This is a genomic window from Streptomyces sp. NPDC051913 (assembly GCF_044593635.1).
Lineage (GTDB): Bacteria > Actinomycetota > Actinomycetes > Streptomycetales > Streptomycetaceae > Streptomyces.
In genome coordinates, this window is the sequence record NZ_JBIUCI010000018.1 from 57,672 (window position 1) to 173,014 (window position 115,343).

Below are 115,343 nucleotides of genomic sequence, written 5' to 3' on the forward strand. Positions count from 1 at the left end.
GCGATGCGCATGTCCGGCGTGACCCGGTCGAAGAGGGTCGGTTCGACGAAGTAGCCGTCGTCGTAGGGTGCCCCGATCAACTTGCCGCCGCCGACGACCACTTCGGCGCCCTCCTCGCGGCCGATGGCCAGATAGTCCAGCACCCGCCTCTCCTGCCGGGCGTTGATCAACGGGCCCATGTCGACCTGCTGGTCCCACAGCCCGACCCTTACGGCACGGAACGCATCGGCGAGTTCGACCACGAGCCGGTCGTGCAGGGAGGAGTGGACGAGCACGCGGGAGCCGGCCGCGCAGACCTGGCCGCTGTTCATGACGATGCTGCGCACGATCGCCGGTACGGCCTTGGCCAGGTCCGCGTCCGGCAGCACGATCTGCGGGGACTTGCCGCCCAACTCCAGTTGCAGCGGGATGAGGTTGCGGGCGCAGGCTTCCATGACGGCGGTGCCGGTGGCGGGGGAGCCCGTGAAGCTCAGCTTGCGGACGCCGGGGTGCGCGGGGAGCGCGGCGCCGGCCTCGTCTCCGTATCCGGTGACGACGTTGAGGACGCCGGGCGGGATACCCGCCTCCTGCGCCAGCTTGGCCAGGTAGAGGGCGGTGAGCGGCGCGTCCTCGGCAGGCTTGAGAACGACCGTGTTGCCGGCGGCGATCGGGGCCGCCGTGTTGAACACCGTCATCGGGCCGGGCGCGTTCCACGGGATGATCGCGCCGATCACGCCGTACGGCTCGCGCAGGGTCAGGCCGAGGACGTCCGGGGAGCGGGTGGGAAGCGTGTCGCCGAAGACCTTGTCGGCCTTGCCCGCGAGGTAGGTCAGGCGTGCGGCGATGGGGGAGGGGCCGACCGGGTGGCCGACCTCGATGGCCTCCAGGCGGTTGATGTCGTCGTCGTGCTCGCGCACCGACTCGGCCCAGCGGTGGAGGAGTTCACCGCGTGCGGCGGGGCTGGCGTCGCGCCAGGCGGGGAGCGCCCGCTCGGCGGCGCGTACGGCGTCGTCGACGTCCTCGGCGGTGCCGCGCGGGACGCGGGCCAGCAGGGCGCCGGTGGCCGGGTTGACGACGTCGATGGTGGCCTTGGAGCGAGCGGGAACCCACTCGCCGCCGATGAGCTGGGTGCCGTCGGGCAGGAGTGCGGCGATGTCGGGCTGAGCAGATGCGGTGGTGGTCATCGTGGTCCTTGACGAGGAGGGGGAAGCGGGGCGGCTACGCGGCTCGGGCGATGACGTGCTCGTAGCGGTGACAAGCCACGGACACGCCGCCCTGGTCGGTCAGTTCGGGGCGGGTCGTTCGGCAGATGTCCTGAACGAAGGGACACCGGGCGGCGAAATCGCACCCGGTGCCGGGTCGCCCCGGTGTGGCGGGGGTGGGGGCTGTGGCGCGCAGGCGTTCGGTGCGGCGGGCGAGTTGCGCCGTCGGGTCGGGGACCGGGGCCGCCGCCAGCAGGGCGCGGGTGTAGGGGTGGGCGGGGGAGTCGGCCACCAGGGCCGCCGGGCCCCGTTCCACGACCCGGCCGGCGTAGAGGACGACGATGCTGTCGCTCAGATAGCGCACGACAGCCAGGTCGTGGGAGATGAACAGATAGCTCAGACCGCGGGTGCCCTTGAGCCGCGCGAGCAGATTGAGGACCTGTGCCTGCACGGACAGATCCAGCGCGCTGACCGCCTCGTCGCACACGACGAAGTCGGGCTCCATCACCAACGCCCGTGCGATGGCGATGCGTTGACGCTGGCCACCGGAGAAGGCCGCAGGATGGCGGCGGGCGGCACCGGGCGGCAGGCCCACGTCGTCGAGGGCACGCAGCACCCGTGCCTGGATCTCCTCGCTGGGCAGCGCGAGGTTGTACCGCAGGCTCTCGGCGAGGGTGTCGCCGACGGTGTGCGCCGGGTTCATGGAGCCGTAGGGATCCTGGAACACCACCTGCATACGGCGGGCCAGCGACCGGCGGTCCGTGCGGGAGGCCCGTGTGATGTCCGCGCCGTCGAACGTGATCGTGCCGGCGGCCGCGGGGACCAGCCCGAGGAGCGCGGAGCCGATGGTCGACTTGCCCGAGCCGGACTCGCCGACCAGCCCCACGGTCTCGCCGTGGCACACCGTCAGATCGACGCCGCGTACGGCGTTGAGCGGCCCGCCGCTGCGGCGCGGCCGGGGATAGATGACGCTCAGGTCGCGCACCTTCACCAGGTCAGTCACGAGGTGCACCTCCGGTCGGTTCGAGGGGCTTGAGACACCGGGTCGAGCGCTCCATGGCCGCCAACTGGGTGATGACGACGGGCTTTTCCCGGCAGGCGTCGGTCACCCGTGGGCAGCGGTTCTGGAAGTGGCAGCCGACCGGCCACTGCGGCGGGGGCGGCACGGCGCCCTCCACGGCGGGCAGCGGCTCGCCCGGCACCGCGTGGTGCGGGTCGGAGCGCAACAGGCCGGCGGTGTACGGGTGGGCCGGTGCGGTGACCAGGGCGGTGACCTCGGCCTCCTCGACGACTTCGCCGGCGTACATCACCACGGCCCGGTCGCACAGGTCGGCCAGGACGCCCCAGTCGTGGGTGATGAGGATGACGGCGGTGCCGGCGGCCTGGAGTTCGCGGAGCAGGTCGAGGATCTCGGCCTGCACGGTCACGTCCAGCGCGGTCGTCGGTTCGTCGGCGATGACCAGGGCGGGATCGCCCGCCAAGGAGGCGGCGATGCCCACGCGTTGGGCCATGCCCCCGGACAGCTGGTGCGGGTAGCTGGCGGCGACGCGGGCCGGGTCGGGCAGCCGTACCTTCGCGAAGAGCTCCAGTGCGCGCTGCTTGGCCTCCTTGCGGGAGCAGCCGGTGTGCACACGCACGGCCTCCGCGACCTGGGCGCCCGCCGTGAACGACGGGTCCAGGCCGGATATCGGGTCCTGGGAGATCCAGCCGATACGACGGCCCCGGACCCGGCGCAGTGCCGCCGCGTCGGCGAGGGCGAGATCCGCGCCCTCGAAGCGGATGGTGCCGGTGGTGATCTCGCCGCCCGCGGGCAGCATGCCGAGCAGCGAGGTCGCGGTGACGGTCTTGCCGCAGCCGGTCTCGCCGACGATCCCCAGCACCTCACCGGCCGCCAGGTCGAAGGAGACGTCCCGGATCACCTCGGTCGCCTTGCCGTCGACCGGCAGTGCGACGGTCAGGCCCCGGACGGAGAGCAGTGCGTCGGCGGGAGCCTCGGCCACCGTCTGGACCGACGGCCGTGGTCCCGCCGCGGCAGCCGCGCGGCGACGACGGGACGGCGGTTTGTCCGCCGAGGGCGCGAAACGTTCGGCGAGGGTGTCGCGCAGACCGTCGCTCAGCAGCCCCAGCGCCAGGATGAAGCTGATGATCATGAATCCGGAGGGCACCAGCAACCAGGGATCGGTGCCGACGTTCTTCGACGCCTCGGCGATCATGCTGCCCCAGCTGGCCTCGGTGGTACCGAGTCCGAGGAAGCCGAGCCCGGTCTCCAGCAGTACGGCGTAGGCGCCGTACACGGAGGCCTGGACGAGGACGACTCCGCTGACGCGCGGGGCGACATGGCGGCGGATGATCACCCGGTCGCGGATGCCGCTCGCGACGGCTGCCCGGACGTACAGCTCCTCCTTGACGCCCAGCGTGGCCGAGCGCACGACCCTGGCCAACAGGGGTGCGCCGAGCAGGCCGTTGGCGGCCATGGCCGCGTTCTCGTCGTTGACGAAGACGGAGAGCACCACCAGCAGCACGATGATCACGGGGACGGCGGAGACGAGTTCCGCGCTCTTGAGGACGAGCCGGTCGAACCAGCCGCCCCGGTATCCCGCGACCATGCCGGCCGGGACCCCGAGCACCAGATACACGAAGAGGGTGATGACCACTCCGAGCAGGGTGATCTGCCCGCCGTGCATCAGCCGGCTCAGCACGTCCCGGCCCAACTCGCCCGTGCCGAGCCAGTGTTGGCCGCTGGGCCCCTGGAGTGCGGCGGTCAGGTCCTGTTCGTCGGGATCGTAGGGGGCGAGCAGGCCTGCGCTGAGGGTGATCAGGACGACCAGGAGGAGATAACAGGCGGAGGCGAGAGCCGCCCGCTTGCGGACGAAGCCCTTCACGAGGCCCTTCATGTCCGCACCTTCGGGTTGAGCATCGCGTACACCACTTCGATCAGCAGGTTGATCAACATCACGGTGACCGTGAAGACGAGGGCGACCCCCTGGACCATCGGGATGTCCTGCGTCTGCGCGGCCGTGACGGCCAGGCCGCCGAGGCCCGGCATCACGAACAGGGTCTCGGCGAGCACGGTGCCGCCGAACAGGGTCACCACGACGATCCCGAGCACGGTGACGATCGGCGCGGCCGCGTTGCGCAGCACATGCCGGAAGAGCACCGACCGTTCGGGGATGCCGCGGGCCCGCAGGACCCGGACGTAGTCGCGGTCGAGCTGGGTGAGCACGCCGTCGCGGGTCTGCTTGGCGACCGGCGCGGTGGCCGGCACTCCCAGGGTGAGCACCGGCAGGACCAGCGACTCGAACCACTGGACCGGCGACTCGGTGAACGGCACGTAGCCGGTGGCCGGGAAGAGCGGCAGCTGCACGGCGAACGCCGTCATCAGGACCAGACCGAACCAGAAGTTGGGTACGGCGAGTCCGACGAGCGAGATGCCGTCCACCGCACGTCCCAGCCGGCCGCCCTTCAGCGCGCTCAGCACCCCGAGGGCCACCCCGGCGACGGCGGCGACCAGGATCGCGCCCCCGATCAGGGAGAGGGTGACGCCCAGGCGGGAGCCGAGCTGGTCGCTCACCGGGACCCCGGAGGTGAGGGAGGTGCCGAGGTCGCCGTGCAGGGCGGCGGCGAGCCAGTCCGCGTAACGGACGGGGAGCGGGTGGTCGAGGCCGAGCTGCGCGTCAAGTGCTGTGACCTGGGCGGGACTCGCGTTGGCGCCGAGGATGGTGCGGCCCGGGTCGCCCGGCACCAGACTGGTGAGGACGAACGTCAGGACCGAGACTCCGAACACGACCGGGATCGCGCCGAGCAGCCAGCGGAAGAGGATCCGGTGCATGGCACCGCTCTCCTTTCTTGAGCCGGGCGGCCCCCGGTCAGGTGAGGGCCGCCCGGAGCGCTACTTGGTGGCGTAGACGGCGAGCGGGCTCACGAAGGGTGCTCCCGCGCTGACCTGCACGCCGCCGATGCCGGGGCGGACGTAGTAGTTGACGGGGGTGAAGGCGACCGGGGCGAACCAGGCGTTCTTCACCAGGTACTCCTGCATCTGCCGGTCCAGGTCGGCGCGTTCGGCGGGCTCGGCCGCGGCGGCCTTGTCGAAGAGGTCGGTCAGCTCGGGGGAGGTGGAACCGAAGCCGTTGAAGACCTTGGAGCCCGGCATGAACAGGTCCAGGCCCTCCAGATACATCGGCTCCTCGGTGAACCCGCCGGAGACGGCCGGGTACTTCTTGTTGGTCTGGTTCTCCACGAAGGAGGTGATGCTGGTGACCGCGGTGACCTTGACCTTGATGCCGACCTTCGCCAACTGCCCGGCGATCGCCTGCGCCATGGTGTCGAAGCCGACGAACGTGGCGGCGAGGACGGGCAGTTCGAAGCCGTCCGCGTAGCCGGCCGCCTTCAGCAGCTCCTTGGCCTTGGCCGGGTCGTAGGGGTAGTGGTCGGCCAGCTCCGCGGAGTAGCCGTCACCGCCCTTGATCACGGTCTGGGTCGTCGGGGTGCCCGCCGATCCGAGGAGCGCTTTGGTGACCGCCTCCCGGTCGATGGCGTAGTTGACGGCCTGCCGGACGCGGACGTCACCGAGCGGCTCGGACACCTCGCCCTCGCGGTCGATCAGGCTCAGCCCCTGGAGGATCACCGGGAGGCCGACGGTGGACATCCCGGCGGCCTTGGCCGAGGCGGCCGAGGTGTAGTCGCCCTTGTAGACGTCGATCTGGCCGGTCTTCATGGCGTTGACCGCGGTCTGCCCGTTCTGGACGATCCGGATCACGATCTTCTTGTAGTGCTGCTTGGCCTTGTCGTAGTAGGAGGGGTTGGCGGTGTACGTGTAGTGGTCGCCGGCCACGCTGTCGGACGGCTGGTAGATGTACGGTCCCGCGCCCTGACTCGTCTTCGTCGGCGTGAGGCTCGCCGTGTTCGCCAGGCCCTCGGGGCTGATGATCTGCCCGATGCCGTACGACTGGGTCAGCAGCGTGGGCAGGATCGGGTTGGGCTTGGCCAGCTTGATGGTGAGCGCCAGCGGGCCGGTGGCCGTGATGGTCGCGTCGGTGAGGTAGTGGGCCTGGTTGCCCTGCGCCTTCTTGGCGTACTCCAGGGAGGCCTTGACCGCGTCGGCGGTCACCGCGGTGCCGTCGGCGAACTTCACACCGGAGCGCAGGGTGAGGGACAGTTCCTTGTTGCCCGTCCCGACGTACTTCCAGGACTTCGCCAGCGCCGGTTCCACCTTGCCCGCGGGGGAGAGGTAGAACAGCGACTCGTACGACAGCATCGTGAAGTCGACGAAGCCCAGGTCGGCGGTGCCCGGGTTCAGGCCGGGCGGGGCCTGCTGCTCGGCGACGGTGAGGGTGTCGCCGGCGACGGGCTTGCCGGTGCCCTGGGCGCCCGCGGTGGTGTCCGTCCCGCCGCCGCATGCGGTCAGCGCCAGGGACAGCGCGGCGCACAGGGCGGGCAGGCCGTAGCGGGCGGAACGGAGTGGTCTCGGCGCGGGCCGGTGCGGTGGGAGGTCGTGGGAAGACATGGCTCTCCTTGCTCAGTTGCGCTGGAGCTCGGCTGGGGCGCTGCCATGGGTGGGGCGAGGCGCGCGGGTGCGGCGATCGGGCCGACGGGCCTGAGGGGGAAGTCGGGTCTGCGTCGCGGGGATCCGCCATGGCGACGGCCGGCTGTGGGCCGTACGGGATCGGCGGTACCGGGAATTGAGCGGCGACGAACCGGAGGTGCTCCCGCTGCTCGCGAGGAATGATGTTCAGGCGTTCAGCGCCGATGTCGTGGTCCCGTCCGGGGGCTGGCCGGACGGAACGCGATCGGTCGAGTGCTGTAACCCTGCTGAAACGGTGCGTCGGTGTCTACCTGTCGTACAGGACGAACTGACCGACGAACGTGCAAGCTAAGAATGCGGATCATGCACGGACGGAAATGCGGACAGGGGCTCAGCCCAGCAGTCCGTGCAGCGCTTCGGCCGTCGTGAGCAGCAGGTCCTTGCGGTCCAGGAGCGCCTCGCGGGACTCCAGGAAGGTGATCGTGGCGAGGCCGACCCCGCCGACGACCCGACCCCGGGCATCGCGGACGGGGGCGGCGAGACAGCGCACACCGAACTCGTTCTCCTCCTCGTCGAGGGCGAAACCCCGCTCGCGCACCGTGGCGAGTTCGACGCGCAGGGCGGCGAGGTCGGGGATCGAGTTCTCGGTGCGGGCCTCCAGGCCTACGCGCTCCACGAACGCGGTGAGTTCGTCGTCGGCCATGGCGGCGAGGACGCACTTGCCGATGGCGGTGGTGTGCGGCGGCAGCTGCTGGCCCACCCGGGAGGACTCCTGCACCGGGTTCGGACCGGCCACCTTGACCAGCAGCGTGATGCTGTCGCCGGTCCGTACGCCCGTCTGCGCGGTGAGCCCGGTGCGCCGGCTGAGCACCTCCAGTTCGGCCCGCATCACCTGGTCCTCGGCGCAGCCCTGGGTGACGCGGGCCGCGAGGGCGCGCAGCCGCGGGCCGGGGCTGTAGCTCCCGGCGCCGTCGGTGGCCAGGTAGGAGGTGGCCACCAGGTTCTGCAGGATGCGGTGGGCGCTGGCCTTGGGCACGCCCGCGGCCGCCGCGATCTCGCCGAGCCGGTGCGGATAGCCGGGTGCCGCGGCGGCGTCCAGCAGGTTGAGGGCCTTGTCGGTGGCGTTGCCCGCGGCGGAGCTGCGTCCGCCTCGGCCGCCTGTCTGTGAGTCCTCTGAAGTTTCCATCCCGGCCATTGACAGTCTCCCGTCGCGAGGTCTTCACTGATGAACGTTCCGCTAAAAGATACAGCATTCCACGTAACGGAACGCTCCCGGGGTTGGGAGGGCCGGAGGGCTGCCGCGCCCCCCTCGGAGGACCCCGGATCCCCACCACGACAGCTCACCCGAGAGGACTCACCCCGTGGCAGAGAAGGTCCACACGGTACGCACCACCCCCGAGCAGATGGCAGAGATCGAACAGCAGTGGATCGACGAGGTCCAGGACGACCAGGAACTCACCACCTTCGGTCTCTACCCCCAGCCCTCACGCGGCGGCACGGACGCTCAGGGCAGCTACCAGCTCTACCTCCCGCCCCAGTACGAGAGCGAACCCGACCGGCGCTTCCCCGTCATTTACTGGCTGCACGGCGGATTCGGCAATGCCCGGCAGGGTTCGGAAATGGTTGCGCGGATCGACAAGGCGATCCGGGGCGAGGTCATGCCCCCGGCGATCGTCGTCGTCCCGCAGATCCTGCCGATCGGCTGGTACGTCGACTCCAAGGACGGCGCCCGCCCGCTCGCCCAGATCACCGCCTTCGACCTCGTCCGGCACATGGACGACACCTACCGCACGATCCCCGAGGCCGCCGCCCGCACGATCGAGGGCTTCTCCATGGGCGGCTTCGGCGCCCTCCACCTCGGCCTGAAGTACCCGAAGATCTTCGGCAAGGTGTCCGCGGTCGCCCCCGCGATCCTGCGCGACCTCAAGGACGAGCCCGAGGACCGCGTCAACAACACCTACTTCGGCGACCAGGAGTACTACGACCTCTGCCACCCCTGGAGCCTGGTCCTGGCCAACGCCCCCGAGCTGCGCCGCACCAGCCAGGTCCGCCTGCTCTCCGGCCGCCTCGACACCCGCCTGGCCCCCACCATCCGCGACCTCGACGCCCGCTTCACCGCCCTCGACGTGGACCACGACTTCTTCGAGTTCCCCGACGCGGACCACGAGTACGCCGACATCATGGACGGCTACGGCGACCAGTACTTCGCCTGGTGGCGCAGCGCCTGACGCACCGCCGGTGTGCTTCCGACAGGTTGAGCCGCCCCTGACCCGCTCCCTGCGACCGAGCCGCACACCACCCCGCACACCATGTCCGGCCGACGGCCCGTCACCGTCGGCCGCCCGTGCCCGGGCGCGCCTCCCCGTCCGCCCGGGCGCGGGTCCCTCCCGCTCCTCCCGTCACCGTCCCGTGTCGCGGTGACGCCCCTTCTCGTCTTCGCCGAAAGGCAGTACGACCATGCGTCTGACCCCGCTGACCAGCCTCAGCCCCGAGCAGAACGAACTCCTCACCGCCATCGTCGGCCCCGGAGTCGAACCGCCCCCGCCCTTCCTCGCCTGGGCCCGCAACATGGAACTCGCCCCCTGGGTCGAGCACCTCGGCCGCTACTGCCGCAACGAGTCACGTTTCCCCCAGCGGCTGCGCGAGCTGAGCGTGCTCATCGCCGGCCGCCACTTCGACAGCCAGTCCGCGTGGAACGCCCACTACGAGCAGGCGATCATCGAAGGCGTCCCCGCCGAATGCCTGGACCGGCTCGCGCGCGGTGAAGCACCCCGGTTCAAAGCCGAGGACGAGCGGGTCTTCCACGCCTTCGCGCACGAGATGCTCTACGACCACTTCGTCTCGGACGACACCTATGCCGAGGCCCTCACGCTCTTCGGCGAGGAGGGCGTGCTCGATCTCATCGGCTGCGTCGGCAGTTTCAGCATGTCCGCGATGATGCTGAACGTCTTCCAGATCCCCCTCAGGGAGTATCTGCCCCGCCCTTTCCCCGAGATCGACGGATTCGGACGGGTCGCCGGGAGTGAGGCCTGATGCCGCACTCCCCGGTGCACCTGCTCGACGGACTCTTCGCCCAACAGGACATGGAGAGCGCGGCCCACCGCTTCGTCCTCGGCGGCCCCTTCGGCGCGGAACCGGTCGAGACCTCCGCCGAGCGCCTCACCCGCTTCGCCGACGCGGGCGGGCTCCTGGTCGAGACCTCGCACAGCTACGCCAAGGGACAGGCCGAGCCGGCGATCGGACACTGGCTGCGCAGAAACCCCGGCACGCTCGGCGTGGCCACGAAGGTCGGCCACGACACCACCGGCGCGGACCTCCCGCTCGACCGCGACACCGTCCACGACCAGGTACGGGCCGCACGCGACAACCTGGGCGTCCGGACCATCGACGTCCTCCTCTACCACTGCGACGACCCCACCCGCTCCGTGGCCGAACTCGCCGACACCCTGGTGAGCCTCGTCGAGGCCGGACACGTCCGCCGCGTCGGAGCCTCCAACTGGCAGCCGGACCGACTGTCCGCGCTCGCCGTCGAACTGGCCGAGCGGGGCCATGACGCCGTCGCCAGTTACCAGTTCAGCCTCGCCGAACCCGAACCGGCGCTGCTCGGCGGCAGCCTCCACGTCGACCCCGCCGTCCTCGACGTCGTCCGCGCCCACCGGCTGCCCCTGCTGGCCTGGTCCGCGCAGGCCCGCGGCTACTTCGCCCGCACCGGGACACGCGAGACCAACGGCAGACCGGACCCCTACGACACCGAGGACAACCGCGCCCGTCGCCGCCGTTGCCGCGAACTCGCCGCCGAACTCGGAACCCGACCCGAGACGGTGGCGCTCGCCTGGACCCTCCACCAGTCCCAGGTGTGGCCGTCCATCGGTCCGCGGACGACCGACCAGATCGACCGTTCCCTCCAGGCCCGCGGCCTGCGCCTGACCGGAGCCCAGGCCAACTGGCTCCGCCACGGACGGTGAGGCCCCTCGTCCGCCGGGCCGGGAACACAGCCGCGCCGCCCACCGGCCCCCGCGTCCCCGCCAAGGTGGCGGTCTGCGGGGTGTTCGTCGCCGCGAACTTCATGGCGATCCTGGACACCACCATCGTGAACGTGGCGCTCCCGGCCCTCGGCCGCGACTTCGGCATGGACGCCTCGGCACTCAGCGCGGTCAACGTCGGCTATCTGGTGGCCCTCGCGGTCTTCATCCCGGTCTCCGGCTGGCTCGGCAACCGCTTCGGAACCCGGCGCACCGCACTCGCCGCGCTCCTGCTGTTCACGGTGGCCTCCGCCCTGTGCGGGACCGCCGGGTCCCTGCCGGAACTCACCGCCTGCCGCGTCGTACAGGGTGTCGGCGGGGGCCTCCTCGCGCCGGTCGGCATGACGATGATGCTGCGCGCCTTCCCCGTGGCGGAGCGGCTGCGCGCGCAGAAGTACGTCATGGTCCCGACCGCCGTCGCCCCCGCCCTGGGACCGGTGCTGGGCGGCTGGCTGGTGGACACCGCCTCCTGGCACTGGGTCTTCCTCGTCAACGTCCCCGTCGGTGTGCTCGCCCTGCTCTTCGGCCTTGCGACCCTGCCCGACTTCCCCGGCTCCGGCGCACCCCGCTTCGACCTCCCCGGCTTCCTGCTGGCCGGCGGCGGACTCGCGGCGGTCCTCTACGCCCTGACCAGGGCACCGGAGCGGGGGTGGGGGAGCGGGCACGTCCTCGTCCCCCTGCTGGGCGGCGTCCTGCTGCTCGTGGTGCTGGTGCCCTGGGAGCTGCGTGCCCCGCACCCGATGATCGACCTGCACATCGTCGAGGACCAGCTCTTCCGCACCACCCAGATGTCCCTGCTGCCCATGGGCGCCGCGTTCCTCGGCGTCCTCTACCTGTACCCCCAGTTCCTCCAGAACGGCCTGGGCTACGACGCCTTCCACTCGGGACTGGCCACCTTCCCGGAGGCACTGGGCATGCTGACGGCCTCGCAGATCGCACCCCGGCTGCACGACACGGTGGGTCCGCGCCGACTCATGGTCACGGGCGGCGTCGGAGCCGCCGTCATCGCCGCCTACCTGGGGACAGCGGCGAATGCCGCGCCGGCTCTCACCCTGTACCCGTCCCTGTTCCTGCTCGGCGGCAGCGTGGGCCTCCTCTTCGCCAGTGGCCAGAACGCCGCCTTCGTCACCGTCCCCGCCGCCCGCATGGCCGACGCCACGACCGTGCTCTCCATGCAGCGCCAACTCGCCGCCGCCGGCGGGGTGGCCCTCGCCGGAACCCTGGTGGGAGCCGGCTACCGCGCGAGCTTCCTCACCATGGCGGCGGTGAGCCTGTGCGCCTCGCTCCTCGCCCTCCGCGTCAGCGACCGCCGTGTGCGCGAGGGATACGCGAGCCCTGTCCCCTCTGCTTGAACAGGGAATGACTACGGGGATGGCAGCGGGAGTGGTGCGTCACCCCGCTCGACGGTGAGGGGAGTCGGCATGCGGACGGGCATCGTCATGACAGCACGGCCGGGCGTGGAACGACTGGCCGCCCGCGCCGAGGAACTCGGCTTCGACAGCTTCTGGGTCTACGACACACCGATGGTCCACGGCGACCCGTTCGTGAGCCTCGCGCTGTGCGCTGACGCCACCCACCGGATCAGGCTCGGTATCGGTGTGACCTCACCGGCGTTACGTTCCGCGCCCGCCGCCGCGGCGGCCGTCAGCAGCCTCAATGCCCTCGCTCCAGGTCGCGTCATCTGCGGGGTGGGAACGGGCAACACGGCGCGCCGTACGTTGGGCATGCGGCCCACGACGGTGGCCGAACTGGAGTCGTTCACGGCGGCCCTGCGGGATCTCACCGCCGGCCGCGAGTCGGACCACCGCGAGGGCACCCGGTCAAGCCGCGTGCGATTCCTGCACGTGGGGCCCCATGTCAACACCGAGGATCCCGTGGAGTTCGTCGTGGCCGCGTTCGGTCCGAAGGCCGCCGCGGTCGCCGGCCGGCTCGGCGCGGGACTGATCTCCTTCGGACTGCACGACCCCGCGCCCTGGACCGCCCTCGGCCAGGCCCGGCGAGCGGCGGCACGTGACGACGGCGGGGCCGACAAGACCCGTACGTATCTCATGTCCTCCCTGTACGTCCTGGCCGACGGCGAGGACCGCTACGGCGATCCGGTCAAGGACGCGGTGGGGCACATCGCCCTGAGCGCGCTGATCCTCGCCGCGGAGAACCCCGCCTTCCGCGCGGCCCTGCCCTTGGAGGAGGCCGCGGCTGTCGACCGCCTGCTCCGGTCGCGCGGCACCACCCCCACCGATCCGAGGCTCCACCAGGCGCTCTACCGCAACTACCTGGGCCGGCTGTCCCCCGAGGACCGCGAACTCATCGTGCCTTCCCTGGTGGACAAGTTCGGCCTGGTCGGCACGAGGAGCGAGGTCATCCGGCGGATCGACGTCCTGGAGAAGTCGGGGGTCGACGAGTTGGTGATCCAGCCGGTCGTGGAACCGGAGGCAGAAATGACCCGACTCGCACGGCTGCTGATCTGACACCCGCGTGTCCTGCTGCGACGAGGCCACAAGGAAGTCATGAGGTCGTTGGTGCCGCGATCGGTGGCCAAGGTCGTGAAGACCGTCTCCAGACAGGCGCTCGGGCCCGTCCAGGCGTCCGCGGTCCCGTCCCTGACCACCGCGACCACCCCCGACGCCTGGCGCCGTCCCCTCGCCCTGTTCCTCGCCGGCCTGCACACCGCACCGACGCCGAGGCCGCTGCCCGGCCCTGCACTCACCGCCGCCGAACTGGGCGACGTACACCAGGACTTGGGCCCGCACCGCACACCGTGAAGGCAGGGCAGGAGAACGCTCCCGCGTCGCAGTGCACCGCGACCGTCGCCCGGACGTGCCGTCCGCCGGGACCGGTACGGGTGATGGATCACTCACACCGTCCGGGCGAAAGGGGCTGGACCCGCGCCCTCGCCGGGGGTGATCGTGGGAGACGTGAACGATCACCCCATGGCGCCTGTCAGCCACGAACACCCGCCGGGCGCGAAGAGTGACACCGACGACGTCTCCGCCCTGGAGACGGAAGCCGGTGAGGTCCGCCGCTTCTGGGAAGGGCTCGGGCTCCCCGGACTCGTCGACGTCCACACCCACTTCATGCCCGAACGTGTCCTGCGCAAGGTGTGGGCCTACTTCGACGCGCTGGGGCCACTCACCGGCGGCCTGGAGTGGCCGATCACCTACCGGCAGCAGGAGGCCGAACGGGCCGCTGTGCTGCGTGAGTTCGGTGTGCGGGCGTTCACCTCGATGCTCTACCCGCACAAACCCGGCATGGCCCGTTGGCTGAACGACTGGGCGGCCGAGTTCGCCCGCCGCACCCCGGACTGTCTGCACACCGCCACCCTCTACCCCGAGCCGGATGTGGAGACATATGTGCGCGAGGCCGTCGAGGCGGGCGCGCGTGTGTTCAAGGCGCACGTGCAGGTGGGGGCCTACGACCCGGCCGACGAACTCCTCCAGCCGGCCTGGGGCGTGCTGGCAGCGGCCCGGGTCCCCGTGGTGATCCACTGCGGCTCGGGCCCCGCGCCCGGCAAGCACACCGGCCCCGAGCCGATCGCGCGGGTGCTGGCCCGGCACCCGGAGCTGCGGCTGATCATCGCCCATATGGGAATGCCCGAGTACGAGGATTTCCTCGGCCTCGCCGAGCGGTACACCGAGGTGCGTCTGGACACCACCATGGCGTTCACCGACTTCTCCGAGAGTTTCATGCCCTTCCCGGGCCAGGCCCTGCCCCGGCTCGCCGAGCTCGGCGACCGCATCCTGTTCGGCTCCGACTTCCCCAACATCCCCTACCCGTACCTGCATCAGCTCCATGCTCTGGAGCGGCTGGGCCTGGGGGAGGAGTGGCTGCGGGCCGTGTGCCACGACAACGCCGCGACGCTCTTCGGATGCTGAAGGTTCGTCTTGGGGACCGTCCGGTCATTCGGGCTCATGTGATGTGCGGGCGCGGAACCGCTCCGGGCGGAACTCCGCGAGCATCGCGTCTCGCCTCCCGCCGAGGATCTCGGCGGCCAGCAGCCGGCCGATGACCGGCCCGAGCGTGATGCCGCTGTGGGAAACGGCCTCGTAGTAACCCGGGACGGACGGCACAGCTCCCACCGAGGGGAATCCGTCGGCCGGGACGGGCCGGTTGGCCACCCGTGCCCCGGTGACGCGGGAGTCGCCGAGTTCGGGAACGACCTGCCGCCCCATGTCGTGGAGCAGGCGCGCGAGTTCGGCCGACTCGTCGCCCGTGTCGATGAGTGCGTCGACCTCACGACTGTGGAGGACCACCGAACCGTCCCCGTCAGGACGGATCTCGATCCGGGGCGCATGCATGGGCCGGTGGACGGGGACCTGAGCACAGCCGACCCGGGCGACGACGCCGGGTTCCCGGCGCACCGGCAATCGGCGGTCGACGAGTCCGGCGACATGGGCGGCGCCGGGACCCGCCGCGTTCACGACGACGTCCACGTCGAGGCTGCTCCCGTCGGACAGGCCAACCGTCCGCACACCCCCGTCGGCACCGGTGCCGATGTCACGGACGGCGGTGCCGGACCGGAGCTCGGCGCCGGCCGAGACGGCCAGGCCGACGAGAGCGCCGACGAGTCGGCGTCCGTGCACCCAGGCCTCGTCGGGGTAGAACACCACGGAAACCTCGCCGGGGATCGCGACAGCGGGTTCGAGGCGGCGGCGTGCCTCGGCACCCGTACACACCTCGACCCCGTAGTCCCAGCCGGCCAGCAGTTCGGCTGTTTCCAGCAGCTTCGTCTCCGCTGCGGGATCGCCCGCCCAGCGCAGATGACCGCTGGGATACCACCACGAGTCCGGCCCGATGGCACCGGCAAGGTCACGGTGGGCCGCCATGCCGGCGACGTTCAGATCGAAGTAGGACCTGCGGACGGTCTTGTTGCTGGCGTTGACCCACGAGAAGGACCAGTTGGTGACGCCTTCGCCCGGCCGGCCCGCGTCGATGAAGATCACCTGGGCACCCTGCCGGGACAGGTTCCAGCCGACGCAGGCTCCGAGGACGCCCACGCCGATGACCGCGACACGCCCAGGCCGCTCCACGGACGTCCTCATGGTCCCTCCGCTGATCGGTGGCCCAACCATCAGACATCCGATGCGGGTCGGCGGCAACGGGTTTTGTCCGGACAGTCATCCGACGACCGCTCCACCCTGCCCGTCCCGCCTGGCGCAGGCTGTCAGCTCATGGTCACCCAGCCCGGCACCCAGGTCCCGGCGGCGCTGTGGCCGGCCGTCGTGGTGGCGAGGTGGGCTCGGAGGGTGGCCAGCGCTGGGTGCGGGTTGTCGCGGTGCCAGAGCAGCGAGTGCGGGTAGACGGGGGTCGGGTCGGTCACCGGGATGCGCCGCAGTCCGTGGTCGGCGGGCCAGATGAGGCGCGTGTGCTCACCCATGAACGTCGCCAGGGCCGGGGTGTCGGCGATGGTGTCGAGAAGCGCGTCCGAGCCGAAGTTGGGGCCCGTCACCTCGATGGTGAGGCCGAACTCGGCGACGAGATCGTCGTAGTAGGCACCCCACTCGGTTCCGGGGGCGATGCCCGGCATCCAGATGCGGTGCCCGGTGAGCTGGGCGAGGGTGACCGACCGGGCGCCCGCCAGCGCGTGGTCGGGGCCGGTGAGGAGTTGGAGCGGTTCGTCGAGCACGCGGACGGTCTCGACGTCCTCGGGGAGAGGCCGGCCGGGCGCGGCGACGGCGCGGAAGGACGCGTCGATCGTGCCGGAGCGGATGGCGGCGACAGCGGTCTCGATGTCGAACAGCATCATCACGTCGAGGTCGACGTCGGGGTGTGCGCGGTGGAAGCCGCGCATCAGGTGGGACTGCGCGCTGCGCGAGGCGATCACGTCGACGCGCAGCGGACGGCGGCCGGGGCGCACGGAAGCGCTCGCCCGCTCGGCGACGCGCAGCAGTTCGCGTGCGTGGGGCAGGAACGCCTGACCGTCGATGGTGAGCTCGGCGCCGCGCGGGGCCCGGGTGAACAACCGCACGCCGAGGGTGCGTTCCAGCGTGGCGACGCGTTTGGAGACGGCCTGCTGGGTGATCGACAGGTCGTCGGCGGCCTTCTGGAACTGTCCCGCTTCCGCGACGGCGACGAAGGTGCGTACTGCTTCGAGATCCACGCCGACCCACCTTAGTGAACAACCGATGGTTGTGGATCGCCGCCAGGTCGGTTGTTTGACCTGCCGCTGTCCCGCCCGCTTGTCTCTCATCGGTCAACGTGGGTTTGTTCGGGTGGGGCCCGAGGGGAGTGCGCCGAGCATGGTGGGCAGGAGACGGTTGGGTCGGCCGTTCGGCTGGCTGTGGGCGTCGTACGCGGTGAGCGCGTACGGGTCCGGGCTGGGGTTCGGGGCGTTGCCGCTGATCGCCGTGCTGGTGCTGCATGCCGGACCCGCCGAGGTGTCCGCGCTGTCGGCGGTGGGGCCCGCGGTGGGCGCGCTGATCGCGGTGCCGCTCGCGCCGTGGGTGGAGTTCCGGCGCAAGCGGCCAGTCATGATCATGATGGATCTGGTCCGGTGTGCGGGCATGGCGACGATCCCGCTCGGCCACGCCTTCGGGTGGCTGAGCTTCATCCACCTGCTGGTGGTCTCGGCCGTGGTCGCCGCGGCCAGGATCGCTTTCAACGCGGCCGGCGGTGCCTACCTCAAGGCTCTTGTACGGCCGGACGACCTTCTCGTCGCCAACGCGCGGTTCGAGTCCACGAACTGGAGCTCCATCGCGGTCGGTCCACCACTGGGCGGGGCGGCGATCGGCGTGTTCGGGCCGGTCACCACCGTGGTGGCCGACGCGATCAGCTACCTGCTCTCCGCTCTCGGCATCACCGCGATCGGCGGCCAGAAGGAAGCACCGCACGTGACCGCCAAGACCCCGGCCCGGGCGGGCGGACTGCTCGACGGCTGGCGCCACATCATGAGCCACCCCGGCCTGCGGCCGCTCTATCTCAACCAGATGCTCGTCGCCGGACTGATCATGGCGACCGAGCCACTGCTGGCCGTGCTCCTGCTTCGCCAACTCGGGTTCCCGCCCTGGCAGTACGCCCTCGCCTTCGCCGCCCCCTGCCTCGGCGGCCTGATCGGCTCCCGGCTGGCCCGCCGTGTGGTGGCCCGCTTCGGCCGCCACCGCGTCTTCCGCACCGTGGGCACCCTGCGCGCGATCTGGCTCATCGGCCTGGCCCTGGTCCGTCCCGGCATCGTCGGCCTGATCACCGTGATGGCGGTCGAGCTGGCGATCATCGTCAACATGAGCCTGTACGGCCCGGTGCTCGCCACCTACCGGCTGGAGCACACCCCCAAGCATCTCGTCGCCCGCACCCTGTCGGCCTGGTCGATCGGGCAGCAGACCTCCATCGCCGTCCTCACCGCACTCACCGGGCTGCTCGCCGACGCCACGAGTCCGCGCACCGCGCTCACGGCCGCGGGCCTGCTCATCCTGACCACACCGCTGCTGCTGCCCCGTCGAGACCCGACGCCGAGGCTGGAGCCGGACCTGTCCAGCAGCAGGTGAAGCCGCACCGTTTCGAGGAGAGCTCGCCCTGATGCCGACCGTTGCCACGCCGCGAGGAACTTCAGGCCCTGGAGCCGGCCGGGTCGTGGCTGGACCATCTCTTCGTCGACACCGACGGTGTGCCGACCTTGGTGGAGGTCCTGATCACGTTCTACAACGCGGCCGCGAACACGCCACGGTGGTCCGTCAGCCACTCCTGAATGCGGTCCCAGCGCTGCCAACCACCGCGCTCGGCCAACGCCTGGAGGTAGACGGGGTCGCCGGTGGCCACTCGGTCGGCGACGAAGGCCCGGCAGGACGCGGTGGCCTGCTCGATGACGCCGGGCAGTTCGGCGCGGTCCTGTGGGGCGAGGCCGTATCCGTCGGCGAGGATGCGCAGGCGGGTGGGGGCGTCCAGTCCGATGGGATGCAGTTCTGCAGCGGAGGTGGGGTCGAGCATGGGCACCCAGTAGCGCGCCGTCATGGCGACGTCCCACACCGGTCGGCCTGGGGCAGCCAGGTCGAAATCGATCAGGGCCGCGGCTCGGCCGTCGCGGAAGACCACGTTCTCCGGGCACACGTCGTTGTGGCAGAGCATCGTCCCGCCCTCGGGGTCGGCCAGGGACCGGGGCCATTCCGCGCGTGCGTCGACCTCGATGGCCGCACTCGCGTCGTGCAGGCGCCGCAGCAGGCCGCCCACCGATTCCAACGCGGTCTCGGTCATCGCCCACCGCGGAAACGGCGGCAGAGCGACGTCACCGGGGATGAAGGTCAGCTGCTCGCGGCCGTCCGCGGTCAGCCGGATCGGCCTCGGCGCCGCGTCGAACCCCTGCTCCGCGAGGGCGCGGAGATGGACGTGGAGGGCGCGTGCGGTGCGCGGCGCCGGGCGCTCCACCGCACCACCGTGGCGGAAGACCGCGCCCACGTTCGCCATGCCGCCGACCAGGGCCTCGCCCTCCACCGTCTCGCCTCCGGCCGTCATGCCGATCACGCTACCGCCAGGTCGTCGAACGCATCGGGTGCTGTCAGTGGTGTCTGGTTATCCCGGGCAGTACGAACTCGGTGTCGGGGGCGCCGCGGGAGTCGGCGAGTCCTATGAGCGGGCGGCTGCGCGCGAGCTCGGTGAGGAGCTGGGGGTGCGAGCGACCGTGAGCTTTCGGTTCAGGTTCCTCAACCGGGTGGGGCTCAGAGTGCATTGGCTCGGTGTGTGCGATGCGGTGCTTGAGGAGGTCGTCGCCCGCGACCCGGGCGAGGTGGCCTGGTACGGGTGGCTGACCGAGTCCGAGGTGTTGGGAGCTCTCGCCGGTGGACCTTCACTCCTGACAGCCAGGCGACTTTCGATCGGTATCTCATATGTCGCCCTGTCCCTGACGTTGGTCCGTCGGGGCGTGACCGCCGTTGAGGGTCTGGGCGGGGTTGACGCCGTACGCGGCCCGGTAGAGCGCGGCGAACCTGCCCGGGTGCAGGAAGCCCCAGCGGGCCGCGACACCCGCCACGGAGACGTTGCTGTCCGGACCGGCCGACAGCAGGTCCCGGTGGGCGTGGGCGAGCCGGGCCTGGCGCAGATAGGCCAGCGGTGTGGTGTCGAGATGGCGGCGGAAGGCGTACTGGAGGGTGCGGATGGTGACGTGCACGGCGTCGGCGATGTCGGCCACCGTCAGCGGCTGGTCGGCGTGGTCGTCGATATAGGCGATGGCGCGCCTGAGGGTGGCGGGGTGTGCGTCGACGCGGTCCTGTGCGGTGGCGTCGGTGCGCGCGGTGTGCGGAAAGGCGGCCAGGATGCTCGCGGCCAGCAGCTGGCTGCCGGTCGAAAGGATCAGGGGATGTGACTCGATCCCGGGGTCGGAAAGGACGTGGTCCCGCAGGTAGAAGATCGTGCTCTTGAGCCGGTCGGCGTCGGCCTGGGTGCGGGGCCGGTGCCCCGTCAGCCGGACCGGCGAGTGCGGCGGACCGGCCTCGGTGGCGGCGACCAGGTTCAGGAGCGCGGGGTCGACCATCGTGATGTTGTAGCGGGCACCGCAGATCCGGCCCTCGTACGGCTCGTCGGGCGGGGCGAACAGCACGGCGTCTCCGGGGCCGAAGTTGTCGTCCACACCGCGCAGGACGTGGTCCTGGACGGTTCCCTCGTGGACGACGCACAGGCAGATCTTGCCCAGCGGACTGACGGAGTACGACATCTCGAAGTCGAGGTCGAGCTCGTCGATGCTGATGGACGGCGTGGCGTCGCGTCGTACCCGGGCCCGGCTGGACTGGGGTGTGGCGCTGCCGATGCGCATGTCGGCGTAGGCGCGGCAGAGGAAGTCCTCTGTCACCTCGAGGTCGTCGCTTTCGAACAAGAGCGAGTCCATCGCTCCATCTTGGCACCAGGCAGCAGCGAGGTGAGACGCGGCGGACGGTCGGACGTGGCCGTTCGCGCGGCCGGGTTTCGTTTCGTGGACAGCCGGGGTCCGACGCTTCGTTTACCGGACTTTCGTCGACTTCGGGAGCGGGCAGCAGTGACCTAGACCGAGAAGACCAGCTAGACCAGAGGGTCCACGTGACGATGCCAGAATCCCCCGAAAGCGCTGTCCGGATCGCGGCCCTCGAAGAGGAAATTGCGCAGCTCCGCCAAGCGGTCACCGCGCACGCCGTCATCGACCAGGCCCTCGGCGTGGTCGTCGCCCTCACCGGAGTCCCTCCCGCCATCGCCTGGGAGATCCTGCGTGAGGTCTCCCAGCGCACCAACATCAAGATGCGTGAGATCGCGCAGCTCGTCGTGGACTGGCCGCATCGCCGATCGCTGCCGGGGGAGGTCCGCGACGCGCTGAACGCGGCGGCACGCCCCAGAGCCGGGCGGAAGGCCCCGGGCGGGGCGAGACCCTGACCGAGGTCCCGCTCGCCGAGCCCCTTCCGCACGCGCCCGCGGCTACCGGCCCGACCTACCGGGTGCGGAGGTTTCCCGGGCGCCCGCTAGGCTCCCTGCCGGCTATGGCTCGGGCATATGCCCGGGCTTCTTGTGCGGGTGTGCCCGTAAGGGTCCCCGGGGGTGGGGTGGAAGATGCGTGGTTCTGCGGCCGGAAGACGGGTCGTCGCGGCGGTGGGGGTGGCGGTGGTGCTGGCACTGGCGGGCGCGTGCGGGACGGCCGGCGGGGGTGGCGCCGGGGCAGGCGCGCGGCACGGGTCCGACGCGTCCGCGGGGACGGCATCGGGCCAGGCTTCCGGTGCGCCGGCTGCTGAGGGCGGGAAGGGGCTCGGTCAGAAGGCCCTCGACCGTCTGGCGCTGAGCGCGCAGGACGTGCCCGGCTACGGCGTCACCACGGTCTCGGGGAAGGGCAGCCCGGTGGACCGCGACAGTGTGGCGACCTACCGGGCCGTCACTCCCGAGCCATGTGGGCCCGTCTACGCGGCCGCACAACTGGGCAGCCTGCACGACTTCACGGCGGAGGTCACCCAGGACGTGGTCTCCGACTCCGACAGCATGGGGCAGCACGCGAGTGTGAGCCTGGCCTCCTACACACGTGCCGACGCGGGCACGGTGATGACCGAACTGCGGACGGCGCTGGGGAAGTGCACCACCGCCGACATGCGGCCGTCGGCTGCGCTTCCCGGCGCCGGGCTGGGGTATTCCGGCGCGCGGCCCCGCTCCGTTTCCGGTTACGGGGACGAGGCCCTGGCTTTCGATGCCACCCAGGTCGTCGTCGACGGCGGCGCGGGCCCCGAGATCCCCGTCACGGTTCTGGTCGTGCGCAAGGACTCCACCATCGCCACCTTCCTGTCCCTCAATCCCATCCAGCCGCCGGAGATCCCCCAGGACGTCCTCGACGCACAGCTGAAGAAGCTGGCCTGACCCTGGCCGGGCGGGTGGATCCCGGGGCCCGGGTTCGTTGCGCCGGTCCGTGCGTCGTGCTTGGCTCGCCCGATGAACCTTCTGCTGACGGCGAGTGGCCTGCGCAACGAGACCGAGCGGGACGCGCTGCGGGACATGATGGGCAGACCGTTCGGATCGGCGAACGTCGTGTACGTGCCGACCGCGTCGGTCGCCGAACCCGGAGACCACGGGTGGCTCCTCGCGGACATGAACCGGCTGCACGGCCTGGGCTGGCGGGAGTTCGACGTCCTGGAACTGAACGGCCTGCCCCGCCGGACGGTGCTCGACCGGCTGCTCAACGCCGACGTCGTCTACGTCGGTGGCGGCAACCACTACCACCTCGCGCGCAGCATCACCGGCAACGGCCTGGCGGACGGCTTCCTGGAAGCGCTGGAGAGCCGGGTCTACGTGGGGTTCAGCGCCGGATCAATGATCTTCAGCCGTCATCTCACCGGACACTCCGCCGACGTGATCGGGGACACCGCGGACCTCCACGTGCTCGGCACGGCGACCGTGGAGCCGCCGTTCGGGCTCTTCGACTGGTATCTCAAGCCTCATCTGTACTCGCCGGACTTCCCCGAGCGGGACGACGCCTGGGCCGATCGCATCGTCGCGAAGGCGGACTTCCCGATCTACTTCCTCGACGACGAGACGGCCGTGCGGGTCAGGGACGGCGAGGTGGACGTCATTTCCGAGGGCCGATGGAGGTTCCATCCCTGACCGGAGGCCCGGCGGGAAGGTCTGTCGCGTTCAGACGTGCTGCTCGGCGGGAAAGCCCGTCCAGCGCAGTTCGCTCGGCAGATGCCGCATGTCGTTGGAGACGAGGAGGGTGGCGGGGCGGCCGGGCGCGTAGCGGATGACGGTGAGGGCCGCGTTGGCGTGGTTGAGGCCGAGCCAACGCCACTTCGGCGCGTGCAGGGCGTCCCGGACGAGCCAGGCGACCAGGAAGTTGTGGGTGACGACCAGGTCGTGCCGGTCCTCCTCGGTCGACACCGCCCCGGTGAACAGATCGAGCGCCTGGCGGGCCAGCGCGGGTCCGTGCGCTCGCTCCTCCTCGCCGGCTCCGGCGAGGAAGCGGAGATAGAAGTCCGCTGATTCCGGCGGTAGTTCCTCCTTCTCCGGTAGGTAGGGGACGTAGTCGCCGGCGACCTCCGAGGCGTGCAGGGGGACGCTCTGGAGCTGGTCGGCGATGAGGCGCGCGGTCTGTTCGGCCCGCGGCAAGGGACCGTGGTGGACGGCTGTGAAGGGGATGCCGCGGAGCCGCCGGCCGAGGCGCGCGGCTTGCCGTCGGCCGGCCTCCGTCAACCCGCTCTCGTCCGGCAGTGCCTCACCGTGCCGGACGAGATAGAGGTAACGGGTGGCTGTGCCGGTCATCGAGAGCTCCTCCGTGCCCATGGGTGATCTTTGCTTCCATGGACGTCGGCTCCGGCGTGCCGGTTCCCTCCGTCAGAGTGCCGCTCCCTTGAGCACCGCCCTGTCCGTACCGGCACCCGTGTGCCCCACGGTCCCGAGGGCGAGCAGTACGTGTCTGCGGGCGATCTCCTCCGCGGTGAGCGGGCCCTCGGCCCGGTACCAGTTGGCCACTCCCTGGCACATGATCAGCACTCCACGCACCGCGTCCGCGGGGATCGGCGTGGTGAACACCCCTTGCGCGGCACCGGATTTGACCGTGTCCAGAAGCATGTGCTCCAGATAGTCGCGCAGCGCCACGTACCGGGCCCGGTTGCCGGCGTCCAGGCTGCGTATCTCGGTGTCCAGGAACGCCAGCCCCTTGCGGTGGGCCATGTAGAGCACGATCGACTCCACCATTGCGCAGAAGCGCGGCACCGGAGCGTCGCCCGCCTCGGCCGCGGCGGCCCGGCAGCGGTCGAGCACGTCCGTCATGGACGTCTCCAGCAGCGTCGCGAGCAGGGCCTGCTTGTTCTCGTAGTGGTAGTAGAGCGCGGGGACCGTCACCCCCACCCGGCCCGCGATGTCACGGACCGAAGTGCCGTGATAGCCGTGCTCGTTGAACGCCTCCATGGCATGCAACAGGATCGGGTGCAGGCTGAGCGGGTCGTAATGACGCCAGTGCTGCCCGGCGTGGGGCTCCTGCTTCGCCTCTGTGCTCAACGGTGCTCCTCCGATGTGGTGCCGACGGGGTCGATTGTAGGGCCCGGGCCTCCCGTTGAGCCTTGTCCAGGCATTTATCGATCGATCAGTTCTCGCGCACCTGTCAGGTGAGACCGGTCCAAATGCTCCTTGATTCCAGCCTGTTGACCGTCTCAGAGCGCGCCTCTACTGTCTTAGCGAGCGCTAAGTAGACTTCGTATCGAAGGGCCTCGCGGCCCTGGTCGACGAGAGGGGCCTCGTGAGCCCGAGCCATGGCGACACCGACCCGCGGCAGATCTCCGACAGCACGACAACCCGGCGCAGGGCGGGGCCGCTTGACGGCCTGCGCGTGGTGGAGCTGGCCGGGATCGGCCCGGCCCCCTTCGCCGCGATGCTCCTCGGTGACCTGGGCGCCGATGTCGTACGCGTGGACCGCCCCGAGGCCTCGCCCGTGGGGATCGCCGCCGCCCACGACCTCACCAACCGCAACAAGCGTTCCGTGCTGGTCGACCTCAAGGCCCCGGACGGACCGGGCACCGTGCTCTCCCTCGCCGCACGCGCCGACGTCCTCATCGAGGGCTACCGGCCCGGAGTCGCCGAGCGGCTGGGCGTCGGACCGCGGGAGTGCCGGGCCGTCAACCCGGCGCTGGTGTACGGCCGGATGACCGGATGGGGGCAGGACGGTCCGCTGGCCCCCCGGGCCGGGCACGACATCGGCTACATCGCCCTCACCGGCGCCCTCGGCATGATCGGCGCCGCGGACGGTCCGCCGGTCGTCCCCGCCAACCTGCTCGGCGACTACGCCGGCGGCTCGCTCTACCTCGTCGTCGGCCTGCTCGCCGCGCTGCTGCACGCACGCCTGACCGGACAGGGGCAGGTCGTGGACGCGGCGATCGTCGACGGCACCACTCATCTGACCGCCGCCCTGCGCAGTCTGCTCGCCTCCGGTGCCTGGCACGACCGGCGCGGCAGCAACCTGCTCGACGGGGCCTGCCCCTACTACACGGTCTACGAGACCGGCGACGGCCGGTACATGGCGGTGGGGGCCCTGGAAGCCAGGTTCTACGGCGAGTTCGTACGCCTGCTCGGGCTGTCGACGGACGATCTGCCGGACCGTCACGACACCCGGCACTGGCCGAGGTTGAGGGCCCTGTTCGCCGAGAGGTTCAAAGCCGCCGACCGGGCCGAGTGGACCTCCGTGTTCGACGGCACGGACGCCTGCGTGGCACCCGTGCTGTCCCTCGGCGAGGCCGCCCGGCACCCCCACCTGAGCGCGCGCGGGTCACTCACGGAGGCCCACGGCACGGTCCAGCCCGGCGTCGCACCCCGCTTCTCCGACACCCCGGGCTCCCTGCGGCTGCCACCGGCGCTCCCGGGGGCCCACGCCACCGAGGTGGCCCGGGACTGGCAGGTGTCCGCACTCGCCGTACCGCAGGCCCGGAGCGCGGCGGCCGGGAGGGGACACTGATGGAACTCTCCATGCCCCTTCAGTACGCGGGCGACCCGCGCACCGCCGCCGACGAGGCCGCCGCGCTCGAACGGGCCGGACTCGACGCGGTATGGGTGGCCGAGGCCTACGGCTTCGACTCGCCCACGGTCATGGGCTATCTCGCCGCCCGCACCGAGCGGATGCGCATCGGCTCGGCCATCCTCAACGTCTACTCCCGCACCCCGGCACTCATCGCCCAGACCGCCGCCGGACTCGACGCGCTCACCGGCGGACGGGCCCTGCTGGGGATCGGCGCCTCCGGCCCTCAGGTCGTGGAGGGCTGGCACGGCCGCCGCTACGACAAGCCCCTCGGCCGCACCCGGGAGACCATCGAAATCGCCCGGCGCATCTGGCGCCGGGAGGTGATCGAGCACCACGGCATCACCGACCTGCCCCTGCCCGTCGACAAGGGCGGCACCTTCGGCAAACCCCTCAAACTGCTCACGCACCCCGTGCGCGACACCATCCCCATCCATGTCGCCGCGCTCGGCCCGGCCAATGTGCGCATGACCGCCGAACTCGCCGACGGCTGGCTGCCGTTCCTCTACGTGCCCGAACACGCGGCGGCGGTCTGGGCCAAGCCCCTGGCCGAGGGCGCGGCCCGGCGCGATCCGTCCCTGGGTGCCCTGTCCGTCGTGGCGGGCGGTCTGCTGGCCGTCGGCGACGGCGCCGAGGCGGTGCGTGACCTCATGCGACCCGTCATCGCCCTGTATGTGGGCGGAATGGGCGCACCCGGCCGCAACTTCTACTACGACCTGGTCTGTTCCTACGGCTACGAGGCCGAGGCCGCCGTCGTGCAGGAGCACTACCTCGCGGGCCGCAAGAACGACGCGGCAGCCGCCGTGCCCGCCGAACTGTGCGAACGGGTCTGCCTGGCGGGCCCCGAGGGCTATGTGCGCGAGCGCGTCGAGGTGTTCCGGGAGGCGGGCGTCACCATGCTCAACGTCACCCCCGTCGGCCCCGACCCGGCCCGCCTCGTCGAGCAGGTCAAGAACTGGCTGTGACGCGCCCGCCATCGCGCGCCCGGCCCACGCCCACCGACCGGAGACGACATGCGACGAGACCTCTTCACCCCCGACCACGAGGCGTTCCGGGAGACCGTGCGCACCTTCCTCGCCAAGGAGGTGCTCCCGCACCACGAGCAGTGGGAGCGGGACGGAATCGTGAGCCGCGACGCGTGGCGCGCGGCCGGCCGGCAGGGCCTGCTCGGGCTCGCGGTGCCGCAGGAGTACGGCGGCGGAGGCGTCGACGACTTCCGCTACAGCGCCGTGCTCATCGAGGAGTTCGCCCGAGCGGGCGCCTCCGGCATGGCGCTCAGCCTGCACAACGACATCGTCGGCCCGTACCTCACCCGCCTCGCCACCGAGGAGCAGAAGCGGCGCTGGCTGCCCGGCCACACCTCAGGCGAACTGATCACGGCCATCGCCATGACCGAGCCCGGCGCGGGCTCCGACCTCCAGGGCATCCGGACGACCGCCACCGACCAGGGCGACCACTACCTGCTGAACGGCGCCAAGACGTTCATCTCCAACGGCATCCTCGCTGACCTCGTCGTGGTCGTCGCCCGCACCACCCCCGACGGCGGAAGCGCGGGACAGAGCCTGCTGGTCGTCGAACGCGGCATGAAGGGCTTCGAACGCGGCCGCAACCTCGACAAAATCGGCCAGAAGGCCCAGGACACGGCCGAGTTGTTCTTCGAGGACGTACGGGTGCCCAAGGAGAACCTGCTCGGCGAGGAGAACACGGCGTTCGTCTCCCTGATGGCGCACCTCGCCCAGGAGCGGCTGGCGATCGCCGTGGGCGCCGCGGCGGCGGCCGAGCACATCCTGGACGTCACCACGGCGTACGTGAAGGAACGTGAGGCGTTCGGGCGGCCATTGGCCCGCCTCCAGCACGTCCGCTTCGAGATCGCCGAGATGGCCACCGAGTGCGCGGTCACCCGCAGCTTCGTCGACCGCTGCATCGCCGATCACACCGACCGCCACCTGCACGCCACACACGCCGCGATGGCCAAGTGGTGGGCGACCGAACTCCACAAGCGCGTCGTCGACCGCTGTCTCCAACTGCACGGCGGATACGGCTACATGACCGAGTACCGGGTCGCCCGGGCGTTCCTCGACGGACGCATCCAGACGATCTACGGCGGCACCACGGAAATCATGAAGGAGATCATCGGCCGCTCCCTGCTGGCGTGAGCGCCGCCGTCCCGCTCCGCACGTCTGCCGCTCCCGAATCGACCGGAAGGTTCCCGTTGAGCACCGAAGCCTTTGTGTACGAGGCGATCCGCACCCCGCGCGGTCGCGGCAAGGCCGATGGCGCACTGCACTCCGTCAAGGCCGTCGACCTGGTCGTCGGTCTGATCGACGAGGTGCGCCGCAGATTCCCCGCCCTCGACCCGGCCGGCATCGACGACGTCGTCCTCGGTGTCGTCAGCCCGGTCGGTGAGCAGGGCGCGGACATCGCCAGGACCGCCGCGATGGCCGCCGGACTGCCGGACACCGTAGCCGGAGTCCAGGAGAACCGCTTCTGCGCCTCCGGCCTGGAGGCGGTCAACCTCGCTGCCGCGAAAGTCCGTTCGGGCTGGGAGGACCTCGTGCTGGCCGGCGGGGTGGAGTCCATGTCCCGTACCCCGATGGGCAGCGACGGAGGCGCCTGGGCGACGGACCCGCTCACCAACCACACCACCGGCTTCGTCCCCCAGGGCATCGGCGCGGACCTCATCGCCACCCTGGAGGGCTTCACCCGGCACGACGTCGACACCTACGCCGCCGAGTCGCAGGCGAGGGCCTGCGAGGCCTGGAAGGAGGGCCGGTTCACCCGCTCCGTCGTACCGGTCCACGACCGCAACGGCCTGCTCGTCCTGGACCACGACGAGCACCTCAGGCCCGGTACCACCGCCGACTCGCTGTCCCGGCTGAAGCCGTCGTTCGCGGACCTCGGCGAACGGGCCGGCTTCGACGCGGTGGCGCTCCAGCGCTACCACTGGGTGGAACGGATCGACCACGTCCATCACGCCGGCAACTCCTCCGGCATCGTGGACGGGGCGGCGCTGACCGTCATCGGCTCCGCCGCGGCGGGGGAGCGGCACGGCTTGGTGCCCCGGGCGCGCATCGTGTCGGCCGCGGTCTCCGGCGCCGACCCCACCATCATGCTCACCGGGCCCGCCCCTGCCTCGCGCAAGGCCCTGGCCAAGGCGGGACTGTCGGCCGCCGACCTCGACCTGGTCGAGATCAACGAGGCCTTCGCCGCGGTGGTGCTCCGCTTCGTCAGGGACCTCGGCCTGGACCCGGACAAGGTCAACGTCAACGGCGGCGCCATCGCCATGGGCCACCCGCTGGGCGCCACCGGCGCGATGATCCTCGGCACTCTCGTGGACGAACTGGAGCGCCGCGGCGGCCGTTACGGGCTCGCCACCCTGTGCGTCGGTGGCGGCATGGGCATCGCCACGGTCGTCGAACGCCTGTGAGCCACCCGGCACCGGTCTCCCGCCCCCTTCCGTCCCGTACACCTCTGGAGAGCGCATCCATGGCACCCGACGCCGAGAGCCGCACCATTCGCTGGGAAGAGGACGCCGACCATGTCGTCAGCCTCGTCCTCGACGATCCCGACCAGTCCGCCAACACCATGAACCGTGCCTTCATCGACTCCCTCGACGCCACCGTGGACCGTCTGGAGGCCCGCCGCGACACCCTCAAGGGCGTGATCGTCGCCTCCGCCAAGAAGGCCTTCTTCGCCGGTGGTGATCTGCGCGACCTCAGCTCCGTGACGGCCGAGACCGCGCGGCGTTCCTTCGACGCCGGCCTGCGCGTCAAGCGCGCCCTGCGCCGGATGGAGACGCTCGGAGTGCCCGTGGTCGCGGCCGTCAACGGCGCTGCCCTGGGCGGCGGTTACGAGATAGCGCTCGCCTGCCATCACCGGATCGTCCTGGACCGGCCCTCGGCTCGGGTCGGACTGCCCGAGGTCACCTTCGGACTGCTGCCCGGCGGAGGGGGAGTGACCCGTACGGTACGGATGTTCGGCGTCGCCGAGGCCCTGCAAAAGGTCCTGCTCGAAGGCCGCCAGTACGGTCCGTCCGACGCCCTGGCCGCCGGACTGGTCGACGAGATCGCCGGGGACCGCGATGAACTGCTCGCCCGGGCACGGGAGTTCATCGACGCCCACCCGCGGTCGGCGCAGCCCTGGGACACCCCGGGCTACCGCATCCCCGGTGGCACCCCCGGCCATCGCGCACTGGCCGCCCAACTGCCGGCCTTTCCGGCTCTGTTGCGCAAGAAGCTGGGCGGGGCGCCCTACCCCGCACCGCGCAACATCCTCGCTGCGGCCGTCGAGGGCGCACAGGTCGACATCGACACCGCGTTCGTCGTCGAGGCCCGCTACCTCACCGAACTGGTCGTCGGTCAGACGGCCAAGAACATGATCCAGGGCTTCTTCTTCGACCAGCGGGCCGTCGACTCGGGCGCCAGCCGGCCCCAGGCGCTGCCCGCCCGCACCGTGCGCAAGGTCGCCGTCCTCGGCGGCGGGATGATGGGCGCAGGCATTGCCTATTCCTGCGCCGCGGCGGGCATCGAGGTGGTCCTGAAGGACGTCACCCTCGATGCCGCCGAGCGCGGCAAGGCGTACTCGGTCCGGCTGTTGGACCGGGCCGTGGCCAAGGGCCGCTCGACCGAGGACGAGCGCGACCGTGTCCTGGCCCGGATCACGCCCACCTCGCTGGCGGCGGATCTGGCCGGCTGTGACGCGGTCGTCGAGGCGGTCTTCGAGGACCCGGCCGTCAAGAGCGAGGTCCTCCACGAGGCCGAGGCGCGTGTGGCCCCGGACGCGCTGCTGTGCTCCAACACCTCCACACTGCCCATCTCCCTGCTCGCCGGGGCCGTCGAACGGCCCAAGGACTTCATCGGGCTGCACTTCTTCTCGCCCGTCGACAAGATGCGCCTGGTCGAGATCGTCAAGGGCCGGCAGACCGGGGACGAGGCACTGGCGCGGGCCTTCGACCTCGTCCGGCAGATCGGCAAGACACCGATCGTCGTCAACGACAGCCGGGGATTCTTCACCTCACGCGTCATCGGCCACTTCCTCAACGAGGGCGTCGCGATGATCGGCGAGGGCTACGACCCGGCGACCGTCGAGCAGGCCGCGGCGCAGGCCGGCTACCCGGCCAAGGTGCTCGCCCTGATGGACGAGCTCACCCTCACCCTGCCGCGCCGGATCCGCGAGGAGACCCGGCGCGCCGCCGAAGAGGCCGGCCAGGAGTGGCGGCCGCACCCCGCCGACGCGGTGGTCGACCGGATGATCGACGAGTTCGGGCGCCCAGGCCGCAGTGGCGGGGCCGGCTTCTACGAGTACACCGACGGCCGGCGCACCGGACTGTGGCCGGGGCTGCGCACGCACTTCACCGACCCGGCCCTGCGCGACGCCGATGTCACGGAGCTCGGCGAACGCATGCTGTTCGTCGAGGCCCTCGACTCCGTGCGCTGTCTGGAGGAGGGTGTCCTCGGCTCCGTCGCCGACGCCAACGTCGGGTCGCTGCTCGGCATCGGGTTCCCGCCGTGGACCGGCGGCGTGCTCCAGTACGTCAACGGCTGTCCGGGCGGCCTGCCGGGGTTCGTGACGCGCGCCCGGGAACTGCGCGACCTGCACGGTGAGCGCTTCGCCCCACCCGCCCTGCTGATCCGCAAGGCCGAGCGCGAAGAGACGTTCCACGACGCCTGACCACGCACACGGGTCCGCCCGGCACCGACCGAGCGGACCGCGCCCCTCCCGACCGCCCCACCCGCACCTCGGTCCGTCCGCTCCAGCCCGCCAGGAGGCCGTCATGACACCAGCCCCGCACACCGACGGGGAACCCCCGGCACCCCGCACGGTGCCGCAGCTCCTGGAGCGCAACGCGCGCCTCCACCCCGACCTGCCCGCCCTGTCCTGGAAGGAGCCGGACGGCACCCCCGGCACGACCCTGACCTGGGCGCAGGTGCACGAACGCACCAGGCGGTTGGCGGCGGGCTTCGCCGCGTTGGGCGTGGGACACGGCGATCACGTGCTGCTGATGATCGGCAACCGGCCCGAGCACTGGCTGTCCGACCTCGCCCTGGTCCGCCTGGGCGCCACGCCGGTGAGCGTGTACGGCACCGCAGCGCCGGGGCAGATCACGCACATCGCGCGCAACTGCCGGGCCGAGGTGGCGGTGGTGGAGGGCGCCGCCCAAGTGGCTGTGTGGGAAGCCCTGTTGGATGACGAGCGCACTGCGTTGTCCCGGCTCGTCGTGGTGAATCCGGGCGAGGAGGGCCGCCATCTGCCCTGCGCGGCCCTGGCCGCGGAGCCGGTCCCGGGCGAACTGGACAAGGCGCTGGACGGGGCGGTGCCCGACGATCCGCTGACCGTCGTCTACACCTCCGGCACCACCGGCGAACCCAAGGGTGTCGTGCTGACCCACGCCCAGGTGCTGGCCAACGCCCGGGCGCTGGACGAGGTGGTGGAGCTGCCCGCCCATGTCGAGCACATCTGCTATCTGCCGTTCGCCCATATCGCCGAGCGGATGCTCGGCATCTACCTGCCCTGCCACCGCGCCTCGCACGTCCATCTGTGCGCGGACCCCACCGCGGTGGCGGGCGTGGTGCGCGAGGTCCGCCCCCGCCAGTTCTTCGGGGTGCCCCGCATCTGGGAGAAGCTGGCCGCCGCGGTGCGCGTCGGTCTCGCCGCCCTGCCGGCCGAGCAGCAGAAGGCCGTCGCGGCCGCCGCTGAGGTGGCCCGTGAACACGTCGGCTTCCGTGAACGCGGGGAGCAGCCGCCCGCGGAGCTGGCGGCGGCGTACGACCGCTGCCGGCGCGAGGTCCTGCTGCCGCTGCTGGCCATCGGCGGCCTGGACCGGGTGACCTGGGCGGCCAGCGCCTCCGCGCCCATGGCCCTGGACGTGGTGCGGTTCTGGGCGGGGCTCGGCGTCGTCATCATGGACGCTTGGGGCCTGACCGAGACCACCGGCGTCGCGACCGCCAACAGTCCGAAGACCGGGTTCCGGCTGGGCTCGGTGGGGCGTCCCGTCTCCAGCGTCCTGGTACGCACGGCCGAGGACGGGGAGTTGCAGGTGCGGGGGGAGTCGGTCTTCGCCGGCTACCTCCAGGAGGACGGCTCCGTGAGCTCGGCGCTGGACGACGAGGGCTGGCTGAGCACCGGTGACATCGGGCGTGTCGACGACGACGGCTATGTCTGGATCACCGACCGCAAGAAAGAGATGATCATCACCTCGACCGGCAAGAACGTCTCCCCGGCGCTGGTGGAGAACACCCTCAAGGAACACCCGCTGATCGGGCAGGCCCTGGTGCACGGCGACCGCCGTTCGTATCTCGTGGCGCTGCTGGTGCTGGACGCCGAGGCGGCTCCGGTCTGGGCCGCCACGCACGGCATCGAGGACACCGACCCGGCCGCACTCGTCGTACACCCGGAGATATGCCAGGAGGTGGAGCGGGCCGTCGCCGCCGCCAACGCACAGCTCAACCGGACCGAACAGGTGAAGGCGTTCCGTCTGCTCGGTGCGGAATGGGGTCCGGAGACAGGGGAGTTGACACCGTCGCTGAAGATGCGCCGACGGGTCATCCATGACAAGTACGCCGCGGACCTGGCCCAGTTGTACGACGACTGAGCGCCCCCGCACCGAAGAGGGCCGCCGGCCACCCGCAGCACGCGGGGTGGCCGGCGGCCCTCGTTCACGGGGTCACAGTCCGTAGCTCTTGCCGATGATGTCGCGTTGGATCTCGCTGGTCCCGCCGTAGACGGTCGAGACGACGGCGGCCCGCAGATGACGTTCCATGCCGTACTCGGTGGCGTAGCCGTAACCGCCCATCATCTGCATGCACTCCAGGGCGACCCGCTTGGCGGTCTCGGTGGCCTTGAGCTTGGCCATGGACGCCTCCCGGGGGAAGAGCCGGTCGGGTTCGGCGTCGCAGTCCGCGGCCACCTCGCGCACCAGCAGGCGGGCGCACTCGATCTCCGTCGCGAGATCGGCGACCCGGTGCCGCAGCGCCTGGAAGGAGCCGATGGGCCGGCCGAACTGCTCGCGCTCGCCGAGGTAGGCGACGGCGTCGTCGAAGGCCCGGCGGGCCAGCCCCAGCATGTTGGCGGCCAGGAAGAGCCGTTCGTAGTTCAGCCCGGCCATCAGCTGGGGCCAGCCCTGGTCGACCTCGCCGACGACGGCGTCGGCCGGCAGCCGTACGTCCGTCAGGAACACGTCGTTGACCTCCCGTCCCCCCATGGTCTCGATGCCGCGTGTCTCCACGCCGGGTGTGTCCATGGGGACGTGGAACATGGTCAGACCGTGGTGCTTGTCGTCGCCCGTGCGGGCCACCAGCAGCATGCTGCGGGCGAGGTGGGCGTTGGAGATCCACGTCTTCTGACCGTTGACCAGCCAGCCGCCGCCGGGGTGGCGTGCGGCCCGGCAGCGCAGGGCGCCGACGTCGGAGCCGGCCGAGGGCTCCGACATGGCGACGGCGAGCACCGTGCCGCCCGCGGCACCGCTCAGGACCTCGCGGCGCTGCTCCTCGGTGCCGAACCGCTCGTACGCCTTGGCGGTGATGACGGTGGTGACGAAGCCGCCCGCCGGTATCAGGCCGTACGCCGTCTCCTCCAGGAAGACACAGGCGTCGGCCAGACCGCCGCCCGCGCCGCCGAACTCCTCGGGCAGGCAGACGCCGAGCCAGCCGAGGTCGGCGAGCATGCCGTAGATCTTCGGGTTGTGCGGTTCCCGTCCGCCCTCGGTCAGCGCCTCACGCTGTTCGCGGGTGCCGCACTCTCGCCTGGCGAAGTCGCGTACGGCGGCGGCGAAGTCGGACTGCTCGGCGGTGAGACGGCTTCCCATGAGGCCTCCAGGACCAGTGAGCTACAGAGAGATGGACTATGTATCAATGTTGCCATCCGCGGGTGGGCCGGTACCGTGAAAGGCACCATGAAGACTTCTGCTAACGACTCCCTGCTGGCCCGCGCGATCGCACGGCCCGAGACAGAGGAAAAACTGGCGCGGCAGATCCTCGACGCCGCGGTGGAGCAGTTCACGACCTTCGGCCTGCGCCGCTCCTCGGTGGACGACGTCGCGAAACGGGCCGGAGTGTCGCGGGTGACCGTCTACCGGCGCTTCCAGAGCAAGGACGGCCTGGTGGAGGCATGTCTGCTGCGCGAGGGCAGCCGCTTCTTCCAGAAGCTGGACGCCGCGGTCGCCGCGCTGCCGACCATGGAGGACCGGGTCGTCGAGGGCTTCGTGGTCGCCCTGCGGTACACCAAGGCCCATCCGCTCTTCGGGGGGCTGCTGCGGCTCGAACCCGAGGTCGTGCTGCCCTACATGACCGTGCAGGGCGGACCGTCGCTCGCCGCCACCACCGACTATCTGACCGCTCATCTGCGCCGCGCCCAGCAGACCGAGGGCCGGCCCGAGTCCGACCCCCGGCCGGTGGCCGAGCTGATGGTGCGCGTGGCGGTCTCCTTCCTCCTCAATCCGGCCAGCTGTATCGAGTTGGACGACGAGGAGCAGGCGCGCGCCTTCGCCCGCCGCTATCTCGCCCCGCTGCTCGACGCCTGACCGCGTCCTCAGCGCCGCCGGTGCAGCGCCCGGGCCAGGGCGATGGCTCGGGCCTTGGCCGCGGCCGGGGTCCGGAACGACGTCAGATCGACCGGAGCGGCGAACCTGCGCACCGTGACGGACTGCGGCGCCGCGAAGGCCCGCAGCCCGTCCGCCCCGTGGATCCGGCCGAAGCCCGAGTCGCCCGACCCGCCGAACGGCAGGGCCGGCACCGCGGCGAAGCCGAGGACGGAGTTGACCGACACCGCGCCCGCCCGCAGCCGCGCCGCGATCGCGGCACCGGCGCGCCCGCCGCCGCTGAACACGGCCGCCCCCAGCGCGTACCGGGAGGCGTTGGCCCGGGCCACCGCCTCCGCCACGTCCGCCACGGAGTTGATCACCACGGTCGGCCCGAAGGTCTCCTCGGTGACAGCGGGCGAGTCCTCCGGTACGTCGACCAGCACGACCGGCCCCACATGGGGCCCCGCCACCGACTCCACCCCACCGAACGCCGCACGCCCGCCGGCTTCCAGGGCGGCGCTGACATGCCGGCGCACCACCTCGGTCTGGGACGGCATCGTCAGTGGCCCGTAGGCCGCCTCGGCGGACGGGCCGGTCGGCAGCGCGCGGGCCCGCTCCACCACCTTCGCGCAGAGCTCGGCATGCGCCTCACGTACGACGTAGACCCGTTCGACCCCCGCGCAGGTCTGCCCCGCGTTGCCCATCGCGCCCCACACCACGGCGTCCGCCGCCGCGTCCAGGTCGGCGTCGGCGGTGACGACGACGGCGTCCTTGCCGCCGCACTCGGCCAGGAACGGCGTCAACGACTCGGCGCACACCGCCATCACCTTGCGCGCGGTCCCCGGTGACCCGGTGAACGCCACCTTGTCCACCCCGGAGCGCGCCAGTGCCTCCCCGGTCGACCCCGGCCCCGTGACGACCGTGAGCAGACCGGCGTGCTCGGGCACGGCCGCCGCGAACCGCTCGGCCAGCAGCAGACCCGTGCCCGGGGTGTACTCGGAGGGCTTGAGGACCACGGCGTTCCCGGCCGCCAGCGCGTAGCCGATGGACCCCATGGGCGTGTACACGGGGTAGTTCCAGGGCCCGATGACACCGACGACACCGAGGGGCCGGTGCACGACCGTCGCGGCCTGGTTGGCCGCCACCAGTCCGGCGCGCACCCGGCGCCGACGCAGCACCCGATGGGCGTTGCGGGCGGCCCAGTTCAGCTGTTCCAGCGTCAACAGCACTTCCAGCTGGGCGTCCTGCCGGGGCTTGCCGGTCTCGGCCGCGATGCTCTCCGCCAGGCTGTCGAGGCAGTCCGCCAACTCGCGTTTCCAGGCGAGCAGATGGGACCGGCGGCGGGCGGCGGGAAGAGCCGCCCAGCGGGTGGCCGCCTGCCGTGCCCGGTCGACCGCGGCGGCCGTCTCCGATGCCCCGTGGACGGGGTAGTGGGCGAGGACGTCGCCGGTGGCCGGGTGGCGGGAGGCGAAGGTGGCGGCCGGGGCGGTGTGCGTCATCCGTGCTCCTGAGGTGAGGTCTCCTCGGCCAGCGGTACCGACGGCCTGCTCTGTGCCCAGTGCGGGCCGAGGTCGTCCAGCGTCCAACCGAAGGGGTAACTACGGGGTTTGGGGTGGCTCGGCCACCACTCGGGGCGGGCCGGCAGCAGACGCACCACGGTCGCGCGGGCCCGCAGCGCGCGGTGGGCGGCGACACGCAGCGGGCGGGGCTGACGGGGCAGCCCGAGCGCGGTCGACAGAGGTTCGTCCAGCAGGGCGAGGGCGAGACGGGCTACCAGGGGCCGCAGCAGCCGCGGGTACATGCCGGTGACGACCCGTAAAGTCGCCGCCGCCACCCGCCGGTTGGCCGGGTCGTAGGCGAACATCTCCTTCTCGTAGGTGTCGAGGAGGTGCTCGAACCCCGTGTAGTCGGCGGGCAGATCCGTGATGCCCATCATCGTGCCCATGCGACGGCCCACCAGAGCCAGACTCTCGGTCTCCTGCGGGGACAGCGCCCGCCAGCCGTACCGGTCGATCCACCGTTTCGGGCCGACGACAGTGGTGGCCAGGACGTAGAGGTAGTCCTCGTTGGGAATGCGGTAGCGGCCGTGGATGCGGTTGAGATGGCGGGCGGTGGCCCGGCCGTGCTCGGAGTGCGTGCCTTCGCGGACCAACTCGTAGGCCATCAGTACGGTGTCGTCGTACCGCTTCTGTCCCGCCGTCTCGAACTCCTGCGTGCGGTCCAGGAGTTGGGAGATTCTGGGCACGCCGTAGTCGCGCAGGAACGCGACCGACAGGCCCTGGAGGTAGTCCCAGGGGAACTCGTACTGGGTGAGCCACCAGAAGATCTGCTCGTAGTCCTGCTGCGGATCCAGTCGCTCGATGCGGCGGAGCCGGGTGTAACGGCCCATGACGGTTCCTCCTATCGGGGCCGGGCGTGCGCACTGAGATCGGTGAAAGCCGGCCTTCCGACCGTGGGGCGGATCCTCGGGAGAGTCGAAGATACAAAAACTATTGACTTGTTTCTCCCGGCGCGTCAATACTCCGGGCACGGCAGGGCAACGGAGGTGCCATGACACGCCACGACGGCCTCGTGCGGCGCCTCCTGGGCGCCGACGTCGCCGCACGGCGGCCGCTGGGAGCGTGGTGACGATGGCTACCCGACCGGCACTCGTCCTCCAGGTGGCCCACCCCGTCGTCGGCGCCGGAGTCGACGACCACTCCGTCCGGCACCGACACCCGCGGACGCGCCTACCGCGCCCTGGCGCCCGCTACTACGCCTGGGTGCACGCCACGGCCTACCCCAGCTTCCTGCGGGCCGCGCGATATCTCTCCCACCCCCTGAGCGACGCCGAGGAACGCCGCCTCTACGACGAGTTGCTGCGCCTCGGCGACGTCCTCGGCATCAACTGACCGGACATGCCGAGGACGCCGGAGGAGTTCTGGCCCTACTTCGACACCGTGGTCGCCGAGGAGCTGGAGCCGACGGTCGTGGTGAAGCAACTCCTCGACCCGGGGCGCCCGATCGCCCTGCCGCCCGGCGCGCCGGCACCGCTGCGCGCCCTGTGGCCCGTCCTGCGGCCACCGCTGGGCCGTCCGCACGTGTTCGTCACCATCGGTCTGCTGCCGCCCGTCGCCCGCGCGCGGCTGGGCCTGCCCTGGACCCGCCGGGACGGGCGGCGGCTGCGCCGCCTGGGCGCGGTGGTGCGCACCCTCGTACCACTGCTGCCGGAACGGCTGCGCTACCTGCCCGTGGCCTGCGCCGCCCGCCGGGTGGCGCAGGCCGATCGGCCTGAACCCCGCCCCGGCGAAGCTCAGGCCGGATTGCCGGGCCGCACCCTGGCTGGGCGCAGTTGAGGTTGGACGGTCGCCGCGAACTTGGCGACGGCGCAGTTGAGGTCGGACGGTCGCCCCGAACCGCCACGGCGCGTTCAGGTCGGACGGTTGGCCGAACCCCGCCTCGGTGAAGCTCAGAAGGAAGTCACGACCACCCGGGCCACGTCGGGTTCCGCGAGGGCGGCGTACCCGGCGTCGAGGTCGGCCAGCGCGATGCGGCGGGAGATCAGGTCGTCCAGGGGGAGTTCCCCTCGCAGGTACAGCTCGGCGCAGCGGGCGATGTCGCGGCGTGGGTCCCCGGCGCCCATGATCAGCCCTTGTATGCGTTTCTGCTCCAGCAGCAGGCGCGGCAGCGAGAGCCGCAGCTCCGCGCCGCCCGCCGCCAGTCCCACCAGATGAACTCCGCCGCCCAGCCCGGTCATCCGCAGTGCCTGCTCCGCGGTCACCGCCGTGCCGACGAGGTCGAAGGCGTGGTTCACCCCGCCCCCGGAGAGGTCGCGTACGGCGCTCACGGCGTCGGTGTGCGCGGAGTTGACGACGTGTGTGGCGCCGAAGGCGCGCGCTCGGGCCAGCTTGCCGTCCTGGACGTCGATCGCGACGATGGGCGACGCCCCGGCGAGCCGCGCCCCGCTGATCGCGCTCAACCCCACGCCCCCGGCGCCGATCACGGCGACGCTCTCGCCCGGCGCGACCCGTGCGCCGTTGAGCACGGAGCCCACCCCGGTCAGCACCCCGCAGCCGAGCAGGGCGGCCGGGGCGAAGGGCATCTCCCGTGGCACGGCGGTGAGTTGGTTCTCATGGACGAGCGCGTGCCGGGCGAAGCCGCCGAGGCCCATGCCCTGGGTGACGGGCCGGCCGTCACGGCTGAGCCTCGGGGCGCCGTCGGCGGGGTCGCGCAGGGTGGCCTCGGGATGCCGGCACTGGTACGTGCGACCGGCGGCGCAGGCCACGCAGGCACCGCACCACTGCACCAGGCAACCCACCACATGGTCACCGGCCTTGAAGGCGCCGACCCGCGGGCCCGGCGCCACGACCTCTCCCGCGATCTCGTGCCCCAGGACCAGGGGCAGGGGCAGGCGTCCCGGGTTGTGGGTGGCGAGGGTCAGGTCGGTGTGGCAGAGCCCGGCGGCCCGTACCTCCACGAGAACCTCGCGACCGGCGGGTTCGGCGATGTCTATGTCCTTGAGGGAGAAGCCCGCACCGGCCTTCTCCACCACGGCGGCTTTCACGAACGGACTCCTTGTACGGCAGGCCCTGCCGGCGCGGCCGGGGTCAGACGCGGTCGAGGACGAAGTAGAAGAAGGGGCCGTGCTCGGCGAAGCCCTTGCCGTTCATGATTCCCATCAGGGTGCCCTCGTCGACCTGCTTGAAGTGGTCGAAGACCGGCTGGCCGTCGTAGACCATGGTGGCCGTCGACTCGCCACGGAACTCGACCATCCACAAACTGGCCTCGCCCTTGCCGAGTTCGGTGTCGGAGTACAGCTCTCCGTCCGCGCCCCGCATGATCAGCGGCTTGGCGTCATGGGCGGCGAGGAACGTCTTGCCGTACCAACCGGAGCGCGCCAGCTTCCCGTTGAGCGGATGGCCGGTGTCGAACTCGCTGCCTCGCCAGCGGCCGAGGACCGCCTCGACGCGCACGGTCGGCAACGCGGCCCAGACGGCGTCGAGTTCCTGGTCCGAGACGGTGGTCTCCTTCTCCCGCAGGACGGTGAACCGGGTGCGCGCTTCCTCGATGTCCATACCTCTCCCGACGTCGCTGTGAGAAACAAACAGTCACATCATGTCTCAGTGTTTCCCGAGAGGACAGTGCCCCGACGGCGGCGCCTCACATCTTCTCGGCGCCGGCCCGGATGGCCGCCCGGATACGGAAGTACGTCCCACAGCGGCAGATGTTGCGGATGCCGTCGAGATCGGCGTCGGTGATACCGCGGCCCTCCTCCGCCACGCGCCGCACCAGGGCGACGGCGGCCATGATCTGACCGGGCTGGCAGTAGCCGCACTGGGCCACGTCCTGGTCCAGCCACGCCTGCTGCATCGGATGGAGGTCCTCGTCCACCGTGGCGGCGAGCCCCTCGATCGTGGTGATCTCGTCGGTGGGACCGAGCGCGCCGACGGGGACCGCGCAGGGGTTGACGGCCTTTCCGTTGAGGTGGCTGGTGCACGCCTTGCAGACGTTGATGCCGCATCCGTACTTGGGTCCGGTGACGCCGAGGAGGTCACGCAGGACCCACAACAGACGTACGTCATCGGCGACTTCGACGGTCACCTGCTCGCCGTTGAGGCGGAATGTGTGGGTGGGCACGGACGGGTCCTCCAGACGCTCGCTCATCGGACGTGGTCCAGGCCGTCGGTGGGTGACGGGGGGATCGGTGGGACGGTGGGCTTGGGCGCGAAGGAGAGGGTGCCGTGGTTGATCGGGAAACTGGTCGGCATGGTGCCCGTGGCGCGGCCGTAGGCGCAGGCGACGGCGGCCATCGAGGCGGCGACGCCCAGCTCCCCGGCCCCGCCCGGTTCGCCCGTGGTGGTCGGCATGATGACGACCTCCAGTTCCGGCGGGATGTTCCACTGCCGGGTGTAGAAGTAGTTGTCCCAGCTGGCTTCCAGGAAGTACCCGTCGCGCAGGTGCAGGCTGGAGGTCAGGGCCAGGGCGATGCCGTCCATGACGCAGCCCGTCATCTGGGCTTCCAGACCACGGGGGTTGACCGTGAGGCCGACGTCCACGACACACACGGCCTTGGTGACGCGCGGTCCCGTGACGCCGTCGCGGACGGGCCGGTCGACGGTCTCCGGGCGGCAGTCGATCTCCACCAGCACGGCATTGGCGGAGTGGTACTCGGTGTGGAGGGCGATTCCCTGGGCCACCCCGTCGGGCAGGGACCGCCCCCCAGTCGCCGACCTCGGCGGCCTTCTCCAGTACGGCCCGGGCCCGGTCGTCCTGGAGCAGGTCGAGGCGGTAGCGGTAGGGGTCCTTGCCCAGTTTCCGGGCGAGCCGGTCGACCATGAGTTCCCGGGCGCAGACGACGTCGGGGGAGTAGACGTTGCGCATGCTGCCGGTGTTGAAGCTCTTGTCCGTCTCGCTCAGGAGCCGGCTCGTGACGCCGAACCGGTACGGCGTGGACTGGGAGAGCTGGAAGAACGTCTCGGAGAACCCGATGTCACCGACCGGCAGCCGCGCGGCCAGCGCGGTGAAGATCTCGCCGAGCCCGTGACCGAGGTCGGTGGCCACGCTGGTGTGCCGTTGCCGGTAGCCGATCACCGTGTCGCCGAGGTGGGCGATGTGCACGCGGGAGGTGGCCATGGGGTGAGCGCGGCCCTGCCGGGCGTCGTCGGCGCGGTGCCACATGAGCTTCACCGCCTTGCCGATCTTCTGTGAGATCTCGGCGGCCTCGAGCGCGGCGTCGAAGAACAGTTTCCGGCCGAAGGACCCGCCGCCCTCGGTGACATGCACCGTGACCGAGCCGAGCGGCAACTTCAGTTTCGCGGCGATCGCCTCCTGAGCGACGATCGGCGCCTTGAGGCTCGACCAGATCTCGGCACGGTCGGAACGTACGTCGGCTATGGCGCAGTTGGGCTCCAGCGCGCTGTTGCTGCGGAACGCGAAGGTGAACCTGCCCTCCACGCTCGGCGCGAGCGGCGGTACTCCGAGGGGGAGTTCGGCGGCCCGCAGCGCGTCGAGCACGGAGGCGTCGGACTTGCCCGCCGCACTGCCCGCCTTCCAGCTCACCCGCAGGGCGCGGACGGCGTCGATGCACTGCCCGAAGGTCCGGGCACGCACCGCCACGCCGGTGGAGATCACGGCGAGGTCGGTGACGCCCGGCATGCCTCGTACCTCGGCCGCGTTCGCCACCGAGGCGACCGTGCCGTTGATGGTCGGCGCTCGGCACACCATGGTCGGCAGTGCGCCGGGGACGTCGAGATCCAGGGTGAAGGTCTTGCGTCCGGTGACGGCGGCGAGAGCGTCGACACGGGGGTGGGGCCGGCCGATGACGGTGAACTCGGTGCCGGCTTTGAGGTCGACGGCCATCTGGAGGGTGTGCGGGCTCGCCGCGTCCTCGGCCAGGTCCCCGATTCCGGCGCTGCGACCTCCGGGACCACTGATCACCCCGGCCTCCAAGGTCAAATCGCCGAGGTCGGCGGCCCAGCGGTGCGCGGCGGCCCGGAGCAGTCGGCTGCGGGCGACCGCGGCGGCGACCCGGATCGGGGTGTACGTCGAGACGGTCGTGTTCGACGCACCGGTGAGCTGGTTGAACAAGAGCTCCGGGCGGGCGTCGGCCAGGGTGATCCGCACCCGTTCGACCGGCACGTCCAGCTCCTCGGCGATGAGCATGGCCGTCGAGGTGGTGATGCCCTGCCCCACCTCGGCCCTGGGCAGCGCGAACGACACGGTGCCGTCCGGGGCGACCTCGACCTTGATGAGTGCGGAGGTGGGCGCGGCGGCCGCGGTCATGACGTCGTTGAGGTCGAGCAGTTGGGTGAGGTCGGGTGAGGGGACGCCGGCCCGGGCCGGCGGTGCGGGCAGGAGTTCGGCGGCGGTCGTCAGGGTCGTGGCGGCCAGGACGTAACCGAGAAACCGCCGTCTGCCGAGGACGTGCGGTTCGGCGCCTGGCCGGGCCGCGTGCTCACTGCCTGTCATGCGCTTCCTTCCGCGGGCGGAGGTGGGGCCGCGCCCGGGGCGGGGCCGGCCCCGCACCTCCGCGGTGGGTGTGGTTCAGGAGGGGCGGTTGGCGTCGGGTATCTCCAGATGGATGCCCCGTCCTTCGGCCAGGAAGAGCAGGACGAACCTGCGGATGGCCTCCTCCACGGTCCAGGCCGCGGCGGGGACGAGCGGCAGCGGGATCAGACCCTCGCGGAAGGCGACCAGCAGGGGCCAGGCGGCACTGATCAGGGGCTGCCAGAAAGGCTCCTTGTCCAGTCCGATCAGATCGCCGGCGCGATCGCCGACGGTGTACCGGGAGAAGGCGTTGATCAGCGGCCGGGTCAGGCCCGCGTCGAGCTCCGCGACGATGTCGAGGAGTACGTCGGTGAGTTCGACGCCTTCGGGGGTGGCGGCCAGGATCGGGTCGAGGACCTGCTGGGACTGGGCGTTCGCCTGGTCCCAGGAGCTGGGGATGTACTCGTCGAGGATGCCCATCATGTGCGCGGTCACCTGCCACACGTGCAGGAAGCCGTCGGACTCGGTGGTGGTGATCGGCACCCGCCAGTCCTTTAGCTTGCGCATGACAAATGTAGGGAGACTGTGCCAGGTGACCATCAGGTCGGCCTGGCTGATCGGGACGGCCTGGCCGTTGCTGGTACGGGACCAGCCGGGGGACTGCGGCAGCAGATGTCGTACGGCCGCGTGCACCAGCCGGGTCTTCACCGCGGTGACGATCATGGTGCCTTGGGGCTGATAGGCGTTCAGATCGCCGACGTCGTAACCGAGTTGGGCGGTCTTGGCGATGCGGTCCTTCATGTCCGCGCCGCCCTTGGAGTAGTAGACGGCGCGTGCCTCGCGGGGGATGGCGGTGCTCATCAGGCCGCTGCCCAGTCCGTACAGGGCGCCGGTGTAGATGCCCTTCTTCGTCGTGAAGGCGGCCGCCGCCCTGAGTTTTGCCGGGTCGGCCCAGGAGGGCAGTCGGCGGGCGTCTTCCATGAACTCCCGGAGATCCGCGGGGAGTCCGGCCGGCAGCGGCTGGTCGTTGCGGGTCCACTGCCGCAGCGCCTCGTTGACCTTGGGCACGTCTCCCCGGTCGATAACGGCGGCGAGGACCGGGTCGGCCGTGTCGTCCCACACCCATTCGGGGTCGAGTCCGGCTCCCTGCCCGGCGACGGATCCGCTCGCCGCCCAGGTCCACGGCGGGCGCGCCTGGGCCGGCGCGGCGGCGCCCAGCGCGCCCAGTGCTCCGAGCGCCCCGCCAGCGAGCAGCATGCTGCGCCTGCTGAGTTCTTCCATGACTGAACTCCTTGTCGTGGTTCGTTGCGATGGTCACCGGGACACGGCGAAAGGGCCGGTCCGCTCGGTGGGTTCACTCGGGCCGGTTCGTCTCCGGAAGGACGATGCTGGTGCCCTGGCCCTTGGTGAGGAAGAACATGATGTATGTGCGTGCGGCCTCGTCGATCGTCCAGGCCAGCGGCGGCACCAGGGGCAGCGGGATGAGCTTCTCGCGGAAGGCCACGAGCTTCGGCCAGGCGGTGGCGACCGCCTGCTCCCAGAAGGGTTCGCGGGGAATGCCGTCCCAGTCCGCCACCTGGTCGCCGACCAGGTAGCGGGCGAGGGCGTTGACGAGGGGCCGGTCGAGGCCGCCGGGACTGGTCTGCTCGGCGAGCTGGCGGAGCAGGATGTCCGTCAGCTCGACGCCCTCGGGGGTGGCGGCGAGGACCGGGTCGAGGATCTGCCGGGACTGGGAGTCGGCCGCGGCCCAGGTGGCCGGGATGTATTCGTCGCGGACACCGAGCATGTGTGCCGTCACCTGCCACACATGGAGGTAGGCCTCGGAGTCGGCGGAGGTGAGCGGCACCTTCCAGTCGCGCAGCTTGCGCATGGTGTACGTGGGCAGACTGTGCCAGGTCACGAGGATGTCGGCCTGGCTGATCGGGATGCTCTGGCCGCCGCTGGTGCGGGTCCAGTGCGGGGACCGGGGCAGCAGATGGCGTACGGCGGCGTGCACCAGGCGTGTCTTGACGGCCTCCACCATCACCTTGCCGTCGGGCCGGTAGGCGTTGAGGTCGCCGACGGCGAAACCCAGCAGGCTCGTCTTGGCGACGCGGTCCTCCATGTCGGCGCCGCCCTTGGAGTAGTAGACGGCGCGTGCCTCGCGGGGGATGGCGGTGCTCAGCATGCCTCCGCCCACCCCGTTGAGCAGATTGAGGTAGATGCCCCGCGACTCGTTGAACTTCGCCGCGGTCTCGAGCTTCGCGCGATCGGCCCAGGCCGGGAGTTGCCGTGCCTCCTCCATGAACTCCCGTAGATCCGCGGGGAGTCCGGCGGGTACCGGCTGGTCGTTGCGGGTCCAGGTGCGCAGCAGTTCGTTGACTTTCGGCATGTCACCGCGGTCGATCACGGAGGCGACCAGACGGTCGGCTTCGTCGTCCCACACCCACTCGGGGTCCAGGCCGGCGCCGCTGCCCGCCACCGATGTGCGCGGGTCCCAGGTCCACGGGGTCCGCGCCCGGGCGGGCGAGGCCAGGCCGAGTGCCCCCAGAGCGCCCGCTGTTCCCCCGGTGAGCAGCATCCTGCGCCTACTGAGTCCGTCCATGGGTGCGAACTCCTCCTTGAGTTGCGGGTGTTGTGCGGACCTGTGACTCATCGGTCCTCTTTGATACGGTGAAACAGATTGAGCATCTCTGTATCTCCAGGGGAGCACAGCCGAGGCGTGAACGCCAGGGGCCGCACAGAATCAGGGAGACGCTCGTGACGCTCACCGCACCCGCCTGCACCCCGCCCGGCCCACCGTCCCTGCTCGATGCGGCGTTCGAGCAGTTGTGCCGCATGGGGATCACGCGCTGCGGCATGGGAGACACGGCTGAGCCGGGAACGGCAGGTGTCATCGACGTGTCCGACGGGACGCAGCCGGCGGCCCTGGCCCGAACACACCTGGCGCCGATGCTGCACGCGCCGCTTCCGTCGGGCCGGACGGACGTCAACCAGGCATCCCTGCCGTCGACTTGACGCACTCCCGGAACCCGCGACGCACCCACGCCATCCCGCCCGATCTGCCGATCCCGCCGCGAAGGAACCGGACATGCCCGCGACCGAGCACCCGCCCAAGCGGCAGCCCTCGAAACTGATCGCTCGCTCAGTGAAGTCGGCCCAGTGTGCGGCCGGTTGATCACGGATGTTGAATCTGATCAGCCCAAAAGCCAATAGAGAGGCCGTTGTTGAGGGTGTTGACGGCCCGATCGGGGCGCCCTACTTTCTTAGCGCTCGCTAAGTCATCCTCCGTCTGCAGTACTCCCGTTGAGGAGAAGTCATGCGCAGGACCAGTTGGGTACTGGCCGGATCGGCCGTCGTCCTGGTGGCGGCGTCCGCCGTCACCCGGTTCACCGTCTACCCCGCGCTGCACCAGGTGCCGGCCGACGCCAAGAGCACCTTCCGCTACGAAGGCACCGCCACGCTCCTCAACGCCGAGGCACTCCAGGCCGGCGACCTGAGCAAGGCCTTCCTGACCGGTGTGCCGGTGACCCTCGACCGACGTATCGAGGTGAAGGACACACATGGCCGGACGGCCGTCGTCGCCGACGACGCCGTGCTGCGCGGCCCCGGCGGCACGAAGCTGAGCACCTCCACACATCTGTGGGCGCTGGACCGGCGGGACCTCACCGAGCGGACGGCACCTTCGGGGTCCGGGGCCGAGCCGCACGAGGGACTCGTCATCTCCTGGCCGCTGGAACCGGAGAAGCGGGACTACCGCTTCTGGGACACCGGCACGAAGAATGCGTTCCCGGCGAAGTACGACGGCACGCAGTCCGTCGACGGCCGCGAAGCGTATGTCTACACCATCACCTCCGAGGGCCCCCTCGCGGAGACCGCCACACTGAAGTCCCTGCCGTCCGCCCTGCCGCGTGAAGCGGTGATGGGTCTGGTCTCCGCGCTGCCCGAGCAACAACGCCCCGACGAGAAGGCGTTGGCGGACCTGCCGAAGTCGGTGCCGCTGACCTACACCACCGCGACCGAGCGGCGGGGCTGGGTCGACGCGGAGACCGGTCTGTCCCTGAACGGCTCTCTGCATCAGAAAGTCCTCGCGCGGACGCAGGGGGCCGAGGGGGCGGTGACGCTCTTCCCCGTGAGCGACGTCGACGTCCGGGGCAGCCAGGCCTCGGTGCACCACCAGAGCGACGACGCGGAGACGACCGCACGGCTGCTGTGGCTGCTCGGCACGGCCGGTCCGCTCGCGATGCCGGCGCTCGCCCTGCTCCTCCTGGTCCTGGCCCTGTGGCTGGCGCGGCGCCGGTCCCGTGCGGTCACCGACGAGGAGGAGACCGGCAAGGAAGTCACCTCCGCGGCGCTGTGAGCGCCGGGGGACACGAGCTCGGGTGACGGGGCCGAGGACGCCGGTCGGCGGGGCCTGCGACGGATGCCCCGGGAGCCGGGGCCGAGTGTGATTGACTGCTCGGCATGGCCCCGTCCCCGCTTCCGCCCGTTCGGCTGTGACCGCCGAGCCGACCGCGGCCGTGCGGCCCCGCAACCGCAGACAGCTCATCGTCGAGGCGGCCGGCCGGGTCTTCAGCGAACGCGGCTACCACTGGGCGTCCATGGAAGAGATCGCCACCCGCGTGGGCATCACCGCCGCGGCCCTGTACCGGCACTTCCCCAACAAGTACGCGCTGTTCGCCGAGTGCGCCGAGATCATGGCGGACCGTCTGGTCGCCGCGGTCGACGAGGTGCCGTCCGAAGCACCCCTGGCGGAGCTGCTGGCCGCCCTGAGCCGGGTCACCGTCGCGTACCGCGCGTCCGGCGGGGTGTACCGATGGGAGGCCCGCTACCTCCACCGCGAGGACCGGCGCCATCTGCGGGCGAAGTTCGGGCACGTCGTCGCGCGCGTGGAGGAGGCCGTGCGACGAGAGCGCCCGTTGCCCATGGCCCACTTGCGGGCCGTGGCGGCTCTCGGGGCGATCGGGTCCATCACCATGCATCACACCTCGATCGCCGCGCGCCGCGCCGAGGAACTGCTGTCGGCGTCGGCGACGCGGGTGGCCGCGACCGACCCCACGCTCGCTCCCCGGGGTGCCGTGCGTCCCGTCGAACTGCCCGCCCAGCCGGTGCCGCGCACCCGGCGGGCGCAGATCCTGGCGGCCGCGATCCCGCTGTTCGCCCGGGACGGGTTCGCCAGCGTCACCAACGGACAGATCGCGGAGGCCGTGGGCCTGGCTCCGTCCGCGCTGTACCGGCACTACCCCGGCAAGGTCGACATCCTGGCGGCGGCCTGTCTGCAGGCGGCGGGCCTGGTGACGCAGGGCGTGGACAGAGGGCTGCACGACGTGGCCGATCCGTACGAGGCCGTCGTCGCACTGGCGGCGACACATGTGGCCTACTGCTTCGAACACACGGCGCTGAACAGCGTCGCCGAGGCCGAGGTGGCCGGTCTGCCCGACGATCTGCGGCGACCCGTCGTGCTCGCGCAGCGGGAGTACATCGCCGTCTGGGAACAACAACTACGCCTCGCCCGGCCGGAGTTGGATCCGCGCCAGGCGCGGGCGCTGGTGCACGTGGGGTTCGGGGTGGTCGTCGAGGCCGGCCGTGGACTGCGCTGGCAGGACGCTCAGCACCATCGTGACACCGTCACGGCTCTGGTCGTGGGCGCCCTGGGCCTGTGAAGGGACGACGCGTCGCGGCCGGGGCAGGAGTGCGGGACGGGTGTGACGCCGGTCCGACCGCCCGCCCCGGCAGGGTTCAGGCGGCGGGTCGGTTCCCCGTGGGGATCGTGATGAGCGTGGCGGTCGGCGAGGTGCCCTTGTTGAGGAACAGCATGGCCAGGGCGCGCACGAACTGGTCCACCACATAGAAGGTGCCCGGCATGACGGGCGAGAGCCCCTCGCGGAACAGGATGTACGCGGGCCATGCCGTGCGCACCAGCGCCGCCGCGGCGTAGTCGCGCTTCAGGCCCAGCCAGTCGCCGACGTCGTCGCTGAGGACGTACCGCACGAACTCGTTCAGGAACCCGCGCGTGACGCCGAGGTCGATCTGGGCGGTCAGACCGAGCAGGTCCTCGGCCAGCTCCAGGCCCTCGCTCGTGGACGCCAGGATCGGCGTGAGCACCTGCTGCGACTGCGCCTCGGCCGCCGCCCAGGTCTGCGGGATGTACTCGTCCGGAACGCCGAGCAGATGCAGGGCGACCTGCCAGGAGTGCAGGAAGGCTTCCTGGTCCGCGGCGGGGAACGGGACCTTCCAGTCGAGCAGCCGACGGCGCACGTAGGTGCCCAGGCTGTGGAAGGTGACGAGGATGTCCGCCGCGCTGATCGGTATCGTCTGGTTGCTGACGGCCCGCCAGTGCGGCGACTGCGGCAGCAGATGACGCACCGCGGCGTGCACCAGTCGCGTCTTGTTGGCGGTGACGACGAACTGTCCGGTGGGTTCGAAGGCCTTGAGCTGGGACAGGTCATAGCCGAAGGTGAACGTCTTGGCCGCCCGGTCCTGCATGTCGGCGCCGCCCGCGGACCAGTACACGCTGCGGGCCTCGCGCGGGATCACGGTGCTCATGATGCCGCTGCCGAGGCCGTAGAGCATGAACAGATAGGTGTCCCTGCGGCGGTTGAAGTCCGCGGCGCGGCTCAGCTTGGCGGTGTCGGCCCAGGCGGGCAGCCTGTTGGCCTGTTGCAGGTGGGCGGTGAGAGCAGCGGGAAGACCGCTGGGCAGCGCGTCGCCGTTGTTCACCCAGCCCTTGATCGCCGTGTTGACCGCCGGCACTCCGCCGTTGTCGATCAGCGTGGCCATCAGCGGGTCGACCGTGCTGTCCCAGACGTACTCCGGATCGGTGCCCGCGCCGGCGCCGGCCACCGAGTCCGACGCGGGCCAGGCCCATGCCTTGCTGCCGCCCACCGCCCCCATGAGGCCGAGCGCCGCACCGAGCGTCAGAGCCCTGCGCCTGCTGAGATTCTCCATTGACATACCCGCTTCCCTGAAAGACCGACTGGCGACCTGCTGCTTTCTTCCAAGCGATTTGAGTCACGAACGCGTTTCACGCTCAATTGAGAGATGTGATTCTGCGTTAACATAGCGGCGCAGCGCCGTCGCGGCAATGGTGGTCACCGAAGACCCCGCCGGCCCTCTGGCGGGCGGTGCAGGCCGTACGGCCGCGGGACGTCACAGATCGTGGGCGACGGGGTGCAGCGGTTCGTACAGCGGAAGTTCGGCGCCACCGGGGAGCCGGATCGCCGTCAGCCGGCCCCAGCGCTGTTCGCTGACCGGGCGGGTGATCTCGACGCCCTTGGCGCGGAACTCGTCGAGCAGCGAATCGAGGTTGTCGCACATCAGAGAGAGCTCATGGCGGGGCGGGCCGTCGGTGGGGTGTACGGCGACTTCGGCCGGAGGCAGCTTGAAGACGAGCCACCCGCCGCCCGCGTCGACGCCGGGAAAGCCGAGGACGTCACGGATGAAGGCACGGTCCTGCTCGGCGTCCTGGCTGTAGACGATGACATGCGCACCGCTGATCATGGCCTGCTCCTGTCCATTCGCGTGCTGGGGCGGGTGTCCCGGCATCGTGGCACGCAAGATCCACGAGTTCCGCGCTCACCCGCCGTGGCGGATCGCCGAACCCGGGTGAAGGGTGTGCCGCGGCACTCACCAAGGTCACCAGCTCGACGTCCCGGGTGGGGAGGGGCACGCTCCGGATACCGACACGGGCGCAGCGGACTCATCGGCCGTGCGGAAGAGCCGGTCATGGTGCGGGCGGCGGTCGACGGTGCCCGCGTCATCACCCGCGGATCACCGAGACCGCCAAGAACTCCCCGTACGACGACCCCATCTCACCGTGGCACCGAGGCGGTGCGGGCCTGCCACGGTCGGCTACTCAGGCGGAGTTGAGTAGGCCCGCTCATGCCCGGCGGATCCTCGCGCGGCGAGTATCTGTGCTGCGGCGCAAGGCAGTTGTGCCGGTTCGATCCAGTGCTGATGACCTTTACGGAGTATCCCATGTCCCGTCGTATCGCTCTGTCCGTGGCCGCAGGTGTCGTCGTCCTCGCTGGTGCCGGGGCCGGTGCGTTCGCTCTCGCCTACGCCGGGGAGCAGCCCCCGGCCCTGGCCGACAGCACCGCCCGTTACACCGCTCCCGACGGTGACCGGGACGGCTCGCTCACCTTCGCCACCGAGGTCACCGCGTCGTCCGGCACCAAGAGCGTGCGGGTGCTGGCCTGGCCGGAGAAGTCGTCCCTCGGTGAGAAGGGGCTGACCGAGAAGGACATGGCCGCCGCGGAGCCGGCCGTCTGCGTTCCTGCCGGAGGCGACACCGTGCGCTGCACCTACACCGTCACGGTCACCGCCGCCGACGCCGCGTCGTCCCCGCGCGGCGTCTGGCGGATCGCCGTCCTGGCCACGGCCAAGGACGGCACCACCACCCTGGACACCACCGCGACCGACTTCACCGTGCGCTGACGAACAACCGCACACACACCCAGTCCTCGGACCCCGAGGGCGATGTCCACACCCACACAAGGAACCAGCCATGTCCCCACTCGCCCCAGCGCCCGCCCAGGAGCAGCCACCCACCGGCCGGCCCGGTACCGCTCCCGGCCGACGTCGGCTGCCTGCCCTGCTGGCCGTCCTCGTGACCGTCGCACTCGCGGTCTCGGCCTGGCATCCGAAGGACTTCACCACCTGGGTCCTGGAGACGGTGTGGGTGATCGTGGGCCTGCCGCTGCTGATCGTGCTGCGCAAGCGGTTCCCGCTCAGCAACCTGCTGTACTGCCTGCTCGCCGTGCACGCCCTCGTCCTGATGACGGGCGGGCACTACACCTACGCGGAGGTGCCCGCGGGGGAGTGGGTACGCAACTGGTTCGACCTGTCGCGCAACCCCTACGACCGCCTCGGCCACCTCGTCCAGGGCTTCGTCCCGGCGATCCTGGTCCGTGAACTGCTCGCCCGCACCTCGCCCCTGCGCGGCAACCGCTGGCTCGCCCCGCTCACCGTCTGCGCCTGCCTTGCCTTCAGCGCGGTCTTCGAGATGCTGGAATGGCTCTCCGCCGTCATCGGCAAGGACGCCGCGGACGCGTTCCTGGGCACCCAGGGCGACGTATGGGACACCCAGTGGGACATGTTCTGCTGCCTCATCGGGGCCACCGTCTCGCTGCTGCTCCTCTCCCGTCTCCACGACCGTTTCCTGGCTCGCCTCATTCCGGCTACGGCCGCAACTGGGGGGCGGCGTGCCGGCGAACGGTGAACACCCGCTCCAGTGTGGTCGGATCCAGGTCCGTCCGAGTGGGACAGAGGCCACCGGCGACCAGCTGATCAGGGAGCGGGCGAAACGTAGGTGCCGGGGCCCGGTGAGTACCGGGCCCCGGCAGGCCGGAGAGGCGGTCAGGTGGCGGGGACGTCGTCCTGGAACGTGGTGCCCGCGCTGCGGTACGCCGCCACCTTGGAGGCGACCTGCGCCGGCGTGAGGACCTGGTCCTTGATGTGCAGTACGTAGTCGACCTGTTCGTCGTACGCCCGTGGGGTGCTGCTGGTCAGCCCGCCGAAGTCGATCAGCCACTGGTTGAAGTTGATGGACATGGGTCGTTCCGGCAGGTACGCGGCGTCGTGCGTACCGAAGAGCTGCCCGTCGACGTAGTACTTGATGCTGCTGTTGTCGATGGTCAGCACCAGGTCGTGCCAGCCGGTGAAACTCTGGCGGCTCTCGCTGTGCTGGTTGACCGCCACCCAGGGGTCGGCCTGGTAGGTCTCCCAGGACGTGGTGTAGAGGATGGCGGACGGCTCGCCCCAGCCGCCGTTGGGCAGATACTCGAAGTCGTACTCGGCGTAGTCGTCCGCCAGGGGGGCCTTGAGGTCGTTGATGGTGAAGAAGGTCTGGACGAGGTGATCGCCGTCCGGCCCGGATCTGGGCGCGTCGCTGAACCTGACACGGGCCGCGTAGGTGCCGTTCTTGAACTTGGTCGCCTTGGTGAGGATCTCGGTCTGCTCGGTGCTCGCTCCGGTGCCGGCGGTCGAGGTCTCCAGGTTCATGACGGAGTTGCCGCCGGTGGTGGCGAAGGTGACGTTCTCGGGTGCCCAGGTGGCGCCGGAGACGCCGGGGCCACCGGAGTTGGAGCGTACGCTCCAGCCGTTCGCCGAGATCCTCGGGTCGGTGTGGCTGGTGTAGTTGAAGTCGTCGAAGAGGGTGGCGCCGCCGGTCGGAGGGTCGGTGGGTGGGTCGGTGGGCGGGTTCGTCGGGTCGTTGCCCGCGGGGGCCTGGCCCCACAGGGTGGTGCCGGCGAGCTGGGCGGTGACCTTGGACCAGTTGGCGTACGACGTCTGGGAGGCGCCGAAGGAGTAGTCGTCGCTCTGGTTCAGCGGTGCCCAGGTCGACTGGTAGAAGCGCAGTTGCATGTCGCCGGTGTCGGCGCCGGGCGCGAGGGAGCCGGCTCCGGAGGTGAAGCCGATCTCCAGGTAACGGTCCGCCGTTGCGGTGGGGTTGGCGAGCGTGCCGAAGGTGCCGGTGACGTTGGCGCAGCCCTTGACGGCCCAGGAACAGGCGAAGCGGTAGGTCGCGTTCGCCGAGTCGGCCTTGAAGTAGTAGCGGATCTTGACGTTTTGCAGGGCGATGCCGCTGGTGCCGGTGTTCGTCACCTTGAACCAGGGTTCCGCCTGATCGGCGCTGGCTCCGGAGGCGCTGGTCCGGTACTGGACACTCAGTCCGTCGGTGGCCGCGCTCGCGGTGGCGGGGAGTGCGGTGAGCGCGGCGGCGCCCATGCCGACGGCGAGGGCGGCGGCAGTTGTGGCGCGCAACCGGTTCGTTCTGGATCTCATCGTGGTTCCCTCCAGAAAGGTGGGGGTGATTCCCGGAATGGGATGCCGGAGCCGGCGAAGCTATTGACCAACTGACCAGTGAAAGTGACTGGTCAGCTTGCCAGTTGAGGTGAGGACGAAGGTGGCATAGACCAATTGGGACGTCAACCCCCGGTGCAGACAAGGACGTTGGGGTGCCGGCAACGAATGTGGCGACGGTCTCCGGTGGCCTGCGGCTACACTCCCCTCGTCAAGGAGTGACAACTGTCGATTGACCACTGGTCACGTGGTCAACCGGGAGGTTGAGGACTCGGTGCAAGGGGGAACGCATGAAGGCCGACGCGCCCGGCGCGGTGCTCAAGCGCGAGCGAGTCCGTGACTTTCTCCTCGATTTCGTGGAGTCCCGCCGTCCCGGAGACGCCATCCCTTCCGAGCGCGCTCTGTGCACTCAGCTGGGAGTGTCCCGTCCGACCCTGCGCGCGGCGGCGGACGAACTCGTCGCGGCGGGCCTGCTGGTACGCGAACACGGCCGGGGCATGTTCGTGGCGCCGGAGAAGATCACCCAGGAGCTCGTCTCCGCCGAGCAGTCCATGACCGTGCCGCAGGCCGCGGGCGCCTGGTCGAGCCGCCTGCTGGAGTTCACCACCATCCCGGCCGGCGCGCGCGTGGGCCGCAAGCTGCGGATCTCACCCGCCGCCGAGATCGTGTACGTCGCGCGCCTGCGGCTGGTCGACGGCGCCCCGATGGCCATCGAGCACCTGCACATCAAGGCCGAGCTGGTCCCCTCCCTGTCCGCGGCGGAACTGGAGGCCGGCGACCTCTACGAGCACCTGCGCCGGCAGCACGGCGTGCATGTGAGGGAGGCCGTGCAGGCGATCGAGCCGACGGTCGTCACGCGCGCCGAGGCGGAACTGCTCGACGTGCCCGAGCTGTCCCCGGCACTGCTCTTCGAGCGGCTCACCTCCGATACGGGGGGCCGGCCCGTCGAGTACGTCCACTCCCTCTATCGAGGTGACCGCTACCGGATCGTCTCCCGGCTCACCCTCGGCCCCGCGACCACCGCACCCCCCGACCGGCTCGGGCACCACCCGGGCATCCCCCCGGGCGACTTCGCCCACCGGGACGCCATCGCCTCCACGACACGGGGGGACATCCAGGCGGGACACTGAGACCGTACGGCCGTACGGCGATGGCGGGCGCCGGCTACCGGGGCCAGTCCTCCGCTTCCCCGCGTGGTGGCACCGGCCCGCCGCGTGGCGCGCTCCCCGCGGTGAGATGTTCGAGCACCTCGACCAGTTCCTGGCAGGCCCGTTCCACCGAGCGCCGGGTGTTGCGCTGCTCGGTGATCACGGCGGAGAGCAGCAGGGCCGTCAGGGCCATGGTGCCGTTGAAGGCCTGCAGTTTGATCATCACTTCGATCTGGTTCAGACCGGCGAAAGGGCCGACCCGCTCCGTGGCGGCGACGGTGGCCACGACGGAGGTGAGGAGCGCGCAGAGCATGCTGCCGGCGAGCTGGAAGCGCAGCGCCGTCCAGATCAGCAGGGGGTAGACGAGGAACAGGATGCTGAGGCTGCTGTGGGTGACCAGCACTACCGCGCCGCAGGTGATCAGGGCGAGCGCGGTGGCCTCCCGCCAGCGGGACAGGGGCGGGGGCCAGCGTGCCGCGTAGAGCACCAGGAGGAGCGGGGTGACGATCAGGACCCCCATCGCGTCGCCCACCCACCAGGCCAGCCACACCGCCCAGAACCCGTGGCCATGGAGCCGGTCCGTGATCACGAGCATGCCCACGCCCACTGTGGAGCTGATCAGCATGCTGGTCAGGGCCCCGAGGAACACGAGGGCGAGGCCGTCACGCAGCCGGCTCAGATCCGTGCGGAAGCCCACCGCGCGCAGCATGAGGCACGCGCAGACGGGCGCGGCCGTGTTGCCCGCCAGATTGCCGAGCACCTCGGGCCGCAGCGAGGTGAGGTGCATGATCACGAACAGGGAACCCAGTGCGATGCCGGGCCAGACGCGCAGCCCGAGGATCAGCAGGGCGGCCACCGCGATACCGGTCGGCGGCCAGATGGGGGTGAACACCGCCCCCTCGACGGTCAGGTTCCGCAGGAGCCCGAGGCGTCCCGCGGCGTAGTAGCAGGCGGCGACGGCGAGCGTCTGGAGGGCTAAGACGCCGGTCCAGTGCAGCTTGTCGTTACTCACCACACAAGCCATCAGACACCGAGCCTGCGGTTCCGGCGAGGCGGGAGCGCCGGCAAGCCGCCCTACTGGCGAGCTTCGGTCCCTGCGTGACCGATGACCAGTACGGCGGCGTCGTCCTCGTGTCCCACCTGGTCCGCGCCCCGGATCACGGCGGCGGCCAGCGAGCCGGCTTTGAGGCCCGCCACGGCGGCGATGCCGGCGAGTCGTACGACCTGGTCCAGGCCTTGGTCGACCGTCATGGACGGCCCCTCCACCACACCGTCCGTGAGCAGGACGAGCACGCCGCCCGTGGTGAGCCGGTATCGGGTCACGGGGTACGTCGCGCCGGCCTGGACGCCCAGCGGCGGGCCGCCCTCGTCGCTGCCGATCCCGGACTTTCCGTCCGCCGTCGCCCAGACGCAGGGGATGTGCCCGGCCCGGGCGCTCTCCAGGAGGCCGGTGGACGGGTCGAGGCGGAGGAAGGTGCAGGTGGCGAAGAGATCGGCGCCCAGGGACAGGAGCAGGTCGTTCGTCCGGGCGAGGAGTTCACCGGGCTCGCTCGTCACGAAGGCGAGCGCGCGCAGACCGACACGCACCTGCCCCATGAAGGCGGCGGCCTCGATGTTGTGGCCCTGCACGTCCCCGATGCACAGCCCGATCCTGCCGTCGGGAAGGTGGAACGCGTCGTACCAGTCCCCGCCCACGTTGAGGCCGTGGTAGGCGGGTACGTACCGGACGGCCAGCTGGTAGCCGGGAGCTGTGGGCATCTCCGTGGGCAGCATGCCGCGCTGCAGAGCGAGGGCCAGTTCGACCTGGGAGCGCTGCAGCTCCGCGTGCTCACGCGCCCGGGACGTCAGCGACCCGAGCCTGGCCAGCAGCTCGTCGCCGTCGTACGTGGGGTCCTTGCGGGACATGGGTCGCTCCGAAGGATTTTTACCCAGTTCATCATTTTCGCCCGAAAGGACGCATATCAGATGATAGCGGCGCTGCTCGGGTCACCGGCCGGGAAGCGCGTTCGTGCTGGTCGGGCCATGCGGCGAGCGTGAGGAGCAGGGCTACGGCCGCCAGCATCGGTTGGACCGCTCCCGCGTAGGGACGGGCCGTGCACAGGAAGCGGCGACCGGGATCTCGATGAGCAGCAGGATCAGGCTGATGCAGCCGCCGGCGAACCCGTCGCCTCGCGGTTGGCCGCGCCGACTCCAAGTCGTGGCCGAGCCGAGGCGTTGGGCGTACCGGGTCAGGGTGCGGGGCGTGAGCCGTTCGTGGTGGTGTCGGGCCTGGGAGCTTTGTCCTCATGGGGGCGGGGGCCCGCCTGGAGGCGCAGGCCCGCCAGGGTGAGGTCCAGGGCGGCGAGGAACTGCTCCCGGTCGTCGTGCTCGGCGAACTCGTCGGCGATCTCGTGGACGAACGGGAAGTCCGCGGGGTCGAGCGAGCGCCAGGTCTCCGCGTAGCGGCTGAGGTACTCCACGCGGTCCACGTCTCCGTCGAGCAGTTCCTGCGGGAGTTCCGCGCCCAGGTCGGCGGCTGTGCCGACGACGACGCCTGTGATCGCCGAGACGGCGTGGAAGCGCTGCCGCGGCGTGAGGTCGAGGCGCAGGGTCTGGCGGCCGAGCTTGTCGTACAGCCGCAGTGAGTGGCCCTGTACGTCGGTGTTGCGCATGAAGTAGGCCGCCAGCCACGGCCGGTCCATCATCGCGTCGAAGAGGACGACGGCCATCTCGCGCAGGTCGGCGATCGGGTCGTCGCTCTGCGGCAGTTCCTCGACGGCGGTCAGGATGCCGCCGACCGCGTGGTCGGTGGCGCGGTCGAGCAGTTCGTCCTTGTTGGAGACGTACCAGTAGATGGTCCCCACGCCCGTGCCGAGCCGGGAGGCGAGGGCGCGGAAGGTGAGCGCCGACTGGCCCGCCTCGTCGAGCAGCGCCACGGCCGCGGTGAGGACGGCCTCCATGGAGTGCGAAGCACGTTGGCGTCCCCGGGGGGAGCTCTCGGCGGCGGTACGTGTTCGCGGGCGTGGCATGGCATCCATCCAATCACAGACTTGCGCTCTTATCGAACGACGTTCTACTCTCGAACAACGTTCCAGTATCGAACGATGTTCGTTAATCGAATCCTGTTCCTTCGCCCGGCGTCGTTCGACGACGGGCGACGTTCCGAGGGGAGGCCGGCCATGACCGCGACCACCACCACCGAGTCCGCTCCAACCCGTACCTACTCGTCCCTGCGCGCGGCCTGGATCCCGCTGGCCGCGCTCTGTCTGGCCTTCTTCGTCGAGATGGTCGACAACACCCTGCTCTCGATCGCGTTGCCGACCATCGGCCGCGACCTCGGCGGCGGCACCACCGCTCTGCAATGGGTCACCGGCGCCTACTCGCTCACCTTCGGCGGCCTGCTGCTGACAGCGGGATCGCTGGCCGACCGCTTCGGGCGCCGACGCGTGCTGCTGATCGGCCTCGCCGTGTTCGGCGCGCTGAGCCTGTGCGTCATCGCCGTCGACTCCACCGGGCAACTCATAGCGCTGAGGGCCGGGCTCGGCATCGCCGCCGCGGCCATGGCGCCCATCACCAACTCGCTCGTCTTCCGGCTCTTCGACGACCAGGCACTGCGGATGCGGGCGATGACCCTGATGATCGTCGTCGGCATGTCCGGGTTCGTGCTCGGCCCGCTGCTGGGCGGCACGGCGCTGGCCCACTTCAGCTGGCAGTGGCTCCTGCTGATCAACGCACCGATCGCGCTGATCGCCGGCATCGGAGTGCGGCTCGGGGTCGCCGCCGACCGTGCCGAGGACCTGACGGACGACCGGCTCGACCTGCCGGGCGCCGTCCTGAGCGTCCTCGCCATCGGCCTGGCCTGCTACGCGCTGACCAGCGGCGTCGAACACGGCTGGCTCTCCGCGGTCACGCTCGCGTCGGTCTTCGGGGCCGTGGCCGCGGGCATCGCGTTCGTGCGCCACGAGCGGCGCAGCGCGGCGCCCATGCTGGACCTCACCCTCTTCTCCAACGGGACCGTCCGCGGCGCGGCCATCGCCCAGATCGGAACGTCCATCGCGATGGCCGGCGTGATGTTCGGGCTGATCCTGCACTTCCAGTACGCCTACGGATGGAGCCCCGTGCGGGCCGGCCTGGCGAACCTGCCGATCATCGTGACCATGATCGTCGCGACCCCGCTGTCGGAAGGGCTCGCCAAGAGGTTCGGCCACCGCGTCGCCTGTCTGGTCGGCGCGGCCTGCCTGGCCGGCGCGCTCGCCGGGCTCGCCTGGGGCGTCGACCACGGGTACGCCGCCATCGCCGCCTCCATGGTCGTGCTGACCGTCGGGCTGCGCACCGTCATGACGATCTGCGCCATCGCCCTGGTCGACGCGATGCCGGCCAACCGCACCTCGATCGGCGCGGCCCTCAACGACACCGCCCAGGAGGTCGGCACCAGCGTCGGCACCGCCGCGGTCGGCACCCTGATCGCCGCGCTGGTCACCACCCAGCTGCCCGCGGGCGTCTGGAGCGGTGACCTCGTGCGGTCCTTCTTCCACGGCGAACGGATCATCTACGGCGTGCTCGCGGTGATCGTCGGCCTGATCGCGGCCGGCGGCGCCCTCACCCTGACCGACTCGCGCACGGTGGAGGAGGCGGCCTGAGCCGTCCGGGCCGAGTCTCGATGAGGAGGATCTTCCGCTGAGTCTGATGTCCCAATGGGTCAGATGTCTCATTGGGACATCAGGGTGTACCGTTGAGGACATGACTGAGGACCGGCGACAGCGCAAGGCACGACAGACCAGGAACGCCATGGCCGTCGCCGCGGTCGACCTGATCCTGGAACGCGGCCTCGCACACACCACCGTCGAGGCGATCGCCGAGCGCGCGGACGTCACCCGCCGCACCTTCAGCCGCCATTTCACCGGCAAGGAGGACGCGGCCCTGGACTTCGTGCGCGGCGACGGCGACCGCATCAACGCGCTGCTGCGGGACCGCCCCGCGACCGAGCCGCCGCTGCTGGCCTACCGGCGCGCCGTGCGCGCCTGGCTCGCCGACGAGGAGAACCCGGCCCACCATCTGCGCCCCAGGATGCGCGCACTGCTGGCACTGGTCGACCGCGAGCCCGCCCTGTTCGCCGCGTACGAACGGATCCGCGTCGACGCCCAGGAGGACTCGATCCGCATCCTCGCCGAGCGGCTCGGCACCGACGACCTGCGGGACCTGCGCCCCGCCGTCGTTGTCGACGCCGCCGCCGGCGTCCTCACGGCCGCGCTGCGCCTCTGGGCGCGCCGCGCCGCCGATCCCGACTCGGGAGCCGCAGACCTCGCCGACCTGGTGGAACAGGCCTACGACGCCCTGATCTCGGAGGCCGCGTCCGCGACCCCCGACAGCACTGCCGAAGAGTGAGAGCACCATGAGCACCACCGAACACGCGACCGAGACCACGTCCGACTACGCCACCGAGTTCGCCGGGCGGACCGCCCTCGTCACCGGCGCCGCCTCCGGCATCGGCTTCGCGACCGCCCGCCGCCTCGGCGCCGGCGGAGCCAACGTCGTCGTCGCCGACTACAACGCCGAGGGCGCCGAGGTGGCGGCCGCCGCACTGCGTGCCGAGGGCGTCAAGGCCGCCGCGGTCGAACTCGACGTCACCCGCCCGGACTCCGTCGAGGCGGCCGTCGCCTTCGCCGTCGAGACCTACGGCGGCCTCGACCTGGCCGTGAACAACGCCGGCATCGGTGGCCCGAGCGCCCCGACGGGCACGTACGACATCGCCGCCTACGACCGCGTCGTACGCACCAACCTCGACGGCGTCTTCTACTCCCTGCGCTTCGAGCTCCCCGCCATCGAGTCCACGGGCCGCGGCGGAGCCGTCGTCAACGTGGCCTCCATCCTCGGCTCGGTCGGCTTCGCCGGCTCCTCCGCCTACGTGGCCGCCAAGCACGGCGTCGTCGGCCTGACCAAGGCCACCGCCGCCGAGTACGCCGCGAAGGGCATCCGCGTCAACGCGGTCGGCCCCGGCTTCATCGAGACCCCCCTGCTGCAAGGCATGGACCAGGCCGCCTACGACGGGCTCGTGGGCCTGCACCCGGCCGGTCGGCTGGGCCGCCCCGAGGAGGTCGCCGAACTCATCGTCTTCCTGCTGTCCGACCGCGCCTCCTTCGTGGCCGGCGGCTACCACCTGGTCGACGGCGCCTACACGGCCGTCTGAGCTGGACAGGAGCAACACCATGAAGGCACTTCAGTACCGCACCATCGGCGCCCCGCCCGAGGTGGTCACCGTCCCCGATCCCGAACCGGGCCCCGGCCAGGTCCTGTTGAAGGTCACCGCCGCCGGCGTGTGCCACTCCGACATCGCCGTGATGAGCTGGCCCGCGGAAGGATTCCCCTACGACCTCCCGCTCACCCTCGGCCACGAGGGCGTCGGCACCGTGGCGGCGCTCGGCGCGGGCGTCAGCGGGGTGCGGGAGGGCGACTCGGTCGCCGTCTACGGGCCCTGGGGCTGCGGGACCTGCGCCAAGTGCGCCGAGGGCAAGGAGAACTACTGTCTGCGCGCGGAGGAGCTGGGCATCCGCCCGCCGGGGCTCGGGGCGCCGGGCTCCATGGCGGAGTACCTGCTCGTGGACGACCCTCGCCACCTGGTGCCGCTCGACGGGCTCGACCCCGTCGCCGCGGTACCGCTGACCGACGCGGGGCTCACCCCGTACCACGCGATCAAGCGTTCGCTGCCCAAGCTGGTCCCCGGGTCGACCGCCGTGGTCATCGGCGCGGGCGGGCTCGGTCACGTCGCCATCCAACTGCTGCGCGCGCTGACACCGGCCCGGGTGATCGCGCTCGACGTCGGCGAGGACAAGCTGCGCCTCGCCCGTGAGGTCGGCGCGCACGAGGCGGTGCTGTCGGACGCCGGGGCCGCGGACGCGGTGCGCGGACTGACCGGCGGTCTGGGCGCGGAGGCGGTGTTCGACTTCGTCGGCGCCGAGCCGACCGTGCGCACCGCGGGCGCGGTGGCCGCCGTCGAGGCCGACGTGACGATCGTGGGCATCGGTGGCGGGACGCTGCCCGTCGGGTTCGGTCATCTGCCCTTCGAGGTCTCGGTCACCGCGCCCTACTGGGGCAGCCGCGGCGAACTCATCGAGGTGCTCGGGCTGGCCCGGGCCGGCGCGGTGTCGGTGCACACCGAGACGTACTCGCTGGACGAGGCGCCGCTGGCCTATGAGCGGCTGCACGCCGGGAAGGTCAACGGGCGCGCGGTGATCCTGCCGCACGGCTGACGCCGACAGAGCGCGTGAAGGGGTGAAGGCGATGGCGTGTGTACGTCATCGCCTTCCCGTCGGCGTGTGGTCCCGGTCCGGCCGGGGCGTCGTCAGAACGGCGACAGGGTGAGGGTGAAGCCGGTCGGGCGGGTGTCCTGGATGTACGAGGCGAAGTCCGCCACGTCGTCGAAGGCGAAGCCGTAGGCCCTGCCGTCCTGGGTCGCCGCGTGCATCGCCTTCGCGTAGTGGTTGGTCAGCTCGGCCTGGTAGAACGCGGCGGCGCCGGTCGCGGGCTGGGTGGCGTCGGTGAGCAGGGTCGAGCGGTTGAGGCCGGCGCCCAGGACGGCGGCGACGGGGCCGGTGGTGCCGTCGTTGGGCGCGGCGAGGTTGCCGTCGCAGAAGAGGACGTCGCGGGTGGTGGGCTTGGCGAAGGAAACGGAGGCCGGCCCGTCGAAGGTGAACCGCTCGCCGCGCACCCGCCCGGTGAAGGTGCCGGCGTTGGTGGTGACGGTGAGGTCCTTGCCGGTGTAGGTGCTCCACACCTCGTCGATGTACGGGGCGAAGTAGTCGGCGGCGAAGAGGCCCGCGTCCAGACCGTGGCCCGGGGCGATGACGCGGGTGTCGTCCACGACGAGCCGCGCGAAGTCCTCGATCTCCTTGACGGCGGCGAAGGCGGCGGCGCGCCCGCCGTCGCTCAGGGTGCCCGTCGACTGGTCCTGGTCACCGGTGAGCCGGATGTTCATCGGCACGCTGAACATGTCGACCATCGTGGTGTTGCAGAACATGCCGGCCGCGTTGTACGTGAACTCGGCGCAGTCGTGCAGGATGCCGTAGTTCGGGTCGGAGGCGACCCAGCCCGCGGGGTACTGCAGGGCCGCGTCGCCGTTGCCGTCGGTGACGGCCTTGAACTTGAGTTTGTCGCCGAGCGAGACATAGACACGGCCCGACATGTAGGGGAGGGACAGCGTTGTCTCGCCGCTGCTCGCCAGAGGTATGGCGTAGTCGGTGTAGCCGTCGGCCTGGTTGTCCGACAGGGAGACCGGCGCGAGGCCGCCGTCCGGGGTGAGCCGTACCTGTTCGCCGTCGAGGTTGCCGACGACGTACAGGTGCACGGAGGTGTTGTCGAAGGCACCGCTGTTGTTGCGCACGGTCACCGGGAGCGCGTCGCCCGCGGAGGTGCCGTCCTGGCTTGCGAGGGCATGTGGGGCGATGGTCGCGACCGCGGGGACGGCGACGGCCGCGCCGCCCAGGGCGAAGAGCATCTTGCGGCGGGTCAGGTTGCGTTGGTGACGGGGTGTCATGAGTGCTCCTTCGGGGCTCTGCAAAGGCGTTCAGCAGTGTGAGAGCGCTCTCAGATGTGCGTCGGCGATCCCGATGGGCCAGGACGATACGCACGACCGCGCGCTGTGCCAACCGGAACGCTGAGCCTCAAATCGCCCTGAGCTGCGGCTATTTGGAATCGTGGAGCAGCCCGAAGAACGTTTAAGGCGCGTTTAAACCGCGCTTAATCTCAGGCGGCGGCCCGGAGGTTCCTCACTCAGGCCGTCCGGCGAAGAATCCCGCAAGGGACGACGCGAGCGCTTCCGGAGCCTCTTCGGCCACGTGGTGCCCGGCGTCGATGCCGTGGCCCCGTACGTCCGGTGCCCACTGCCTCCAGATCTTCAGCGGGTCCCCGTAGAGGTCTTCGAGGTCGTCCCGGAGCGACCAGAGGATCAGCGCCGGGCACCGGATCCGGTTTCCGGCCGCGCGGTCGTCCTCCTCGTGCCGCCGGTCGACGGTGAGACCGGCCCGGTAGTCCTCCAGCATCGCCCGCACCACGTCGGGGCTTCTCATGGCCGCACGCCACTCGTCGTGATTCTCCTGCCCCATGATCTGAGGATCGCCGCGGTACCAGCTGTCCGGATCGGCGTTGATGACCCGCTCGGGGATGTCCGGCTGGGCGAAGAAGAACCAGTGCCACCACTGCGTGGCGAACTCGGCCGTGATGCGGGACAGGTGCTCGCTGAGGTGCAGACAGTCGATCAGCGCCACCCGCGCGACCGCGTCGGGGTGATCGAGGGCAAGACGCAGCGCGACACTGGCTCCGCGATCGTGCCCGGCGAGCGAGAAACGGGTATGGCCGAGGGAGCGCATCACCTCGACCACGTCACCGGCGACGGCCCGCTTGGAGTGTCCGGCGTGGTCCGCGGTGGGCGCCGGACCGGTGGAGCGGCCGTACCCGCGAAGATCGGGACAGACCACGGTGAAACCGCGGCGGACGAGGAGCGGGGCGACGCGATGCCAGGTCGCCGATGTCCTGGGGTGGCCGTGCAGCAGCACCACCGGCGGCCCTTCCCCGCCGTGGCGCACGAGAATCGATGCGTCGTCGACCTGAACCCGCCCGGTCTCAAAGCCCTCGAACAAAGCCCGAACCTCCCGCCCGCGTTGGCACGCCGTCACGCCCCGCGGGTTCCACCCGACTCCGTCCGAGAAACCGAGGTTCGGCGTCGGTCTCAGCGCGGGGTCGTCGTCGTGGGCCGGGGTGGCAGGTCCTCCGGGAGCAGCAGGCGCAGGTCGTCGAGGCCGGGAGCGGGGAGCTTGCCGATGCGGCCCGCCTGGTTGGTCATCATGGCTTCCAGCAGTCGGCGGGCCGTGCGCGCGTTGCCGAAGGAGCGGTCGCGGGGGAGGGCGTCGATGTGGGCGCTGAGGGCGTCGAGGGCCTCCGGCGAGCAGTCGTAGCCGTAACCCGAGGCGGATCGGGCGAGGATGTCGAGCAGCTCCTGGGTGGTGTAGTTCTCGAACTCCACGGTCCGGGAGAAGCGTGAGGCCAGGCCCGGGTTGGAGGCCAGGAAGCGGTCCATCTCGCGGGTGTAGCCGGCCGCGATGACGACGACCTCGTCGCGGCGGTCCTCCATCAGCTTCAGCAGGGTGTCGACCGCCTCCCGGCCGAAGTCGGAGGCGGCGCCCTCGGGCGTGAGGGTGTAGGCCTCGTCGACGAACAGCACGCCTCCCAGGGCGCGTTCGAAGGCTTCCTTGGTGAGCTGGGCGGTGTGGCCGACGTAGCGGCCGACCAGGTCGGCCCGTGCGACCTCGACGAGCTGGCCCTTGGGCAGGACTCCGAGGGAGCGCAGCAGGTCCGCGTAGAGGCGGGCGACCGTGGTCTTTCCGGTGCCGGGCGGGCCCGAGAAGATCAGATGGTGGCTGATCCTGGGTACGGGCAGGCCGGCGGCCTGGCGCTGCTTGGTGGCGGTGAGGAGGTTGACCAGGGCGGTCACCTCGTTCTTCACGGCGGTCAGGCCGACCATGGCGTGCAGTTCGGCGAGGAGTTCCTCGGAACCCGGTCCGCTCTCGCCGGCGGAACCGGTGTCCGCGGCCACGTCCTCGGGCAGCAGCAGACTCAGGTCGCTCTCCGCCGGGTTGGTCATGGCACCCAGCCGGTGGGCCTGCCGGTCGACCATCTCCTCGAACACCTTGCGCGCCGCGCGTCCGTTGCCGAACGCGGCGTCGCGCGGCATCCGCTCGTAGAGGCGACCCAACGCCTCCAGCGTCGCCGGGGCCAGTTCGTAGCGGTGCGCCGCGCACATGTTCTCGGTGATGGTCACCAGCTCGTCGACCGAGTAGTTGTCGAACTCGATGGTCCGGGTGAAGCGTGAGGCCAGGCCCGGGTTGGAGGCGAGGAAGGCGTCCATCTCGGAGGTGTAGCCGGCCGCGATGACGACCACGTCGTCGCGGTGGTCCTCCATCAGCTTCAGCAGGGTGTCGACCGCCTCCCGGCCGAAGTCGGCGCCGGATCCCTTGCTGTCGGACAGCAGCGTGTACGCCTCGTCGATGAACAGCACGCCGCCCAGGGCGTCGTTGAACGCCTCGGTGGTCTTGATGGCCGTGCCGCCGATGACCTGGGCGACGAGATCGGCGCGGGAGACCTCCACCAGGTGTCCGGAGCGCAGCACGCCGAGGTCCGCCAGGATGCCTCCGTAGAGGCGGGCCACGGTGGTCTTGCCGGTGCCGGGCGGGCCGGAGAAGACCAGGTGGCGGCTCATCGAGGGGACGGGCATGCCGAGCTGGAGGCGTCGCTGGGCGAGCTGGTTGAGGTTCAGCAGGGTGTGCACCTGGTGCTTCACGTCGGCGAGTCCGACGAGTGACTCCAGTTGTTCCAGCGGCCCTTGGGGTTCCTTGGCGTGTTCGCCGCCGCCGGGCCCGGCCGCCGCGACGTCCGGGGGGAGGGTGTCGCCCCAGGCGTCCGGTGCGCCGTTGCCGGCGCTGTTGAGGTCGTGCACGCCGAGCTGTTCGTTGACCCGGGTCTGGCGCAGGCCCGCGCCACGGTTGTCGCGCACGGTGCAGTCGGTGGTGGTCACCGGCTCGGAACTGTCGACCCGGATGCCGTCGCCGACGTTGCCGGTGAGCCGGCAGCCGGTCAGTGCGGCCCGGCCGCCGTTGGACACCAGTACGCCGTGGGCCCCGCACTCCGTGATCTGAGTGCGCAGCGCGGAGAGTTCGCCCCCGTTGTCCACGGCGAGGCCGGATCCCCCGGCGGCCTCGACATGGCAGTCCCGCAGGGCGGCGACGCCCGCCGTGCCGACGGACACGGCGGCGTCGGCCGGCTCGCGCAGCACCGTGTCGCGGATCTCGGGCCGGCCGCCCGAGGCGATCCGCAGCGCGGCGCCCCCGGCCCGGTCGACCTCGCAGTGCTCCAGGCGTCCACGCCCGTCCTCGACGACCTCCACGCCGTGTCCGCCCGGCGCGGTGATCCGGGCGCGGCGCAGCAGCGGGTTGGCCGCGGTGCGGATCCGGACGCCGGCGCCGGCCGCGTCCGCAATCAGCAGGGAGTCGAACTCCGCCGCCGACTCCTCCTCCAGCAGCACGGCGCAGTCCTTGTCGGCGCAGTCACGCACCGTGGTGCCGGTGAGGGAGGGGGAACTGGAGCCGACGACGCGGATCGCGGGGGCCGCGGCGCTGTCGAACGCGCAGTCCCGGAACGAACCCCGGGAGCGTTCGGTGACCGCGAGTCCGCTGCCCTTGGTGCGTGCGGTACGGCAGTTCAGGACCTCCGGATCGGCGGCGGAGCCGAGCAGGATGCCGGGGCCGGAGGTGTCCGTGACGGTGACCTGGTCCAGGACCGGTCGCGAGCCGCTGGTGACATAGACGCCGATCGTGGTGTCGTGGACGTCGCTGCGCACGACACGGGTGGCGCAGCGGCCTTCGAGGGCGATCGCCGGCTTGTCGGTGGCGGAGATGTCGCAGCCCTCCACCAGACCCTGCGCCGAGCCGTTGGCGAGGACGCCGTTGGCGCGGGCGTCGCGGATCCGGCAGTCCCGCACGGTCGTGTCGGCCTCCTCGCTGATGACGACGCCAGAGGTGCCGAGGTTCTCGAGGAGGGAGTCGGCGACGATGCTGCCGGTGGAGGCGGTGTCCACGACTCCGGCGCCGTCCGGGTTGCTGATCCGGCAGCCGCGGATGGCCAGCGAACCGGACTCCCTGGCCAGCACGGCCGTCCAGCCGGAGCCGATGACGGTGCAGCCGTCCATGGCGACCTGGCCGCGTGGCGCGTCGACCACGGGCAGGTCCTCGCTGCCGCCCCGCAGCGTCAGGTCGGTGAGCAGGACGGCGTCGGCGACCAGGACGACGGCGGTGCCCCGGCGGGGACAGATCTCGGCGCTGCCCGGCTCGCCGTCGGCGACGATCGTGACCCGGGTCCTGACGGTCAGGTTCTCGTCGTAGCGGCCCGGAGCCACGCGGATCACCGCGCCCGTGCGTGCCTTCGCCAGGGCGTCGCCGATCTTCTGGAAGCTGTCCGACCGGCCTGGGCAGACCCTGAGCAACTGCCGTGACACGCTGTGATCCTCCTTGTGGTGATGCGCCCGCCGGTACCGCTCCGCCCCATCGGGGCGCGGTCGTACGGTGGTGCGCACGCGGTGAACGCTACGGGACGCCGACTGTCAACTTCCAGGACAGCCAGGGGAGATGACGCAGGGCACCGGCGGGGTGCGGGGTGCACGTCATGCCTAGGATGTGCGCCATGCGCGCTGTTCGAATCCACCGTCCGCAGACCGCCGCGGCCGCTTCGGCGGTCGTCGCCGTGCTGCTGGCGGCCGTCGGGGCCGCTCCCGCGACGGCCGATTCCGTGGAACTTCCCGCCGTACGGACCTCGTTGGGCTCGGACGAGTCCTGTGCGACGGCCTCGGCCCAGCGGGTGGAGACGGAGCCGTGGGCGCTGACCTCGCTCGGCGCGCGCCGGGCGCTGACCCTCTCGGAGGGAGCCGGTACGACCGTGGCGGTCGTGGACACGGGTGTGAGCGAGAAGGCGTCCGGACTCTCGGGCCGGGTGACGGCGATCGGTGACGCGGGCAGCGACTGTGTCGGGCACGGCACCTTCGCGGCGGGGCTGATCGCGGCGGCACCCGACGGGGACCGTGCGGCGGGGCCGGCCGGGCTGGCGCCCCGGGCCCGGATCCTGGCCGTACGGGGCACGGACGAGCGGGGTGACATCACCGCTCAGCGGCTCGCGGACGCGATCCGCCAAGCGGCCGACGAAGGGGCCGAGGTCATCTACGTCGGCCGGGCGCTGGCCGACGGCAAGGCGGTCCTGTCCGCCGCGGTGGCCTACGCGAGCAAGAAGGACGCCCTGGTGGTGGCGCCGCTCGCGCCCGATGCCCTGGCCAAGGACCGATCCGGGCAGGTGGTGAAGCCCGAGCCCTGGTACTGGCCCGCCGCGGCGCCGGGGGTGCTGGCGGTGACCGACTTCGGGCCCGACGGCAAGCGGCCCGGGAACGCCCCTGTGGTCTCCGGGGCGGACCTCGCGGCGCCGGGTGACGGCGTGGTCGGCATCGGCCCGGCGGGCGAGGGGCACTACATCGGCTCGGGCGCGTCCCTCGCCGCGGCGCACGTCGCGGGAGCGGCGGCCCAGGTCCGTGCGCGCTACCCGGAGCTGTCCGCGGCCGAGGTGTCCCGGCGGCTGACGGAGGCCGCCTACCCGGCCGCCCCGCCCCGCCTCGACCCCTACGCCGCGCTGACCGCCGTGCTGCCGGAGACCTCCGGCACCGTACCGAGCCCCGAGGCGGCCGTGGTCCCGCGGGCCGCCTCGGTAGAGCCCCGCAACCGCGCCTTGGTGGTGGCCGCGGGCAGCGCGGGTCTGGTGGCACTGGTGGTCGCGGCGGCGCTGGTGATCCCGCGCGGACGTGCGCGCGGCTGGCGTGCGGGGGAGAACTGAGCGCGCCGGCGCCGGCCGCCTGCTGAGCCCCGGCGCGCCGGGGCAGCCGGGGAGGGGTGTCGTCTCTGATGCGAACCCGGTGGCCGACGGGGCCGGTTGGTGGCCTGGGCGTCCCTCTGGCTTCGGCCGCGCGGGCGTACGCCGCCGTTGCCCAGGTCCCGCGGGCAGGATGTTCGACTGCGGGGTGTTGGCGGGTTCAGGTATCCGTGCCGACGTGCGCGTGGCTGGCGGGTGGGGAGTGGTTGAGGCTTGGGGGGTCGGCCGGCCGAGCGGTGCCGGCCGCGTGCGGAGCCCCGGCGCGCCGGGGCAGCCGCCGAGGGGTGTCGTCTCTGATGCGAACCCGGTGGCCAACGGGGCCAGTTGGTGGCCTGGGCGTCCTTCTGGCTTCGGCCGGGACGGCGTACGCCGTCGGTGTCCGGGTCCCGCGGGCAGGATGTTCGCCCGCGGGGAGTGGGTGGGTTCACGCATCCGCGCGGACCCCGTCGAGCAGTGCCGTCTGCAACTGGGTCGACTTGCGGCGGGTCACCCGGGTCGCGCGGCCCGGCGGCAGGTTGCGGCCCTTGAGGCTGCCGATGATGAAGCCTTCCGACGGCGGGCACGAGAGCAGCAGGGTGGGGGAGTTGACCTCCTGGAGGCGGCGCAGCAGGGCTTCGTTCAGGCCGCGTCCCGCGCCCGCCGCCGAGCGGGAGACGATCAGGTGCAGGCCGACCTCCCAGCCGAGGGCGAGGTGGTTGAGCAGGGGGTCGAAGGGGGCGTTCATGGGCCCGGCGCCCAGCAGGTCGTAGTCGTCGACCAGGATGAACAGCCGTGGGCCCTTCCACCAGTCGCACTTGCGCATGCGGGACGGTGTGATCTCCGGGCCCGGCAGGCGGGTGGTGACCGCCCGGGCCGCGCCCGAGATCATGTCCTTGAGGGCGTCCATGGAGACCGCGTGGCCGAGCCGGTACTCGTCCGGGACCGCCTCGACCAGTTCGCGGCGGTAGTCGACGACGAGGATGCGTGCCTCGGCAGGGGTGTAGCGGTCCATGACGGCCTTGGCCGCCATCCGCAGCATGTTGGTCTTGCCGCTCTCGGTGTCCCCGACGACGATCATGTGCGGGGTCTCGGTGAAGTCGTGCCAGACGGTGGAGAGTTCCTCCTCCTCCAGACCGATCGGCATACGGAAGCCGCCTTCGGGGCCGGTCGCCTGCGCGGGGGCCGGCAGGTCGGCGTAGGGCAGCTTGGTGGGCAGCATGCGGACCGGCGGGGCGGGCGGGCCCTGCCAGCTCTCCTTGACCGCCGCCACCAGGTCGGCGACGCCTTCGGTCAGGTCGTCGGCCGACTCGGTGCCGTCGATGCGAGGGAGCGCGGTGAGGTAGTGGAGCTTGGTGTCGCGGGTCAGGCCGCGCCCCGGGAGCCGCGGCACGGTCGCGGCCCGCCGCATGTCGATCTCGGAGTCCATCGGGTCGCCCATCCGCAGCTCCAGATGGGTGGCGGCCTGGTCGCGGATCGAGGACGTCAGTTCCACCCAGCGGGCGGTGGTGACGATCAGGTGGATGCCGTAGTTGAGGCCGCGGGCGGCGATCGCGCCGAAGGTCTGGATGTGCCGGTCGAAGTCCTGGCGGACCGTGGACCAGCCGTCGATGACCAGGAACACGTCGCCGTGGCGCTCCTCCGGGAACTCGCCGGCCGCGCGGCGGCGCCGGAAGGTGGCCATGGAGTCGATGCCGTGGTCGAGGAAGAACCGTTCGCGGGCCGCGAGCAGGGAGGTGACCTCGGCGATCGTACGGCTGACGCGCTCGGTCTCCAGCCGCGCCGCGACACCGCTCATGTGCGGCAGTCCGGCCAGCCCCGACAGGGTTCCACCGCCGAAGTCCAGGCAGTAGAACTGCACTTCGCGGGGGGTGTGGGTGAGGGCGAGCGCGGTGAGGATCGTGCGGACCATGGTGCTCTTGCCGCTCTGCGGACCGCCGGCGACGGCGATGTGCCCGCCCGCGCCCGACAGGTCGAGGGTCAGCAGGTCGCGGAGCTGGTCGAAGGGCCGGTCGACGATGCCGATGGGGACGGTGAGGCGGCCCTGTCCGGTCCGGCCGGCCGCGGTGAGACCCAGCTCGGGATCGGGGGTGAGCGGCGGCAGCACCTGGTCGAGCGTGGTGGGCCGGTCCAGTGGCGGCAGCCACACCTGGTGTGCCGCGGGGCCGGCGTCACGCAGGCGTGCCACGGCGACGGACAGCAGGGTCTCGCCGTTCTCGTCGAGTTCGGGCTCCGGGTCGGGGTCCGGTGCGAGGGGCAGTTGCCGGGGCATGACGTACGTCGTCGTCCACGGCACGGTCTGGCTGGTGACCCGGGCCCGGTGGGCGAGCCCGCGCCGCTCCTGGTAGGGGCCGGAGACGTACGCGGCACGGAAACGGGTCAGGGCCTCCACGCCGGACTTGAGGAAGCCGCTGCCCGGTGCCGGCGGCAACTGGTAGGCGTCCGGGACGCCCAGGACACCCCGGCTCTCCATCGCGGAGAACGTGCGCAGGCCGATCCGGTAGGACAGATGGCTCTCCAGCTGGTGCATCCGGCCCTCGTCGAGGCGCTGCGAGGCGAGCAGCAGATGGACCCCGAGCGAGCGTCCGAGCCGTCCGATCATGACGAAGAGTTCCATGAACTCACGGTGGGCGGCGAGCAGTTCGCTGAACTCGTCGACGACCACGAAGAGGCTGGGCAGGGGCTCCAGCGGGACGCCGGAGGCGCGGGCCTTCTCGTAGTCGAGCGCCGAGGTGTAGTTGCCGGCGGAGCGCAGCAGTTCCTGGCGGCGCATCAGCTCACCGTGCAGGGCGTCCTGCATACGGGAGACCAGGGCCGCCTCGCCCGCCAGGTTGGTGATCACGGCGGAGGTGTGGGGCAGTTCGTCCAGGCCGAGGAAGGTGGCGCCGCCCTTGAAGTCGACGAGGACGAAGTTGAGGGTCTCGGAGGAGTTGGTGAGGGCGAGTGCGAGGACGAGGGTGCGCAGCAGTTCGCTCTTGCCGGAGCCGGTGGCGCCGATGAGCATGCCGTGCGGTCCGGTGCCGCCCTGCGCGGACTCCTTGATGTCGAGTTCCACGGGCTGTCCGTCGGCGCCGACGGCGACGGGGACCCGCAGGCGCGCGGTGCCGGTGTGCTGCTGCCACAGGACGGTCGGATCGTGCCGGTACAGGTCGGGGATGCCCAGCAAGGTGGTCAGTTCGACGTTGGTGGACAGCGGTTCGGCGGCGTCGGGGCCGGTTCCCATGCCCATGCGGTAGGGCGCGAGGCGCCGGGCCAGGGCGGTCGCGCCCGTGGTGCCGAAGACGTCGGGGCGGCCGAGCACGGTGGTCTGTTCCTTGCGGTCCCGGTCGGTGCGCACCAGGGCGAAGGAGGTGTCGGACACCTCGAAGCGGAGCGTGACGCGTCCCGGCCGCCAGCTGAGGGCGCCGGAGAGGTCGAGCACGACGGTGTTGCGGTAGCCGGGACCGTCGAGCCGGTGGCCGCTCGGGACGGTGCCGCCGTCGATCACGATGACGGTGAAGGGCTCCTCCCGGCCGGGGACGGCGTCCGGGTCGAAGGCGGGCCGCTCCTGGAACTCCGCGCCGATGAGGTCCTCCAGCTCGCCGAGCGCGGAGACGGTCATGCGGATGGGACCGGCGCCGTCGGTGTCGTGCGGATGCAGGGCGTGCGGGAGCCACTTGGTCCACTCCCAGTCCGCGCGCCGCTCGTCCGCGACGCAGAACGCCAGCCACAGGTCGTCCGGCGAGTGGAAGGTGACCAGTTGGGCGAGGAGGGCGCGGGTGAGGGCTCGTATCCGCTCCTCCTCGCCGCGGAACAGCACGCGCGCCCAGGCCCGCAGGTAGATGGCGATCGGCTGGTCCGGCACGGTCGCGTAGGCGCGGATGAAGCTGCGCAGCGCGTGGGCGCTGAGCGGTTCCAGGTCCTCGACGGGGCTGGTGGAGACAGGTGTGAGTTTCAGGCCAAGTTTCTGGTCACCGACGGCGACCCGGATCTCGCCGAAGTCCTCGTCACGGGGCCGGCGTTCCCACAGCCGGGTGGTGCCCACCATCGACGACAGGGCCGCGGGCTCCGGGTGGCGCCAGGACAGCGCGCGCTGCTGGTCGGCCACGGCACCGCGCACTTTGCGCCGAATCTGGCCGAGGTAGCGCAGATAGTCGCGCCGTTCGCCCTTGAGGCGCTGCTTGCGTTCGCTGCTGCGGCGCATCGCCTGCCCGACGATCATCGCTGCGGCGGCCACCACCATCACGCCCAGGGCCAGGTAGATGAACCCGCCGCTGCCCCGGGTGGCGCCCGGCCGCATGAACATGAACATCATCGAGACGGACATCAGCGCCATGGGGAGGTAGGTCCAGATGGCGGAGGAGTCCGGCACCACCTCGGGCAGGGGCGGTGGTTCCTGGAGGCTGAGTTCCCCGTCGGGCATCTCAGGGCCTCGGCGCCGGGCCGGGCGTCGGAACAGGACCACACTCAAGAGCCGTCTCCTTGTGGGACAGGGGAGGAGGGTGGGGCAGGACGCAACCACCGGTCGGCTGATATTACGATCGTCGGGAGGGCGGCGAACTACCGTCCCTTCCGGGCGACTTGACTGCGCCTGGGGCATTAACCCGATGTTCAGCGGTGCGCCGTCCGGTGTTTCCGTGCCCTGTCAGCACCATCTTCGGAGAGGCGTGAGTCAGCCCGATGACTGACACTCAGGTGGCCGAGCTGTGCCGTCTGACGGTCCGTGCCCCGGCCAGGACCGTGGACCTCGCCGTGCCCGCCGACGTCCCCGTCGCCGACCTGCTGCCCGCGGTCCTCGGCTATGCGGGCGACGACCTCGAGGAGGCCGGACTCGACCACGGGGGCTGGGTGCTCCAGCGCCTCGGCGGCGAGCCGCTGGACGAGGAACACACCCTGGACGCCTACGGCATGCGCGACGGCGAGACCCTCTTCCTGAGGCCTCGTACCGAGGCGCTGCCCGAGGTGCATCTGGACGACCTGGTGGACGGCATCGCCACCACCATGCGCCAACACCCCTACGGCTGGAGCCCGCGGGCGGGCCGTCGGCTGCTGCTCGGGATCGTCGTGGCGGTGCTCGGCGGCGGGCTGCTGCTGGCCGCGCTTCCCGGTGGCTCGGCGCTTCCCCGGGCCGTGTTCGCCTCCGTCGCCGGGCTGTTGCTGCTCGCCGGCGCGGGTGCCGCGAGCCGGGCGGTGGGGGACGCCGGGGCGGGAGCCGTCCTCGGCTTCATGGTCGCGCCGTACCTGGCGCTGGCGGGCTGGCTGCTGCCGGGCGGCGAACTGAGCGGCAGGCACGCCTACGAGGCACTGGGCGCACGGCTGTTGTCGGCGAGCGCGGCCGCGACCGGGGGCGCGGTCCTGGCGCTCGCGGTCGTGGCGGCGTTCGCCGCGCTGTTCCTCGGACTCGCCGCGATCGCGGTGTTCGGTGCGGTGGCCGCGGCCCTGATGCTGGCCGCCGATCTGCCGCCCGCGCACGTCGCGGGGATCCTCGCCGTCGTGGCGGTGGCGCTCGGCGCCTTCGTACCCTCGCTGTCGTTCCGCATGTCCGGCATGCGGATGCCCCCGCTGCCCACCAACGCCCAGCAGTTGCAGGAGGGCATCGACCCTCATCCGGCGTCGGCGGTTGCCGAACGGGCCGTCCTCGCCGACGGCTGGATGACCTCCCTGTACGCGGCGGTCGGGGCGGTCGCCACGGCCTGTGTCGCGGTCCTCGCGCGGGACGGGGGGCTCGCCGAGGCGATCACCACGGCGGTGCTGTCCCTGCTGCTGGTGCTGCACGCGCGCGGGCTGGGCAACGTCTGGCAGCGGCTGTCGCTGGCGGTCCCGGGCGTGGCCGGCCTGCTCCTGCTGGTCCTCGCCGACGCACCGGACCTCGCGCCCGGGACCCGGCTGGGCGTGGCCACGGGGCTGCTGGCGGTCGCGGCGGCCCTGGCCATCGCGTCCTGGACCGTGCCCGGCCGCCGCCTCGTGCCGTACTGGGGCCGGGCGGCGGAGCTGCTGCACTCCGCCCTGGCCATCAGCCTGCTGCCGCTCGCCCTGTGGGTGCTCGGCGTCTACGGCGCATTGCGCTCCCTCAACGGCTGAGCGCGCCGCCGAGGACCTGATCGAGGCCGCTCGACGGCCGACCCCACGCTGAACCGAAAGGCACCCGACGCCGCCATGCAGTCCCGACGTGATCAGGTCCAGGCGCACATGTTCGTCATGGGGCGGCTCACCTCCAGCATGCTGCGCGCGGATCCGGACGCACCCGAGAGCCCGCAGGGACGGACCAACCGCGGAGTGGTCATCGGCGTGGTGATAGCCGTGCTGATCTCCGCCGGGGCGTTCGTGCTCGGCATGCTCAAGCCGGGAGCCAAGGACTCCTGGCAGGAGCCGGGCACGCTCGTGGTCAACAAGGCGACCGGCTCGCGCTATCTGTATCTGGACGGCCGGCTGCGGCCGGTGCGCAACTACGCCTCGGCGCGGCTGCTGGCGGGCGCCGACATGACGGTCGCGACGGTCGGGGAGGGTTCCCTGAGCGGTACGCCCCACGGGGCGCCCGTCGGGATCACCGGCGCCCCTGACGTGCTCCCTGGCAGTGGTGAGCTGGACGACGGCCCCTGGCAGGTGTGTTCGGGCAGCGTCGCCGGTTCCACCGGTACCACGCTCGCCGTCGGCGTGCCGGCCGCCGCCGCGGGCCTGCCCACCACTCAGGCGCTGCTGGTGACCGGGCCCGACAAGGCCGACTATCTGGTGTGGAGGGGCAGCAAGCTGCGGCTGGACCGGAACGCCGACGCCCGCCAGGCCCTGGGATACGGCTCCACACCGCGCGTCGCCGTGTCGGCGGCCTTCTTGAACTCCGTGCCGTCCGGCCCCGATCTGACTCCGGCGGAGGTCCCGGGCCTGGGTGCGAAGGGCCCCGCGCTCGGCGGCCGGAGCACCCGGATCGGCGAGGTCTTCCGCGTCACCGTGCCCGGCTCCGCGGAGCGCTACTACCTGTTGCGCCGCGAGGGCCTGGTCCCCCTGACCGCCACCGGCGCGGCACTGCTGCTCGGCGCCCCGGACGTTCGCGAGAAGGTCTACGAAGGGCGCGCGGCGCGGGTCGAGACGCTGGGCGCGGACGCGCTGAGCGGCCGTCTGGCGCCCGGGGCCGACACCTCGGCCCAGGACACGGACCGGCCCGCCGCCCCGCCGCGGATCGTCGGAGTCGAGGACGGCACGACCGCCTGCGTCCGGGTGCAGCCGGGCGGGAAGGGCCCGCGCATCAGCGTCGCCCTGGTGGCGGCCGCCGACCTCGGTCCGGCGGCGCAGGCCCCGCCGGAGGGGCTGACACCGGCCTGTGTGCCGGTCGGCAGGATCACTGTGGCGCCGGGCGGCGGGGACCTGGTGCGGGTGCTCGGCGCGAGCGGCAGCGAGGTCGGCGGCACGCTCTACCTGGTGACGGACACCGGGATGAAGTACCGGGTGGGTTCGGCGCAGGCGCTGACGGCGCTCGGCTACGCGGAGGGCCAGGCCCGCGGGCTTCCCGCACCGCTGCTCGCGATGCTGCCGACCGGGCCCGATCTGACCCCCGAGGCGGCGGCGCTGGGGACGAGCACCACGACGGCACCACGCTGCGGAACCGGTGGGGCAGGCACTTCCGCGGGCCGCCAGGCGGCCGGTGCGCCCGCGGCTGAGCCACGTGGCACCGGCGCCGCGCGAACGGCCGATGGACCGGACGGGACGGAAGCGGACGGGGGATGAACTCTTGGCGTCATCCCATCGCCCGGGTTGGCCAGACGGCCGCGAGGTGAGGTAGACCAAAAATCATTCAACTCACCATCATCTAAGCTCACTTACTCACCCTGAACCTCAGGAGGCGCGGCCCCCATGACAACGCCCACCGGTAAGCAGCAGTCAGAGGAACAAGCGACACGGAACGGCGTCACCGCGCTGGAGCAGGCCTTCGCCGGCGTGCAGCGGTGCCGTCAGGACGTCGACAACATGAAGAACACCCTGTCGTCCGGGTACGCCGGCAGCGACGGCGGTGCGTTCCATCAGCTGCTGGAACGCTGGGACCAGCAGGCGGAGATCATTTCGGTCAACCTGAACAGCATGATCGACACTCTCAACGAGACGCTCCGCGCGAAGGGCCTTCAGCAGGGCTCGGCGGTCCAGTCGATCCAGCAGGCCTACGACCGCTCCGAGGCGATCTTCAACGAGCTGGCGGGCTGACACCCCCTCCGGCCCCGCCACACGACAAGCCCGCCAAGAGACGAGGACAGCCATGCCCGACTTCACCGACGGACTCATCTACGTCGACTACTCCCACATGGAGAACGCCGCCGACGACATGGTCCAGCAGACCAAGGCGATCGACAGCATCCTCACCAACCTGGAGGCGGAGCTCCAGGAGCTCCGCAACACCTGGGAAGGTGAGGACCGCTCCGTCTACACCGAGAAGCAGGCCGCCTGGGACAACGCTGTCGAGACGATGAAGCGCATCCTCGCCGAGAACTCGGCACTGCTCACCGATGTCTCCGGGTCCTACAAGTACAGCGAGAACTCCCTGACGCAGCTCTGGCAGAGCGTCCGCATCGGCGGCTGACCGCCCTCACTTCCCCCGCGGCCCCATGACCCCGGGGCGGTAACCGACAGGCGCAGCATCCCAAGGAGTACGGCATGGCGGAGACCGCCCCCACGGTCAATCTGAACAAGGCATGGTTGCAGAACTTCCTCGACAACGACGTGATCCCGTTCGCGGACGAACTGCGCAAGATGGGCCTGGAAGGCACGGCGCCGGGAGACACCACCCTCGCGGTGCCGGCCCTCGTCGATCTGGAGGAGGGGGGAGGCAGCCGGGCGGGCTTCCTCACCGGCCAGGACAAGAACCCGATCGCGATCGGCCTGATGGCCGGTGACAACAGCTGGACCAACGGGCAGTACGTGGTGAAGGCGTTGAACGCCTTCATCGGCGAGGTGACCGCGATCCTCAAGCAGCAGGGTGAGCTCTTCGAGGAGATCCAGGACGGCCTGGAGGACACCATCGAGAAGCTCTTCAAGGCCCGTGACGTGAACCTCGACAAGATCAAGGGCGAGGACTTCCTCGACTTCTTCGAGGACGTGGACAGCATCCTCTCGGAAGGGTCCGGTTCCGGAAACGGCGACGAGAACGACTGATCTCCCAAGCCGCCACCGCTCCCCGCCCCGCCGCCGGTCCGACCACCGGCCCACCTGATGGAAAAGGCCCTTCGTCATGGCTCTCGACCCCAGCAAGATCACTGGTGATCTCAGTGCGACGAACGACCACTGGCACGAAGCCATCAAGCTGTTCACCGGATACGTCGCACCGGCGCGGGACACCCTCTTCGACACCCTGGTCGGCAACGAGGGCATCCCCCTGATGAAGGTCGAGATATCCGACGTCTCCCAAGTGGACTACGTCGACACCGAGGATCTCAACTGGCTCTACGAGAACGCCGGTTACCGGATCCAGAACACCGACTTCGTCATCCCCTTCTACCGCACGAGCGGGAACGGCGGAGCCGGGTCGGACGTGACGATGCACAAGGCGCGCATCACCCTCCTCGGCCAGAAGAGCGGGGACGACCCGCCGTCCGGCGGCTATGTCGAAGGCGGCACCTTCAGCAGCCAGTACGACAACCACCTGGGCATGGGCAAGCCCACCTGGGACACCCGGCCGCTGGCCCAGTACAGCTACGGCACCGGGCTCGCCCTCGAAGCGCTGCTCAACAAGCCCGAGGGCACCCACGGCTTCTCGTGGAACGAGGTGTCCGTCGACGAGGCGGCGTCCGTCACCCTGAACAACTTCGACGTGGTGGCCGGGGCGTTCGACCGGGCCGCCAAGTTCTTCGTCGACCAGCAGAAGAAGATCGAGGAGTGGCAGACCCGGGTCGGCCTGGAGAAGAACGACGCCTGGCGCGGCACGGCCGCCGGTGTCTTCTGGGACCTCGTCAAGAAGCTCAACAAGCAGTACAGCGACTACGCCGACGACATGAGTCCCAACGGCAGCTACTTCTCCAAGCAGGGCAACGAGATCCGCGACGCCAAGAAGGCGCTGCGCTCAGCCGCCTGGGACCTGCACACCAGCTGGGCCACCTGGGAGTACAAGGACGGCAACCCGCTGAGCTGGCTGCACGCCCTGCTGTCCCGCATCACGAAGTACGTGTGGGACCACAACATCACGAAGATCACCTACGAGATCGTCCCCAGCTACTCGGAGGCCCCCTCGACGGTCAACTACGTCGCGGAGGCGGGGTTCGACAACAACGCCAAGGACCCCGGCGACGCGAACACCCCCGCCCGCGAGTTCGGTGACCTGAAGGACCTCGCCACCTGGGCGAAGATCGGCAACCAGGCGCTCCTCGACTGGCAGAAGTCCGTCGTCGACCAGCTCGACAAGGCCGCCGTCGCCGCCCTGAAGGACGTCAAGGACGCCTGGAGCAAGTCCACTTTCGACCTCGGCGACATCAAGTCCCGTGGCGGCAGCTCCCTGGAGGAGGGTCTTTCCAAGGACGAGGCCGAGGTCACGGAGGAGGAGGCGGAGAAGAAGGCGGCGGAAGCCGCCGCTCAGCAGGCCGCCTACATGCAGTGGATGAAGGACCAGGCGGCCAAGGCCGAGGCGGAGGCCGCGAAGGCCAAGGCCGAGCAGGAGGCCAAGGAGAAGGCGGCGGAGGAGAAGGCCGCCAAGGAGAAGGCCGAACAGGAGGCCAAGGAGGCCGCCGCCAAGGCCGAGCAGGAGGCCAAGGAGAAGGAGGCCGAGGCCAAGGCGGAGCAGAAGGAGAAGGAGCAGGAGGCCAAGCAGGCCGAGGCGGAGAGAAAGGCCGAGGAGAAGGAGGCCGCCGCCAAGGCCGAGCAGGAGGCCAAGGAGAAGGAGGCCGAGGCCAAGGCGGAGCAGAAGGAGAAGGAGCAGGAGGCCAAGCAGGCCGAGGCGGAAGCCAAACAGGAACAGAAGGAGAAGGAGGCCGAAGCCAAAGCCGCCGAGGCGCAGGCGCGTCAGGAACAGCTCCAGATCGCCCAGATGAACCAGTCCAAGGCCGAACAGGAGCGCCAGCGCAAGGAACAGGAGCAGAAGGAAGCCGAAGCCGAGGCGAAGGCCGAACAGAAGGAGAAGGAAGCCGAGGCCAAGCAGGCGGAGCAGGAAGCCAAGCAGGCCGAGGCGGAGAAGAGGGCCGAGGCCAAGCAGGCGGAGGCGGAGGCCGAGCAGGAGGCCAAGGAGAAGGAGGCCGAGGCCAAGGCGGAGCAGAAGGAGAAGGAGCAGGAGGCCAAGCAGGCCGAGGCGGAGAAGAAGGCCGAGGAGAAGCAGGCCGAGCAGGAGGCCAAGCAGGAGCAGCTCCAGGCCGAGCAGGAGAAGAAGCAGGCCCAGGCCGAGGCCGAACAGCGGCAGTTGGAGCAGGAAGCGGCCAAGCGGGAGCAGGAGGCGCTCGCCCAGTACGACGACGCGCGCCAGGAGATCCTCAACAACGGCGACCCGTCACAGCTGTCGCCCACCACGATCAGCGGCCCGGTCAACGACGCCACTCTGGACCTTCCCGGCGGCGGCGAGACCCACATCGACTCCTCCGGGCGCGTGGTCACCGAGTACCCCGACGGCAGCTCCACCACCATCGACCCGCTCACCCACAGCTCCACCGTCACCCGCGCCGACGGCACCACCCTCTCCGGCCCCCTCAACACCGGTGATCTGCTGACCAATCCGGACGGCAGCGTCACCCACCTCGACGCCGGCGGGCACGTGGTCACGGAGTACGCGGACGGCACCGTCCAGACCGTCGACCCGGACACCGGCGCCACCACCGTCACATTCCCCGACGGCACGACGTCCTCCGGCTATCTCAACGGCGGCGACCTGCCGACGTACGGCTCGTCCGCGGGCCCCCAGCCGTCGTACGACCACCCCTCCTACGAGGAGGAGCTGTACGACGACACCCCCTACCGATCCCCCCTGGACTACGGCTCGTCGGACACCGTCCAGACGGCGTCGAGCAACCGCCAGCAGCTGAACACCGGTGCGTTCCCGGGCCTCGCCACGACCAGTGGCGGGCAGGACGGCGCGGCCGGCACGGGATCGTCCACCGGCAGCGGAACTCCCATGGGAGGCATGCCGATGGGCGGCATGGGAGGCATGGGCGCGGGCGGCGGCGCGGGCAACAACGACGGCGAACGGGTCCGCAACGTCATCGACAGCGACGTCATCAGCAACCGCCGCACCCGCACCGGCTCGGGCGCGGCCCGCGGCAACGGCGGTTACGCGGACGACGAGGTGCGGGTGGCGGCGAGCGGCCCCACGGCCGGCGCGACCCCCTTCGTCCCGCCGGCCGGCGGCCAGGGAGCGCCGGGGCGGCCGGAGACACAGAGCGGAAACCGCGCCCGGGAGGCGTGGGAGCCCGAGGACGAGGACGTCTGGGGCGCGGACGAAGGAGGCGCACCCGCCGTGATCGGCCGATGAGCGAGTCGATGAAGCAGAAACTGGCCCAGGCCATGGCCGAGTTGGAGGCCGTACAGGAAGCCGTGGCACGCGCCGAGGGCGAACTGAACCAGGCCTCGGCCACCGCGCGCTCCCGCGACCGCACGGTGGAGGCCACGGTCGGCGCGCAGGGAGAGCTGACCGGGCTGAAGTTCCTCGACGGCCGGTTCCGCAACCTGCCCGGACCCCAGCTGGCCGCCTCGATCCTGGAGGCCGTGCAGGAAGCCCGCGCGCAGATGGCCCACCGCGTGATGGAGACCTTCGCCCCGCTCACCCAGCGGGAAGGCGGCGGCGCCACGGGAATCGGCGGCATCGACATCGACTGGGACCGCCTCTTCGGCTCCGCGCTGGAGGACGGCACGGGGACCGGCCGCGGCCGGTCGGCCAAGGACCGGCTGCGCGACGAGATCCACGAGGACCCCGACGACCACCAGCCCCGAGGACAAGGACGGCAGCCATGAGCTCGGACAGGTACGAGGCGAACCCCGCCGGTCTGCGGCAGGGCGTCGAACTGATCGGGGTCCTGCCGGACCTGGCCAAGAAGGCCGGGGACGACTTCGTCGCCCAACAGGCCGAGTACCAGGGGGCGTACGGCTACGACGACGAGTTCTACCAGCAGAACTTCCCGGCCTACACCGAGGCCAACGAGACCCTGCTGTCCGTGTTCCGGGAGTACGGCAACGCCTTCGCGTACCTGGGATCCGCCACGCTCGGCAACCTGCGCAACATCGAGGGCACCCAGCAGGACGCGCTGGAGGGGATCAACCTGCAGAACAACCGGCTGGACTCCTTCGAGGACGGCTCCGGGTCCGGGAAGCACTGAATGGAGGAGATCAACTTCCCACCGGACGTCCGGAAGATGCTGTTCGTCCTCATCGGTGAGATGCCGTTGCAGGCCAGGGAGAATCTGCTCTACGCCAGCCGCGAGCTCTACAGCTACTACGGCAAGAACCTCACCAAGCTCAGGGACACGGCCCGCGAGACCATCCAGAAGTCCCGTGACTCCCTGCCGCCCGCGGTCGCGGAACAGTACGTCCAGGGCCTCACCATGCTGATCGGCGAGGGTCGCGGCAACGACCCCGTCCAGCGGGTCCTCGACCAGATCACCGACCTCGAGAACCGGCAGATCGACCTCTCCCAGAACGTCCAGGGCGCCAAGTGGGAGATCATCGCCGAGATCATCATGCTGATCGCCGAACTGGCGATCCTCACGGCCCTGATGGCGTTCACGGGTGGCGCCTCCGTGTCGCAGATCTTCCTGGCCCGGGCCCGGAGCCGGTTCGCGGTCCTGATGATCATCGACCGGCTGCTGACGATGACCCACATCCTGCCGACCCTCACCGAGGCGGTCACCGAGGCCCTGCAGACCCTCGCGGTCCGGCTGGCCCAGATCGCCCTCAACAGCGGTCGGCGCAAACCCGACGGCATCGACTGGGGCGACGTCGGCAAGGCCGCCGCGTTCGGCGCGGTCGTCGGTCTCTTCGGCAGCGTCTTCGAATGGGTCGCGAAACCCTTCAAGTCGATCTTCAAGGACCTCAACGCCGACGTCCTCGACAAGTTCAGGTTCAACCCGAACGACCTGCCCTACAAGCTCCTCAGGAACGGTCCGCCCGAGGTCGTCGGTGCCTTCGTCATCGCCGGCGCCGCCGAGGGACTCGGCGAGTACGTCGTCACCGGCGCCTTCGAGGGCAACTGGGACTTCAAGTGGGAGACGTTCGTCGGCAGCGGCTCCAGCGCCGTCTTCGAACTCGGCGCGTCCGTCGCCCTCGGCGGCGCGGGGCTGTGGGCGTACAACAAGTACTTCGACAACAGGAACACCTTCACCGAGATCAACGACCTGTCCGGGTCCGGTGGGGGAGCGGGCGGATCGTCCGGGTCCAGGTCGGGGTCCGGGTCCGTGAACTCCGGTGGCGGTTACGGCGGTTCGGTCCCTGTGAGTGTGGTGCCGTCCGCGTCTCCGGTGCTCCCGGGACCCCTGCCGTCGGCGACCACGTCCGCCACGTCGAGTCGTACGACGCCGAACTCGACGTTCACTCCCACGCCGTCGCCGTCCGGTCTCGCTGCCACGCCCATCGACCACTCGCTCCCGCAGTCCCCGGCGTCGTCGGACATCGAGTCCGTGCTCAACCCTGCCTCGCCGCTGTCGACCACCTCCTCGGCGACCGGCGACTTCACCGACGCCTCCGGTCTCACGCTGCCCAAGTCGTCCGTCGCCCTTCCGGGCCCGACCGGTACGGACACCGCCGCCACGCCCACCGGCTCGGACGACTCCGAGTCCGTGTGGTCGGACACCTCGTCCTCCGACCCGCAGACCGTCACGCCCGCGAGCCCCGTGTCGACGGCCACGGGCCCGTCCCACACGCCGGGCACCGGTACGGGCGGCGTCGCGCGCCAGCCCGCCCCGGAAGTGGTCACCGAGGCGCGGGACGAGCACGCCGAGGCCAGACGCGCCGTCGCCGAGGCCGAGGGCAGAGCCGACACCATCCGGCAGCGCGTGGAGACGGGCGTCGGGTCGAGCCGCGACGCCGACGCGCTCACGCGTGCCACCGAGGACGTGCGGCAGGCCGAGTCCCACCTCACGCAGACCGAGGAGCGCCTGCGGGAGTTGGGGATCGACCCCTACGCCCCGGACGCGCACAGCGGGCAGGTGCCGGTCGTCCGACGCGACGAGGGACAGCGTCAGTGGATCGCCGACCGCATCACGCCGGCCGACCTGCCCGCCGAGCCGGGCGACGTGACCGATCCGTCCGACCCCGCCGTCCTCGACCGGGTCAAGTCGCTGATGGTGCAGCCCGGGCCCTGGTTCCCGGAGCTCGACACGACGGCGGCCAACGCCACCCGCCGCATCTGGCAGGAGGCCTACGTCGACTTCGCCGACTCCCTGCCGGACGAGGCCGGGGACAACGCCGGGCAGGCCTGGAGCACGGCCGTCTCCCTCGTGCTCCCGCTGGAGCTGCATCCGGTCCTCGCCGACTCGCGGCACGCCCTGGAGTCGTATCAGAGCGCCGTACGGCAGGTGGCCGACGTGCTGGTGACGGGCGGCGGCCGGGAAGCGGCGACCACCCTGGCCGACCGGCTGCGCCACGGGCTCGACCTGCCCGCCCGGCTGCGCGGCGGCGCCGACGGCGGCGTACCCGCCCCGCCGACGGCGGTGCCCACGGCGGGGGAGAGCGGCTCCGGTTCGGGCCCGCAACCGTTCGCGTCGGACGGCGAGTCCTCGGACTCCGACGACGAATCCTCCGACTCGGCCGCATCCGAGGACGAGTCGGACCTCGACGACGACTCGGACACCGAACCGATCGCCGCACCACCGCGCCGTCCGCCCACGGCGTCCGCACCGGCCCCTGCTCATGACCCCGATGCCGACTCCGAGGACGAGACCTCTTCCGAGTCGGAGCCCGAATCCGAGCCCGAGCCCGAGTCCGGATCCGAGCCCGAATCCGACTCGGACGAGCAGTCGGACTCCGAGGACGACAGCCCGATCGCGGCGCCTCTGGCGCGCCCCACACCGGTCGCCACGGCGGCGGAGGACTCCGCATCCGAGTCCGAGGAGGACTCCGATGACGACGCGGACGACTCTGACGACCCCGACGACGACCCCGACGACGACCCGGACGACCCGGACGATGACGGCCTGGCCCGCCCCGAAGACCTGGAGCGGCTGCGGTACCAGAGCGAGGCGGAGGAGTACGAGCGCAGGCTCGCGGACTTCCTGTCCGAGCACCCGGACGTCACGGCGGAGGTCAAGCGGTTCGTCGCCCTGCTGTGGGAGAAGACGCCGCCGCTGCTGCGGCCCATGCTCGGTTCCCTCGACAACTCCGTGCCCGGCTCGGTCGGTCGGTCCCTCGACGCGCTCGAACAGGTCGTGCAGAACGGCAACTTCCGTGAGCGGACGGTGCTGTTGTGGAACGCCCTGCGCTACCACGTCTTCGACAACCTCCAGAAGACGCGGAAGACCTATCCGCCCCTGATCGAGGCCGATCGGCGCTGGCGTGGCACCCCCTCGGACGGCCCTGCGCCGCAGCGCGACCCGAACAGCCTGCGCCCGCCCCTCAGCCAAGCCGAGCGGGACTTCTCCGAGGGCGGCAGCGCATGGACGACCGGCGCCGAGCGCTCCGGCATCTCCCACCGGCCGCCCGCCCCGCTGCCCACGGACGAGCGCCCGTTGACCGTCGAGGACTCCCCGCACTACGCCGCCCAGAGCACCGGCGCCCTGCTCATGACCGGCCTGTCCGGTACCGCCTACTTCTGGCTCAACGCGGTCGAGGCGGCCAACACACAGTGGGACGCGGGCCTCGACCTCGGGCTGATGCGCCTCGCGCTCATCGGCACCCTGCTGGGCAACCGGCACCACTCGCTGCACGAAGTGCTGACGGCCGCCGAACTGTGGGCCACCGAGGAAGACCATCCGGAGCGTCACGACCTGGACTTCGGATACGACGACTCCTGGGACCGGTACAACCGGCTGGAACCGCTCAGCGAGCAGGACCTGCGCGACCATGTCGCGGTCGGCGGCCGGTTCCCGAACGAACGGGTCCGGGAGTTCTATCAGGGCGGCACCTCGGGCCGGCCACCCCGCTCCGCCGTACCGCGCCTGTCGGACCTGCTGCTCCAGGGCTCCTGGTGGCGCCTGTTCATCGACCCGAACGTGCACGACGAGGTCTTCGCGCCCAGACCCGAGGACATCGGCGGCCACCTGGACCGCATCAAGTACCCGGGCTACCGCAAGGGCATGACCGAGCTGTACGCCGAGGTCCTCGACGGTGGCAGCGGCGACCGGGACTGGACCCGCGTCGACGTCGCCGCCTACGAGGAGATGCACGACCTCGCGACCCGTCATCTGACCGACGGCGGTCAGAACAGGTCCACCACATGGTCGGGCTCCTCGATGGTCACCCATCGGGGTACGGGAGTGGAACGCCTGGCGGCGGACGTGGGTGAGGAAACGGTTCTCGGACGGCCCCTGCTGGTCGACTTCAACGCGCAGCAGCCGGGTGGCCCGCGACCGATGATGGTCTTCTGGCTGGGTGGCCGGGTCTCCAGCAACTACACCGTCGAGGACGCCCGCAACGCCGTACAGGAGCTGCTGGACCGGTACTACGACGAGGTGGCCGTCGCGGTCAGCCCGGACGACAAGCTGCGGGCGATCGCGCGAGTGACCCGTGCCCTGCAGATCCTCCAGCCCTTCACGGACGCCAACAGCCGGGTCAACGTCCACACGCTGATGCAGAAGTTCCTGCTGGAGCAGGGCTTCCGGCCCGCCGTACTGATGAACTCCCACTCGCTGTTCCTCGGCGGGTTCTCGGTGCCGGAGATCGCCGCCCAACTCAAGGACGGCATGGAGCTGTTCGACCAGCACCTGCGGTGGGCGCGCTGGGACGGCTTCAACCAGTTCGGCGGCCCGCGCGACACCCGGCTCGTCGACGGCCTGGCCCAGGAGATGGGCCTGACCGGCGACTCGCCGGGAGAACTCCGTCGCCGGGTGGTCGACACGGTACGGACCGCCAGGGCCATGTTCGGCGACGAGATCCCCGGCAACGACCAGGCGGGCCAGGCCAGATGGCTGGGGGCGTTCCAGCGTCTGCGCGACACGGCGGGCACGCTCTTCCCTGAGCTGTCCGGGCCCGACGCGATCTCCGAGTACGTCTCCCGGGTCTATGAACTCGGCCCCGAGGACGACCTGTTCGACGAACACGTCCTGGCGACGGTCGAGTCCGTGGGCAGCCTGCCGGCCGACGGGAGCCCGCTGGACATGGACGTCGTGCGTGAGCACCTACCCGAACTCGCCGACGATGACGATGCGGCGCAGTCGGAGACGGACGGGGCCGCGGCGGAATCCGATGACGACGCGGAGGGCGACTCGGATGACGACTCCGACCCCGAATCCGACTCCAGCTCCGATTCCGGCTCGGACCAGGGCTCGGACTCCGACGACGACTCGGACTCCCCGTCCGCCGCGCCACCGCTCCTGTTGCCGCGGACCGCGTTCGATCCAAGTGCGCCCGCCGGCAACACCAGGACCGCGCCCGCGCCCCGCGCCCCCGCCACCGAGGCGCCGCTGCTCCTGCCCTCGATGGCCTTCGACCCGAACGCGGGCTCGGGCGGCCGGCGGCGGGGCGGGCTGCGCGGTGGATCCCGGGACAACGGAGCAGACCCGCTGGCGTCACGCTGGCCGGTCGGACGTTCCGTGACCCTGATGGCACCCCGGCGCGCCCCGGAAGGGGAGACCGCCCCGGCCGTCGTGCCCGTGGGGGCCGTGCCGGTGCCCGAGGGCAAGGGCAAGAACACACCGCAGGAGACATGGTTTCCCGTCACCCTGCGCGAACCGTCCGACCCTCACGACTCGGCGTCGGTCCGGTCCGGATCGTCGGCCGCCGAGCCCCTTGGGTACGAGGTCAGTGACACGGGCCGGGTGAGGCTGCCCGACGGGGTGGAGCTGACCGCGGAGGGCTGGGTCGGCTTCGGCGACGACTTCGTCCATCTGCCGTCGGGGGCGTATCTGCGGGGCGACAGCGGCTGGCTCGGCCGCGTGGAGAACATCGACGCCTTGCGTGACGTCCTGGACGAACTCGACCCCGACACGGCCCCGTACAGTCTGGTCGCGGACCGCGCGAAGGGCGTGTTCCTGACGCCCGAGGGAGAGGGTTCCCGGGCCGTCCACCTGCCGCTGGATCTGCCCGCGCAGGTCAGGCGTGACGCCCCGGTGCTCGATCCCGCCCTGCCGGCCCCGTCCGCCCAGCGGCGCACCCCCGCACCGCTTGATGCGGACCGCACCATGCCCGCGTACGTCGATGACCTCGAAGCACTCCTGCCGGGCGACCTCACCGACGACGAGCGACGGCAACTCCTGGACAACCCCAGCACCTTCGGCCAGAGCACGGTCGCCCTGCGCGGGATCGCCCAGGTGGTGGACAGGATCCGGCACGAGCTGGGGCGCCGGCCCGGCGCGCGGCCTCGCCATCAGGATCAACTCTCCGCCGACATCGCGCGGTTGCTCGCGGAGAAGCCGAAGTCCCTCACCGACCGCGGCCGTCCGCTCCCGTATGGCAACGAGGACGGCAGGCTGCGGGTGCTGCACATCAGGGCGCGGCATCACGGGAAATGGACACCGTACGACGACGGCATCGGTCACGCTTCGAAGATCGACAGCATGCACCGGGCCGCGGCGGTCTTCGGTTTCACCAAGAACATGCAGGCCAACTCCCAGTACGGCCTGGGCGGGCCGCTCGGACCCGTCGGCGCGGCGGCTTTCGGGGGCTACGGCCGCCTCGCCTTCCGGTTCGGCTTCATCGACAAGGTCGGCTACACGCTGACGGACCAGCGCCAGAACCAGATGGAGACGCGCACACTCGACGACTCCCGGACCTACCTGGACGACCTCCACTACGAGATGTGGGTCACGGACGCCACCGGGCAGGTCGTCACGGACAGCGACACCGAGACCGACACGGACACCGACGACGACGGCGTCGAGATCGCCCAAGTGGTGCCGGTCCGCTTCGGGTTCGGTGTCCGCAACGGCCTCCAGGTACGGCTCCCCGACAGCGTGACCAAGGTGGCGAGGCCCGGCCGTATCCCGAGATCCATCGACCTCGGCCGCGACTCCCAGTACCGCTTCGTCCGGGTGGAGGGCTACGGGCCGGTGGCGGTCATCCGGGACTGGGCCGCCCAGCTCATCGGCGCGCTGCCGGGCAGCACGGCCTACGACGAACTGGACACCTTCTTCTCGGGCGACAGCTTCCAGCGGCACAGCGCCACGATGGCGCGCGGCCGCATCACCACCCCGCCGCTCTTCGCCGACGACAAGAACAAGTCGCCGTTGGGCGTCTTCGTCGTCGAGGAGGTCGTTCCCCGTACCGCCGTGCTCTTCGGGGAGACCGACAAGGCCGAGATGCGGGACATCAACACCTCCACGGTCCGCAGCGAGCGCAGCCGGGCCCAGGGCAGAAGCGTGCTGCTCCAGGCCGCGGCCGGACCCGCCTTCAACTTCTTCGAGCCGGGCCTGGCGCCGTTCGACCTGCGGCTCCAGTTCGGGCCGAACGCCCAGTACTCCTTCGCCCGTAACCGTCAGGGCGGCCTCGGCGGCGCGGGGTCGCTGAAGTCCGCGGGACAGGTCAAGGGCCCCAGGACCGCCCTGTACGTGGTCGTGAAGTCGGTCCGGGTCCGTCGGGCCGGCGACAGCGGGCCGCCCGCCCAGTTCCTGACCTGGAGCCTGGACCGGATGACCAGCTCCGAGGCGCGGCGGCTGGCCGGCTGGGACGACGGCACCTCGCTCGTCCTGCGGCACGGCGCCGTGCCGTTCGCCCCGGCCTATCTGACGCTCGACCGGCCGCGGACCCTGGGCATGCACCGGGTGAAGGAGTTCGCCTTCGACGACGGCAGCCGTTCCCGGGTGCTGCCGGACGCGGCGGACGGCGTGGGCCGCACCCTGCTGGACGCCTTCGCGGACAGCGTGGTGAACGCCGTCGCCGCTCGGCGCCGGGGCCTGGTCGTCCCCCTCGACCAGCTCAACCTGCCGAAGGGCTGGCGCGCCCGATTCCACGACATGATGCGGCGCGACCCCGGCAGGGTCCTCGACGCGGCCAAGAGCCTGCCCGTGCCGCCACAGTGGTCGGACCCCGCGAAGTACCACGCGGCCCTCCAGAACACCCTGCAGATCCTCGGTGTGCTGTCCCAGCAGAGCGTCACCGCCGGACTGGAGGCGCTGACCACGGTGGGACTGAGCATCCGGCTCACCGACCCCGGCTCCGTCGGACAGACCTACTACACCGTCCGGGTTCACGGCACGCTGACCGGACGCCGCTACGAGGGCAAGGACCTCAACGAGGGCATGCGGTTCAGCGCCCAGGGCGTGGAGCGGATGGACGGCCAGACCAGCGCCAGGCGGGGCGCCGACCTGGGATTCGAGGGCACGCTGTCGGGGCGCGACAACAACGTCGACGACGCCGGGCTGCCGCAGAACACGCTCGGACTGACGCTCGGCGCGCGCAAGGGCTGGCAGCGGGAGGCGGAGACCGGCTTCGGCTCGACCGTCACCAACGAGCCGATGTCGGTGAGCAACCAGCCCACCCACCTGTACCGCTACGACCTCGAACTCACCGCGACCCTGGGCGGGTACTGGCGCCCTCGCGGCCTGATCCGCGGCCTCGGCCTCGGGCTGCCGGGACTGCTGGTCCTGGACGAACCCACCGACATCGTGTTCGGCCGGACGGCACAGGGACTGCTGCGGGGCGGTGGCCCGGTGACGGGTCAGGTGCTGATCAGCGTCCCTGTTCAGCACACCCCCGAGGCAGATCCGCACGCGGACGGGGCGCTCAACCCGTATCTCACCGACGAGCCCGCACCCGTGACGATGAGTTCGGAGCGCGCCCTCGCCCTGGCGAAGGGCGACCTCACACTGCCCGACGGCAGCGGCCCGGGCACGGCACGGCTCTCCGGGCGCGGCACCGACCAGTTCCGGGAGCTGCGCCGGCACCCGTTCGTGATCGTGAACGTGGTCCTGTCCCCCCAGTTGGTGGCGGCGGCGAACCGGGTCCTGCGAAGCGCGTCGGGCAGCGCCTGGCAGCTGGTCAAGGAGGGTGCCCCCACCCGGGAGGCGATCACCCGCGTCTTCACTCCCCAGTACCTGACCGCGAACTTCGACCAGAGTTCCGGCCCGCTGGGCCTGGCGGGCAGCGGTCTGCTCGGCAAGGGGCCCGCCGCCGAACTGTGGGGGACCTTCCGGTACGCGACCACGGTGTCGGGGCTGACCCTGCTCACCGGCTCGATGGCCATGGACACCGAGATGATCCTCGGCGGCACCCGCCAGGCATCCGGCAAGGTCAGCAACACCACCACGTTCGTCTTCGGCGGCCAACTGGGCTACAACGCCGCCCGCGACCCCGGGCACGGGCTGCTGAGCGTCTACGGGCTCGTCGCCAACCCCGTCTCGCGGTCCCGCACCCACGGCAGCAACGTCGTACGGACGGTCGTCGCGGACATGAACCGCAAGGGGTTCACCCACCAGGTGCTGGTGGCCGGCGATGTGCAGCACTGGTTCGCGCTCACGACCAGCCGCCTCGGCACGGGTCGGTTCGGGCGGGCCGCCGCGGGCAGTTCGCTCGTTCCGTCGGCCCTGGCGGGGGCCGCGGGCACGGAGGTGACGACCCCCGCCGGTCTGCTCGCGCATCTGCCGGAGAAGAGTGCCTACCGGATGGGCCTGATCGACGACGGACTCGGCGACGTCCCCCGTTACACCCAGCACCTCTGGTCGCCCCAACCGTGGCTGCTCGGGGCCCCGTTCGGAACGTACGCGGTGAACTCCCTGGACCCGACCGACGCTCTGCTCGCCTTCGAGCGGCGGATCGACGGTCTCGGCCTGGACGAGCCGAGCCGCGAGAAGATCCGGCAACTGGTGTCGGCCCGCGCCACCCGGGCCCTGAAGGGGGAGATGGCGACCACCGGTCCGTCGGCGATGGTCACGGTCAAGGGCTCCGGATGGGGCAGCGTACGGATCGGCACCCGCTGGGTACGGGTGCGGGTCGAACTCGTCGCGGGGACGCCCGAGTTCCACGGGCTCGACCACAGCGTGGAGATGGAGGAGAACCGGCGGGCCATCGAGGCCGTCCAGAAGAACTCGGAGGCGTCCTCCGGGGCGGACCTCGCGCTCCAGACCAGCCAGCTGGTGCAGACCGGCAACGCGTCCGTCGCGGGCGCCGGACCCACGTACACCGAGGGCGGCTCCGCCAAGCGGACGGTGTCGTCGAGCCACACGACCACCACCGTCACGATCTACCGGGCGGCGTCCACCGAACCGCACGCGGAGATCGTCACCCCGTACACGATGCGGATCACCCTGGAAGCGGACGACACCCCGCACACGGGCGGTGCTTCAGGGCGCACGGTGGAGGACGGCACGACCACGGCCCTGGACCGGTTCCGGGGCAGGCAAAGGATCGTCGAGGAACACGCGGTCGGGGGCCTGCGCGAGCATGTGCCGCTGAGCCTGATGCAGCCGGCGCCGCCGGACCCGGCCACGCCCGGCACCGTCGCGTCCGCCGCACGCAGGGCCCTGCCCGCCCCGGACCCCGGTGCCGATCCCGCGCTGGCCAGGGCACCCCGGCCGACGCCGCTCCCGCCGCAGCGGCGGGAGGTGACCGTCGTGTACGGCGACGGAGTCCGACGGCCGTTCACCTTCCCCGAGAACGGCTTCCACCCCAGGGCCGTCATCGGGGTGGACAACATCCGCGCCGCGAACGACCTGCTCCTCACTCGGTCCTACGACGCGGGCTTCTCCCTCACCGCACTGGAGTCCCCGGACGGCCCCGACGCCGCGACCCTGACCGCGCTCCTGCGCACGACCCGGACGACGGGCCTGACACGGCTGGGCACCGGCTCCGCGCAGGCCCTGGAGGACGGCACGAGCCACATGGCGGTCACCGCGTTCTACCCGCGCACCCTGGAGCCCGAGGGCTACCGGATCGCGGGGCTGACCGAGAAGTCCTTCCTCGGCACCGACGACGGCGAACTGTCCCTGCACTCCACTCCCGACTTCAGCCGCGCCCTGCTGCTGACCGTCGCCGACGGAAAGAAGCTGGAGGTGCTGCGGCGGCACGGCGAGAACGCGGGCACCTCATCGGCGGGGGAGCACACACAGGGCGGCAACCTCGGCGGCGGTTTCCTCTACGACTCGCCGAGCGGGGTCGGCCTCAACCAGATCGGGCTCTTCGGCCCCGGCCCCAACGCCCTCGACGGCGACGGCATGCCGGTCGGGGACGACCACCTGACCTCCAGGAACCTCAAGCCGAAGACCGGGCGCACCTTCCTGTTCGCGATCCCCACCACCTTCGTCGGTGTCGGCGACGTCCACCGCACCTTCCAGGACTCCAAGGCGGTGACCCTCCTGCGCGGGACCTTCGGCCACGTCCGGCCGGGGCCGCAGGCCATGGAGTCCGAGGCGTACGTCGTCGCCTGGGTGAGGGAGGACGTCGCCCGCGAGCTGTCGCTGATCACCGACGAGAACTTTCCCGCTTCCGTCGGCACGTCCTGGGACGCGGTGGGGAAGGCGAGCAAGGGCTGGGTCGACGCCGATCAGGCCTACTGGAAGAAGCGGCGTACCGCGATCCACCTGCGCGATGCGGTACGTACGGCCGAGACCGCGGCGATCGAGGCGCGGAACCGCGTGAACCCGCTGCTGGACGCCGCCGAAGCGGCCGACACCGCGTTGGAACAGGCCGAGGCGGACGCGGCGACGGCCCGCGAGGCCGCGCGCGACCTCGACCGGGCGGCGGACGCGCTCGACACGGCCGAGGCTCGCCTGAGGACGGTGCAGGACACCGCGACGGCGGACCGCGCCACGGCGGCGGCGCTGGTGACCACGGCCCGGGAGACGCTGGACATGCTGCCCGGCTGGGCCGAACTGCCCGGCAACGAACTGCCCCCCGACCATCTCGAACAGGCCACCGCCGACCTGGCCGCCGCGCGGCGGCGAGCGGACGAACTGCGTGCCGCGGCCGACCGCGCCGTCGAGACCGTTCGCCGCGCACGCGACGAGGCCGCCGGCCGGCTCGCCGCTCTGGAGCAAGCCGCACTCGCTCCGACCACGCCGCTCACCCCGGCCGCCGACGCCGCTCGGGCCCGGCAGACCGCTGACGCCCGGCGTGCGGGCGCCGACCGACGCGTCACCGGCGCCCGCACCCGGCAGACCGCGGCGGCCCGACGGCTCGATCAGCCCGCGCGGGCCGAGGCCGCGGCCACCGAACGCCTCCAGGCGGCCCGTGACGCCTTCGAGGCCCGACGCCAGGACCTGGAGCGGCTGCGGGCCGCCGCGGACACCGCCGCGGCGGAATACCACCGAGTGCGGGCCGCGACCGACCAACTCACCCGCTGGCACCGGCTGGCGACCACCGCGGACGGCAGACGGCAACTCGACGGCCTTGACGAACCCCCGGTGGCGACCTACCAGGCGCCGCCGAAGCCGACCGCACCCCCGCCCCCCGACCGGCCCCGCTACACCCGGACCGTCACCGAGGAGCACACCGTCCTCACCACGCCGAGCGGCCGGCAGACCTATGTGCTGAGCGAGGTGGACCACGACGGCGACGCCTTCTTCCACGCGCTCCTGCACGGCCTGTCGGGCGCGGCACCCGAACTGCTCGCCGCGGCGGGCATCGACGCCGCGAGCCCCGACGCCGTCCCGCAGCTGCGCCGAAGGCTGGCCGCCCGGCTGACGGATCCGGCCGACGTGGATCTGCTGGCCTTCGTGACCCCGGACGAGACCGACTCCTTCACCGCGCGGGAGGTGAGCGAGGCGGGCCTGGACCTCGGCACGGACACGCCGGCCCGGCGCGAGTTCGAGGCCCTGGGCGTCGTCCCGCACGCCGCCGACCTGAGCCCGGAGGCCCGCGCGGGACTCGCGGTCGCGCAGTTGCTGCGGCGCGGTGACGCCGAGTCGGAACGTGGCTGGAACCACTCCGCCGCCGACCTCTTGCCGATGCTGGCCGCGCGGACCTTCGGCGTGCGGATCACCGTGGTCAGGGCCGACGGGACCTTCGACCACTTCGACCCGGCAAGTGCCAAGGCGGGACGTGGACTCGAGGGCCTGATCGACGACGCCGGGGCCCCTCGCCCGCATGTCGTCCTCAGCCTGGCCGACCGCCATTACCAGCCCGCCCGGCCCCTGGGCCGGCCGCCCGTGACGGAGGCGCAGACGGCACTGATCAAGGCCGCGACGCCACCGGTGGCCGACGGGGACACGACGGCACCGACCTCGACCGGCGGAGACTCCACCTCCGTGGCGCCGCCGGTGCCACCCGGGGGATCGCCCCGCAGGGTCGACACCGACGACCGGTCCTTCACCGTACGACCGGTACCCGGCGACGGTGACTGCCTCTTCCACGCGGTGCTGGACAGCATCGCGGCTCAACACCCCGGCCGGTCGACACCCGGTCCTGCCGCGCCCCTGCCGCAGGTGCGAGACGACCTCGCCCACTGGTACGCGGAATCGGCCGACGCCGCTGCCTTCCGCGCCCTCCATGCCGCCCAGGACCCCGTGGAGACCCTGGTCGCGGACCTGTTCCCGGGCCTCACCGCGTTGCAGGATCTGCTGGGCCGCAACGACCCGCCCGGCCTCACCGACGAGCAACGCGACCGGATCACCCGGCAGTTGTCGCACGAGCGGCGCCGGGCGGACCTGCGCGCCCTGGCGGCCGACGACCAGGAACGCGAGCTGCTCTCCGGTTTCCCGGCGGCAGCCGTCGCGGAACTTGTCCCCGCTGCCACGGCCGACCCGTGGAAGACGGAGCCGGACCGGGCCCGAAACCTGACCCGGCGGGCCCAGGCCGACACCCTGCGCGCCGAGGTGCTGAGCCTGCTGCGCGCTCCGGCGGGCGACGCACGGGCGGACGCGGTGTGGCGGCGGATCCGGTCCTCCCTGCCCCCTCAGCCCAGGGCCCACATCCCGGCGGACCGCCGCGCGTTCACCACCACCGGCTACGGCGCTCTGGTCGCCCGCTCGCTGGCGTCCCCGGCGCTGTGGCACACCCCGTTCTACGACGACGCGCCCGCACTGCTGGCCCATCGGCTGGGTGTGCGGCTCGTCCTCGTCCAGCCCTCAGCCGACGGGGGCCACACCGTCGTGGACCTCGCCCCGGACGCCACCGGCCCCGTCGTGTACGTCCACTACAACGGCCGGGACCACTACGAGGCGCTCATCCCCACGGCCCCCGCACCCACCGGCACCGCCCCGGCCTCGCGGCCGGAACGAGAGGACCGGCCGGCCCCGCCGCCCGCCCCGACCGCGCAGGACGCGGAGACACGCGACCGGCTCGCGAACCTCCTGCGCCGGCACGGCGCGGACGAGGCCGACGCGGCACGCCTGACGGCCGGACTGTCGGCGACGACCCTGGCGCGACTGCGGGCTGCGGCCCAGGGGACCGGCGCGCCGGCTGCCACCGTCGGCGGGCCGACCGAGCCGGGGAAGGCGACAGAGCACGTCGCCGCCGCGGGCGAGGAGAGCCGGGCTGCCGCGCCACCGGCGCCTGTCTGGAGCGAGGCGGGCGTGCTCACCCTCGGCGGCGCCCCCTTGCACCTGCACGAAGTGCCGGGAGACGGCGATCGGTTCACCGAGGCCCTGGTCCACGCGCTGCGGGCCGACCTCGCGGAGCTGACACAGGGCGACGCGGAACTCGTGGCCGCGCTCACGGCGCCGGGCGGACCGGACGCGGTGCACCGCTGGGTCGAGCAGCGGCTCGCCACCCCTGACGCCGCGGACAGGGCGCCGCAACTCGCCGCCCCTGACTGGCTCGGTGGCCGCCAGGAAGTGTCCACCGCCGACCTCACGAAGGCGGGCGTGGCGCTCAACGCGGAACAGCGTGTCTTCGTCGAACTCGGCGGGACCAGCCTTCCCGTGGCGGAGGTCGACCTCTCCCTGCCCGCGCGCTACCGGTTGCTGCGGCAGAGCGGGGACGGCCGGCCCGTCACCGACACGGTCGCCGAACTACTGAGCCAGGAGCTGGGTGTGAGACTCACCATCATCCAACCGGACGGCGAGGTACGGCAGTTCGGACCCCTGTACGGTCCTGCTATCGTCCTGGCCCGGATAGACGGTGTCTATCGTGCGGCGACGACGTCAACTCCCCGGTGAAGAGCGATGTGCTGATGTTCCGTCAGGTTCGGAATTGTCCGTTCGGAACCGGCAGTTCACGTCGCGCACACCGTCAAGTAACCATGACGGGCAGTCCGGTTGGGGCGCCGACCGCAGACTCGCCGATTGAAGCTAATGTGTTCGAAGAGGCTGACGAGGCCGAAGGGATGGAACGCGTCTTGTGCTGCTGGAGGACGTGCCGGTGACCGGGCACGACAACGGTCCCGCCGCGGTGGCCATGCTCCCGACCGGCAGTGGTGCGATATGACGCGCTGGAGTTCCTTCGGCAGGCGTCGCGGTTACGGCGACCGGCCGCAGGCCGCTCGGCGGGGCGAGACGGCGAGCCCCACGTCCCGGGACGACACCAGCGGACCGGCCGCACAGGTGCTGGTGGAGGACTACGACGGCCTGCTCCTGCTGCGTTCCCCCGCGGACGACTCGCTGAGCCCCACCGACATCGCCGACCTCGCCCGCGGCCAGCGCTCCGACGACGCGACGGTGACCCTCGTCGCGGGCAGCGACAGCGTCGCGGCGGACTCGTTCTGGCCTCGACTGAGTCAACTGCTCGACAGCCTCGGCGACTCCGGTACCGAAACGGTCAGACTGGCCATGGCCGACGCCGGACTCGACAGCGCCAACCGGCCCGCCACCGCGCGCAGGATCGCCGACGCGTGGGGACTTCGGGTGGAAGCCCCGGACGGGCCGCCCCTCCTCGTGCCGGGAGGCACGCTCTTCGTCCCCGGCGTCCCGGTCGGCTCCGCGACGGACGGCGGATGGTGGCGCTTCGCCCCACAGACCCGGCCCAGGCCGCTCGGGCCCCGCAGCCCGGCCCCGTCCTGGCAGAGCGCGCTGCGCGCCGTACCCGCGGTCACGGCGAGCGGGTGCGTCGTCGAGCAGATCCCGGCGGGACTGCTGGTCCGCCCCGCGGAGGCGGCCCCCACCCGGCCGGGCGACCTGTATCACTCCGTGCCGGTCTCGCCCGGGCGACTCACGGTCGTGGTCGGTGTTCCCTACGGCGAGGACATCCTGGCCGACGATGTCGGCGACGTGCTCACCGCTCTGCCGGAAACGGTCAGAGCGACCGTACGGCTGGCGCCGGGCGGCCGGCGCGACCTGCTTCCGCTGGCGCAGTCGCTGGCCGACCGGCTGGAAGTCGAGGTGGAGCTGATGACCGGGCTGCCGCTCATCGCCGCCGACCGTCCGCTGGGGACGTACTCCGCGCAGTCGGTCCTGGTCGGGGCCGACCGTACGCCGCGATGGCTGCCCTTCGTCGACGCCGTCATGTGCCGGCCCTCCCGAGGCGCGGCCCAGGCACCGGCACCGCGACTGCTGCGCTGGACGCCGCCGTTGCCGGGCGCCGCCCAGCCCACGGACGGTGTGGTCGCCCTCTCCGACCAGTGGCAGGTCACGGTCACCAGGGCCGGTCTGTGGGTCGGCCCGTCGGCCGGTCCCCGCCTGTCCCACACGGAGCGCCCCGTCAGCGCGTCCGGTCCGCTCATCGAGGTCGGCCTTCCGGGCGAACACCTCGACCCGTCCCTGTGGCCGGCCCTGTCGGTCCTGCTGGGCGCCTTGCGTCCCGCTCTCCGGGCGAGCGTGACCCTGCAGGTGCACGGCGTTCCCCGGGACGGCGGCCGTGAGCTGCGCCGCTTGGCCGCGGGGCACGGCCTGCGGACCATCCGATTCGCCTCCCTGGCGGCTCCCGGTCCGGCACGCAGAGAGGTGCCCGGACCGCCGGACGCGACCGGCCGACCGCACACGACGTCCGCGCCAGGACGCGCCGAGCGCCCGGCCCTGCCCTCCCCCGCCTCGCCGAGCGGCCGGAGCACGCGGCCCGCGCAGCCTGCCGCTGCCACGGGAGACGGTGGACAGCTCGCGGCCGGCGCGGCGACGGCCGGCGCCGCAGCGTCACCGGCCCCGCGCAGGGCCGCCCGGCCGGGAAGTGCCGAACGCGCCGACTCGCCCGGCACGAGTGCGTCGACCCCGCACGCGCCCAACACGGCAGCTGTGGAACCGACTTCACCGGAGCGCACAACGGCTGCCGTGACGCCGGGGCGGGAAGCGGCTAAAGCCGGGGACCGCGGCAGGGACGTAGGACCGCTCGCGTCCGCCACCACGGCCGCCGCCGAAGGCACCCAAGGCTCCGTCCCGCCGGAGAGGTCACAGACGCCGGCTCCCACCACGTCCCAGAGCGTGCCCGCCACCCCGCACGGAGTCCCCACCACCGGGTCCTTGCCTGGTGAGACGACCAGCTCTCCGCCCGGCGGGACGACCGGCTCCCACCCCGGCGAGGCCACGGGCGAGACCCCCGACGAGCCGCAGGCACGGCCCTCGGGCGGGACGCCCGCGCCGCCGTCGGCGGACACCGGTGCCGGTGACGGAAGCCCTCGCGTACCCGATGGCCCGGAGCCGCCGAACAGGACGCTGCCTCCCGTCCCCTTCGGCCCGGGGCACCGCAGCACAGAGGACGAGCGCACTGTCTTCCGTACGTTGGCGGACACGGAATGGGACCGGCACGGGACGGCCGTGGCCCGGGCGCTGGCTCGGATGCCCGCCCTGCGGGGCAAGGAACAGGAAGCCGCTCGCGCCGATCTGATCGCGCTGAGGCTCTATCTGCACAACAGCGAGGGGCCGTTGAGCCATCAGGCTCTGCTGCGCTCGCTGCACGCGCACGACGCCGGCTTGCTGCCGTACGTGGCATGCCTGGCCTCAGCGCTGAGCCGACTGCCCTCCTACCGTGGCGTGGTGCTGCGCGCCACCGGCGCCGTCTCCGCGAGCGGCATGCCGAGCCCCGGCACTCTGCTGCGCGACGTGGCCCCGGTGAGCGCCACACCGCTCGACCCGGTCCGTCCGTCGATGACGACGGGCGCCAGTTACGTCATCTGGTCCGTCGGCGCCCGCCGGGTCCGGCAGCTCCTGGACCCCGGCGACGGGCCGGAGGAAGTGGTGTTCACCCCCGGGGCCCTGTTCCGGGTACTGGACGTACGCCGAGGCGGACAGGACCTGGCCCGACAGATCTTCCTGCGCGAACTGCCCGGCCCGGGGGTACCGGTGACGCCCGATCCCGAAGGGGACCGCGCCGCACTCGCCCGGCTGGACGAGGCGGTGCGCGGACGCTCGGCCCCGGCGAGTGCCGATCAGTGGCCGGCGCGCTGCTCCGGGCCCTTCGGCACCACGACGCCGGAAACCACAGCGAACCACTGACACGAGTAGGGGAGTCGTATGGCTCGTCAGACCGATCCCGCCGGCGAGGCGTCGTCGTCCGCGCCCGGAGCGTCCGGCGGCCCCGGAGCCTCCGGGGCGTCGTCCGCGCCCGGATCGCCGTCGGTGACAGTCCGCCGGGCGATACGGCTCCAGGGGACGGCCCAGGATCCTGGCGCGGCGCTGGCGCCGGGTGGAGGAGGACGCGGGGACACCGGCGCCGCGTCAGCGGCTCCGATACCGTCGGCCGCGCCGGACGCTGCCGCCACAGCCGCACCGTTACCCTCCGCATCCGCCGCTTCCCCGGACCAGGGAAGCGAGGCTGCCCGCACGGAGGGCGAGACGTCGGGCGGCGGCAGGACGGAGGGCTCCGAGGCAGCGCCGTCGGCCCGAGAGGGACTGGAGCCCGCGGAGTCCACGACCGTCCACCCCGGAACCGCCCCCGACGCCGCGGACATCGCGCCGGGCGCCGACATCGTCGTAGCGGGAGCGGGAAGTGAGGGCGGCGGAGCCGCGACGGCCGCCGCGGCGCACGGCGGCCCCAGAAAGCCGATGCTGGCCGCCGCTGCCATCGTCGGGGCGATCCTGATCGGAGTCCCCTTCCTCGTGGCGGGACAGGGGGACAAGGACGAGCGGGGCTCGGACCGGACCGACAACGCGGCCGGCACGGTCCTGGACTCGGACCGGATCCCGCACGCCTCGCAGAGCTACGCGACCGAAGCACCGTCACCCTCCGCTTCCACCTCCCCCTCGCCCAGCGAGTCGCCCGAGGAGAAGCGGTCCAAGGACCCCGGCCGCGCGCCGGTGGCCGAGCCGAAGCAGGCCGCGCCGACGGCCACCGAGTCCAAGAAGACCGAGTCGAAGAAGGCCACCACGCTCAGCGCCGCCGAGAAGCTGCGCCGACAGGCCAACGCGGCCTCCAGCGCCAGCACCGTCCTGGTCAGGAACTCCACGACGGGCCTGTGCGCCGACGTCCCCGACTACGGCAACGGCAAGATCGACGGCCCGGTCAACCAGTACCCCTGCAACGGCACGGCCGGCGACAACCAGCTGTGGAACCTGGAGGTCGTGGAGGCCACCGGTGGCCCCAAGGGCGCCTCCCTGTTCCTGATCAGGAACAGCAAGGACAAGTACTGCATGGACCTGCCCTACTACGGCTCGGCCGCCACGGGCACCAACGTCACCGAGTACTACTGCCGTGCGACCGCCGACAACCAGCTGTGGTGGCTCGACCCCCGCTCGGACGGCTCGTACTGGATCCGCAGCTACTCCAGCAACAACCTCTGTCTCGGACTTGAGGGGGGCGGGTCCGCCGGGAACGACGCGCACCTGGAGATCGGCGGATGCGGCCCCGCCGACCGCTGGACGATCTGACAGCCGCCCGCGACAGCGCCAACCGCCCCACGAAAGCCGACAGATGACGGAGAGAACGCCGGCATGAGTGCACAACGAAAAGCGGGAGACGGCACTTCTCCCGACACCGCCGCAGGCGCGCCGCAGGTCCGGGTCGCGGTCACCCTGTCCGCTTCCCCGGAACCGCCCGAGGGGGCGTTGACCCCGGGCAGGACGGTGCCGGTCCCGGAGGCGGTCACGGAAGAACCAGCGGAGCACGAGGGCGCCGTTGCCGCCCCGACCCGCCCGGAAACCGGGGGAGAGGACGCCGGCGAGGAGGCGACAACGCTGTCGGGCACCTCCGTCACGCGCGAACCGCGGGAGGAGCCGGCCACGGCCGAGAAGCCGGAGTCCGGCGCGGCGGAGGGGGGCGCCCAGGGGGAGTTCCGTGGTGAGGTGCCCGCGCTGATGGGGGCCGCGCCGCTGGTCGCGACGGACACCGACCACCCCCGTGCCGACTCGAGGGAGTCCCACGGCGGACGCCCCAAGAAGCCGATGCTGGCCGCCGCGGCCATCGTCGGCGCCGCGCTCATCGCCGTGCCCTTCCTGCTGATGGGAGGCGCGAAGGACGACGACAGCAAGCAGGAGACAGCGAGCTCCGTCGGCAACGAAGATGCCGACACCGTCCTGGGAGCGGGCGCGACGAACCAGGCACCGGACGGCTATGCCACCCGGACCCCCAGTGCCGCCCCGAGCGAGACACCGTCCAAGAAGCCCGAGCCGAGCCCCGAGCGGAGCAAGGAGTCGAAGGACGACGTCGGCGCGGCCTCGGACACCAAGCCGAAGACCACCCCCAGCGCCACCCGGTCCCCGAGAACCACGGAGAAGGAGGCCGAGCCCACGACACCGGTGTGGACCAGTACCTCCGTCTCGGCCCCGAGCACGCTGTCCGCAGGCGAGTCATGGAGCACCAACCGGATCAAGATGGTCATGCAGTCGGACGGCAATCTCGTCGTCTACAACGAGAAGGGCAAGGCCACCTGGGCGTCCATGACCTTCGGCGCCAACCACACGGCCCGTTTCCAGACGGACGGCAACCTGGTCATCCACAACGGTGACGACAGGCCCATCTGGGGCGCCGACGTCTGGGGTCATCCGGGCGCGAAGCTGATACTCCGGGCGGACGGGAAGGTGGTCATCATGGACGGCACCACCGTGACCTGGTCCACCTGAGACCCGGGGTCGTCGTGTCAGTCCCCTCACGTAGTCTTCCGGCCACCACTCACCTACCGGGAAGACCAAGAGAGTTGACTGACCTGTCCGCTTTTCCGCTGCCCTTTCACTCCTCCCGTTCCACAGCGTTCGCGGCGCCCCGCACCCTGCGGGAACTCCAGATGATGGAGTGCAGCTCACAGATCCGGGCCAAGCCGCGGTGGTTCGAGAAGATGAACGACGGTGGCATCGTCGCCAGATGGACACAGGAGGCGCTCGCCCAGGGCCTCACCGAAGCGCAGGTCCGTTACGTGCTGGCCGAACTGCGGCACTACGCCACGCTGCGCGACGCATCGACCGGCATCGAGGTGTCCGCCGTCGATGGAGTGTGGCATGCGGACGCCCTCATCGAGGACGAGCTCGGAAGGCGTCTGCGTGAGGCGGTGCGCGCCCTGGAAGACGTTCCCGACGCGGAGCAGGACTGGCATCCCGGATCCGACGGCCTCGTCCTGGATCTGGTCCACCCCTCACTGTTCTGCCTGGTGAGAAAGGTGAGCGGGGAACCCGAGCGGGCTTGGCGCAATCCGACGAACCAGTACTCGAAGTACGAGTTCTCGGAGAAGTTCCAGTGGCTGCCGACGGACGTGGACGTCAGCGAGGACGGCGCTGTCGCCTTCCGGTCCTACGTCAACAACGTCCATCCCGAGGCACATCGCGAACTGGCCGCCGTGCTGCCCGACTTGTTGGCTCGCTTCCGCCCGCTTCTGGAGAACGTGCTGACCGACCTGCGTCATCCGCGCCCGCTACGGATCGAGGCCGATCCGTACGGGTGGTACGACGCGGAGCCGGAGTATCCGGAGAAGTCCTCCTACAGTGACGATGTGGCGTACGCCGAAGCCGTCCAGGCGTGGAGGGAAGCCCAGGACACCTGGTGGGAGAACCGCCGTCCGGTCATCCCGGACGCGCCTGCCTTCACCCCGCCCGAGTCGCCCGACGAGTCCGCCCGCATCGACCTGCGCGGCCGCTCCCTCCAGGTCATCGTCAAGGTGGCCGCCATCCATCTCACCCCCGACAAACCCGAATACCCCGGTGGTTCCTGGCATGTCGAGGGGATGCTGAACGAGCGGATCGTCTCGACCGGCATCTACTACTGGGACAGCGAGAACATCACCGAGAGCCGTCTGAGTTTCCGTGCGGCCCTGACCGAACCGGACTACGAACAGAGCGACGACAACGGGGTGCGAGAGGTCTACGGCCTGGAGAACGAGGGCGCGCTGAACCAGGTGCTGGGATCGGCGTCGACCCCCGCGGGCCGCTGCCTCGCCTTCCCCAACATCCTGCAACACCGCGTCGGTTCGTTCCGCCTCGCGGATCCGACCCGCCCGGGACACCGCAAGATTCTCGTGTTCTTCCTGGTCGACCCGTCACAAAAGAGCGTGTCGACCTCTGATGTGCCGCCGCAGCAGCCGTGGTCCGACTCCTCGACCATGACCCTGGAACAGGCCAAGGAGTACCGCGACCAGCTCATGCGGGAACGCAAGTTCTTCGTCGACGAGCACAACGAGCAGCTCTACGAACGCGAGTTCTCCCTCTGCGAACACTGAGCCTCGTCGATTCTCCGTGCGTGCGCGTCGGCGGACTGGCCCAGTGCGGCCAGAGCAGCCGAGGCCTCGCTGTGGAGGGGGCTCTTGAGCGCTGCCAGAGCGTCGCGGGCGGTGAGAAGCGTCTGCCGGGCCTCGGGGTGCCCGCTGCCGCTGAGCGCGCGCCCCAGGTCCAGCCGGGCCTGTTCGGCCCAGATGGGCATGTGTGCCGCCTCGAAGTCGGCGAGTGCCTGCCGCAGTGACGGTTCAGCCTCGTGCCAACGCTCCAGGGCCACGAGGTCGTTGCCGATCTGCTGCCGGGCGACCGCGTGGTACAGCCCGACCAACTCGGCCGTACGACCGGGCACCCCCGTCCGGCAGATCTGTTCGCTGCGGCGGTGGATCTCCAGTGCCTCTGCGGCTCGGCCGATGTGCCGCAGCAGGTTGCCCAGGGTGTTGAGGATGGTCAGTTCGGCGAGCCGGGCCTCGGGGGAGTCCAGCGCGGCGAGGCAGCGGGCCGACTCCCGCAGTCGGTCGTGCGCGTCCTCGGGTCGGCCCTGCCGGTGCAGCGCGCCCGCGCCGTAGCCGAGCGCCCAGCCCTCCTGGAGGCCGTCCCCGCAGTCACGGGCGGCCTCCAGCGCGGCGTCGGCCGCGGTCAGCGCGGCTTCGGGGTCGTGGGCGCAGAGATTGTGGGCCCAGGCCAGGTAGTTGAGATGGACCGCCTCCTGCCGACGGTCGTCCAGTGCGCGGGCGGAGTCGCTGGCGCAGGCGAACACCTCCACCCACTGCTCCCAGTGCTGGGTCATGTCGGAGAACCAGTGCATGGCCTCGGCGGTGTCCAGCACCTCCCGGTGCCAGCCGGACCGGTGTGCCCGGTGCAGCGCGGCGAGCCACTGCGCCCGCTCGGCCTCCAACCAGGCCCGTGCCTCGCCCTTGCCGACCGGCGCCGTGTCGGGATCGGGGTCACCGGCGGGCACGGACCGGTCCTGGTGGACCTCGTAATGCAGTGCGGCGACGGTGGCCCGGCTGAGCATCCAGCGCGCCGTACGGTCCAGGGCGGCCTCACGGACGTCGGGGCCGTCCTCCGTCTCGGTCTGTTCGAGGGCGTAGAGCCTGAGCAGATCGTGGAAGCGGTAGCGCTCGGCGACGGCGTCGCTCTGGAGCAGTCCGGCGTCGGTGAGTTCCTCGGCGCAGGCGACGGCCTGGTCGTAGGAGAGCCCGGCCAGCAGGGCGCCGGTCTCGGGACCGAAATCGGGTCCTGCGGCCAACGCGGCGCGGCGCAGGAACGTCCGGGTGTCGGGCGGGAGTTGGCGGTAGGAGAGGGCGAAGGCGGCACGCACTTGCAGGCTTCCGGCCTGGAGACCGTCGAGGCGGCGCCCTTCGGCGGCCAGGCGCGTGGCGAGTTTGGTGAGGCGTTCGTGCGGCCGGCTGAGCAGGCGTTGACCGGCGATGCGGACCGCCAAGGGCAGGTGCCCGCACAGATCGGCGAGGTCGCGGGCCGCCTGGGCCTCCGCCTGGACGCGTTGCGGTCCGAGGATGCGGGTCAGGAGCTCCACCGCCTCCTCACGGCGCAGCAGTGCCAGGTCGGTGCGGTGGACGGACCCCAGACCCGCCAACGAGTGACGGCTGGTGACCAGCGTCAGTGACGGGCCGGTACCGGGCAGCAGGGGAAGGACCTGCTCCTCGTCGACGGCGTTGTCGAGGAGCAGGAGCACCCGGCGGTCACTGAGCAGTGACCGCCACAGGGCGGCACGCTCGTCGAGGCCGTTGGGCAGCGCGGCGTCGGCGATGCCCAGCGCGCCGAGGAGCCGGGCCAGCGCGTCCCTGGGCGGTGTCGGCTCGGCGTCCATGCCGCGCAGGTCAAGGGCGAACTGTCCGTCGGGGAAGTGCGGGGCGAGGCGATACGCGGCGTGGACGGCGAACGCCGTTTTCCCGAGCCCGGGTTGACCGGTGATCACGGAAACCGCGGAGCCCGCGGGCTCGACATCGCCGGGTTCCCCGTCTCCGAGCTCTGCTGCCAGCTCCAGCAGTCGGGCGAGTGCCGGGCCCCGCGCGGTGAAGTCCCGGATGTCGCGCGGCAGGGCCAGGGTGTGGGGCCCGGCCGGGTCCGCGACGGCGCGGGGGCGTGGACGGCCCAGCGCGGCGGACTCCTCCAGCCCCGCCGCGTCGTCGGCGCTCAGCTCCAGGGCTTGAGCGAGTGCCTGGACCGTGCGGCGCTGCGGGCCGAGGGTGCGTCCGCGTTCCATGTCGGCCAGGGCTCTGACGCTGATTCCGGCTGCCTCGGAGAGCGCCTCCTGGCTGAGCCGGGCGCGGGTCCGGAAGTGCCGCAGTCGCTGCCTGAATTCGCCGCCGGCCGGTATGGCACCGCGCACCGTTGAGATCCCCGATCGTCCGGCTCCCCCTGCGCGAGCCTCCGGCAGAAGTATGACGGACGGTACTTCTGCCGGGAGAACTTCCTGGTGGCGAGGGTTTGGCGGTGATCGACTGAGGTCCGACGCGCGAGGTGCCGCAGGCTCCGTTCCCACGCGTCCTGCCCACCAGATCATCCCGGCCGCCGGGAACAGGCCGACGGCTGTGCACCACTTCACCGGGGGAACCCATCATGACCGCTCGCTTCACCCGTTCCACGATGCTGGCCGTCGCCGGTACGGCACTCGCTCTTTCCCTCACCGCCTGCCAGAGCGGCGAGGACGACAACGCGGCGGCCGCGTCGCGCGCCTCGGCCACCGCGACGGTGTCGGACGGCGCGTCCGCCGCGGCGACCGTCACGTCCTCCGCCGGTTCCACGGGGGCGGGCACGTCTTCGGGTCCGGCGGACGCCGGCAGCTCCGCCGACTCGTCCGGCCGGCAGGCGAGCACCGCCACCCCGGTGTGCGCCGCCGCCGACGTCACCATCACCGCGGCCAAGCAGGACGGCCCGCCCTACACCCACCTCGTGCTCACCGCGAAGAACACCTCGGGGCACTCCTGCCGCCTGACGGGCTTCCCGCACGTCCAACTCCTGGAGAGCCACAAGCAGGACGTGTCTGCCGTCGCCAAGAGCAAGCCCGCCGCCCCGGTCGTCCTGGCCGCGGGAGCCCCGGCCTACGCCCTCCTCAAGGTCTCGGACGGCGGCACCGACGAGGACAACGAACCCGTGTCGGCGTTCTCGGTCACGCTGGAGGGGGACCCGACGGTCATCGCCGTCTCCGCGCCCGGATCGGACGGGATCGCCGCCGACCCCGCCCAGGCCCTGGTCGGCTACTGGACCTCCGAGCTCCGCAACGGCGCGGACGACTTCTGACCGTCACACCCGTCCCCGGCGGTTGCTCCGCCGGGGACGGGTGCCGGCGTCGTCGCTCCCGTACCCGCGCCCGTGGGGGTGGTGAGGACGGCTTCCCGAGCGAAATTCTGTGCGGCCTTGCCCCTGCGGGGTGTCGGCGGGCGGAGGCGGGGGACCTGGAACGGAGGGTCGGCCGGCTGCGTCCCGGGGGCGCTGGTCCGGCTCAAGGCTCCTCTGGTTCGGACCAGCAGCCGGGGGAGCCGCCGGCGGGGCGGGCGTGGTCAGCTGAGGCTGCCTCGTTCGCAGACGCGGCGCGCGACTTCGCGGAGTTTGGTGTTGGTCTCCTGGGAATAGCGACGCAGGGTTTTCCGCGTAGGTGCGGGCGCTGGAGAAAGCCACGGCGGCGTGCGAGGCCAGTAGCCAGGCCGCGAGCTCACTGTCTGCGGTGAATGCGCCGGGCCGACGCGAGTAGAAGTTCAGTGCGCCGAAGTCGTCGTCGTCGGTGAACAGCAGGATGCCCATCATGCTGCCCACCCCCAGTCCGCTGGCTTTGGGGGCGAAGGAGGGCCAGCGCTGGGTCTCGGCGGTCAGGTCCGGGATCCGGAAGACGCGCTCCCCGTGCGGGTCCTGTGCGGCATCGAAGCAGGGCCCCTCACCCAGTTCCCGTTGCAGAGCGTCGCTGTCGGTGACCATCCGTTCGGTGGGCGCGAAGGACCCTCGTTCCTTGCCGTGCAGCACGAGGATTCCGGCCGCGTCGCATCCGGTGACCAGCTCGGTCGCAGATTCGGTGATCCGCTGCAAGGTCCCGGTCAGAGAGTCCTGCGCCAGCAGGTTGCGTGCCATCGTCGCCATCTGCTCGGCGAACCGGGCCCAGTCCACGATTCCCCTGCGGGGGCGGCGGCACGTCGACGGCCGCGCAACTCATCGACGGCCGGCTGTGTGTTCCGGCGGCTGAGGGGCATTCGGACGGCACACGGGCGAAGAGCCCCAACTCGAAGGAAGCACTGCCATGTTGGCCATCATCTCCGCAGTCCTGTTCTTCATCGCGTTCCTGATCAACGCGGCGGACATCTCGACGAACGACACCTTCACCTCGACCAACGTGATGCTCCTCGGGCTGACCGTCCTCGCCCTGCATCTCGCGGGTATCGGCAGCGGCTGGTCACGTGGCGGCCGCAGACGCTGACGTCAGGGCTCAGGCTCAGACCCGTGGTGCCCAGCGGGTGAGGCGAGCGATCCCACAACGCGCTGGGACCACTCGCCGATGCTGACCGGCCCTTCGGCACAGGCTCGGCGTGCCCCGAAGGCCGGGGCACGAGATACTGATGGTCACTCGCAGGGACGGCGCTCCCACACACTGCCGCCTCCGAGTCCGTCCGCCCCGGCGCGGCGGAACGCCATCGCCGCGCGGGCGCGCCCATGTGCGGCGCTCGCGTCAGGCGGTGCGGATGCCGCCGACCCTCGGAGCGGAGGGATCCAAGATGTGCCGCTGGATCGCCTACTCGGGCACCCCGATCCTCCTCAGCCAGGTGCTGTTCGAGCCGTCGCACTCGTTGATCGACCAGAGCCTCCACTCCCGCATGGGGGTGGAGACGACCAACGGCGACGGTTTTGGCATCGGCTGGTACGCCGACGCCGCGCCGGCCACTCCGGCCGTCCTGCGGGACGTGGGCCCGGCGTGGAACAACCGAAACCTGCGCGAGGTCGCCCACCACGTCCGCTCGGGCCTCTTCTTCGCCCACATCAGGGCGGCGACGGGGACGGCCGTGCAGCAGTCCAACTGCCACCCCTTCCGCAGCGGCCGCTGGCTGTGGATGCACAACGGAATGATCGACGGCTTCCGCCTCCTGCGGCGCGACCTGGCCCTGGCAGTCGATCCGTCGCTCTACCCCGACATCGAGGGTTCCACCGACTCCGAGCTCATGTTCTTCCTGGCCCTCACCTTCGGTCTGACGGACGATCCACCCGCGGCCGTCGGGCGCATGGCGGCCTTCGTCGAGACGACGGGGCACGCGCACGGCGTGCGGCACCCCCTCCAGATGACCGTCGCGGTGGCCGACGGTGAGCGCGTCTGGGCGTTCCGCCACTCCAGCGAAGGCCGCTCGCGGTCGCTGTTCTACAGCACCAGGGTGGAAACCCTGCGCGCACTCCACCCCGACGCCGCGTTCCTGCGGGACGTCTCCGACGAGACCCGCCTGGTCGTGTCCGAACCGCTGGGCGACCTCCCCGGCGCCTGGAACGAGGTACCGGAGAACAGCTACGGCGTCATCGAGCCGGGCCATGACGCGTTGCGCGCCTTCCGGCTCGACCTGGCGCAGCACTCGGCCCGAGGCTGAACATCGCGCATACGGGCTGGTCAGCGGGCCGATGGCGGCTGTGCCGCGCGCTGTGCCGGGAAGGCTGGGATGCTGGTGAGGGAGCGCCGCCCATGATGTGGCCCTGACGACAGGGGTGAGGGTGGTGAGCAGCGTGGCCGAGAGTTTCAGGGGCGGTCAGGGGCCGAGGGTTCCGATCGTTCCCAGCACCGATCCCCTGGGGGACCCGTTCCTGCGCACCCGGCTCGCCGTCCCTGTGCGGCCCGGCACGTTTCTGCGGCGGCAGCGGCTCCTCGACCATCTCGACCAAGCGCTCCTGACCCCGCTGACCCTGCTCAACGGCGCGGCCGGGTCCGGCAAGACCCTGCTGGCCGCCGACTGGGCGGCCGGACTGAGGCATCCGGTCGCCTGGCTCAGCGTGGAGGCGGGGGACCGGCACCCAGAGGTGTTCTGGGCCTACGTCGTTCAGGCACTGCGTGCCGCCGGTGCCCTGGCCGCCGACCCGGCCGTGATCCCGGCGGACCCGCCCCGGGTGGACGGCAGGCTGCTGGCGACGCTCGCCGCCGAACTGAACGACCGTGACCGGCCCGTGGTCGTCGTGCTGGACGACTGCGACCGCGTGACCGTACCCGAGATCGCCGAGCAGCTGGAGTTCGTCCTGCACCACGCGGGGCGGTGGCTCCACCTCGTCCTCGTCACCCGTACCGAACCGCTGCTGCCGCTGCACCGCTACCGGGCTGCCGGTGAACTGACGGAGATCCGCGCCGCCGAGCTGGCCTTCACCCCGGAGGAGGCCGGCGCCCTGCTGGAGCTGCACGGTCTGAGCCTTCCGGTGCCCGCCGTGCGCGCCCTGGTGGACCGCACCCGGGGATGGGCCGCCGGGCTGCGTCTGTCCGCTCTGGCGGCCCGGGAGAACGCCGATCCGGAGCTCTACCTGAAGGAGTTCGAGGCGGAGCGGAGCACGATCGCGGACTTCCTGCTGGCCGAGGTCCTCAAGGGACAGACAGACGAGACACAGGACCTCCTGCTGCGGGTCAGCGTCCTGGAGCGGTTCTGCCCTGAACTGGCCAACGCGCTGACCGGCCGCACCGATGCCGAGCCCCTGCTCGTCGAACTGCACCGCGCGAACGCCTTCGTCGAACACCTCGGGCGCTCCTGGTACCGGCTCCACCCGCTGTTCGGGGAGATCCTCCGCGCACATCTGCGGATGCGCCTGCCCGGGCTGGAGCCGGAACTCCACCGGCGGGCCGCGCAGTGGCTGCGGCGTTCCGGATTCCTGCCGGAGACCGTCGCGCACGGTGCCGCCGCCGGCGACTGGGACGCCGCAGCAGGTGCCCTCATCGACGACCTCGCGATCGGCCGACTCCTCACCGGCCTGCCCTCGGACGACCTCGCCCAGCTGTTCTCGCCCATGGCACCCGGGGCCAGGAGCCCCGAGGCGGACCTGGTGCGGGCGGCTCGCGAGCTGGCCCGTTACGACCTCGACCACGGTCTGGCGAGCCTGCGCCGCGCCGAGGAACAGCTGGCCGGCGACGCGCCCGACCAGGCGGCCGCGCAGCTGAGCTGTGCGCTGCTGGAGACGGTGGCCGCCCGTCTGACCGGATGCCCGCCACGGGCCGAGACGGCCGCCGAAGTCGCCGACGCACTGCGCCGCGAGGTCCCGCCGCACCTCCTGGACAAGCATCCCGAACTGCCCGCCCTGCTGTTGACCCATCTGGGGTCGGTGCGTCTGTGGGCCGGACGCTTCGAGGACGCGCGAGCCGCCCTGAGCGCGGTGGCCGCTGCTCCCGAGGGAGCCTCCACCGCGATGCCCCGGGAGGAGTCGAGGGCGCACCTGGCCCTGCTGGACTATCTGAACGGCTGGCTCGGCAGGGCGGAGCGCAAGGCCCTGGCAGCGGTGTCCGAGGCCGAGCAATGCGGCCTGCCCCAGTCGTCCGCCTCCGGCATCGGTCACCTGGTCCTGGCGGCCGTGGCCATCGACCGACACGAACTCGACCGGGCCCAGGCCCTCCTCGACGAGACGGCTCACCTGCCGGCGGGAGCGTGCGATCCGGTGCCGATGGCGGGACGAGCCCTCGCCACAGCCCGTCTCCTGCTGGTCAGGGGCAGGGCACGAGCGGCCGTCGAGGCCTCGGACGCGGCCGTCTCCGGAGTGGTGTCCTCGCCGTGGGCCGCAAGCCACGAAGCGCTCGTCACCTCCGCCGCCCACCTGGCCGAAGGCCGGCCGGACGAGGCGGCCGAGGCGCTCCGCGACGTCAGCGGCGACCAGCCGGCCTGTGCCGTGGAGGCCGCGGCGATCCAGCTCGCCGCAGGACGCCCCGAGGCGGCCATCGACCTGCTCGACAGCGTCCGCACCCAGGGCGGGACGGGTCCGGCGGTGACCGTGCGGGCGGCTCTGGTCAGGGCACAGGCCGCTGCCGGGGCGGGAGACTCCGCCGCCGCTCACCGCCTCGTGGCGCGGGCGCTCCTGGACGCCCGCCGCGAGCGGCTGCGGCGTCCGTTCCTCGATGCCGGAGCCTGGATCCGGCCCTTCCTGGCCACGGCCGACCTGCACGAGCTGGCGGCGGGCTGGCTGGCGCCGGGCCCGCCGGCACGGGGCGAGCGGTCGCGGCCGGAGTCCGCGCCCGCACCGCTCGTGCCGGTGGAACTGAGCGGACGCGAGCGGGACGTGCTGGAGCGGCTGTCCCGGATGATGTCGACGGAGGAGATCGCCGCCGACCTCTACCTTTCGGCGAACACGGTCAAGACGCACCTCAAGAGCGTCTACCGGAAGCTCGCGGTGAACCGGCGAGGCGACGCGGTGCGCCGCGCCCGCGACCTGCGGCTGCTGTGATCCCGCCGCCGGCGCACCCGGCCCGGCACGGTGGGCTGTCGTTCAGTCGACGGGCGGCAGCGTCTGCTCGGTCCAGATCGTCTTGCCCGAAGCCGTGTACCGGGTGCCCCATGCCTGGGCGAGCTGGGCGGTGATGAACAGGCCGCGTCCGCCCTCCTCCACGACGCCGGCGTGCCGCAGGTGGGGAGAGGCCGAGCCGGCGTCCCGGACCTCGCACGTCAGGGTCCGGTCGTGGATCAGGCGGAGCCCGATGGGCGGAGTGCCGTAGCGGACGGCGTTGGTGACGAGTTCGCTGACGATGAGCTGGGTGTCGTCCGCGGTCTCGCCGTCCAGGCCCCAGGCGGCGAGCTGTTCACGGGTACGGCGCCGGGCGACGGCGACGGCCGCGGGGCTCGGGTCGAGTGGCCACGAGGCGCGCCGGTCGGGGGGGAAGGCCCGGGTGCGCGCGACGATCACCGCCGCGGCGCCGATCCCCGGACCCGCCGCGAGCGCGTACACCAGTGCGTCGCACAGGTCCTGGAGCGGGCGGTCCCGGAAGTGGGGCGCCGAGGGCAGCGGCCCGGAGACCTCCGACAGGTACGACGTGAGGAGCGGATCGCTGGTGAAGACCAGCACGCTGCCGTCCGGCACATCGATCTCCGTGGCCGCGAAGGGCGCGTCCGGTGCCGTGCCCAGGCGCGGCCCCGCCGGGGCGGTGGGAAGCACCACGGTGGCATCGGGGCGCACGACCAACGGGGTGAGGGCGCCGGCCGCGGCCAGCGTGCAGGTGCTGGACAGGGGGTCGTGGACCGCGTACACGCAGTCGGCGGTCAGCGCCTCGCGCCGCAGCGGATCACCGAGGGGGAGGCCGGCCCGTTCCGCGGCCAGGTGACCGGCGGTCGCGTGCAGACGGGCCATCAGTTCATCGGGAGGCAGGTCGAACGCCGCCAGCGAACGCACGGCGGTGCGCAGTTGCCCCATGGCCGCGGCGGCGTTCAGGGCGCGGCCCGACACGCTGCCGACGACGAGGGCGGTGCGGGCGCTGGACAGGGCGATGGTGTCGTACCAGGCACCGGGGTCGACGCCCGTGAGGGTGAGATAGGCGGCCTCCAACGACGTCCGGGTCTCCGGGCGGCGGGGCAGCAACTGCCGCTGCACCGTGGCCGCGACGGTGTGCTCCCGGGTGTAGCGGCGCGCGTTGTCGATGCACAGGGCCGTGTGGGCGGCCAGCTCGACGGCGAGTTCCAGATCGCCCGCGTCGAAGGCGGGCGACGGTCCGGCGCGGTACAGGCTGATCACGCCGAGCGCCGCGTCGCGCAGCGCCAGCGGGACCACGAGCAGGGAGTGGGCCTTCGAGGAGCGGATGGCCTCAGCACGCGCGGGGTCCACGGACAGCCAGGGGGCGGCGCCGTCCAGCGCGACCGCACGCGGGCGCAGGTCTGCCAGGGCCTGGGTGAAGGGCGTGGGAGCCGGCAGGCCGCACACGTCTCCCACCGGGTGGGCCTGGGGCGAGGGCATGCGGTTGCTGCGGAACGCGGTGCGCATCAGCGGTGTGCCCGGCGGCAGGGGAGCCGGCGGCGGGTCGTCGCCACGGATCACCGCGTCCACCACCTCCACGATGGCGACATCGGCGAACTCGGGGACCACCGCCGCCACGAGCTCCTCGCCGGTCGCGGTGGGATCGAGCGTGCGGCCCACGCGCACGCGTACGGCGTCCAGCACCCGGGCCCGTGCCCGGGCCCGCTCGCTGTCGGTGACGTCGACCACGGCGACCGCCACGCCGAGCACCTTGCCGTGCGGGTTCTGCAGGCGCAGTGCGGTCACCTCGTAGTGCCGCGGCACCCCGTCGACGCGGGCGGGCACGATGTGCCGCAGCAGCGGCACACCCGTGTCCAGGACCTTGCGCAGGAGGGACTCGACATCGGTGTCGACCATGCCGTAGACCTCGCGGGCCGGGCGCCCCGCCGGCTCGTCCTCGGCCATCCCCCGCATCGCGGGCGTCGCGGTGTTGACCCGTACCACCCGCAGCTCGGCGTCCAGCAGATGCAGACCGATCGGTGCCTGGTCGAACAACGCGTCCAGCATCGAGACCGCCGTCTCTTCCGGCAGACGGCCGGCGGCACC

Annotated in this window: 78 protein-coding genes and 4 pseudogenes (2 of these 82 cut by a window edge); 48 read left to right on the forward strand and 34 right to left on the reverse strand. The window is 71.5% G+C overall.

Translation table 11 applies throughout. The annotated features are described in order from the left end of the window. From ACIHIX_RS38450 to ACIHIX_RS38475, 6 genes are all read right to left on the reverse strand, one after another. Positions 1 to 1,163: the 5' portion of an aldehyde dehydrogenase family protein gene (locus tag ACIHIX_RS38450; protein WP_399964702.1), read on the reverse strand. It extends 316 nt beyond the left edge of the window; the window shows 1,163 of its 1,479 coding nt (coding positions 1-1,163); its start codon is at positions 1,161 to 1,163; the stop codon falls past the left edge of the window. 34 nt (positions 1,164 to 1,197) lie between these two features. After that, entirely contained in the window at positions 1,198 to 2,184 is a 987-nt protein-coding gene (locus tag ACIHIX_RS38455) for an ABC transporter ATP-binding protein (RefSeq protein WP_399964704.1), read from the reverse strand. Further along, positions 2,177 to 4,075, reverse strand: a complete 1,899-nt coding sequence (locus tag ACIHIX_RS38460) for a dipeptide/oligopeptide/nickel ABC transporter permease/ATP-binding protein (protein ID WP_399964706.1) — start codon at positions 4,073 to 4,075, stop codon at positions 2,177 to 2,179. Before ACIHIX_RS38460 ends, ACIHIX_RS38455 begins: the two co-directional genes overlap by 8 nt. Next, positions 4,072 to 5,010 (reverse strand): ABC transporter permease, encoded by a 939-nt coding sequence (locus tag ACIHIX_RS38465; RefSeq protein ID WP_399964708.1) that lies wholly within the window; start codon positions 5,008 to 5,010, stop codon positions 4,072 to 4,074. Before ACIHIX_RS38465 ends, ACIHIX_RS38460 begins: the two co-directional genes overlap by 4 nt. A 60-nt stretch (positions 5,011 to 5,070) precedes the next feature. Beyond that, the gene (locus ACIHIX_RS38470) at positions 5,071 to 6,684 is read right to left on the reverse strand and encodes an ABC transporter substrate-binding protein (protein WP_399964710.1); all 1,614 of its coding nucleotides are present in this window, start codon (positions 6,682 to 6,684) and stop codon (positions 5,071 to 5,073) included. A 409-nt stretch (positions 6,685 to 7,093) separates the two neighbouring features. Continuing rightward, positions 7,094 to 7,888, reverse strand: a complete 795-nt coding sequence (locus tag ACIHIX_RS38475; RefSeq protein WP_399964712.1) for an IclR family transcriptional regulator — start codon at positions 7,886 to 7,888, stop codon at positions 7,094 to 7,096. Between the two features lie 175 nt (positions 7,889 to 8,063). Between ACIHIX_RS38475 and ACIHIX_RS38480 the strand changes: the two genes are divergently transcribed. The 7 genes from ACIHIX_RS38480 to ACIHIX_RS38510 all read left to right on the forward strand — a co-directional run bounded on the left by ACIHIX_RS38480 (position 8,064) and on the right by ACIHIX_RS38510 (position 14,596). Beyond that, the gene (locus ACIHIX_RS38480; RefSeq protein ID WP_399964714.1) at positions 8,064 to 8,930 is read left to right on the forward strand and encodes an alpha/beta hydrolase; all 867 of its coding nucleotides are present in this window, start codon (positions 8,064 to 8,066) and stop codon (positions 8,928 to 8,930) included. A gap of 229 nt (positions 8,931 to 9,159) precedes the next feature. Continuing rightward, the gene (locus ACIHIX_RS38485) at positions 9,160 to 9,735 is read left to right on the forward strand and encodes a carboxymuconolactone decarboxylase family protein (RefSeq protein WP_399964716.1); all 576 of its coding nucleotides are present in this window, start codon (positions 9,160 to 9,162) and stop codon (positions 9,733 to 9,735) included. Beyond that, entirely contained in the window at positions 9,735 to 10,667 is a 933-nt protein-coding gene (locus ACIHIX_RS38490; protein WP_399964718.1) for an aldo/keto reductase, read from the forward strand. Before ACIHIX_RS38485 ends, ACIHIX_RS38490 begins: the two co-directional genes overlap by 1 nt. After that, positions 10,664 to 12,076: an MDR family MFS transporter gene (locus tag ACIHIX_RS38495; RefSeq protein ID WP_399964720.1), complete on the forward strand. Its 1,413-nt coding sequence runs from the start codon at positions 10,664 to 10,666 to the stop codon at positions 12,074 to 12,076. The genes ACIHIX_RS38490 and ACIHIX_RS38495 overlap by 4 nt, the downstream gene beginning before the upstream one ends. A gap of 69 nt (positions 12,077 to 12,145) precedes the next feature. Continuing rightward, on the forward strand, positions 12,146 to 13,192 hold the full coding sequence (locus tag ACIHIX_RS38500; RefSeq protein WP_399964722.1) for an LLM class flavin-dependent oxidoreductase: 1,047 nt from the start codon (positions 12,146 to 12,148) through the stop codon (positions 13,190 to 13,192). Positions 13,193 to 13,231: 39 nt separating this feature from the next. After that, positions 13,232 to 13,486 (forward strand): hypothetical protein, encoded by a 255-nt coding sequence (locus ACIHIX_RS38505; RefSeq protein ID WP_399964725.1) that lies wholly within the window; start codon positions 13,232 to 13,234, stop codon positions 13,484 to 13,486. Between the two features lie 168 nt (positions 13,487 to 13,654). After that, the gene (locus ACIHIX_RS38510) at positions 13,655 to 14,596 is read left to right on the forward strand and encodes an amidohydrolase family protein (protein WP_399964727.1); all 942 of its coding nucleotides are present in this window, start codon (positions 13,655 to 13,657) and stop codon (positions 14,594 to 14,596) included. A gap of 24 nt (positions 14,597 to 14,620) precedes the next feature. Here the strand turns inward: ACIHIX_RS38510 and ACIHIX_RS38515 are convergent, their stop codons facing one another. Next, positions 14,621 to 15,763, reverse strand: a complete 1,143-nt coding sequence (locus tag ACIHIX_RS38515) for an NAD(P)/FAD-dependent oxidoreductase (RefSeq protein WP_399964729.1) — start codon at positions 15,761 to 15,763, stop codon at positions 14,621 to 14,623. Between the two features lie 122 nt (positions 15,764 to 15,885). Next, positions 15,886 to 16,821, reverse strand: coding sequence for a LysR family transcriptional regulator (locus ACIHIX_RS38520; RefSeq protein WP_399964732.1), 936 nt, complete (start codon positions 16,819 to 16,821; stop codon positions 15,886 to 15,888). Positions 16,822 to 16,960: 139 nt separating this feature from the next. Here ACIHIX_RS38520 and ACIHIX_RS38525 point away from each other — a divergent pair, with 139 nt between their 5' ends. After that, on the forward strand, positions 16,961 to 18,202 hold the full coding sequence (locus tag ACIHIX_RS38525; RefSeq protein ID WP_399964735.1) for an MFS transporter: 1,242 nt from the start codon (positions 16,961 to 16,963) through the stop codon (positions 18,200 to 18,202). Positions 18,203 to 18,353: 151 nt separating this feature from the next. Here the strand turns inward: ACIHIX_RS38525 and ACIHIX_RS38530 are convergent, their stop codons facing one another. Continuing rightward, positions 18,354 to 19,163 carry a phosphotransferase gene (locus ACIHIX_RS38530; protein ID WP_399964738.1) on the reverse strand — a complete coding sequence of 270 codons (810 nt, stop codon included), beginning with the start codon at positions 19,161 to 19,163 and terminating at the stop codon, positions 18,354 to 18,356. On the opposite strand from ACIHIX_RS38530, the pseudogene ACIHIX_RS38535 reads away from it, so the two are divergent. Then, positions 19,162 to 19,410 (forward strand): annotated as a pseudogene (locus tag ACIHIX_RS38535) (NUDIX domain-containing protein); the annotation flags it as partial. The gene ACIHIX_RS38530 and the pseudogene ACIHIX_RS38535 sit on opposite strands and share 2 nt — an antisense overlap. 120 nt (positions 19,411 to 19,530) lie before the next feature. Here ACIHIX_RS38535 and ACIHIX_RS38540 read toward each other — a convergent pair. Beyond that, entirely contained in the window at positions 19,531 to 20,529 is a 999-nt protein-coding gene (locus tag ACIHIX_RS38540) for a helix-turn-helix transcriptional regulator (RefSeq protein ID WP_399964741.1), read from the reverse strand. A gap of 194 nt (positions 20,530 to 20,723) precedes the next feature. Between ACIHIX_RS38540 and ACIHIX_RS38545 the strand changes: the two genes are divergently transcribed. From ACIHIX_RS38545 to ACIHIX_RS38555, 3 genes are all read left to right on the forward strand, one after another. Further along, on the forward strand, positions 20,724 to 21,044 hold the full coding sequence (locus ACIHIX_RS38545; RefSeq protein ID WP_399964744.1) for an ANTAR domain-containing protein: 321 nt from the start codon (positions 20,724 to 20,726) through the stop codon (positions 21,042 to 21,044). A gap of 174 nt (positions 21,045 to 21,218) precedes the next feature. Continuing rightward, positions 21,219 to 22,007, forward strand: coding sequence for a hypothetical protein (locus ACIHIX_RS38550; protein ID WP_399964746.1), 789 nt, complete (start codon positions 21,219 to 21,221; stop codon positions 22,005 to 22,007). A 72-nt stretch (positions 22,008 to 22,079) separates the two neighbouring features. Further along, positions 22,080 to 22,748 (forward strand): Type 1 glutamine amidotransferase-like domain-containing protein, encoded by a 669-nt coding sequence (locus ACIHIX_RS38555; RefSeq protein WP_399964748.1) that lies wholly within the window; start codon positions 22,080 to 22,082, stop codon positions 22,746 to 22,748. Between the two features lie 30 nt (positions 22,749 to 22,778). Here ACIHIX_RS38555 and ACIHIX_RS38560 read toward each other — a convergent pair whose 3' ends face one another. Both ACIHIX_RS38560 and ACIHIX_RS38565 read right to left on the reverse strand, forming a co-directional pair. Beyond that, on the reverse strand, positions 22,779 to 23,402 hold the full coding sequence (locus tag ACIHIX_RS38560; RefSeq protein WP_399964750.1) for a histidine phosphatase family protein: 624 nt from the start codon (positions 23,400 to 23,402) through the stop codon (positions 22,779 to 22,781). A 72-nt stretch (positions 23,403 to 23,474) separates the two neighbouring features. Next, positions 23,475 to 24,140, reverse strand: coding sequence for a TetR/AcrR family transcriptional regulator (locus tag ACIHIX_RS38565; RefSeq protein WP_399964753.1), 666 nt, complete (start codon positions 24,138 to 24,140; stop codon positions 23,475 to 23,477). A 322-nt stretch (positions 24,141 to 24,462) separates the two neighbouring features. Between ACIHIX_RS38565 and ACIHIX_RS38570 the strand changes: the two genes are divergently transcribed. The 6 genes from ACIHIX_RS38570 (at position 24,463) to ACIHIX_RS38595 (ending at position 33,238) form a co-directional block, all read left to right on the forward strand. Further along, on the forward strand, positions 24,463 to 25,587 hold the full coding sequence (locus ACIHIX_RS38570; protein ID WP_399964865.1) for a CaiB/BaiF CoA transferase family protein: 1,125 nt from the start codon (positions 24,463 to 24,465) through the stop codon (positions 25,585 to 25,587). Beyond that, a complete protein-coding gene (locus ACIHIX_RS38575) occupies positions 25,587 to 26,612 on the forward strand; it encodes an LLM class F420-dependent oxidoreductase (RefSeq protein ID WP_399964756.1) in 1,026 nt (341 codons plus the stop codon). Before ACIHIX_RS38570 ends, ACIHIX_RS38575 begins: the two co-directional genes overlap by 1 nt. Before the next feature lie 48 nt (positions 26,613 to 26,660). Then, entirely contained in the window at positions 26,661 to 27,803 is a 1,143-nt protein-coding gene (locus ACIHIX_RS38580; RefSeq protein ID WP_399964758.1) for an acyl-CoA dehydrogenase family protein, read from the forward strand. A 56-nt stretch (positions 27,804 to 27,859) separates the two neighbouring features. Beyond that, a complete protein-coding gene (locus tag ACIHIX_RS38585) occupies positions 27,860 to 29,074 on the forward strand; it encodes an acetyl-CoA C-acetyltransferase (protein WP_399964760.1) in 1,215 nt (404 codons plus the stop codon). Between the two features lie 59 nt (positions 29,075 to 29,133). Further along, positions 29,134 to 31,317 carry a 3-hydroxyacyl-CoA dehydrogenase NAD-binding domain-containing protein gene (locus tag ACIHIX_RS38590; RefSeq protein WP_399964762.1) on the forward strand — a complete coding sequence of 728 codons (2,184 nt, stop codon included), beginning with the start codon at positions 29,134 to 29,136 and terminating at the stop codon, positions 31,315 to 31,317. Positions 31,318 to 31,420: 103 nt separating this feature from the next. Continuing rightward, complete coding sequence (locus ACIHIX_RS38595) at positions 31,421 to 33,238, forward strand: AMP-dependent synthetase/ligase (RefSeq protein WP_399964764.1); 1,818 nt, start codon at positions 31,421 to 31,423, stop codon at positions 33,236 to 33,238. A 72-nt stretch (positions 33,239 to 33,310) separates the two neighbouring features. On the opposite strand, the gene ACIHIX_RS38600 is transcribed toward ACIHIX_RS38595, so the two are convergent. After that, positions 33,311 to 34,450 carry an acyl-CoA dehydrogenase family protein gene (locus tag ACIHIX_RS38600; RefSeq protein ID WP_399964766.1) on the reverse strand — a complete coding sequence of 380 codons (1,140 nt, stop codon included), beginning with the start codon at positions 34,448 to 34,450 and terminating at the stop codon, positions 33,311 to 33,313. Positions 34,451 to 34,537: 87 nt separating this feature from the next. Here ACIHIX_RS38600 and ACIHIX_RS38605 point away from each other — a divergent pair, with 87 nt between their 5' ends. After that, positions 34,538 to 35,164, forward strand: a complete 627-nt coding sequence (locus tag ACIHIX_RS38605) for a TetR/AcrR family transcriptional regulator (RefSeq protein ID WP_399964768.1) — start codon at positions 34,538 to 34,540, stop codon at positions 35,162 to 35,164. A gap of 8 nt (positions 35,165 to 35,172) precedes the next feature. Here the strand turns inward: ACIHIX_RS38605 and ACIHIX_RS38610 are convergent, their stop codons facing one another. Further along, entirely contained in the window at positions 35,173 to 36,663 is a 1,491-nt protein-coding gene (locus ACIHIX_RS38610; protein WP_399964770.1) for an aldehyde dehydrogenase family protein, read from the reverse strand. Then, on the reverse strand, positions 36,660 to 37,553 hold the full coding sequence (locus tag ACIHIX_RS38615; RefSeq protein ID WP_399964772.1) for an oxygenase MpaB family protein: 894 nt from the start codon (positions 37,551 to 37,553) through the stop codon (positions 36,660 to 36,662). The genes ACIHIX_RS38610 and ACIHIX_RS38615 overlap by 4 nt, the downstream gene beginning before the upstream one ends. Positions 37,554 to 37,785: 232 nt before the next feature. On the opposite strand from ACIHIX_RS38615, the pseudogene ACIHIX_RS38620 reads away from it, so the two are divergent. Beyond that, positions 37,786 to 38,499, forward strand: a pseudogene (locus tag ACIHIX_RS38620) (oxygenase MpaB family protein). A gap of 113 nt (positions 38,500 to 38,612) precedes the next feature. Here the strand turns inward: ACIHIX_RS38620 and ACIHIX_RS38625 are convergent. The 6 genes and pseudogenes from ACIHIX_RS38625 to ACIHIX_RS38650 form a co-directional block, all read right to left on the reverse strand. Further along, a complete protein-coding gene (locus tag ACIHIX_RS38625; protein ID WP_399964774.1) occupies positions 38,613 to 39,707 on the reverse strand; it encodes a zinc-binding dehydrogenase in 1,095 nt (364 codons plus the stop codon). A 43-nt stretch (positions 39,708 to 39,750) separates the two neighbouring features. Next, positions 39,751 to 40,218, reverse strand: coding sequence for a DUF4334 domain-containing protein (locus ACIHIX_RS38630; protein ID WP_399964776.1), 468 nt, complete (start codon positions 40,216 to 40,218; stop codon positions 39,751 to 39,753). An 85-nt stretch (positions 40,219 to 40,303) separates the two neighbouring features. Beyond that, entirely contained in the window at positions 40,304 to 40,780 is a 477-nt protein-coding gene (locus ACIHIX_RS38635; protein WP_399964867.1) for a (2Fe-2S)-binding protein, read from the reverse strand. Positions 40,781 to 40,803: 23 nt separating this feature from the next. Further along, a pseudogene (locus ACIHIX_RS38640) lies at positions 40,804 to 43,111 on the reverse strand (molybdopterin cofactor-binding domain-containing protein). Positions 43,112 to 43,186: 75 nt separating this feature from the next. Then, positions 43,187 to 44,410, reverse strand: a complete 1,224-nt coding sequence (locus tag ACIHIX_RS38645) for an oxygenase MpaB family protein (protein WP_399964778.1) — start codon at positions 44,408 to 44,410, stop codon at positions 43,187 to 43,189. Between the two features lie 73 nt (positions 44,411 to 44,483). Further along, positions 44,484 to 45,713 carry an oxygenase MpaB family protein gene (locus ACIHIX_RS38650; RefSeq protein ID WP_399964780.1) on the reverse strand — a complete coding sequence of 410 codons (1,230 nt, stop codon included), beginning with the start codon at positions 45,711 to 45,713 and terminating at the stop codon, positions 44,484 to 44,486. A 155-nt stretch (positions 45,714 to 45,868) separates the two neighbouring features. Here ACIHIX_RS38650 and ACIHIX_RS38655 point away from each other — a divergent pair, with 155 nt between their 5' ends. The 3 genes from ACIHIX_RS38655 to ACIHIX_RS38665 all read left to right on the forward strand — a co-directional run bounded on the left by ACIHIX_RS38655 (position 45,869) and on the right by ACIHIX_RS38665 (position 48,771). After that, positions 45,869 to 46,126: a hypothetical protein gene (locus ACIHIX_RS38655; RefSeq protein ID WP_399964781.1), complete on the forward strand. Its 258-nt coding sequence runs from the start codon at positions 45,869 to 45,871 to the stop codon at positions 46,124 to 46,126. Between the two features lie 301 nt (positions 46,127 to 46,427). Then, a complete protein-coding gene (locus tag ACIHIX_RS38660) occupies positions 46,428 to 47,468 on the forward strand; it encodes a porin PorA family protein (RefSeq protein WP_399964783.1) in 1,041 nt (346 codons plus the stop codon). Positions 47,469 to 47,604: 136 nt separating this feature from the next. After that, on the forward strand, positions 47,605 to 48,771 hold the full coding sequence (locus ACIHIX_RS38665) for a TetR/AcrR family transcriptional regulator (RefSeq protein WP_399964785.1): 1,167 nt from the start codon (positions 47,605 to 47,607) through the stop codon (positions 48,769 to 48,771). Positions 48,772 to 48,847: 76 nt separating this feature from the next. Here the strand turns inward: ACIHIX_RS38665 and ACIHIX_RS38670 are convergent, their stop codons facing one another. Then, positions 48,848 to 50,056 carry an oxygenase MpaB family protein gene (locus tag ACIHIX_RS38670; RefSeq protein ID WP_399964869.1) on the reverse strand — a complete coding sequence of 403 codons (1,209 nt, stop codon included), beginning with the start codon at positions 50,054 to 50,056 and terminating at the stop codon, positions 48,848 to 48,850. A gap of 201 nt (positions 50,057 to 50,257) precedes the next feature. Then, a complete protein-coding gene (locus ACIHIX_RS38675) occupies positions 50,258 to 50,608 on the reverse strand; it encodes a VOC family protein (RefSeq protein ID WP_399964787.1) in 351 nt (116 codons plus the stop codon). Between the two features lie 477 nt (positions 50,609 to 51,085). Between ACIHIX_RS38675 and ACIHIX_RS38680 the strand changes: the two genes are divergently transcribed. After that, on the forward strand, positions 51,086 to 51,544 hold the full coding sequence (locus ACIHIX_RS38680) for a DUF5707 domain-containing protein (RefSeq protein WP_399964789.1): 459 nt from the start codon (positions 51,086 to 51,088) through the stop codon (positions 51,542 to 51,544). 70 nt (positions 51,545 to 51,614) lie between these two features. Continuing rightward, positions 51,615 to 52,328, forward strand: coding sequence for a DUF2238 domain-containing protein (locus tag ACIHIX_RS38685; protein WP_399964791.1), 714 nt, complete (start codon positions 51,615 to 51,617; stop codon positions 52,326 to 52,328). Between the two features lie 137 nt (positions 52,329 to 52,465). Here the strand turns inward: ACIHIX_RS38685 and ACIHIX_RS38690 are convergent, their stop codons facing one another. Continuing rightward, a complete protein-coding gene (locus ACIHIX_RS38690) occupies positions 52,466 to 53,893 on the reverse strand; it encodes a cellulose binding domain-containing protein (RefSeq protein WP_399964793.1) in 1,428 nt (475 codons plus the stop codon). Between the two features lie 308 nt (positions 53,894 to 54,201). Here ACIHIX_RS38690 and ACIHIX_RS38695 point away from each other — a divergent pair, with 308 nt between their 5' ends. Beyond that, positions 54,202 to 55,041 carry a GntR family transcriptional regulator gene (locus ACIHIX_RS38695; RefSeq protein ID WP_399964795.1) on the forward strand — a complete coding sequence of 280 codons (840 nt, stop codon included), beginning with the start codon at positions 54,202 to 54,204 and terminating at the stop codon, positions 55,039 to 55,041. A 34-nt stretch (positions 55,042 to 55,075) separates the two neighbouring features. Here the strand turns inward: ACIHIX_RS38695 and ACIHIX_RS38700 are convergent, their stop codons facing one another. The 3 genes from ACIHIX_RS38700 to ACIHIX_RS38710 all read right to left on the reverse strand — a co-directional run bounded on the left by ACIHIX_RS38700 (position 55,076) and on the right by ACIHIX_RS38710 (position 57,998). Beyond that, a complete protein-coding gene (locus ACIHIX_RS38700; RefSeq protein WP_399964797.1) occupies positions 55,076 to 56,083 on the reverse strand; it encodes an MASE1 domain-containing protein in 1,008 nt (335 codons plus the stop codon). 50 nt (positions 56,084 to 56,133) lie between these two features. Next, positions 56,134 to 56,964 (reverse strand): PP2C family protein-serine/threonine phosphatase, encoded by an 831-nt coding sequence (locus tag ACIHIX_RS38705; protein ID WP_399964799.1) that lies wholly within the window; start codon positions 56,962 to 56,964, stop codon positions 56,134 to 56,136. Between the two features lie 323 nt (positions 56,965 to 57,287). Continuing rightward, on the reverse strand, positions 57,288 to 57,998 hold the full coding sequence (locus ACIHIX_RS38710) for a TetR/AcrR family transcriptional regulator (RefSeq protein ID WP_399964801.1): 711 nt from the start codon (positions 57,996 to 57,998) through the stop codon (positions 57,288 to 57,290). 219 nt (positions 57,999 to 58,217) lie between these two features. Here ACIHIX_RS38710 and ACIHIX_RS38715 point away from each other — a divergent pair, with 219 nt between their 5' ends. From ACIHIX_RS38715 to ACIHIX_RS38730, 4 genes are all read left to right on the forward strand, one after another. Beyond that, on the forward strand, positions 58,218 to 59,678 hold the full coding sequence (locus ACIHIX_RS38715; protein ID WP_399964803.1) for an MFS transporter: 1,461 nt from the start codon (positions 58,218 to 58,220) through the stop codon (positions 59,676 to 59,678). Between the two features lie 100 nt (positions 59,679 to 59,778). Then, positions 59,779 to 60,423, forward strand: coding sequence for a TetR/AcrR family transcriptional regulator (locus tag ACIHIX_RS38720; RefSeq protein WP_399964805.1), 645 nt, complete (start codon positions 59,779 to 59,781; stop codon positions 60,421 to 60,423). Between the two features lie 7 nt (positions 60,424 to 60,430). Then, complete coding sequence (locus tag ACIHIX_RS38725) at positions 60,431 to 61,225, forward strand: SDR family NAD(P)-dependent oxidoreductase (protein WP_399964807.1); 795 nt, start codon at positions 60,431 to 60,433, stop codon at positions 61,223 to 61,225. A 19-nt stretch (positions 61,226 to 61,244) separates the two neighbouring features. After that, the gene (locus ACIHIX_RS38730) at positions 61,245 to 62,285 is read left to right on the forward strand and encodes an NAD(P)-dependent alcohol dehydrogenase (RefSeq protein ID WP_399964809.1); all 1,041 of its coding nucleotides are present in this window, start codon (positions 61,245 to 61,247) and stop codon (positions 62,283 to 62,285) included. A gap of 92 nt (positions 62,286 to 62,377) precedes the next feature. Here ACIHIX_RS38730 and ACIHIX_RS38735 read toward each other — a convergent pair whose 3' ends face one another. The 3 genes from ACIHIX_RS38735 to ACIHIX_RS38745 form a co-directional block, all read right to left on the reverse strand. Continuing rightward, on the reverse strand, positions 62,378 to 63,568 hold the full coding sequence (locus tag ACIHIX_RS38735) for a beta-1,3-glucanase family protein (RefSeq protein ID WP_399964811.1): 1,191 nt from the start codon (positions 63,566 to 63,568) through the stop codon (positions 62,378 to 62,380). Between the two features lie 232 nt (positions 63,569 to 63,800). Continuing rightward, positions 63,801 to 64,670: an alpha/beta fold hydrolase gene (locus ACIHIX_RS38740; protein WP_399964813.1), complete on the reverse strand. Its 870-nt coding sequence runs from the start codon at positions 64,668 to 64,670 to the stop codon at positions 63,801 to 63,803. Positions 64,671 to 64,759: 89 nt separating this feature from the next. Beyond that, on the reverse strand, positions 64,760 to 68,077 hold the full coding sequence (locus ACIHIX_RS38745; protein ID WP_399964815.1) for a right-handed parallel beta-helix repeat-containing protein: 3,318 nt from the start codon (positions 68,075 to 68,077) through the stop codon (positions 64,760 to 64,762). A gap of 176 nt (positions 68,078 to 68,253) precedes the next feature. Here ACIHIX_RS38745 and ACIHIX_RS38750 point away from each other — a divergent pair, with 176 nt between their 5' ends. Further along, positions 68,254 to 69,453, forward strand: a complete 1,200-nt coding sequence (locus ACIHIX_RS38750; RefSeq protein ID WP_399964871.1) for a S8 family serine peptidase — start codon at positions 68,254 to 68,256, stop codon at positions 69,451 to 69,453. A gap of 460 nt (positions 69,454 to 69,913) precedes the next feature. Here the strand turns inward: ACIHIX_RS38750 and eccCa are convergent, their stop codons facing one another. Further along, complete coding sequence (gene eccCa, locus ACIHIX_RS38755; protein WP_399964874.1) at positions 69,914 to 73,909, reverse strand: type VII secretion protein EccCa; 3,996 nt, start codon at positions 73,907 to 73,909, stop codon at positions 69,914 to 69,916. A gap of 215 nt (positions 73,910 to 74,124) precedes the next feature. On the opposite strand from eccCa, the gene eccD reads away from it, so the two are divergent. The 13 genes from eccD to ACIHIX_RS38820 all read left to right on the forward strand — a co-directional run bounded on the left by eccD (position 74,125) and on the right by ACIHIX_RS38820 (position 104,854). Then, positions 74,125 to 75,525: a type VII secretion integral membrane protein EccD gene (gene eccD / locus ACIHIX_RS38760; protein WP_399964817.1), complete on the forward strand. Its 1,401-nt coding sequence runs from the start codon at positions 74,125 to 74,127 to the stop codon at positions 75,523 to 75,525. A gap of 75 nt (positions 75,526 to 75,600) precedes the next feature. Next, the gene (gene eccB, locus ACIHIX_RS38765; protein WP_399964819.1) at positions 75,601 to 77,163 is read left to right on the forward strand and encodes a type VII secretion protein EccB; all 1,563 of its coding nucleotides are present in this window, start codon (positions 75,601 to 75,603) and stop codon (positions 77,161 to 77,163) included. 126 nt (positions 77,164 to 77,289) lie between these two features. Continuing rightward, positions 77,290 to 77,634, forward strand: a complete 345-nt coding sequence (locus tag ACIHIX_RS38770; RefSeq protein ID WP_329343122.1) for a hypothetical protein — start codon at positions 77,290 to 77,292, stop codon at positions 77,632 to 77,634. Positions 77,635 to 77,686: 52 nt separating this feature from the next. After that, complete coding sequence (locus tag ACIHIX_RS38775; RefSeq protein WP_329343124.1) at positions 77,687 to 78,007, forward strand: WXG100 family type VII secretion target; 321 nt, start codon at positions 77,687 to 77,689, stop codon at positions 78,005 to 78,007. A gap of 74 nt (positions 78,008 to 78,081) precedes the next feature. After that, positions 78,082 to 78,579, forward strand: coding sequence for a type VII secretion system-associated protein (locus tag ACIHIX_RS38780; RefSeq protein ID WP_399964822.1), 498 nt, complete (start codon positions 78,082 to 78,084; stop codon positions 78,577 to 78,579). Positions 78,580 to 78,655: 76 nt separating this feature from the next. Then, entirely contained in the window at positions 78,656 to 81,868 is a 3,213-nt protein-coding gene (locus ACIHIX_RS38785) for an AAWKG family protein (protein ID WP_399964824.1), read from the forward strand. Continuing rightward, positions 81,865 to 82,347, forward strand: a complete 483-nt coding sequence (locus tag ACIHIX_RS38790; protein ID WP_399964826.1) for a YbaB/EbfC family nucleoid-associated protein — start codon at positions 81,865 to 81,867, stop codon at positions 82,345 to 82,347. The genes ACIHIX_RS38785 and ACIHIX_RS38790 overlap by 4 nt, the downstream gene beginning before the upstream one ends. Next, a complete protein-coding gene (locus ACIHIX_RS38795; protein ID WP_399964828.1) occupies positions 82,344 to 82,709 on the forward strand; it encodes a hypothetical protein in 366 nt (121 codons plus the stop codon). Before ACIHIX_RS38790 ends, ACIHIX_RS38795 begins: the two co-directional genes overlap by 4 nt. Further along, positions 82,710 to 97,508, forward strand: coding sequence for a hypothetical protein (locus ACIHIX_RS38800; protein ID WP_399964830.1), 14,799 nt, complete (start codon positions 82,710 to 82,712; stop codon positions 97,506 to 97,508). Positions 97,509 to 97,772: 264 nt separating this feature from the next. Continuing rightward, positions 97,773 to 100,709 carry a hypothetical protein gene (locus ACIHIX_RS38805; protein ID WP_399964832.1) on the forward strand — a complete coding sequence of 979 codons (2,937 nt, stop codon included), beginning with the start codon at positions 97,773 to 97,775 and terminating at the stop codon, positions 100,707 to 100,709. Positions 100,710 to 100,727: 18 nt separating this feature from the next. Next, positions 100,728 to 102,080, forward strand: coding sequence for an RICIN domain-containing protein (locus tag ACIHIX_RS38810; protein WP_399964834.1), 1,353 nt, complete (start codon positions 100,728 to 100,730; stop codon positions 102,078 to 102,080). A 63-nt stretch (positions 102,081 to 102,143) separates the two neighbouring features. Beyond that, positions 102,144 to 103,271, forward strand: a complete 1,128-nt coding sequence (locus ACIHIX_RS38815; protein ID WP_399964836.1) for a mannose-binding protein — start codon at positions 102,144 to 102,146, stop codon at positions 103,269 to 103,271. A gap of 14 nt (positions 103,272 to 103,285) precedes the next feature. Next, positions 103,286 to 104,854, forward strand: coding sequence for a DUF4246 domain-containing protein (locus tag ACIHIX_RS38820; protein ID WP_399964838.1), 1,569 nt, complete (start codon positions 103,286 to 103,288; stop codon positions 104,852 to 104,854). On the opposite strand, the gene ACIHIX_RS38825 is transcribed toward ACIHIX_RS38820, so the two are convergent. Next, positions 104,821 to 107,202, reverse strand: coding sequence for an ATP-binding protein (locus ACIHIX_RS38825; protein ID WP_399964840.1), 2,382 nt, complete (start codon positions 107,200 to 107,202; stop codon positions 104,821 to 104,823). The genes ACIHIX_RS38820 and ACIHIX_RS38825 overlap by 34 nt on opposite strands. A 230-nt stretch (positions 107,203 to 107,432) precedes the next feature. Between ACIHIX_RS38825 and ACIHIX_RS38830 the strand changes: the two genes are divergently transcribed. After that, the gene (locus tag ACIHIX_RS38830) at positions 107,433 to 108,113 is read left to right on the forward strand and encodes a DUF4232 domain-containing protein (protein WP_399964842.1); all 681 of its coding nucleotides are present in this window, start codon (positions 107,433 to 107,435) and stop codon (positions 108,111 to 108,113) included. Between the two features lie 260 nt (positions 108,114 to 108,373). Here ACIHIX_RS38830 and ACIHIX_RS38835 read toward each other — a convergent pair. Beyond that, positions 108,374 to 108,944, reverse strand: a pseudogene (locus ACIHIX_RS38835) (GAF domain-containing protein). 157 nt (positions 108,945 to 109,101) lie between these two features. Between ACIHIX_RS38835 and ACIHIX_RS38840 the strand changes: the two are divergent. The 3 genes from ACIHIX_RS38840 (at position 109,102) to ACIHIX_RS38850 (ending at position 113,240) form a co-directional block, all read left to right on the forward strand. Next, positions 109,102 to 109,278 (forward strand): hypothetical protein, encoded by a 177-nt coding sequence (locus ACIHIX_RS38840; protein WP_399964844.1) that lies wholly within the window; start codon positions 109,102 to 109,104, stop codon positions 109,276 to 109,278. A gap of 295 nt (positions 109,279 to 109,573) precedes the next feature. Continuing rightward, positions 109,574 to 110,428 (forward strand): class II glutamine amidotransferase, encoded by an 855-nt coding sequence (locus tag ACIHIX_RS38845; RefSeq protein ID WP_399964846.1) that lies wholly within the window; start codon positions 109,574 to 109,576, stop codon positions 110,426 to 110,428. A gap of 133 nt (positions 110,429 to 110,561) precedes the next feature. After that, a complete protein-coding gene (locus ACIHIX_RS38850; RefSeq protein ID WP_399964876.1) occupies positions 110,562 to 113,240 on the forward strand; it encodes a LuxR C-terminal-related transcriptional regulator in 2,679 nt (892 codons plus the stop codon). 42 nt (positions 113,241 to 113,282) lie between these two features. On the opposite strand, the gene ACIHIX_RS38855 is transcribed toward ACIHIX_RS38850, so the two are convergent. Beyond that, positions 113,283 to 115,343 carry the 3' portion of a SpoIIE family protein phosphatase gene (locus ACIHIX_RS38855; protein ID WP_399964849.1) on the reverse strand. Its footprint extends 9 nt past the window's final position, so only the last 2,061 of its 2,070 coding nucleotides appear in the window; its start codon lies beyond the right edge, outside the window — the gene reads right to left on this strand; its stop codon occupies positions 113,283 to 113,285.

Bases quoted from the DNA above. Each gene is read 5' to 3' on its own strand.
- ACIHIX_RS38560 (WP_399964750.1), bottom strand. From the start codon at position 23,402: ATGACCGGCACAGCCACCCGTTACCTCTATCTCGTCCGGCACGGTGAG.
- ACIHIX_RS38540 (WP_399964741.1), bottom strand. From the start codon at position 20,529: ATGGACTCGCTCTTGTTCGAAAGCGACGACCTCGAGGTGACAGAGGAC.
- ACIHIX_RS38795 (WP_399964828.1), top strand. From the start codon at position 82,344: ATGAGCTCGGACAGGTACGAGGCGAACCCCGCCGGTCTGCGGCAGGGC.
- ACIHIX_RS38810 (WP_399964834.1), top strand. From the start codon at position 100,728: ATGGCTCGTCAGACCGATCCCGCCGGCGAGGCGTCGTCGTCCGCGCCC.
- ACIHIX_RS38830 (WP_399964842.1), top strand. From the start codon at position 107,433: ATGACCGCTCGCTTCACCCGTTCCACGATGCTGGCCGTCGCCGGTACG.
- ACIHIX_RS38545 (WP_399964744.1), top strand. From the start codon at position 20,724: ATGCCAGAATCCCCCGAAAGCGCTGTCCGGATCGCGGCCCTCGAAGAG.
- ACIHIX_RS38505 (WP_399964725.1), top strand. From the start codon at position 13,232: ATGAGGTCGTTGGTGCCGCGATCGGTGGCCAAGGTCGTGAAGACCGTC.
- ACIHIX_RS38645 (WP_399964778.1), bottom strand. From the start codon at position 44,410: ATGGAAGAACTCAGCAGGCGCAGCATGCTGCTCGCTGGCGGGGCGCTC.
- ACIHIX_RS38605 (WP_399964768.1), top strand. From the start codon at position 34,538: ATGAAGACTTCTGCTAACGACTCCCTGCTGGCCCGCGCGATCGCACGG.
- ACIHIX_RS38580 (WP_399964758.1), top strand. From the start codon at position 26,661: ATGCGACGAGACCTCTTCACCCCCGACCACGAGGCGTTCCGGGAGACC.
- ACIHIX_RS38615 (WP_399964772.1), bottom strand. From the start codon at position 37,553: ATGGGCCGTTACACCCGGCTCCGCCGCATCGAGCGACTGGATCCGCAG.
- ACIHIX_RS38815 (WP_399964836.1), top strand. From the start codon at position 102,144: ATGAGTGCACAACGAAAAGCGGGAGACGGCACTTCTCCCGACACCGCC.
- ACIHIX_RS38500 (WP_399964722.1), top strand. From the start codon at position 12,146: ATGCGGACGGGCATCGTCATGACAGCACGGCCGGGCGTGGAACGACTG.
- ACIHIX_RS38460 (WP_399964706.1), bottom strand. From the start codon at position 4,075: ATGAAGGGCCTCGTGAAGGGCTTCGTCCGCAAGCGGGCGGCTCTCGCC.
- ACIHIX_RS38555 (WP_399964748.1), top strand. From the start codon at position 22,080: ATGAACCTTCTGCTGACGGCGAGTGGCCTGCGCAACGAGACCGAGCGG.
- ACIHIX_RS38530 (WP_399964738.1), bottom strand. From the start codon at position 19,163: ATGACGGCCGGAGGCGAGACGGTGGAGGGCGAGGCCCTGGTCGGCGGC.
- ACIHIX_RS38790 (WP_399964826.1), top strand. From the start codon at position 81,865: ATGAGCGAGTCGATGAAGCAGAAACTGGCCCAGGCCATGGCCGAGTTG.
- ACIHIX_RS38465 (WP_399964708.1), bottom strand. From the start codon at position 5,010: ATGCACCGGATCCTCTTCCGCTGGCTGCTCGGCGCGATCCCGGTCGTG.
- ACIHIX_RS38590 (WP_399964762.1), top strand. From the start codon at position 29,134: ATGGCACCCGACGCCGAGAGCCGCACCATTCGCTGGGAAGAGGACGCC.
- ACIHIX_RS38780 (WP_399964822.1), top strand. From the start codon at position 78,082: ATGGCGGAGACCGCCCCCACGGTCAATCTGAACAAGGCATGGTTGCAG.
- ACIHIX_RS38805 (WP_399964832.1), top strand. From the start codon at position 97,773: ATGACGCGCTGGAGTTCCTTCGGCAGGCGTCGCGGTTACGGCGACCGG.
- ACIHIX_RS38695 (WP_399964795.1), top strand. From the start codon at position 54,202: ATGAAGGCCGACGCGCCCGGCGCGGTGCTCAAGCGCGAGCGAGTCCGT.
- ACIHIX_RS38650 (WP_399964780.1), bottom strand. From the start codon at position 45,713: ATGGACGGACTCAGTAGGCGCAGGATGCTGCTCACCGGGGGAACAGCG.
- ACIHIX_RS38525 (WP_399964735.1), top strand. From the start codon at position 16,961: ATGGTGGGCAGGAGACGGTTGGGTCGGCCGTTCGGCTGGCTGTGGGCG.
- ACIHIX_RS38670 (WP_399964869.1), bottom strand. From the start codon at position 50,056: ATGGAGAATCTCAGCAGGCGCAGGGCTCTGACGCTCGGTGCGGCGCTC.
- ACIHIX_RS38710 (WP_399964801.1), bottom strand. From the start codon at position 57,998: ATGGAGGCCGTCCTCACCGCGGCCGTGGCGCTGCTCGACGAGGCGGGC.
- ACIHIX_RS38575 (WP_399964756.1), top strand. From the start codon at position 25,587: ATGGAACTCTCCATGCCCCTTCAGTACGCGGGCGACCCGCGCACCGCC.
- ACIHIX_RS38660 (WP_399964783.1), top strand. From the start codon at position 46,428: ATGCGCAGGACCAGTTGGGTACTGGCCGGATCGGCCGTCGTCCTGGTG.
- ACIHIX_RS38515 (WP_399964729.1), bottom strand. From the start codon at position 15,763: ATGAGGACGTCCGTGGAGCGGCCTGGGCGTGTCGCGGTCATCGGCGTG.
- ACIHIX_RS38775 (WP_329343124.1), top strand. From the start codon at position 77,687: ATGCCCGACTTCACCGACGGACTCATCTACGTCGACTACTCCCACATG.
- ACIHIX_RS38550 (WP_399964746.1), top strand. From the start codon at position 21,219: ATGCGTGGTTCTGCGGCCGGAAGACGGGTCGTCGCGGCGGTGGGGGTG.
- ACIHIX_RS38720 (WP_399964805.1), top strand. From the start codon at position 59,779: ATGACTGAGGACCGGCGACAGCGCAAGGCACGACAGACCAGGAACGCC.
- eccB (WP_399964819.1), top strand. From the start codon at position 75,601: ATGCAGTCCCGACGTGATCAGGTCCAGGCGCACATGTTCGTCATGGGG.
- ACIHIX_RS38750 (WP_399964871.1), top strand. From the start codon at position 68,254: ATGTGCGCCATGCGCGCTGTTCGAATCCACCGTCCGCAGACCGCCGCG.
- ACIHIX_RS38735 (WP_399964811.1), bottom strand. From the start codon at position 63,568: ATGACACCCCGTCACCAACGCAACCTGACCCGCCGCAAGATGCTCTTC.
- ACIHIX_RS38600 (WP_399964766.1), bottom strand. From the start codon at position 34,450: ATGGGAAGCCGTCTCACCGCCGAGCAGTCCGACTTCGCCGCCGCCGTA.
- ACIHIX_RS38840 (WP_399964844.1), top strand. From the start codon at position 109,102: ATGTTGGCCATCATCTCCGCAGTCCTGTTCTTCATCGCGTTCCTGATC.
- ACIHIX_RS38725 (WP_399964807.1), top strand. From the start codon at position 60,431: ATGAGCACCACCGAACACGCGACCGAGACCACGTCCGACTACGCCACC.
- ACIHIX_RS38510 (WP_399964727.1), top strand. From the start codon at position 13,655: ATGGCGCCTGTCAGCCACGAACACCCGCCGGGCGCGAAGAGTGACACC.
- ACIHIX_RS38675 (WP_399964787.1), bottom strand. From the start codon at position 50,608: ATGATCAGCGGTGCGCATGTCATCGTCTACAGCCAGGACGCCGAGCAG.
- ACIHIX_RS38680 (WP_399964789.1), top strand. From the start codon at position 51,086: ATGTCCCGTCGTATCGCTCTGTCCGTGGCCGCAGGTGTCGTCGTCCTC.
- eccD (WP_399964817.1), top strand. From the start codon at position 74,125: ATGACTGACACTCAGGTGGCCGAGCTGTGCCGTCTGACGGTCCGTGCC.
- ACIHIX_RS38700 (WP_399964797.1), bottom strand. From the start codon at position 56,083: ATGGCTTGTGTGGTGAGTAACGACAAGCTGCACTGGACCGGCGTCTTA.
- ACIHIX_RS38485 (WP_399964716.1), top strand. From the start codon at position 9,160: ATGCGTCTGACCCCGCTGACCAGCCTCAGCCCCGAGCAGAACGAACTC.
- ACIHIX_RS38785 (WP_399964824.1), top strand. From the start codon at position 78,656: ATGGCTCTCGACCCCAGCAAGATCACTGGTGATCTCAGTGCGACGAAC.
- ACIHIX_RS38715 (WP_399964803.1), top strand. From the start codon at position 58,218: ATGACCGCGACCACCACCACCGAGTCCGCTCCAACCCGTACCTACTCG.
- ACIHIX_RS38705 (WP_399964799.1), bottom strand. From the start codon at position 56,964: ATGTCCCGCAAGGACCCCACGTACGACGGCGACGAGCTGCTGGCCAGG.
- ACIHIX_RS38730 (WP_399964809.1), top strand. From the start codon at position 61,245: ATGAAGGCACTTCAGTACCGCACCATCGGCGCCCCGCCCGAGGTGGTC.
- ACIHIX_RS38470 (WP_399964710.1), bottom strand. From the start codon at position 6,684: ATGTCTTCCCACGACCTCCCACCGCACCGGCCCGCGCCGAGACCACTC.
- ACIHIX_RS38845 (WP_399964846.1), top strand. From the start codon at position 109,574: ATGTGCCGCTGGATCGCCTACTCGGGCACCCCGATCCTCCTCAGCCAG.
- ACIHIX_RS38595 (WP_399964764.1), top strand. From the start codon at position 31,421: ATGACACCAGCCCCGCACACCGACGGGGAACCCCCGGCACCCCGCACG.
- ACIHIX_RS38610 (WP_399964770.1), bottom strand. From the start codon at position 36,663: ATGACGCACACCGCCCCGGCCGCCACCTTCGCCTCCCGCCACCCGGCC.
- ACIHIX_RS38685 (WP_399964791.1), top strand. From the start codon at position 51,615: ATGTCCCCACTCGCCCCAGCGCCCGCCCAGGAGCAGCCACCCACCGGC.
- ACIHIX_RS38630 (WP_399964776.1), bottom strand. From the start codon at position 40,218: ATGGACATCGAGGAAGCGCGCACCCGGTTCACCGTCCTGCGGGAGAAG.
- ACIHIX_RS38690 (WP_399964793.1), bottom strand. From the start codon at position 53,893: ATGAGATCCAGAACGAACCGGTTGCGCGCCACAACTGCCGCCGCCCTC.
- ACIHIX_RS38490 (WP_399964718.1), top strand. From the start codon at position 9,735: ATGCCGCACTCCCCGGTGCACCTGCTCGACGGACTCTTCGCCCAACAG.
- ACIHIX_RS38770 (WP_329343122.1), top strand. From the start codon at position 77,290: ATGACAACGCCCACCGGTAAGCAGCAGTCAGAGGAACAAGCGACACGG.
- ACIHIX_RS38800 (WP_399964830.1), top strand. From the start codon at position 82,710: ATGGAGGAGATCAACTTCCCACCGGACGTCCGGAAGATGCTGTTCGTC.
- ACIHIX_RS38475 (WP_399964712.1), bottom strand. From the start codon at position 7,888: ATGGAAACTTCAGAGGACTCACAGACAGGCGGCCGAGGCGGACGCAGC.